112 protein-coding genes and 1 pseudogene (2 of these 113 only partly in view) are annotated in these 115,343 nt (G+C 49.6%); 9 read left to right on the top strand and 104 right to left on the bottom strand.

Annotated elements, in window-relative coordinates:
• The 32 genes from purM to dapF form a co-directional block, all read right to left on the bottom strand.
• Nucleotides 1–458, bottom strand: partial view of a phosphoribosylformylglycinamidine cyclo-ligase gene (gene purM, locus E1963_RS05395; RefSeq protein WP_132276056.1) — the 5' end (the start) only. Its footprint begins 568 nt before the window's first position; only the first 458 of its 1,026 coding nucleotides appear in the window; it begins with the start codon at nt 456–458; the stop codon falls past the left edge of the window.
• An 11-nt stretch (nt 459–469) separates the two neighbouring features.
• The gene (purE, locus tag E1963_RS05390; RefSeq protein WP_132276054.1) at nt 470–982 is read right to left on the bottom strand and encodes a 5-(carboxyamino)imidazole ribonucleotide mutase; all 513 of its coding nucleotides are present in this window, start codon (nt 980–982) and stop codon (nt 470–472) included.
• 76 nt (nt 983–1,058) lie between these two features.
• A complete protein-coding gene (locus E1963_RS05385; RefSeq protein ID WP_132276052.1) occupies nt 1,059–3,107 on the bottom strand; it encodes an aminopeptidase in 2,049 nt (682 codons plus the stop codon).
• Nucleotides 3,108–3,506, bottom strand: coding sequence for a hypothetical protein (locus tag E1963_RS05380; protein ID WP_132276050.1), 399 nt, complete (start codon nt 3,504–3,506; stop codon nt 3,108–3,110).
• A complete protein-coding gene (locus tag E1963_RS05375; protein ID WP_201271992.1) occupies nt 3,472–3,954 on the bottom strand; it encodes a VanZ family protein in 483 nt (160 codons plus the stop codon). Before E1963_RS05375 ends, E1963_RS05380 begins: the two co-directional genes overlap by 35 nt.
• A 25-nt stretch (nt 3,955–3,979) precedes the next feature.
• Nucleotides 3,980–4,132, bottom strand: coding sequence for a hypothetical protein (locus E1963_RS19595; RefSeq protein ID WP_167482114.1), 153 nt, complete (start codon nt 4,130–4,132; stop codon nt 3,980–3,982).
• Nucleotides 4,133–4,145: 13 nt separating this feature from the next.
• Nucleotides 4,146–4,820: an orotate phosphoribosyltransferase gene (pyrE, locus tag E1963_RS05370; protein ID WP_132276046.1), complete on the bottom strand. Its 675-nt coding sequence runs from the start codon at nt 4,818–4,820 to the stop codon at nt 4,146–4,148.
• Nucleotides 4,821–4,832: 12 nt separating this feature from the next.
• On the bottom strand, nt 4,833–5,735 hold the full coding sequence (locus E1963_RS05365) for a dihydroorotate dehydrogenase (RefSeq protein ID WP_132276044.1): 903 nt from the start codon (nt 5,733–5,735) through the stop codon (nt 4,833–4,835).
• Entirely contained in the window at nt 5,735–6,508 is a 774-nt protein-coding gene (locus tag E1963_RS05360; protein ID WP_132276042.1) for a dihydroorotate dehydrogenase electron transfer subunit, read from the bottom strand. The genes E1963_RS05365 and E1963_RS05360 overlap by 1 nt, the downstream gene beginning before the upstream one ends.
• The gene (gene pyrF / locus E1963_RS05355) at nt 6,501–7,427 is read right to left on the bottom strand and encodes an orotidine-5'-phosphate decarboxylase (protein ID WP_132276040.1); all 927 of its coding nucleotides are present in this window, start codon (nt 7,425–7,427) and stop codon (nt 6,501–6,503) included. The genes E1963_RS05360 and pyrF overlap by 8 nt, the downstream gene beginning before the upstream one ends.
• A 12-nt stretch (nt 7,428–7,439) precedes the next feature.
• On the bottom strand, nt 7,440–8,726 hold the full coding sequence (locus tag E1963_RS05350; RefSeq protein ID WP_132276038.1) for a dihydroorotase: 1,287 nt from the start codon (nt 8,724–8,726) through the stop codon (nt 7,440–7,442).
• A gap of 95 nt (nt 8,727–8,821) precedes the next feature.
• Nucleotides 8,822–10,006: a S41 family peptidase gene (locus tag E1963_RS05345; RefSeq protein WP_066573845.1), complete on the bottom strand. Its 1,185-nt coding sequence runs from the start codon at nt 10,004–10,006 to the stop codon at nt 8,822–8,824.
• A 16-nt stretch (nt 10,007–10,022) separates the two neighbouring features.
• Nucleotides 10,023–11,114, bottom strand: coding sequence for a murein hydrolase activator EnvC family protein (locus E1963_RS05340; RefSeq protein ID WP_243117583.1), 1,092 nt, complete (start codon nt 11,112–11,114; stop codon nt 10,023–10,025).
• 39 nt (nt 11,115–11,153) lie between these two features.
• Nucleotides 11,154–12,062: a permease-like cell division protein FtsX gene (gene ftsX / locus E1963_RS05335; RefSeq protein WP_066573841.1), complete on the bottom strand. Its 909-nt coding sequence runs from the start codon at nt 12,060–12,062 to the stop codon at nt 11,154–11,156.
• Nucleotides 12,052–12,738, bottom strand: a complete 687-nt coding sequence (gene ftsE, locus E1963_RS05330) for a cell division ATP-binding protein FtsE (protein ID WP_049730313.1) — start codon at nt 12,736–12,738, stop codon at nt 12,052–12,054. The genes ftsX and ftsE overlap by 11 nt, the downstream gene beginning before the upstream one ends.
• A 16-nt stretch (nt 12,739–12,754) precedes the next feature.
• On the bottom strand, nt 12,755–13,843 hold the full coding sequence (locus tag E1963_RS05325) for a PucR family transcriptional regulator (RefSeq protein WP_049730312.1): 1,089 nt from the start codon (nt 13,841–13,843) through the stop codon (nt 12,755–12,757).
• Nucleotides 13,844–14,057: 214 nt separating this feature from the next.
• On the bottom strand, nt 14,058–14,756 hold the full coding sequence (locus E1963_RS05320; RefSeq protein WP_132276034.1) for a WecB/TagA/CpsF family glycosyltransferase: 699 nt from the start codon (nt 14,754–14,756) through the stop codon (nt 14,058–14,060).
• Nucleotides 14,757–14,865: 109 nt separating this feature from the next.
• Nucleotides 14,866–15,060: an alpha/beta-type small acid-soluble spore protein gene (locus tag E1963_RS05315; protein WP_066573838.1), complete on the bottom strand. Its 195-nt coding sequence runs from the start codon at nt 15,058–15,060 to the stop codon at nt 14,866–14,868.
• Nucleotides 15,061–15,345: 285 nt separating this feature from the next.
• Nucleotides 15,346–15,582 carry a helix-turn-helix domain-containing protein gene (locus E1963_RS05310; protein WP_132276032.1) on the bottom strand — a complete coding sequence of 79 codons (237 nt, stop codon included), beginning with the start codon at nt 15,580–15,582 and terminating at the stop codon, nt 15,346–15,348.
• Between the two features lie 5 nt (nt 15,583–15,587).
• Nucleotides 15,588–15,698, bottom strand: coding sequence for a hypothetical protein (locus E1963_RS23485; protein WP_330570703.1), 111 nt, complete (start codon nt 15,696–15,698; stop codon nt 15,588–15,590).
• Between the two features lie 44 nt (nt 15,699–15,742).
• Nucleotides 15,743–16,006, bottom strand: coding sequence for a hypothetical protein (locus E1963_RS23480; RefSeq protein WP_330570702.1), 264 nt, complete (start codon nt 16,004–16,006; stop codon nt 15,743–15,745).
• A gap of 417 nt (nt 16,007–16,423) precedes the next feature.
• Nucleotides 16,424–19,333 carry an immunoglobulin-like domain-containing protein gene (locus E1963_RS20460; RefSeq protein ID WP_243117582.1) on the bottom strand — a complete coding sequence of 970 codons (2,910 nt, stop codon included), beginning with the start codon at nt 19,331–19,333 and terminating at the stop codon, nt 16,424–16,426.
• A 679-nt stretch (nt 19,334–20,012) separates the two neighbouring features.
• Nucleotides 20,013–21,002: a hypothetical protein gene (locus E1963_RS05285; protein ID WP_132276030.1), complete on the bottom strand. Its 990-nt coding sequence runs from the start codon at nt 21,000–21,002 to the stop codon at nt 20,013–20,015.
• 261 nt (nt 21,003–21,263) lie between these two features.
• Nucleotides 21,264–21,572: a hypothetical protein gene (locus E1963_RS05280; protein WP_132276028.1), complete on the bottom strand. Its 309-nt coding sequence runs from the start codon at nt 21,570–21,572 to the stop codon at nt 21,264–21,266.
• Between the two features lie 3 nt (nt 21,573–21,575).
• Entirely contained in the window at nt 21,576–21,704 is a 129-nt protein-coding gene (locus tag E1963_RS21250) for a hypothetical protein (protein ID WP_262200463.1), read from the bottom strand.
• A 33-nt stretch (nt 21,705–21,737) separates the two neighbouring features.
• Entirely contained in the window at nt 21,738–21,929 is a 192-nt protein-coding gene (locus tag E1963_RS05275) for a PspC domain-containing protein (protein ID WP_066573824.1), read from the bottom strand.
• Nucleotides 21,930–21,976: 47 nt separating this feature from the next.
• Nucleotides 21,977–22,810: a DUF4097 family beta strand repeat-containing protein gene (locus E1963_RS05270; protein WP_132276026.1), complete on the bottom strand. Its 834-nt coding sequence runs from the start codon at nt 22,808–22,810 to the stop codon at nt 21,977–21,979.
• 3 nt (nt 22,811–22,813) lie between these two features.
• Nucleotides 22,814–23,500: a DUF1700 domain-containing protein gene (locus E1963_RS05265; protein ID WP_132276024.1), complete on the bottom strand. Its 687-nt coding sequence runs from the start codon at nt 23,498–23,500 to the stop codon at nt 22,814–22,816.
• Nucleotides 23,497–23,820: a PadR family transcriptional regulator gene (locus tag E1963_RS05260; RefSeq protein WP_066573817.1), complete on the bottom strand. Its 324-nt coding sequence runs from the start codon at nt 23,818–23,820 to the stop codon at nt 23,497–23,499. Before E1963_RS05260 ends, E1963_RS05265 begins: the two co-directional genes overlap by 4 nt.
• A gap of 738 nt (nt 23,821–24,558) precedes the next feature.
• Nucleotides 24,559–28,173: a helicase-exonuclease AddAB subunit AddA gene (addA, locus tag E1963_RS05255; protein ID WP_132276022.1), complete on the bottom strand. Its 3,615-nt coding sequence runs from the start codon at nt 28,171–28,173 to the stop codon at nt 24,559–24,561.
• On the bottom strand, nt 28,170–31,520 hold the full coding sequence (locus E1963_RS05250; protein WP_132276020.1) for a PD-(D/E)XK nuclease family protein: 3,351 nt from the start codon (nt 31,518–31,520) through the stop codon (nt 28,170–28,172). Before E1963_RS05250 ends, addA begins: the two co-directional genes overlap by 4 nt.
• 27 nt (nt 31,521–31,547) lie before the next feature.
• Complete coding sequence (gene dapF / locus E1963_RS05245; RefSeq protein ID WP_066573789.1) at nt 31,548–32,405, bottom strand: diaminopimelate epimerase; 858 nt, start codon at nt 32,403–32,405, stop codon at nt 31,548–31,550.
• 167 nt (nt 32,406–32,572) lie between these two features.
• Here dapF and E1963_RS05240 point away from each other — a divergent pair, with 167 nt between their 5' ends.
• Nucleotides 32,573–33,418, top strand: coding sequence for an AraC family transcriptional regulator (locus E1963_RS05240; RefSeq protein ID WP_132276018.1), 846 nt, complete (start codon nt 32,573–32,575; stop codon nt 33,416–33,418).
• Here the strand turns inward: E1963_RS05240 and hflX are convergent.
• The 5 genes from hflX to E1963_RS05215 form a co-directional block, all read right to left on the bottom strand.
• On the bottom strand, nt 33,364–34,638 hold the full coding sequence (gene hflX, locus E1963_RS05235; RefSeq protein ID WP_132276016.1) for a GTPase HflX: 1,275 nt from the start codon (nt 34,636–34,638) through the stop codon (nt 33,364–33,366). The two genes, E1963_RS05240 and hflX, sit on opposite strands and share 55 nt — an antisense overlap.
• A 5-nt stretch (nt 34,639–34,643) precedes the next feature.
• On the bottom strand, nt 34,644–35,171 hold the full coding sequence (locus E1963_RS05230; RefSeq protein ID WP_132276014.1) for a tetratricopeptide repeat protein: 528 nt from the start codon (nt 35,169–35,171) through the stop codon (nt 34,644–34,646).
• Nucleotides 35,172–35,179: 8 nt separating this feature from the next.
• A complete protein-coding gene (locus E1963_RS05225) occupies nt 35,180–36,997 on the bottom strand; it encodes a heavy metal translocating P-type ATPase (protein WP_243117581.1) in 1,818 nt (605 codons plus the stop codon).
• Nucleotides 36,998–37,073: 76 nt separating this feature from the next.
• Complete coding sequence (locus E1963_RS05220; RefSeq protein ID WP_066573773.1) at nt 37,074–37,433, bottom strand: ArsR/SmtB family transcription factor; 360 nt, start codon at nt 37,431–37,433, stop codon at nt 37,074–37,076.
• A 173-nt stretch (nt 37,434–37,606) separates the two neighbouring features.
• Nucleotides 37,607–39,979 (bottom strand): heavy metal translocating P-type ATPase, encoded by a 2,373-nt coding sequence (locus E1963_RS05215; RefSeq protein WP_243117580.1) that lies wholly within the window; start codon nt 39,977–39,979, stop codon nt 37,607–37,609.
• Nucleotides 39,980–40,397: 418 nt separating this feature from the next.
• On the opposite strand from E1963_RS05215, the gene E1963_RS05210 reads away from it, so the two are divergent.
• Nucleotides 40,398–40,841, top strand: a complete 444-nt coding sequence (locus E1963_RS05210; protein WP_243117579.1) for a hypothetical protein — start codon at nt 40,398–40,400, stop codon at nt 40,839–40,841.
• A gap of 131 nt (nt 40,842–40,972) precedes the next feature.
• On the opposite strand, the gene E1963_RS05205 is transcribed toward E1963_RS05210, so the two are convergent.
• From E1963_RS05205 to E1963_RS05135, 15 genes are all read right to left on the bottom strand, one after another.
• Nucleotides 40,973–41,992 (bottom strand): NUDIX domain-containing protein, encoded by a 1,020-nt coding sequence (locus tag E1963_RS05205; protein WP_132276010.1) that lies wholly within the window; start codon nt 41,990–41,992, stop codon nt 40,973–40,975.
• On the bottom strand, nt 41,989–42,864 hold the full coding sequence (lgt, locus tag E1963_RS05200; protein ID WP_132276008.1) for a prolipoprotein diacylglyceryl transferase: 876 nt from the start codon (nt 42,862–42,864) through the stop codon (nt 41,989–41,991). Before lgt ends, E1963_RS05205 begins: the two co-directional genes overlap by 4 nt.
• A 19-nt stretch (nt 42,865–42,883) precedes the next feature.
• Complete coding sequence (gene ychF / locus E1963_RS05195; RefSeq protein ID WP_132276006.1) at nt 42,884–43,984, bottom strand: redox-regulated ATPase YchF; 1,101 nt, start codon at nt 43,982–43,984, stop codon at nt 42,884–42,886.
• Between the two features lie 59 nt (nt 43,985–44,043).
• The gene (locus tag E1963_RS05190; protein WP_132276004.1) at nt 44,044–44,709 is read right to left on the bottom strand and encodes a thiamine diphosphokinase; all 666 of its coding nucleotides are present in this window, start codon (nt 44,707–44,709) and stop codon (nt 44,044–44,046) included.
• Nucleotides 44,702–45,364, bottom strand: a complete 663-nt coding sequence (gene rpe, locus E1963_RS05185; RefSeq protein WP_132276002.1) for a ribulose-phosphate 3-epimerase — start codon at nt 45,362–45,364, stop codon at nt 44,702–44,704. The genes E1963_RS05190 and rpe overlap by 8 nt, the downstream gene beginning before the upstream one ends.
• 3 nt (nt 45,365–45,367) lie before the next feature.
• Complete coding sequence (rsgA, locus tag E1963_RS05180; protein WP_132276000.1) at nt 45,368–46,246, bottom strand: ribosome small subunit-dependent GTPase A; 879 nt, start codon at nt 46,244–46,246, stop codon at nt 45,368–45,370.
• Nucleotides 46,247–46,277: 31 nt separating this feature from the next.
• On the bottom strand, nt 46,278–48,389 hold the full coding sequence (gene pknB / locus E1963_RS05175) for a Stk1 family PASTA domain-containing Ser/Thr kinase (RefSeq protein WP_132275998.1): 2,112 nt from the start codon (nt 48,387–48,389) through the stop codon (nt 46,278–46,280).
• Nucleotides 48,383–49,126 carry a Stp1/IreP family PP2C-type Ser/Thr phosphatase gene (locus tag E1963_RS05170; protein ID WP_132275996.1) on the bottom strand — a complete coding sequence of 248 codons (744 nt, stop codon included), beginning with the start codon at nt 49,124–49,126 and terminating at the stop codon, nt 48,383–48,385. Before E1963_RS05170 ends, pknB begins: the two co-directional genes overlap by 7 nt.
• Nucleotides 49,104–50,174 carry a dual-specificity RNA methyltransferase RlmN gene (gene rlmN, locus E1963_RS05165; RefSeq protein ID WP_132275994.1) on the bottom strand — a complete coding sequence of 357 codons (1,071 nt, stop codon included), beginning with the start codon at nt 50,172–50,174 and terminating at the stop codon, nt 49,104–49,106. Before rlmN ends, E1963_RS05170 begins: the two co-directional genes overlap by 23 nt.
• Entirely contained in the window at nt 50,167–51,471 is a 1,305-nt protein-coding gene (gene rsmB / locus E1963_RS05160; protein WP_132275992.1) for a 16S rRNA (cytosine(967)-C(5))-methyltransferase RsmB, read from the bottom strand. Before rsmB ends, rlmN begins: the two co-directional genes overlap by 8 nt.
• Before the next feature lie 22 nt (nt 51,472–51,493).
• On the bottom strand, nt 51,494–52,201 hold the full coding sequence (locus tag E1963_RS05155) for a zinc metallopeptidase (RefSeq protein ID WP_066573731.1): 708 nt from the start codon (nt 52,199–52,201) through the stop codon (nt 51,494–51,496).
• 85 nt (nt 52,202–52,286) lie between these two features.
• Nucleotides 52,287–53,216: a methionyl-tRNA formyltransferase gene (gene fmt, locus E1963_RS05150; protein WP_132275990.1), complete on the bottom strand. Its 930-nt coding sequence runs from the start codon at nt 53,214–53,216 to the stop codon at nt 52,287–52,289.
• A 1-nt stretch (nt 53,217) separates the two neighbouring features.
• Nucleotides 53,218–53,691, bottom strand: coding sequence for a peptide deformylase (gene def, locus E1963_RS05145; RefSeq protein ID WP_132275988.1), 474 nt, complete (start codon nt 53,689–53,691; stop codon nt 53,218–53,220).
• Nucleotides 53,692–53,705: 14 nt separating this feature from the next.
• Nucleotides 53,706–55,934 carry a replication restart helicase PriA gene (priA, locus tag E1963_RS05140; protein ID WP_132275986.1) on the bottom strand — a complete coding sequence of 743 codons (2,229 nt, stop codon included), beginning with the start codon at nt 55,932–55,934 and terminating at the stop codon, nt 53,706–53,708.
• Nucleotides 55,924–57,396: a UDP-N-acetylmuramoyl-L-alanyl-D-glutamate--2,6-diaminopimelate ligase gene (locus E1963_RS05135; protein ID WP_132275984.1), complete on the bottom strand. Its 1,473-nt coding sequence runs from the start codon at nt 57,394–57,396 to the stop codon at nt 55,924–55,926. Before E1963_RS05135 ends, priA begins: the two co-directional genes overlap by 11 nt.
• A 164-nt stretch (nt 57,397–57,560) precedes the next feature.
• Here E1963_RS05135 and pepT point away from each other — a divergent pair, with 164 nt between their 5' ends.
• Nucleotides 57,561–58,790, top strand: coding sequence for a peptidase T (gene pepT, locus E1963_RS05130; protein ID WP_132275982.1), 1,230 nt, complete (start codon nt 57,561–57,563; stop codon nt 58,788–58,790).
• An 87-nt stretch (nt 58,791–58,877) separates the two neighbouring features.
• On the opposite strand, the gene E1963_RS05125 is transcribed toward pepT, so the two are convergent.
• The 17 genes and pseudogenes from E1963_RS05125 to E1963_RS05050 all read right to left on the bottom strand — a co-directional run bounded on the left by E1963_RS05125 (nt 58,878) and on the right by E1963_RS05050 (nt 73,784).
• A complete protein-coding gene (locus E1963_RS05125) occupies nt 58,878–59,747 on the bottom strand; it encodes a YitT family protein (protein ID WP_066573716.1) in 870 nt (289 codons plus the stop codon).
• A 204-nt stretch (nt 59,748–59,951) separates the two neighbouring features.
• Complete coding sequence (locus E1963_RS21245) at nt 59,952–60,077, bottom strand: hypothetical protein (protein WP_262200487.1); 126 nt, start codon at nt 60,075–60,077, stop codon at nt 59,952–59,954.
• Nucleotides 60,074–61,327, bottom strand: a complete 1,254-nt coding sequence (locus tag E1963_RS05120) for a DNA polymerase Y family protein (protein WP_132275980.1) — start codon at nt 61,325–61,327, stop codon at nt 60,074–60,076. Before E1963_RS05120 ends, E1963_RS21245 begins: the two co-directional genes overlap by 4 nt.
• Nucleotides 61,328–61,393: 66 nt before the next feature.
• Entirely contained in the window at nt 61,394–63,988 is a 2,595-nt protein-coding gene (clpB, locus tag E1963_RS05115; protein ID WP_132275978.1) for an ATP-dependent chaperone ClpB, read from the bottom strand.
• Between the two features lie 332 nt (nt 63,989–64,320).
• A complete protein-coding gene (locus tag E1963_RS05110) occupies nt 64,321–65,163 on the bottom strand; it encodes a rhodanese-like domain-containing protein (RefSeq protein ID WP_132275976.1) in 843 nt (280 codons plus the stop codon).
• Between the two features lie 94 nt (nt 65,164–65,257).
• Nucleotides 65,258–65,440 carry a hypothetical protein gene (locus E1963_RS05105; protein ID WP_145964163.1) on the bottom strand — a complete coding sequence of 61 codons (183 nt, stop codon included), beginning with the start codon at nt 65,438–65,440 and terminating at the stop codon, nt 65,258–65,260.
• A gap of 95 nt (nt 65,441–65,535) precedes the next feature.
• Nucleotides 65,536–66,042: pseudogene (locus E1963_RS05100) on the bottom strand (TIGR04283 family arsenosugar biosynthesis glycosyltransferase); the annotation flags it as partial.
• Nucleotides 66,043–66,207: 165 nt separating this feature from the next.
• Entirely contained in the window at nt 66,208–66,636 is a 429-nt protein-coding gene (locus tag E1963_RS05095; protein WP_132275972.1) for a C-GCAxxG-C-C family protein, read from the bottom strand.
• Nucleotides 66,637–66,656: 20 nt separating this feature from the next.
• Nucleotides 66,657–67,640, bottom strand: coding sequence for an arsenosugar biosynthesis radical SAM (seleno)protein ArsS (gene arsS / locus E1963_RS05090; protein ID WP_132275970.1), 984 nt, complete (start codon nt 67,638–67,640; stop codon nt 66,657–66,659).
• A gap of 15 nt (nt 67,641–67,655) precedes the next feature.
• The gene (locus E1963_RS05085) at nt 67,656–67,988 is read right to left on the bottom strand and encodes an arsenosugar biosynthesis-associated peroxidase-like protein (protein ID WP_132275968.1); all 333 of its coding nucleotides are present in this window, start codon (nt 67,986–67,988) and stop codon (nt 67,656–67,658) included.
• Complete coding sequence (locus E1963_RS05080) at nt 67,988–68,695, bottom strand: TVP38/TMEM64 family protein (RefSeq protein ID WP_132275966.1); 708 nt, start codon at nt 68,693–68,695, stop codon at nt 67,988–67,990. The genes E1963_RS05085 and E1963_RS05080 overlap by 1 nt, the downstream gene beginning before the upstream one ends.
• Nucleotides 68,679–69,701 carry a heterodisulfide reductase-related iron-sulfur binding cluster gene (locus tag E1963_RS05075; protein WP_132276126.1) on the bottom strand — a complete coding sequence of 341 codons (1,023 nt, stop codon included), beginning with the start codon at nt 69,699–69,701 and terminating at the stop codon, nt 68,679–68,681. The genes E1963_RS05080 and E1963_RS05075 overlap by 17 nt, the downstream gene beginning before the upstream one ends.
• On the bottom strand, nt 69,685–70,380 hold the full coding sequence (locus E1963_RS05070) for a TVP38/TMEM64 family protein (RefSeq protein WP_132275964.1): 696 nt from the start codon (nt 70,378–70,380) through the stop codon (nt 69,685–69,687). The genes E1963_RS05075 and E1963_RS05070 overlap by 17 nt, the downstream gene beginning before the upstream one ends.
• On the bottom strand, nt 70,370–70,804 hold the full coding sequence (locus E1963_RS05065) for a hypothetical protein (RefSeq protein ID WP_132275962.1): 435 nt from the start codon (nt 70,802–70,804) through the stop codon (nt 70,370–70,372). Before E1963_RS05065 ends, E1963_RS05070 begins: the two co-directional genes overlap by 11 nt.
• 89 nt (nt 70,805–70,893) lie before the next feature.
• Entirely contained in the window at nt 70,894–71,973 is a 1,080-nt protein-coding gene (locus E1963_RS05060; protein ID WP_132275960.1) for a sulfurtransferase, read from the bottom strand.
• 434 nt (nt 71,974–72,407) lie between these two features.
• Nucleotides 72,408–72,893: a GNAT family N-acetyltransferase gene (locus E1963_RS05055; RefSeq protein WP_132275958.1), complete on the bottom strand. Its 486-nt coding sequence runs from the start codon at nt 72,891–72,893 to the stop codon at nt 72,408–72,410.
• 24 nt (nt 72,894–72,917) lie between these two features.
• A complete protein-coding gene (locus E1963_RS05050; RefSeq protein WP_132275956.1) occupies nt 72,918–73,784 on the bottom strand; it encodes a C39 family peptidase in 867 nt (288 codons plus the stop codon).
• Nucleotides 73,785–74,142: 358 nt separating this feature from the next.
• Here E1963_RS05050 and E1963_RS05045 point away from each other — a divergent pair, with 358 nt between their 5' ends.
• Together E1963_RS05045 and E1963_RS05040 are read left to right on the top strand one after the other, a co-directional pair.
• The gene (locus E1963_RS05045; RefSeq protein ID WP_132275954.1) at nt 74,143–75,081 is read left to right on the top strand and encodes a D-2-hydroxyacid dehydrogenase; all 939 of its coding nucleotides are present in this window, start codon (nt 74,143–74,145) and stop codon (nt 75,079–75,081) included.
• A 47-nt stretch (nt 75,082–75,128) separates the two neighbouring features.
• Nucleotides 75,129–75,359, top strand: a complete 231-nt coding sequence (locus E1963_RS05040; protein ID WP_132275952.1) for a hypothetical protein — start codon at nt 75,129–75,131, stop codon at nt 75,357–75,359.
• A 195-nt stretch (nt 75,360–75,554) separates the two neighbouring features.
• Here the strand turns inward: E1963_RS05040 and E1963_RS05035 are convergent, their stop codons facing one another.
• The 12 genes from E1963_RS05035 to E1963_RS04980 all read right to left on the bottom strand — a co-directional run bounded on the left by E1963_RS05035 (nt 75,555) and on the right by E1963_RS04980 (nt 87,685).
• Nucleotides 75,555–75,758: a hypothetical protein gene (locus E1963_RS05035; RefSeq protein WP_132275950.1), complete on the bottom strand. Its 204-nt coding sequence runs from the start codon at nt 75,756–75,758 to the stop codon at nt 75,555–75,557.
• A 16-nt stretch (nt 75,759–75,774) separates the two neighbouring features.
• Complete coding sequence (locus E1963_RS05030; RefSeq protein ID WP_132275948.1) at nt 75,775–76,251, bottom strand: signal peptidase II; 477 nt, start codon at nt 76,249–76,251, stop codon at nt 75,775–75,777.
• A complete protein-coding gene (locus E1963_RS05025; RefSeq protein WP_132275946.1) occupies nt 76,252–76,542 on the bottom strand; it encodes a hypothetical protein in 291 nt (96 codons plus the stop codon). It abuts the gene before it with no gap.
• 36 nt (nt 76,543–76,578) lie between these two features.
• A complete protein-coding gene (locus E1963_RS05020; protein WP_132275944.1) occupies nt 76,579–78,285 on the bottom strand; it encodes a S8 family peptidase in 1,707 nt (568 codons plus the stop codon).
• A gap of 63 nt (nt 78,286–78,348) precedes the next feature.
• The gene (locus tag E1963_RS05015) at nt 78,349–79,608 is read right to left on the bottom strand and encodes a cation:proton antiporter (protein ID WP_132275942.1); all 1,260 of its coding nucleotides are present in this window, start codon (nt 79,606–79,608) and stop codon (nt 78,349–78,351) included.
• Entirely contained in the window at nt 79,608–81,047 is a 1,440-nt protein-coding gene (gene clpX / locus E1963_RS05010; protein WP_132275940.1) for an ATP-dependent Clp protease ATP-binding subunit ClpX, read from the bottom strand. Before clpX ends, E1963_RS05015 begins: the two co-directional genes overlap by 1 nt.
• A 17-nt stretch (nt 81,048–81,064) precedes the next feature.
• Nucleotides 81,065–83,011: an NAD-dependent DNA ligase LigA gene (ligA, locus tag E1963_RS05005; protein WP_201271998.1), complete on the bottom strand. Its 1,947-nt coding sequence runs from the start codon at nt 83,009–83,011 to the stop codon at nt 81,065–81,067.
• Nucleotides 82,983–83,726 carry a pseudouridine synthase gene (locus E1963_RS05000; protein ID WP_201271991.1) on the bottom strand — a complete coding sequence of 248 codons (744 nt, stop codon included), beginning with the start codon at nt 83,724–83,726 and terminating at the stop codon, nt 82,983–82,985. Before E1963_RS05000 ends, ligA begins: the two co-directional genes overlap by 29 nt.
• Entirely contained in the window at nt 83,713–84,894 is a 1,182-nt protein-coding gene (locus E1963_RS04995) for a DHHW family protein (RefSeq protein ID WP_132275934.1), read from the bottom strand. The genes E1963_RS05000 and E1963_RS04995 overlap by 14 nt, the downstream gene beginning before the upstream one ends.
• A gap of 9 nt (nt 84,895–84,903) precedes the next feature.
• Complete coding sequence (locus E1963_RS04990; RefSeq protein WP_132275933.1) at nt 84,904–86,307, bottom strand: MBOAT family O-acyltransferase; 1,404 nt, start codon at nt 86,305–86,307, stop codon at nt 84,904–84,906.
• A 17-nt stretch (nt 86,308–86,324) separates the two neighbouring features.
• Nucleotides 86,325–86,819, bottom strand: coding sequence for a DUF4358 domain-containing protein (locus E1963_RS04985; protein WP_132275932.1), 495 nt, complete (start codon nt 86,817–86,819; stop codon nt 86,325–86,327).
• Nucleotides 86,819–87,685 (bottom strand): SGNH/GDSL hydrolase family protein, encoded by an 867-nt coding sequence (locus E1963_RS04980; protein WP_243117577.1) that lies wholly within the window; start codon nt 87,683–87,685, stop codon nt 86,819–86,821. Before E1963_RS04980 ends, E1963_RS04985 begins: the two co-directional genes overlap by 1 nt.
• Nucleotides 87,686–87,837: 152 nt before the next feature.
• On the opposite strand from E1963_RS04980, the gene E1963_RS04975 reads away from it, so the two are divergent.
• Nucleotides 87,838–88,320 (top strand): DUF5721 family protein, encoded by a 483-nt coding sequence (locus E1963_RS04975; RefSeq protein WP_132275928.1) that lies wholly within the window; start codon nt 87,838–87,840, stop codon nt 88,318–88,320.
• A 164-nt stretch (nt 88,321–88,484) separates the two neighbouring features.
• On the opposite strand, the gene htpG is transcribed toward E1963_RS04975, so the two are convergent.
• The 3 genes from htpG to E1963_RS04960 all read right to left on the bottom strand — a co-directional run bounded on the left by htpG (nt 88,485) and on the right by E1963_RS04960 (nt 94,830).
• A complete protein-coding gene (gene htpG, locus E1963_RS04970; protein ID WP_132275926.1) occupies nt 88,485–90,551 on the bottom strand; it encodes a molecular chaperone HtpG in 2,067 nt (688 codons plus the stop codon).
• Between the two features lie 149 nt (nt 90,552–90,700).
• Nucleotides 90,701–94,117: an FtsX-like permease family protein gene (locus E1963_RS04965; protein WP_132275924.1), complete on the bottom strand. Its 3,417-nt coding sequence runs from the start codon at nt 94,115–94,117 to the stop codon at nt 90,701–90,703.
• 8 nt (nt 94,118–94,125) lie between these two features.
• Nucleotides 94,126–94,830: an ABC transporter ATP-binding protein gene (locus E1963_RS04960; protein ID WP_132275922.1), complete on the bottom strand. Its 705-nt coding sequence runs from the start codon at nt 94,828–94,830 to the stop codon at nt 94,126–94,128.
• A gap of 168 nt (nt 94,831–94,998) precedes the next feature.
• On the opposite strand from E1963_RS04960, the gene E1963_RS04955 reads away from it, so the two are divergent.
• Nucleotides 94,999–95,502: a GNAT family N-acetyltransferase gene (locus tag E1963_RS04955; protein ID WP_132275920.1), complete on the top strand. Its 504-nt coding sequence runs from the start codon at nt 94,999–95,001 to the stop codon at nt 95,500–95,502.
• 4 nt (nt 95,503–95,506) lie between these two features.
• On the top strand, nt 95,507–95,710 hold the full coding sequence (locus tag E1963_RS04950) for a hypothetical protein (RefSeq protein WP_132275918.1): 204 nt from the start codon (nt 95,507–95,509) through the stop codon (nt 95,708–95,710).
• Between the two features lie 387 nt (nt 95,711–96,097).
• On the opposite strand, the gene E1963_RS04945 is transcribed toward E1963_RS04950, so the two are convergent.
• The 4 genes from E1963_RS04945 to E1963_RS04935 all read right to left on the bottom strand — a co-directional run bounded on the left by E1963_RS04945 (nt 96,098) and on the right by E1963_RS04935 (nt 98,346).
• Entirely contained in the window at nt 96,098–96,520 is a 423-nt protein-coding gene (locus tag E1963_RS04945; RefSeq protein WP_132276124.1) for an RrF2 family transcriptional regulator, read from the bottom strand.
• A 188-nt stretch (nt 96,521–96,708) separates the two neighbouring features.
• On the bottom strand, nt 96,709–97,584 hold the full coding sequence (locus E1963_RS04940) for a 4Fe-4S binding protein (protein ID WP_132276122.1): 876 nt from the start codon (nt 97,582–97,584) through the stop codon (nt 96,709–96,711).
• Nucleotide 97,585: 1 nt separating this feature from the next.
• Nucleotides 97,586–97,732, bottom strand: coding sequence for a CD1871A family CXXC motif-containing protein (locus E1963_RS21240; protein WP_262200510.1), 147 nt, complete (start codon nt 97,730–97,732; stop codon nt 97,586–97,588).
• Nucleotides 97,733–97,734: 2 nt separating this feature from the next.
• The gene (locus tag E1963_RS04935) at nt 97,735–98,346 is read right to left on the bottom strand and encodes a TlpA family protein disulfide reductase (RefSeq protein WP_243117576.1); all 612 of its coding nucleotides are present in this window, start codon (nt 98,344–98,346) and stop codon (nt 97,735–97,737) included.
• A 124-nt stretch (nt 98,347–98,470) separates the two neighbouring features.
• On the opposite strand from E1963_RS04935, the gene E1963_RS04930 reads away from it, so the two are divergent.
• Complete coding sequence (locus tag E1963_RS04930) at nt 98,471–99,373, top strand: helix-turn-helix domain-containing protein (RefSeq protein WP_132275914.1); 903 nt, start codon at nt 98,471–98,473, stop codon at nt 99,371–99,373.
• 68 nt (nt 99,374–99,441) lie between these two features.
• Here the strand turns inward: E1963_RS04930 and E1963_RS04925 are convergent, their stop codons facing one another.
• The 16 genes from E1963_RS04925 to E1963_RS04855 all read right to left on the bottom strand — a co-directional run.
• Nucleotides 99,442–100,755 carry an MFS transporter gene (locus E1963_RS04925; protein ID WP_132275912.1) on the bottom strand — a complete coding sequence of 438 codons (1,314 nt, stop codon included), beginning with the start codon at nt 100,753–100,755 and terminating at the stop codon, nt 99,442–99,444.
• A gap of 19 nt (nt 100,756–100,774) precedes the next feature.
• Nucleotides 100,775–101,149 carry a hypothetical protein gene (locus E1963_RS04920; RefSeq protein WP_132275910.1) on the bottom strand — a complete coding sequence of 125 codons (375 nt, stop codon included), beginning with the start codon at nt 101,147–101,149 and terminating at the stop codon, nt 100,775–100,777.
• Between the two features lie 19 nt (nt 101,150–101,168).
• Nucleotides 101,169–102,764 carry a sulfurtransferase gene (locus tag E1963_RS04915; RefSeq protein ID WP_132275908.1) on the bottom strand — a complete coding sequence of 532 codons (1,596 nt, stop codon included), beginning with the start codon at nt 102,762–102,764 and terminating at the stop codon, nt 101,169–101,171.
• A gap of 91 nt (nt 102,765–102,855) precedes the next feature.
• The gene (locus E1963_RS20455) at nt 102,856–103,440 is read right to left on the bottom strand and encodes a putative ABC transporter permease (protein WP_243117575.1); all 585 of its coding nucleotides are present in this window, start codon (nt 103,438–103,440) and stop codon (nt 102,856–102,858) included.
• Entirely contained in the window at nt 103,394–104,257 is an 864-nt protein-coding gene (locus E1963_RS20450) for a DUF975 family protein (RefSeq protein ID WP_243117574.1), read from the bottom strand. The genes E1963_RS20455 and E1963_RS20450 overlap by 47 nt, the downstream gene beginning before the upstream one ends.
• Nucleotides 104,258–104,289: 32 nt before the next feature.
• The gene (gene gatB, locus E1963_RS04905) at nt 104,290–105,720 is read right to left on the bottom strand and encodes an Asp-tRNA(Asn)/Glu-tRNA(Gln) amidotransferase subunit GatB (RefSeq protein WP_132275906.1); all 1,431 of its coding nucleotides are present in this window, start codon (nt 105,718–105,720) and stop codon (nt 104,290–104,292) included.
• A 2-nt stretch (nt 105,721–105,722) separates the two neighbouring features.
• The gene (gene gatA / locus E1963_RS04900; RefSeq protein WP_243117573.1) at nt 105,723–107,225 is read right to left on the bottom strand and encodes an Asp-tRNA(Asn)/Glu-tRNA(Gln) amidotransferase subunit GatA; all 1,503 of its coding nucleotides are present in this window, start codon (nt 107,223–107,225) and stop codon (nt 105,723–105,725) included.
• 12 nt (nt 107,226–107,237) lie between these two features.
• Nucleotides 107,238–107,531, bottom strand: coding sequence for an Asp-tRNA(Asn)/Glu-tRNA(Gln) amidotransferase subunit GatC (gene gatC / locus E1963_RS04895; RefSeq protein ID WP_132275904.1), 294 nt, complete (start codon nt 107,529–107,531; stop codon nt 107,238–107,240).
• An 11-nt stretch (nt 107,532–107,542) separates the two neighbouring features.
• Nucleotides 107,543–108,652, bottom strand: a complete 1,110-nt coding sequence (locus tag E1963_RS04890; protein WP_132275902.1) for a hypothetical protein — start codon at nt 108,650–108,652, stop codon at nt 107,543–107,545.
• 30 nt (nt 108,653–108,682) lie between these two features.
• Entirely contained in the window at nt 108,683–110,014 is a 1,332-nt protein-coding gene (aspS, locus tag E1963_RS04885) for an aspartate--tRNA(Asn) ligase (protein WP_132275900.1), read from the bottom strand.
• Between the two features lie 366 nt (nt 110,015–110,380).
• Nucleotides 110,381–110,695 (bottom strand): type II toxin-antitoxin system RelE/ParE family toxin, encoded by a 315-nt coding sequence (locus E1963_RS04880; RefSeq protein WP_132275898.1) that lies wholly within the window; start codon nt 110,693–110,695, stop codon nt 110,381–110,383.
• A 1-nt stretch (nt 110,696) separates the two neighbouring features.
• The gene (locus E1963_RS04875; RefSeq protein ID WP_132275896.1) at nt 110,697–110,999 is read right to left on the bottom strand and encodes a type II toxin-antitoxin system RelB/DinJ family antitoxin; all 303 of its coding nucleotides are present in this window, start codon (nt 110,997–110,999) and stop codon (nt 110,697–110,699) included.
• Between the two features lie 137 nt (nt 111,000–111,136).
• The gene (locus tag E1963_RS04870; RefSeq protein WP_132275894.1) at nt 111,137–112,699 is read right to left on the bottom strand and encodes a ClC family H(+)/Cl(-) exchange transporter; all 1,563 of its coding nucleotides are present in this window, start codon (nt 112,697–112,699) and stop codon (nt 111,137–111,139) included.
• Nucleotides 112,700–112,793: 94 nt separating this feature from the next.
• The gene (locus tag E1963_RS04865) at nt 112,794–113,702 is read right to left on the bottom strand and encodes a DUF4340 domain-containing protein (protein ID WP_132275892.1); all 909 of its coding nucleotides are present in this window, start codon (nt 113,700–113,702) and stop codon (nt 112,794–112,796) included.
• A gap of 13 nt (nt 113,703–113,715) precedes the next feature.
• Nucleotides 113,716–115,110 (bottom strand): GldG family protein, encoded by a 1,395-nt coding sequence (locus E1963_RS04860; RefSeq protein WP_132275890.1) that lies wholly within the window; start codon nt 115,108–115,110, stop codon nt 113,716–113,718.
• A 9-nt stretch (nt 115,111–115,119) separates the two neighbouring features.
• On the bottom strand, nt 115,120–115,343 hold the final stretch of the coding sequence (locus E1963_RS04855) for an ABC transporter permease subunit (RefSeq protein WP_132275888.1). It continues 643 nt past the right edge of the window; 224 of the gene's 867 nt are visible here — the last part of the coding sequence; its start codon lies off the right edge, out of view; its stop codon occupies nt 115,120–115,122.

Raw genomic sequence — 115,343 nt, 5'->3', positions numbered from 1 at the left:
GCCAGGTCATACTCATCCTCCGGGTAGAAGCCCGGCATCTCTGCCGTCTCCCCGCCGATGAGCGCTGCCCCGGACTGTACGCAGCCGTCTGCCACGCCGCTCACGATCGTGGCAATCTTCTCGGGCTCGTTCCTGCCACATGCGATATAGTCGAGGAAGAATAACGGCTCTCCCCCCGCACAGGCAATATCGTTGACACACATAGCGACACAGTCGATACCAATCGTATCGTGTTTATCTAAAAGAAATGCCAATTTCAGTTTTGTACCTACACCGTCCGTCCCTGATACGAGCGTCGGCTTCTCCATATTACTGAATGCTTCCATAGAGAAAGCTCCTGAGAATCCTCCGATATTCGTCAGCACCTCCGGCCTCATCGTGTTCTGGATGTGTTCCTTCATCAGTTCCACAGATTTGTAACCTGCTTCGATATCTACACCTGCGTTCTTGTAATCCATTCCTCTTCTCCTTACATCTGGTTCATATATTCTTTATATCCAAGTTTATCGAGCTTTTCCGATTTGGCCTGAACAGTTTCCTTCATTTCCTGTGAATAGGCCTTCAGCCTTTCAAGAAGTTCCGGATCAGAGGTCGCCAGTATCCTTGCAGCCAGTATCGCCGCGTTCGCTCCTCCATCGATTGCAACGGTAGCAACCGGAATTCCCGGCGGCATCTGGACGATAGAATAGAGAGCGTCCTGCCCGTCCAGATTCTTGCTGGACATCGGGATTCCGATGACAGGCATCGGGAAGATGGCCGCGCACATGCCGGGAAGGTGTGCTGCCATCCCAGCTCCGGCTATGATGACTTTATAACCCTTTTCTTCTGCTGACTTTGCATAATCATAGAATATATCCGGCATACGGTGTGCGGAGATGATAGTCATCTCATATTCTACTCCTAACTTCTCAAGCATGTCGGCTGCCTTGCTCATCACTTTCATGTCTGAGTCGCTGCCCATAACGATTCCTACTTTTGGCATAATCTTCATCCTTTCGTATTTAAAATTTGCATATAAATCATATCATACTGAACCTCGGCAGTTCAATACGCATGTCTCAATTATTGTATTTTTCCAGAGGCTCGTTCAGAATCTCCGTACCCGGGAGCACGAACCTTCCATTTTCAAGCAGCGGAATCTCTTCTCCCGCCGGCGTGACAACAGTGATGCTGCCGAGTTCATCATAAGGTATCGTGATATCCGTATGGCAATGGAAATATGCTTTTGACACATCCTCCGCCCGCCTGGCTGACACGGAATTATCTCTTGCCACGATCTCTTTTCCGTCCGGATTATACACTTTGATATCTTCGCTCCAGCTGTAGCACGTGTCTCCGACCGCAAAATGAGGGCCCATCTTTTCTGCTATCAGAATCGGCAGCTTATCTTCCATCCCGTATTTCCTCGCAGCGACATAAGCGGTCGTATTCGTCCCGATGGCAAATTCACCGAGGGGAAGCGTCGCGTGCCTGTGGAGGATGTTGTCATGTACATAGCTTCTGTTCTCCATCTCCCGCTCAAAATTGCCGCACGTATACTCTGCAATCATGCCGTTGGAGAATGTTATTTCAAGATCCTGATACAGTAGTTCGTTCAGATATACGCGGCTTACATGCAGGATACCGCCCGTACCTTCCAGTACCGGAGAGGTGAACACCTCCCCTACCGGTATGTTGACATCTGCCACGCAGTTTTCAAATATGGTCTCTTTCTGTGGATCCGTAAGCCGGTAAAGCTGTACCCTCATATCCGTCTTATTGCCGCCTCTGCCTTTTACGTGTACATATTCGCCTTGGTCGAGGGCATCGATGAGCGTCTGCTGGACTTTGGCGTACAGGGAGGCATCCAGCGTATTGATTCTGATAACTTCATCGAAGATCTCTTCATACTGCCTGCCAATCTCCGGCACAGGATATGCGACGATAGTAAAGCTCCTCTCTTCGCCTTTGATATACGTATTCGTAATCTGTCCGGAACGGCTTTCATAGAGCAGCGACAGCTCTTCCTGCTTTTTCGTAAGCCTGACCGCCGTATCTTTCTGCTCCGGAGAAAATGGATGCTCTCCGAAGACATCCATGCAGGCAGGACCTGCAAACCGGGCGGCCAGTTCCTTATTCTGTTCGTAGGCCGTCTGGATGACTTCCAGCCTGCGCTCTATGAACTTTTTATCCAGATAAAGCCCTTGGTCATTTCTATGGTCATATTCGTACTGCTTATTCGGAATGGCTCCGTAATAGCCGGTCTTCAGATGCTGGCGTTTCGTCAGCACGCTTGCGCCGGAGCGGTAGATGACAGGCTTGAGGCCCATCTGGGCAAAATTCTCTATCGCCTGGCGGATGACCCGTTCAAAACCTATTACATACCGGATATTTACGACAGACTTTTTAGCCAGGTCCTTGCCTGTATTGATGAATCCCATCCGATAGCCTTCCGTGAAGGTATCGGCCATCTTCCGAATGACAGACGCATCGAGGCTGTTCAGGTGTTCTGCCGTCTTCCATTCATTCTCGCTTATATACTCTCCGAACCGGTACAGATATCTCAGATCCGAGAGGTTGCTGTCCATGATAATATCCGTGGCGAATGACTCCTCAGGATCGATCTGTTCTCTGACCCTGTCGGCCGCGAATACGTCACAGTAGTCGCTGGCATACCAATAGACGATCTCCTTCAGCGTCTCTGTCTCAGGTTCGTCCTTGTCCTCAAACGCATTATATATCTCTATGAACAGTTCGTATAAGATGTCCAGATATTCCTTCCTGCCCTCGAATATATATGGGATTGCGCCTCTCAGTTCCGTGTACAGGAAGCTCAGTATCTGTCCGTATTCTCTTCCTGTCTTCTCCACAGCATAATCCGGATTGGCATAGCTTGTCTCATATTGCCCGGGCAGTATATCTGCGTACAGGCTTTCATTCCACTTTTTAAGCTCATAAAGCGGAAGGTCCGCATATGTTCCGCTCTCTATCTTTCCGTTCAGTTCATCAAGCATTCCGATAAACCGTGCCGTACTGCAGAAATAGCCACGGTATGTTCCGGCTACCGTATCTTCTTTACAGATTTCTTTTATGCGTTCTATTGCAAGTTCATATCTTTCCTCAATCATCTAAAACAGCCCCCTGAAAAATATACTCATAAGGCCCAGAAGGAGGAGCACATTACAGACGACTCCTACCTTGCAGGTTATGTAATTCTTTTCTCTCTCACGGAAGCCGCGGATACCTGACATCAGCCCAAGCCAGGCCAGTACCCCTACCGCCAGGCCGGCGAAGCCGGCAATCACGCCCACGCTGCCCTCTGACACGTAGGAAAAGACGAGCATTACCATAAGTATCAGGAACACGCTTCCTGCATAGCAGCAGGAATTAATCCCCTTTTTGGCGTGCTTAAGCGGCGCCTGCCCGTACTTGCCGCTTATCATCTTTCTGCGTCGTTTCTCCCGCTCCTTCTGCATGTCCTTTGACCTATCTTCATCTTTGTCTTTTTGCCTTCTTTTTATGATCATATCTTCTCCTTACTGCTGCACAGATTGCAAATATCATATAGCCTAATACTCCGCCTATCGTATTTAGCAGAAGATCATCCACATCAAAACTGCCCACTTTCGTCACGAGCTGGAACGTCTCCACGCACAGGCTCAGCCCGAAACTGTAGAACAGTGCGGAAAAGAAGCTTCTGTGACGGCTTGCCATGGGCATAAAGAATCCAAAAGGCATAAAAATCAGCACATTGCCGAACAGGTTCGTGAACATGGCAAACATTCCGAGCTGTTCCCGGTACTCCCAGAAACGTTTGATCTCCTGGAACAGCACAAGGTTATACCGGTATTCCTGCATCACTCCCGTACGCCCGTACCAATCAGATAATAAGAGAAAATAAACGAGAAACGCGATATAAAATACAAATAATATTTTCCCGATTATGCGGATTCTTTTTCTGTTTTTCATATTCAAAAATATAGCACCCTTTCAATGCAGGCTAAAATGTAAGCCCCTTTTTATCTTTTAACAAGCGTGCCCCACTCACAATCATAATCACGCCTGCCGCGATTGCGGCAGTCATCATGACGATACCGGTGGCTATACCGGCCGCCCCTGCAAAACTCATGGTTTTATATGCTTTTTCATTCATAAGAAACCTCCTGCTACTTCACGCCATATTGTTTATAATATGCATCAATTGCCGATTTTAATGTATCGTCGATGATAACTTTTCCTTTATATGGCCTGTTATAGAGATGTTCTGTCACCTCTTCCATCGTGACGATAGCTGTCGTCTTCAGACCGTATTTCTCTTCTATTTCCGCAAGAGCGCTCTTCGTACCCTGGCCGCGTTCCATACGGTCCACCGACACGACAAGGCCCAACGGCGTCACATTGCCCTGTGCCTTGATAATGGGAAGCGTCTCCTGTATAGAGGTTCCTGCGGTCGTCACATCTTCGATGATAACGACCCTGTCCCCGTCCATTATCGGGCTGCCCAGAAGAATCCCCTTGTCTCCATGGTCCTTCACTTCCTTACGGTTCGAGCAGTACCGGATGTCTCTGCCATAAGATTCGCTGATGGCTATCGTTGTGGCTACCGTTAGCGGAATCCCTTTATAAGCCGGCCCGAACAGGACGTCAAACGCAAGGCCGAAGCTGCTTTCTATCGCCTTCGCGTAGTATTCGCCAAGCTTACGAAGCTGTGCTCCTGTCCGGTAGAAGCCAGTATTTACGAAAAACGGCGTATTTCTGCCGCTCTTTGTCACAAAATCTCCAAATCTAAGCACTTCGCAATCGATCATAAACTCGATAAACTCTTCCTTATACTGTTCCATATTGAACCTCCTCTACTTTACAAGTCCTGTCAGATCGGATACGTGTTCAAAGCCGTACCGCTCCAAATAATCCTCAATCCCCTCTGCCACCTGAACGGTTGCAGAAGGATTATAAAAATTGGCGGTACCCACAGACACGGCCGAAGCTCCGGCGAGAAGAAACTCTATGGCATCCTCCGCCGTCTCGATTCCGCCCATGCCGATGACAGGGAGCTTTACCGCGTTAGCCACCTGATAGACCATCCGCACCGCAACCGGCTTGACAGCCGGCCCGGACAGGCCTCCGGTCTTATTGGCCAGCGCGAACGCGCGCCTGTGAATGTCTATCTTCATCCCGGTCAGCGTATTGATCAGCGACAGTACATCTGCCCCACCGGCTTCCGCCGCTTTCGCCGTCTCGGTGATATCTGTCACGTTAGGGCTCAGCTTCATGATGACCGGCTGCTTTGCACGCTTCTTGACCTCGGCCGTAATCTCTTCCACCGCTTTCGGATTCTGTCCGAAGGCGATGCCTCCCTCTTTGACATTCGGGCACGATATGTTTATCTCGAGCATATCCACCTCTTCTTCCCCCAGACGTTCCACTACTTCACAGTAATCTTCCATCGTCTTTCCGCACACATTGACAATAATCTTTGTATCAAACTGTTTCAGGAAAGGTATGTCACGCCGGCAGAATACATCGATTCCGGGATTCTGGAGTCCGATGGCATTCATCATGCCAGACTTCGTCTCCGCAATCCGTGGTACCGGGTTGCCAGGCCACGGTACATTTGCCACGCCTTTCGTAACGACTGCACCGAGACGGCTCAGATCCACGAATTCGCTGTATTCTTCCCCGGAGCCAAACGTTCCTGATGCTGTCATTACCGGATTCTTAAGCTCCACGCCTGCTAGGTTCACTTTTGTATCCATCAGATCTCCACCTCCGTAGACAAAAATACCGGCCCGTCCTTACAGACCCGCTTATTATGCACGTTGCTGTGGCTGTCGGTCTCTTTCGACCGGCACACGCAGGCAAGACATGCCCCGATCCCGCATGCCATCTTTTCTTCCAGCGATATGTAGCAGACAATTCCGTATTCTTCTGCATATGCCTTAAGAGCCCGGAGCATCGGCGCCGGACCGCAGGCATAGATGACATCCGCAGCAAGCCCGTGCTCACGCACCGCGTCCAGCACATTTCCTCTCGTGCCTGCGCTGCCATCCTCCGTAGCCACATAGAGCTCCCCATATCTTTCCAGATCTTCCGTCAGAAACAGCTCGTCCCTATATCCCGCGATAATCTGCTTGGCACCCGGCAGCTGCTTGGCAAGCTCCAGCATAGGAGGTACTCCGATGCCGCCGCCAATCAGGAACGCCCTTCCCGGATTCTCAAGCGGAAAGCCGTTGCCGAGAGGGCCCATCACTTCCAGCGTATCTCCTGATTCCAGGCGGGAAAACAACTCTGTACCTGTCTCTTTCCCAGTCACACGATATACGAGCCGTAGTCTCCCCTGCAGCTTGTCTATCTCGCAGATACTTATCGGACGCGGCAGCAGCTTGCTCCCGTCCTGTGTATACAGAGACAGGAACTGTCCGGGCTTTGCTTCCGACGCCATGCACGGAACCTCAATCCACAGGCTGTAGATGTCTGTGGCAATCTGCTCCTGAAAGATGACCGCCGCCTGTCCTTTATATTTACTCATGTTCCAGCGCTCCTTTTATATCATCTATCATATCCTTAACCGCGGCTCTTGAGGCATCTGCAAAGTTCGCCTCTCCAAACCGTGCATACTGCTCCTGTTTGTACGCCGCTATGATGCCTCTGGAAGAATTCACGATAGCACCAAGTCCGTCTTTGTTAAAGAAATGCACAAGGTCTTTTCCTCTGCCGCCCTGTGCCCCGTAACCCGGCACGAGGATATAAGCTTTCGGCATAATACGGCGTAAGACTCTGCCCATCTCCGGGTAAGTCGCACCGACGACCGCGCCGACATAGCTGTAATCGTCTCCCATAAGTTCCTCTCCCCACGCAGCCACCTTCTCTCCTACGAGTTCGTATATCGGACGACCGCCGACCAGCTGGTCCTGGAACTCGCCGCTGGATGGGTTCGATGTCTTAACGAGCACGAATACGCCTTTCTTTTCCTCTCTGCACACATCGAGGAACGGATTGACGCCGTCGGAACCAAGATATGGATTGACTGTTACAAAATCCTCGTCAAACGCAGCGAACGTCTTGTTCCCGACCTGAACTCTGCCGAGGTGTCCCACTGCATATGCTTTCGACGTGGAACCGATATCTCCGCGCTTGATGTCCCCGATGACAGCCAACCCCTTTTCCTTACAGTAATCTGTCGTCTTCTTGAATGCGGCAAGCCCGGGGATTCCGAACTGCTCATACATGGCAATCTGTGGTTTGACCGCGGGAATCAGATCGTACGTATTATCTACAATGGCTTTGTTGAACTGCCAGATTGCTTCCGCTGCCCCTTCGAGCGTCTCGCCATATTCTGCGTAAGCCTTTTTCTGTACATGCTCAGGTATATAGCCGAGCATCGGATCCAGGCCGACTACGATCGGTGCTCCTGTCTTCTTGATATTAGACACTAACTGATTAATCACTTCGTCTTCCTCCTATCGTATCTCACTTTCATATACGACCGTCCCGCCGGCCAGCGTATACATGACCTGGCCTTTTACTTTACGCCCATGGAACGGCGTGTTCCTGCCTTTTGAGGCAAATTCATTTTTATCAATCGTATATTCCCGTCTCGTGTCAAATATAACGATGTCTGCGGCCTTTCCTTCTGATACAGACCCTTTGTCTTCCAGTCCGAGTATAACGGCCGGGTTCGTACTCATCTTTTCTGCCATATCCGTCATGGTCAGTATCCCCGGCTCTACAAGCTCTGTATACGTTAATGCCGCTGATGTCTCTATACCTACGATGCCAAATGCCGCCTCCGCCATGGATCTGTCTTTCTCTTCCTCTGAATGAGGAGCATGGTCCGTAGCTATGACATCCATAATCCCGTTCTTCAGCCCTTCCCGCAGGGCATCCACATCTTCTCTGCCCCGAAGCGGTGGATTCATCTTATAGTTCCCGTCATCTTCCGGTATGTCGTCCGCCGTCAGTATAAAGTGATGCGGGCACACTTCACCGGTGACAGGGAGCCCGTCCTCCTTGGCAAGCCGTACCATCTCCACGCTGTCTGCGGTGGAGCAGTGGCACAGGTGGAGCCGCACGCCTGTCTCTTTGGCGAGCAGGATATCTCTTGCCACGATGACGTCTTCAACAGAATTGGTGATCCCTTTCAGGCCAAGACGCTCTGCGTTCTCATCCGCATTCATGACACCGCCTTCTACCATCGTGATATCCTCACAGTGTGCGAACACGGAGATGCCGCACTCTTTCGCTTTCTTCATCCCCTTGCGGTAGAGTGACGCATTCATCACCGACTTGCCATCTTCACTTATGGCATGGCAGCCGGCCGCCGCCATTCCTTCAATATCAGCCAGCTCACGGCCAATCTGGCCTTTCGTCACTGCACCGAGCTGAATCACATGGGCAGGAGAATCCTTGGCCGCCCTTGCGTGCACATCCTCTACTTTCTCCCTGTCGTCGATGACCGGCTTCGTGTTCGGCATGGCGCACATCGTAGTGATGCCTCCTTTTACCGCAGCCTGTCCCCCGGTTGCCAGCGACTCCTTATACGTGAATCCCGGATCTCTCAGATGTACATGCATGTCGATAAATCCCGGCATGACATAGCAGCCTGTCGCATCAATGATCCGGTCTGCCTCTTCCTTTATCTGCCGTTCTACCCTGATTATTTTATCTTCTTCTACCATCACGTCATATATGCCGTCTTTGCCTGTCGGCGGGTCGATGACATGCCCGTTCTGAATCAATATTTTCATATATGCTTCCTTTCTGCTTCTAAAAGTACATACTATGTTTTATTTTAGCACAAGGCAAATTAAAAGGGAATGCCAAACAGACATTCCCCTTCTACTTACATATTGCCTTTTATTACTTCCAGTGCTTTGTCAAGCTGGTTATCCGCTTCTGGATCGGCTTCGTCTGCCTCGTACTCTACCTCAACATCCGGAGTAATGCCCTTTCCATTAATGTTTCTCCCTTTTGGCGTAAAATATTCAGCGATTGTCAGCTTCACGCAAGTACCGTCCTTCAGGTCGAATATCTGCTGCACGACACCTTTTCCGTAAGTCTGGGTTCCGATGATCTCGCCGAGGCCATAGTCCTGAATCGCACCTGCATATATCTCGGATGCGCTGGCGCTGTTGCCGTTGACAAGCACGGTCATCGGAAGCTTGAACTGGTGCTCCTCATCTGATGTCTCTTCCGAACGGTTCCCATCCTTGTCTTCGGTATATACGATCAACCCCTCCGGCAGCATCAGGTCAAGCATATCGCACACGGTAGCCAGATTGCCGCCCGGATTGTTCCGCAGATCCACGATGAGGCCTTTCATCCCCTGGCTTTCCAGATCTTCGATGGCCGCTTTATACTGGTCATATGTGACGGAATCGAATTCTGACACGCGGATATAGCCCACATCGCCGTCCTTCATCTCATACTTGACGGTCTGCGCCTCAACCTTGCCCCTGACCGCAGTCACCTCTACTTCGTCATTGGCATCGCCTCTCAATACGGTCATCTTGACTTCCGTACCTTCTTCACCTTTGATGTTGGAAACGACTTCCGTCAGATCCACACCTGTCACCTCTTCGCCTTCCACCTTATAAAGGATATCGTCATCTTTGATGCCGGCTTTCTGCGCAGGGGAGTCGTCATATACCTGCAGTATGGTGATGATGCCGGTCTCTCTGTTCTGGCTCAATACGGCGCCGATGCCGCTGTATTCTCCTGACGTCGTCTCAAGGAGCTGCTCCGTCTCCTCTTTGTCATAGTAGACGGAATACGGATCCGCAAGGCCGTTGATATACCCTTTGTATATTCCGCTCTGGAGCGCGTCTTCATCCACATCTCCGAGATAGCTGCCGTCGATGAGCTGCTGGAGCATCTCCAGCTTCTGCTCTGTCTCGCTGTCCACGACTTCTTCTTTTCCGGCTGACGCCTTGTGTAATCTGCTTCCGCAGGATACAAGCCCTGCAACTAATAATACAGCAAGGGCGCCACAGAGCGCCCCCTTGATAAATCCCTTGTTTTTCTTCATGATACGAGTCCTGTTCTTATAAATAATTACGCGGGTTGACCGGCGTTCCGCCTGACATCACCTGGAAATGAAGATGCGGGCCGGAAGAGTTGCCTGTACTTCCTACCGCACCGATGTTCTGTCCCTTGCTAACGCTCTGCCCTGCTCTTACATAGATATTATTGCAGTGCATGTAATATGTCTGCAGGCCGCCGCCATGGTTGATTATTATGAGGTTGCCCGCATTGCCGCTGTAGCCTGCGGATACCACGGTTCCGCCTGCCGCCGCATATATCGGCGTTCCCGTAGCCGCGGCAAAGTCCATCCCTTTGTGGTTGGAGCTTGCGCCCGGAATCGGCTGAGGCCTCCAGCCAAATTCGCTGGATATGTAACTATATCCCGGACAAGGATGTGTAAATGTACCGTTGCCTGACACGACGGACGCTCCTGCACTGCCGCCATTGTATGTCTGCGTGGCCTCTACCTGCTTACGTGCCGCTGCAGCCGCGGCAGCCTCCAGCTTCGCAAGCGTATCGGCGGTAGCGCCTATCTCACTCTCCAGCTGGCTGATCTCCGCATTCTTGCTCTCCAGCATGGTGTTCACGCTGTCCTGCTTGGCAATCAGGTCGTTCTGCATCGTCTCAAGCTCATCGTATTCTTCCTGCAGTGCCTTTTCCTGCTCTTCGACCGCTTTGACAATCTCCTGGAACTGTACGAGCATGCTTCTGTCATACTCGGATATGGTCGTGATATACTCCGCATTGTTCAGAAAATCACCGATGCTCTTCGACTGCACGAGAATCTCTATGAATTGGGAGTTTCCATTTTCATACATATACTGGATCCTCTTCTTCATGCTCTCGTACTGGTCATTTTCATCGACCTTTGCCTGAATCAGCTCTTCTTCTTTCTTTTCAATCTCAGCTTCTTTTTGATCAATCTTGGCTTTTGTGTCTTCCATCTCGGCCACGATCGAATCGAGCTGGGCCGCCAGAGAATCCTTCTCGCTCTCTGCCGCTTTCTTCTTAGATTCCAGTTCTTCTGCCTTTTTCTTCGTGTCGCTGATGCTTGAAGCGTTCACCTGTATCGCCATCCCCATACAGAGAACCGTTACCAGCAGCACACTCATTATTCTCTTCCCTCGCATCTTAAGTATCCCCCCTTGATATTATACTTTAAGGTGTTTTCTGATTGTCACGAAGCTTCCCAGGAAACCAATGCCTACTCCCAAAGCAAGGCCTACAGGAAGCAACGTCTTATATACCTGCATTACCGGCAGGAAGTCTACTATATTGTTGAGCAGGCTGAACTTGACCATGATGTATTCTATCACTTTGCTGTAGAGGAAATACAGCAGAATCAGAGGCAGTACCGCACCAATCACCCCTATGAGCAGGCCTTCGATTACGAACGGCGACCTGACGAATCCGTCCTTGGCCCCTATATACTTCATAATCGCTATCTCTTCCCGCCGCACCGTGACACCCATCGTAACCGTGTTGCTGATAAGGAATACCGACACGATAAGCAGGATGACGATAATAGCCGCGGACACGTAACCGACAAGCTTGTTCACGCTCGTGAGCGTCTTCGCCACAACATCGGACTTGTTGACCTTACGGACGCCGTCCAGGCTTTCCGCGTAGGATACCACGTCCTTCTGCTTTGACACGTCTGACATGTATACTTCATAGTTATCTGAATTGGCCAGCGGGTTGTCGCTTTTGAATCCTTCCGCAAGGTCGCCGGATTCCCCGAAATAATCATCTTTGAACTTATCCCACGCCTCGTCCGCGCTGATGTAGTTAACCTTTAGAACGCCGTCAGCATTCTTCAGGTCTTCTCCGACCTTATCCTTCTGGCTCTGTGTGGCATCTTCCTTGAAGAACACGGTGATCGCCACTCCTTCTTCCGCTTTGTCTACTATGTAGTTAAAGTTTATTACAATGGAATAGAACAGTCCGAACAGAAAGATACATGCCGCCATAGTGGCGATAGATGCAATGGAAAACATCTTATTTCTGCGGATGTTCTTGACCCCTTGTCTCATCGAATATCCAACTGTGCTAATTCTCATTACTATACCCACCTTTTTTCTCATCGCTGACGATGACACCCTTCTTCATCGTAACAACGCGCTTCTTCATCTCGTTTACAATCTCCTGGTTATGAGTAACAACCAGTACGGTCGTCCCTCTCTCATTCGCTTCTTCTAGAAGTTTCATAATTTCCCATGAATTGGTGGGATCCAGATTACCGGTCGGCTCGTCTGCCAGCAGTATGGCAGGCTCATTTACAATCGCCCTGGCAATGGCTACGCGCTGCTGCTCTCCGCCGGACAGTTCCTTCGGGAAAGACTTATACTTCTGCGCCAGCCCGACGAGCGACAATGCCGCCGGAACTTTCTTTTTGATCACACGGGTAGGCTTTTCCGTCACCCGCAGTGCAAATGCTATATTTTCGTAGATATTCCTGTCTTTTAAAAGACGGAAATCCTGGAACACGACACCTAGCCCTCTGCGGTACATCGGAATCTTCCTGTGCTTCATCCTGTTCAGGTTCTGTCCGTTTACGACAATGGTGCCTGAAGTAGGATCAAGTTCCTTCATAATCAGACGTATCAGCGTCGATTTGCCCGAACCGCTGTCGCCGACTATGAATACAAATTCGCCCTGGTCAATCTTCAGATTGATGCCATTGAGGGCTGCAACCCCTTTTGAGTACTCTTTCGTCACTTCTTTTAATTCAATCATATTCTCCTCCTGATTACTAATACTCCAAGGACTCCATGTACTTCATGTATTTCACTACCATGAGTGCAATCTTGAATGTTATGGCATCCTCGAATACGCGCAGATCAAGTCCTGTGCTTTTCTGTAATTTATCCAGCCGGTACACTAATGTATTACGGTGTATATACAACTGTCTCGATGTCTCGGACACGTTCAGATTATTTTCAAAGAATTTGTTGATAGTCGTCAGTGTCTCCTCATCAAAATCATCTGGTGATTTCCCCTCAAAAATCTCGCGGATGAACATCTTGCACAGAGGAATGGGAAGCTGATAGATCAGCCGGCCGATTCCAAGCGCGCTGTAAGCCATGATATTCTTCTCACCGAAGAATATCTTGCCTACATCCAAAGCAAGCTTTGCTTCTTTGTAGGATTTTGATACTTCTTTGATGTCATTGACGATGGTGCCATAGGCGATAAGAATCTCTTCCTCACCGTCTTCTTTCAGAAGCTCATATAGCTCCTTTGCCACTTTTTCCAGTTCTTCATGTCCGTCATTGGCTTCCAGTTCTTTTACGACGATGATGTTCTTTTCATCTACAGCCGTCACAAAATCTTTAGACTTGTTGCCAAGAAGAGTCCGCACGTTGTCAAGCGCATTGCTGTCTTTTTCGTGCTTTGTCTCTATGATAAAGATAACACGCCTCACCTCCGTGTCGATATGTAGCTTTTTGGCACGGTTATAGATGTCCACCAGCAGAAGGTTGTCAAGCAGCAGGTTCTTGATGAAGTTATCCTTATCGAAGCGCTCCTTGTAAGCCACAAGAAGATTCTGAATCTGGAACGTAGCAATCTTCCCTACCATATATACATCATCTCCACCCCCGTTGGCAAGTAAAATATATTCCAACTGGTGTTCGTCAAAGATTTTAAAAAACTGATATCCCTGGACAACCTGGCTGTCAGCCGGGGATTCTACGAAGGATACTACTTCTTCCTCATAGTTCTCCTGTTCTGAAAAAGTGCTTGCAAGAGATTTACCGTCGGTGTCCATCACGCAGAAGTCAATCCTCGTAATCCCTTTCAATCCTTCAATTGTATTTTGAAGTATTTGATTAGATATCATATTCCATCTCCTCCACTCATTTCAATATGCATTTTTCACAACAAAAAAAGCTTTCAAAGCCCTAAAACGCATACTACTAAAATCTATATTAATATATATCAACAAAAAAAGAAAGAGGAAATAACAGTTTTTTGTTAATTTCCTCAACTTTTCATATAATTTTCACATTCTATACCATGTACATTGTTACCAAAAATAAATTCTTATATTCTTCTTATTTCGCGGACACCAGCGCTTCGCTCATATCCCTCTTCCTTTTTTCTATCTCTTTCTTAAAGATTCTCTTCATAAGGAACTGCGTTATCCTGCCCTGACCGAAGCCGGGCCTGCCAACCGGAAGTATCCCTTTGCCAAGGCCCATCCAGATTCTCGTGTTGAGTATCCCCCGGTTCTTGGCGATAAATTCTTCCTGCAGCGGCGATGACAATATGGAGATCACACAGTCAACCTCTCCCCCGTTGATGGCGTTGACAAGCATATCGTCCGCCCGGTTCTGGGCCGATACTTTGGCCAGTCCGATGATCTGGGAACCGCTGTAGGAATGCTCCAGATAATTGTACAGGTGCTCTCCTTCCTCTTCAGACTCTACAAGCAGATATACTCTTTTGTGGTTCTTATGGATATAACGGAAGAACATCTTCATAAACACATGTCCTTCTGTCTCCTGTATGGTTCTTCTGTCCGTAATGTCTGCTGCCTCCAGTATCGTCTTGTCACCTGCAAGCACGAGGTCGAACTTCCGTATGTCATCCTTAAGCTCCGGCACCTCATCCATCTGCATCAGTCCGTCAACCGTCACCAGTTCCACGACATTGACAGGATCTGATTCCAAATAGCGGACCGTCTCCTTCATCGCTTCTTTTGCAGTATAGTTGTCAATATCAATATCTAAAACGCTAATCTTATCGTTCATATGCTCACCTTATCATGTTATTCCAGTTTTTCGATTATAGCAAAAGGATATTGGATTTTCAACCTTTGTCGGCAATTGTTCACACTTATTAATATTCGTAATATTTCTGTTACTTTTTCTCCTTCTCCCGCTTCTTCTTCGTGATCAGGCCTCCGATCCGCCCCGTCTCCTTGGACGACAGCGATTTCCAGCCGTCTGCCATCACCTTATCCAGAAGGCCAAGCTCCTCCGCTATCTCATACTTTATCTTCTCTTCATCGGTAAGTTCCTGAAGGTTAATTGGTTTGCTCTTCTTCCCAGACATAGTCAAAACTCTCCTTTTCATTTTTAGAGAGTATTGACAAGTTTTCTGAAAATATACAGAATTTGCATAGGGGTCAGACCCCTATGTATATTATGTCCTATAAATTTTATATAAGATTTTGAATTATCCCTATAAACACTACGTTTATAAGCAATTTCAAAATTGAAAAACATTCATTTTACCACGAATTTACCACGATTGAAGAGCCCTGATATGACAATATAAACCACAAGGGAGATAGCACATGAAATGAAACTGTGTATCTCCCTTTTTCAAACCACTTGACTACTTCTCTCTGACTTCAAACCTTAAAATGGCTTTCATCATTTCTGTATGAATTTGACCTTTTAATTCTTCATCAACCTGCATATTTACAGTACCATTTGCATGATAGCATGGACGCAAGCATACTTTAGAGATATAAGTGTTGTAAAAGTCTAAAATTCCTCTGACTGCCTTTTCATCTCCATTAGACGCTCTGCAAATAAGGTCGTAAGAGGGATAACCATAATCTTTTTTCATTTTTCCTATTCCCTTTCATTCAATAACTTCTGTAATTTTCTTAGTCCTCTATCCCGTCTGCTATTGATAGCTGAACGTGATACATGATACAATTTTGAGATTTCTCTGTCGTTCATGCCTTGAAAGAAATGCAACAAGATAGCATTACGCTGTTTCTCTGTTAATTTTTCAATGCTGTACTTAATTCTTCATCAGCTACATAAATTACAAAATGCATAACTTGAAACGATACAAAATCGCAAGAATATTCATCATTCATACCATGTTCAATTTGTTTCATTTCAGGCAATTCACAAATTAGTATTTCATGTTTTGAACGCCTAGCAATCTGTCTTCTATGACTTGATAATGCACCTTTAATTACAATCATCATCAAAGCATTAATTTGTAATCTGACGATATGCTCGAAAGAAGAGGTTCCCATAATCTCATCTCCTTTCTGCAAGAGCCAAACTATACAAACGGAATATTTCATAGCGAAAATATTTGTTTATAACTTCTGAAAATGCAGAAAAGAGGTATATAAAAAGCCCGTACAAAACATATAGTCTGTACGAGCCTATTAAAGTGATATTTGATTGTATATCTTTTCCTGCAAACTTAATTGTATTTGCTGTTTTTGTGGTATTTCATCATAAGAGATTGATAAACTGCTCCATTGTCACGAAACACATAGTCACATAATTCTTGAAGCTGTTCTTTAGAGTAAAGGTCAAACGGAAATTCAAACAATTTCTTCTTTACTGTTTATTTGATATAAGGTAAATCTGAAATATAAGTACACCCCGTTTCTATCTTCATATCCTCAAAATATCTCTATCCATAAAATTCCTTACAGTCTTTATATGCTTTTGCGTGATTTTCTTACTATGAATACGCCAGTTAGCAGACCAAGAGATAAGAACATCAATACAGCCCATGTTGTCATATTGGTACTATCACTAGTTTTAGGGCTATTAGACGTTGTCTGTTTATCTGTGCTTGCTGGTTTCTTATCTGTATCTGTTGCAGACGGTTTCTTGTTGTCGTCTATTGTTGGCTTTTGTGTGTCTTTTTCCTTGACAGTAACAGTAATTACTTTTGTAGAAGAAGCTCTTTTACTATCTGTAACTTTGTATATTACTGTGTATGTTCCTGCTTTTGAGGTATCTACATCATTGCTTAATACTTCCACTTTTTCTGTAATATCGCCGTCCTCTTTATCCGAAGCGGTAACACCATCTAATGCTTCAAATGTATCACCGACTGTCAATGTCTTATCACTGGCATTGATGGTTGGAATTGCGTTTAATTCTTCCATTTTTGGATTGACGGTCAAAATAACTTCAATATCTGTTATAGTATTGTAATTAGCCGTATCTTTTGGCGTATATGTCACTTTAAATGTATTTATTCCAGCACTTCCAACAGAAGTTGTTGTATCGTCTTGCCATACAAATCCCTCTGGCAATGTTATCTCCGCAAGTGTCTGTCCAACAACAGCTGTCAAGTTAGTTGGTACTTCATAAGTCGGCATTGCCTTGCTGATTATAAACTCTTTCCAGTCTGTTTCTGCTCGCTTATGAGTATCATTTTCCGCAACAATTGCTTTCACTCGATATGTGCCAGCATTTATCGGAGTAGAAGAAATATCTTTCCATTTGTCGCCATCTTTTACTTGATAAGCAAAGGTTACATTTCCTGCACTCTCTGTCACGATATAATCATTTTTTGATAACGATACAGTACTTCCATCATAGATTTTATTCAAATCTAATTCATCTCTGAAAGAAATGGATATAGACGTTTTTTCAGACCATTTTGCGTAGTAGATATTACCTGCGACTGGTGTTCCAGTAACTACATTACCCCAATCATTGCCTGTACCGTCCTTAGTGTACCAACCATCGAATTTGTAGCCTTCTTTGAAGGGGATAGCTAACTGATTCACTGAGAATTCACAATCTTCTGTGTACCTACCACCGTTAAAATGAACTGGTATGAACCGAATTGTATTGTCGTCGGTCACATAAGGGACTAAATCTGCTCCCTGATATTTCATATCGTATCGGATAAGAGGCGCTATTTTTGTCAAATCTACAGATTCGTATGGTGTGAATGAAAAATATGTAACTACATCTTCGCTGAACAGATTGTCTGTAGAACTGTTATCCGTAGATTGTACTCTTGTAAGAACTGTAAAATCAATCGCTTTGGCATTAGCTCCAATTTTGGGAATGTCGTAGTACGATATTGCACTACTATTAGGCTTTGTGGTAGCAAAGCAAATATTGTTACTACCTAAGCCAGATTTATTATTTTCTATCGAGGTTCCATCGAATACTGTCCCTTGAAATAGTGAGCATGCATAATAACCGCCACCATATTTAGTAGCAGTATTTTCAATTATAGAACCACCAAAAAAATAACAGAAACCATAATTATGTATCCCGCCACCTGATGATTTAGCTGTATTTCTTAAAATGGTGCCGTCATTCATCGTAAAGGTGCTTCCAGATGCAACACGGATACCTCCGCCATCTGCACCATCAGCCGTGTTATTTGATATTTCACCGCCGTTCATAATCACATTCGAACCTCTTTCGGCATATATGCCACCACCGCCGTCATATCCAATTTTCGAACCCAATGCGGTATTATTGGTAATTTTACTATCTTTTTGTAATGTCAGGGTCTGTCCGCCCCATGTCCAAACACCACCACCTTTAATTTCAGCGGTATTATTATGGATATGACCGCTCTTAAATTCGATATTTGCACCAGTTCCCCCTCGAAGTCCAGCGCCATAATTGGCATAATTATTGTAAATATCAATATCACTTAACAAAACAGTTCCATGAAAAAATACACCGCCACCACTATTTCCATAGTTTCCATACACAGATACAGAAACTAGGTCAACTGATGTTTCTTTTGCTGCATAAATTCCAGCACCATAACCTCCGCCAAAGTTGTCTCGGATTATGCAATCCGTCATGGATAGTTTTCCTTTTTCTTGTGTGTTTTCTCTTATTGAAATTGATATAGCGCCAGTTCCTCCTTCCTTTTTTTCATTAGCGTTATTCTGAAAAATGGAGTTTTCCGCAATCAAACTACCCGTACAATCAAGCAATGGGTCTTGAGCTACTATGCCCTCGTTTTCTATTCCTCTTTGAACAATCAAGTCTGTTTCACCTGTCCAGACTGCACCACCATCCACAGTAATATTGTTAAGTGTAAGACTAGAGCCTGCGGGTACAGAAATCAATATCCCAGTATAATTTGTATCACGTTTGATAGTACCTCCACCAGAGATAGTGATATTTCCAGAGATAGTCACATTTGCTCCAAGAGTTAAAGTAACATCAGGATTTACTTTTAAATTTTCTGTCAGTATTGTTTCTTTGCTCCACGTAGTATCACTAGTGATAGTCGTTTCACTGTCTACCACCGCACCAACAGACTGTGGGATTTTTTCACTTGCAGGAGCAATACTATTGTTCATCTTCACAGGTTCACTCTCTGATTTTGTGTTCACACCATCTTTGCTTGTAATGTCTGTATCTTTGGTGTCGTCCTTTATTGCACCAGTTGTATCATCTGTTGTATCAGTGCCATCTATCATGTCTGTCGTATAGTCAGTTATATTTTCTTGCCCTATGCTATCATCATTTTCTTGTGCGAAAACGAAAGCAAGATTAGATTGAATACCAAAGACCATACATAAGATAAGCATGCAGGCGAGAATGCTTTTTGTTTTTTTTGGTTTCATCTTTTTTCTCCTTTTTAATTATTCATTTTTTGGAGGTCTTGAACCAGATAGGGCAAACCCTGCATTTTCATGAGCCACTGTTTTTCTGGTTCGCTCTCCCAATTTCCCATTACAAAAAATTTTCGTTTTGCCTTTATCTCGCTCTCAACCTCCCCTCATTGTTGATTATGATATTCACATTAGGATAAAAGGATAGAATGGTAGAAGTATAAACGGCACAAAAAGCAGACTTTTTGTGCCGTATGTGTTATCATTTACTATAGGATAAATTTGGATAAAAACAGCGGTTTTAAACTTAAATCAGTACAAAAAACTTAAGTTTAGAAGTGGCGTAGAAAGTCTACTTTTTATGCCTTTTGTTGTTGATAACGGGCTATCCACCTCGCAAATGTTGTGTGATGGGTATTTAGTCGTCGTCCACCCTCACGCATACTGATTTCACCAGTTTCCCACAGTTGATAAATTTCTTCAAATTGTTCTGGGAAATCATGCTTTGGTCGGCCAAATTGCACGCCTTTTTCCTTTGCGATACGTATTCCTTCCGCTTGTTAGACCTTGATATGTGAGGTTTACCACAAAAGCAAAATGCCCGAATAGCTGATAAAACGGGGCTATTCGGACATTTGAGAAGATATAAAAAGATAGTCAAAAAGACATATATAATTTAGTTCCAACTGAATTATTTATTCTTTAGGTACGATATCCTCAATATGAGGATGAGCATCAATCCTGTACATATGATAAACAATGCTATATTGGCACCGTCGCCGGTGGGCGGCGCATCTGTTTTCTTCACAACCGGCCTGGCCTGCTCTTTCACCTCTGTATAGCACAGGGCATATATAGAGAAGCCGTCTGTCTCAAATGTAAGGCTTTCCCTGTCATCCTCAAGGTTTACAGGCAGTTCTCCAAACTGGCCGTCATGCTCCCTGTATAGATGGTATTCATAGTTTCCTCTGATTTCCTGTGGTATTGCAAGTTTAATCCGTATAGGATTGTCCAGCTTTGAAATGGCTTCTTCCGTCTGGCCGTCATGGTTCTGCATGCTTCTTGTCATACTGGCGTCGAAGTAATATATATCTGCCTCACTGCCCGCCAGGCTCTGAAACTCCTGATTCTGTCGTGCGTCCAGCTGCGCTGCCTGTAAAGGGCTCAGGTTCAGCAGCAGGTTTACTGTTTCGCCACTGTTATATCCGGACAGATCTACTGCCTCTAACAATTTGTCCCTGTCCGAATCGGCCTGTATGCCTCCGGTACAATTTACGGAAGCATTCAGCGCGGTAACAGTTATCTCAAATTGTAATGTATTTCCCGCCTTATCTTTACAGGACAGCTGATAGATTCCACCGGACGATACCTGGAAGCTGCACGTATATGTGCCGTCCTTCTCCCGGATCTGCGCAGCCACCGCCGCCATGCCCGGGTCCTGTATCCGGATGGTCGCCGGATCTATCCCGCTTGTCGCGTCGTCCAGGCTTATCCCGCCTCCGGATACCCCGCCGTTCCTGAGAACCAGATGATCTTCCCTGCTGTCCGCATTCGGGGCCGTACTGTCTACCATGATTGTCTTGGTGACGGACGGTGAGATATTCCCTGCCTCATCCTCCAGCCAGATCTCCACATGCCATATCCCGTCTTCTTTTATGGAAGGCTGGTTCCCGTTTCCCACGGTCTCTTCTCTGGCGGAATCAGGGTCATCTCCTTCCTTCCATATCTTATAGTGATATTCCTTCTTTATATCTCCAGGCGCGGGTACCGGGTTTTCCAGGTTGATGACGATATCGTTATCCGTATACCACCCATCCGGGTCTGCCGGCTTTCCATCCTCGTTATCCGGATCGCCCCCCTATGGTTATCTTGTCATTGATTTCTTCTTCGCTTGGAGGAGCCGGCCCGTCTGTCTGTATCTTGTTTACAAGAATCTCCTCATTTAATTCATTGCCTGCCTTATCTTCTGCATATACGATATATTGGCGCTGCCTGATGTTCGGAACGTGTATACGCCGCCTTTTTCCGTAAATGTAATCTCTTCGGACCCCTTTGGTATCTTGACGCTCGATGCCGCCAGACCGCTCAGATCGTCCTTCAAAGAAAAGGATATCTCCGCTTCCTCTGTCTGCCACTCTGTCGGATTACCCTGCAGATCTACGACTTCCGGGGCTTTGGGATCGCTCTTGAAGGAATCCTTCTTTACAGATGTAATCCGTCCGGTCGATGACTTAACAAGCTGGATGTCCACCTCCTACTCTTCCCCATTGATAGTGATACTGTCCGCCGTACCGCTTCCGGTCTTCAGCTTGTCATAGTCTCCCGCCGGCGCGATGGCCATTAGGCTTCTGTACCATCCATCCTTGCCCTGCGTTCCGGCCACCTTATATGATATGGCGCCTTTCCTCCTCTTGTTTTAGGCCTGAGGCTGGTCCGGTATGATAATCGCGGCGATAAAATATGCAAGAATGCCGGTACCTGTGCAGGCAAGCAGGACGAGCCCCAGCCTGATAAGCGTCGGGTCAACGTTGAAGTATTCTGCAATGCCTCCGCATACGCCGCAGATCATACGGCTCTGCCTTGAACGATATAGTCTCTTTGTCTCCATAGTCAATTCCTCCTTCTTCAATATCTATTCATTATTGTCGTATCTGTCTAATAAAAGTCCACGCTTACCTTGCCTATTCCACAGCCGATATTCATCTCTTTACCCGAAGCGTGTTCGATGGCCTTTTTGGAGCCCAGTCCGGTAAACTGCTCTTCTCCTACGTCCACCTGGCCGATACCGCATTTGATATAATAGCTGTAATCTTCCATCTTCGCGTTGACATCCAGGTCAACCTCGCCTATGCCGCAGTCGATATCCAATTCCCAGTCTGCCAGCCCCGTTGCCGTAATCTTTCCTGCCCCGCAGTCCAGGCTTGCCTCGCCTGCATGGAAGCTGCTGACTTCGGCCGCGCCGGCCCCTACTTCTATATCAAGGCTGTTGGCCAAGATGTCTTCCACATACAGATATCCCGCTCCCACTTCAAAGCTCACATCATCAAATCCGTATCCTTTTGGCACGAACAGATATATGGTACCTATATGTTTCCCTCCATTTATTCCCCATATGTGCTTTTTTGTCTCAATCTTCAGCTCTCCGTCTTCTACGTAGTACTTAAGCTTCAGACGGGAATCGACGCCCGATGTCTCAATCTTGATATCATCCGAATCCGACTGCAGCACCTGCAGTTCTCCGCCGGATATGTGGGCATCTATTTCATGAATCTGCATATTGGCAAATGTCTGGCTCTCGTCTGATTCACCGGTATATGTGTCTTTGCCGTGATGCCATTCGCTGTCTTTCACGATACTGAATCCATTAGGGAACCGATCCTCTATCGCCTCAGCCGTGACGCCAAGTGCCATTGCCGTTATGCAGCACGCAAAACCAGCCACCGCAATAACTGCACATGTTATCCAGAATATCTTCCACCCTCTTCTCATAACTTACGCCACCGCCTTTCCCTGAAATGGTCTTCTAAATATCCATACGATTCCTCTTATGATGCCCGGGAAAACGATAATGCAAAGCCTTATCGCGCCTACTGTCGCAATCGTTCCTATAACAGCCAGCAAAAGCCCTGTGCCGACAAGTGCCAGGCCTACTGCAAGTGCCGGCACGAGATTGCCGAGTCCGATACAGAATAATGATATTCCTGCTATTACGACTGCGATAGATGCAATCACAAGTGCGATAAAAATGAGAAACAAGGCAAACACACATGACACTACTGCTAATGTAATTCCGATTGCAACCGGTATGACAACCGGGGCTCCAACGATGATAATCGCGATAATGAGGATTATCTTCAATGTCCGGTTCGTCCTTGGCGGCTCCTGTCCTCCGTACGTATATCCTTCCCTTCCGGCGGGCACATCTTTCTGTTCAAATCTTGTATCCGAATATCCGTTCTCGCTGAACTCTCCCTCGGCATCTCCGCCTCCGCTGAGGCCGGCTTTTATTGTTGCCGCAACCTTTTCCGGGCTCCCGAGCTCTTCTATGACTCTCTGCTCGTTCTCCTCGCCCGCATCATCAAAGTAATCATTGTAATACTTCATCGCCTCCCTGCGCTCCTCCACCGGAACATCCTGTAATAATGCGGCCAATTCTGTCATATATTCAATGCGATTCATGCCGTAGCACCTCCCTCAAACAATTCATTAATCTTATTGGAATAATTCTTCCATTCACCTCTATACAGATTCAGCTGGGCCATCCCTTTCTCCGTAACTTTATAGTAACGTCTGTTCCTGCCGTCAAACTGCTGATCGTACACTTCCAGGCATTCGTCCTTCTGCAGTCTCCTGAGCACCGGATATAGTGTGGATTCAGACACATCAATCGCCTGCCGCACATCCTGGGTAATCTTATATCCGTAAGTCCCCTCTTTTTCTCTGGACACGACTGCAAGGACAATTGCGTCTAAAAGAGCTGCTCCGGTGTTAAATACCATATTATCACCTCTCTGTGTGTAAATTTATAATATTATGTAAGTTTCAATATTATTTTTATATCCATATTATATGCCGCATAATATAATTTGTCAACACATATTATATTTTTTAGTAAATTAGACGCGGGCGGGGAGCCGGGTGGCATCTGCTCCGATGCGTCCGAGGCTCCCCGCCCGCTATCTACTTTACTAACAAGGGCGAGGACGGCTATGTTACGTTACTGGCCAGCATAAAGCAACTGGCTGCGTCAGTTGAATAATAAAATGTAACAAGCATCATATATGCAGCACAGAGAGCAAATTGGTCGTTGTTAAGCGTTTGCAGCCAGGCGTACACGCCGTTGCTGCAAGAAGAGCCGGAACCAGGTAGGGGATGTCATCTCAGCATCCTCGTACCTGATTCCGGCTCTTCTTCATTATGTTATTACCAACCAAGGTTATCAACTTGCTTTGCCTTATATCAATATATTAACACAACCAAAGCACTTCCATCAACCAGCAGTGCCACACAGCCACCTCCGCCCGTGCCAGTAAAGTAGATAGCCGCTGGGGAGGTATGGGGCAGATGCGCAGGTCTAAGCGGAAGGGACGGAGAATCCTCACCAGATTCCTTTGCCCGTGGGGTGAGAGCCGCTATCGGCGACCCCCCCCCACAGGCTTAGGAATCTGTGTGATAGTCGCAGTTCCCGGACGCATCGCAGCATCTGCCCCATACCTCCCCAGCGGCGCCTCCTTTACCTAAACCTCTATCTCCTCCTGCAGCGTAAAGGAATAGATGATCTTCTCTTTTACGTGCTTACCGGTCACCTGTTCCAGCGCCCTGGCATAATAGTCAAGCTGTGCATGGTACTTTTCCTTCAGCTCTTGGGCGCTTTTTACCTTGTCCGTCTTATAGTCCAGCACGACGAGGCCATCCTCTTCTTCAAAGTACACGTCTATGATCCCCTGTACCAGTATCAGCTCTCCCTCCGCCTCGTCCGGATACATCTCCCTTGCATCCACGCCGAGCACGAATGGCTGCTCCTTGTAGAGCTTCTGATTCTCCGATGCGCTGCGCATGCGTATCCCCGCGCTGCTGCCCAGGAATCGGAGGATATCGTCCGTACGGATACAATCGGCCATATCCTGCGTCAGCTTTCCTTCACTTCTGAATCTTGCAATCTCTTCTCCAAGCAAAGTGCCGTCATAGTCTTCTGCAAAGTCGAGCAGTTCCAGAAGCCTGTGGTAAGCCGTACCTCTTGATGCCCCGCTCAGCTCTTCCTCCTCCTTCAGAAATTGCGGGATGAGGGGGACCACCTCTTCCTCTTCATATAATATTCCGCCGGCCTCTTCTTCCATATAAGCCCTCTTCTTAAGCTCGGAGACTGTAAACTTCAATTTCTGGTTCTGGCTCAGGCTGTACGGATATTCATAGGAAAATTGTTCCTCAATGAGCTCCTTCATCTGCAAGTCATAGACTTGCCCGGTATCCCATCGCCTCAGCATTTCTGCCGTGAACCGGCTCTTTACATACTCTCCTGCCGACTCTCTTACGAGATCCTCTGCTGATATCCGTTCTATGTTGACAGGAATATCCTCTGTCTTTCTTATCATCGCAGGAAGAATCCAGTCAAGGCAGCTGCCAGCCCGCACAAGACGGGTGAACGATAGCGGCCGCTCTTTCCGTCGGGCCGTAAGTCCATATGAATCCAGCTTTCTCCCGGCATCTTTCACCGTTCCTGTCATGATCAGCTTCTCCTTTGCCCTCGTCAGCGCGACGTAAAGCACTCTGAGCTCTTCACCGAGGCTGTCCAGCATCTCCTCTTTCTGGATGACCCGTTTGAGCAGGCTCGGACTCTTTGTCCGCAACTCCGTATCTACGGCATCCAGCCCTGCTCCGAGCCTTGCATGGAGCACGACACTGCTTCTGGCATCCATCATATTAAACTGCTTTCCCATGCCCGAAACGAAGACAATCGGAAATTCCAGCCCTTTGCTCTTGTGTATCGTCATGATCCGGACCGTATCGGACTGTTCATCTTCCAGGCTGGCTTCTCCATAATCCACATCATACTTCTGCAGCTGTTCGATGTATCTGATAAAATGGAACAGGCCTTTATAGCTGGTCGATTCAAATGCCCTCGCTTTTTCGACCAGCATCTGCAGATTCGCTTTCCTCTGCTCCCCGCCGGGCATGGCAGTTACATATTCTTCATATCCCGTCTCCTTCAGCACCATGAGAAGCAGCTCGTGTATCGGCGTGTAGGGTACCTTTCTGCGGAACTGCTCCATCCTGTCCAGACACTCTTTCAGCCTGCTCCCCGCCGCCGCATCTTCCTGCGCTGCATAAGCGGATACGGCCTCATGGAAAGGCAGGTCCGAGGCCCGATTCTTAATATCGGCCATCTCCTCATCCGACAGCCCTAAGAACGGTGATTTCAATACCGCTGCAAGAGGAATATCCTGCTTCCTGTTGTTCAGCACGCGCAGATAATCAAGCAGGACACCTATTTCCTGCGTCTCAAAATACCCCTCTTTTGTTCCGGCATATGTCGGGATCCCTTCTTTGTTCAGCACTTCGGAGAACACGTCGCTGAACCCCTTCACACTTCTGGTAAGGATCACGATATCGGAATATCTCGCTTTACGGCTCTTTCCAGAGGCCTTATCCCGTACAGTCTGGGTCTCCAGCAGCCTCCGTATCCTTGCTGCGATAGCCCTGGCTTCCAGCTCCCTGTCCGATGGCGGAACCATCTTCTTTTCCGTAGCCTTGTCACCCATGTATAAGGCAGGATCCGTATCAATCAGAAGAACCTCCGTATCATTCCCGCCTTTTTCTCTGCTCTCCTCAAAACTGGCACCGGCATAAAGCGCCGCCTCGTCGTCGTACATGATTCCGCCAAGCGCGGGAGTCATGATCTGTTCAAATATATAGTTGACACTTTCAAGGACTTCCTTGCGGCTCCGGAAGTTCTTGTGCAGATCGATCCTCTGCCTTTCGCTGTCCCCTGTATCGTACGTATGGAACTTCTCCATGAAAAGCTCCGGCCTGGAGAGCCGGAAACGATAGATGCTCTGCTTGACATCTCCCACCATAAAGACATTATTTCTTCCCTGCGATACGGTAGATACGCTAGTGAGTATGGTCTCCTGTATCAGGTTGCTGTCCTGATATTCATCAATCATGATCTCCCGGAACCGCTGCTGATACTCCCTTGCCACTGCGGTCGGCTCAAAGCCGCCTTCCACTTTGTCTGCCAGTATTCTGAGCGCGTACTGCTCCATATCGCTGAAATCGATCATATTCTGGGCCCGCTTCTGTTCTTCAAACCTGCACGCAAACTTGTTCACAAGCGAAGCCAGTATGGACATGGCCTGCCTGCACAGTGCCATGTCATCCAGGGCCCCATCCGCATCCTGGTAAAAATACTGGCCGCACAAATCATTTACCGTCTTCTTCACCTCGTCCCGGGCTGCCTTGACAAGAGCTGCCTTCTCTTCTGACACTGTCTTGTCCCTGTTTGCCCTAAGCTTCGTCCATCTTACATTTCCCGCAGCCTCATACAGCTCCCTATAAGATCCGGCTGCAAGAAATACGTTGACCATCTCCCGGTCTGCAAGAAGCGCCTCCTCATAGGCCGACGGCCCGTCCGGCTCCCGGCACACGTCAAGCGCTTCGTCTATAAGGGCTGCGGCATCTGACATGCAGAGCATGGCCTGCTTCCTGATAAGCTCCATGCATCTGCTGCTTTCCAGCTCTTCTTCATCCTTCATATCATAAGCATCTACGCAGGAGGCAAGCCAGCCTTCCGCATCCGGATAGCTCCTGGAATATTCATACAGTTTGAGGACGAGCTCCTCTATCTTCCTGTCATCTCTCCCTCCTCCGTATGCCTCCACCAACTCCAGGAACGCTCTGCTTCCTTCCTGGTAGCTTTCTTCCAGAACCTGGCCCAGGACATCGTGCTTCATCAGTTTCAGTTCTCCCTCTTCCCCCACGCGGAACCCAGGGTCTATATCAATTGCATGGAAATGGTCCCGTATGACCGACAGGCAGAAGCTGTGGATTGTCGTGATCTGGGCACTGTGGATCAATGTCGCCTGCGTCTTGAGATGCTCGTTCGTATCATCGTCCTCCAGCTTCTGCTCAATTGCGTCCCGGATACGTTCCTTCATCTCCGCGGCTGCCGCTTCTGTGAAGGTAACGATGAGGAGGCTGTCTACAGATACCGGGTGCTTCACATCCGTGAGCATGGCGATGATCCGTTCCACAAGAACCGCGGTCTTGCCCGATCCAGCCGCGGCTGATACAAGGATATTCCTGTCCCGCAAGTCTCTGACTTTCCGTTGTTCTTCTGTCCACGCTACACTCATGGCCTGGTGTCTCCTTTCTCCGTCCTCATGGCCTCAATGGCCTCCTCTTTGCTCATCTTATCCAGCTCCCTGTATGCATAGCCGGGCACTTTGACATCGAACCCGCACACATGGCGGTAGGCACAGTAATCGCACCCGGATTCCTGCCCTTTCCTGTAAGGCCGTACCGCAGTGCCGCCATCCGTAATCTCCCGGTGCACATCAGCCACTTTACGGACCGCATATTCCATCAGTGTACGGAAATCTTCTTCCGGAACCGTCTTAGACCCCCTCGCAAGGCTGCCGTTTTTATTATATTTTACCGGTATGGCAAGTGATTCTCCTGACCGGTCCCTGTCCAGATGGGAGAGCACTTCCTCTTCCTCGTTGATGACCCCGTCCGGTTTCAGTTCCTTAAGGACCGCCTCCATCCGCTCTTCTTTCCCCGCTGCCTTTTCCACAATAGGATCCTGGATACGGTAATAGAATACTCCGGCCGGCACGACTTCTTTATCCGGATTTTTCCTCTGTTCCAGCTTTACCGCGGCATCCATATATACCATAAGCTGGAGCTGCAGGCCTTCGTAGAGGGCCACTACGTCAAATGCCTTCATGCCTGTCTTATAATCCAGGACCTTCACATATATCTTGTCGTCATCTTCACACGTATCCACCCGGTCAATCTTGCCGTTGGCAAATCTAAGTTCATAGCCGGCCGGTTTAAAATCGCCGGCGGACAACTGTCTGGTCAATGCCCATATGGTCCGAAACAGCATCTGTTTCATCCGTCCTACCATATATTCGTTGCGGGCGGAACTGTACAGCACAGAATTGCCGTAATCTGCAACCGCCTCTTCGACACTTCGCTCTATCCATTCCCGCTGCTCTTCCTCCCGGATATCCGTCCAGCTTCTCCCCGTTCCCTCAACGAGCTTTGAATACTTCTCAAGCGCGCTGTGGCATACATTGCCCAGATCCACCGCCTGGAACTCGTACTCCTGCCTCTCGGCAAGCCCAAGGCCGTATGCAAGAAAATGGGCGAACGCACAGGTGGAATACCGCTCCATCCTTGTGATACTGTCCTCAAACGTATCCCCATATAGCCGTCTGGCCGCCTCTTTGGTGAGCCCGTCCATAGAATAGGCGTAAAATGCGGCATCAATCAGCCGGTCCAGACGTCTCTGCCATTTCGGGCTCCTCCGGTACCATGAGAAGAGTTCTTTCCAGCCTGGATCCGCCTGGATCCGTGCATTGCCGATACCCTCGATGAGCCTCGCCACAGCAGTCTCTTCCGTCATCTCCTGCTCAGGAAGCTGTCTCCCTTCTTCATCCTCTACGGACAGCTGCGGAAAAAGGCGCCTCAGCTCCTGAATCAGATACGATGGCCTGCTGCTCTTGCCATCAGACGACACCTTGCTGTAATATACTTCCAGAGAATCCGACGGTTTTGTCAGATTCATATACAGATAGAACTTCTGGATGTATGCTTTCTCCTTGCTGCCTGGAGATAATGGGAGCTTCTCTCTGGAAAACTGCTGCCGGTCATGCTCCGACAGAAGGCCTCCCTGACCGAGCGCGCCCGGAAGATAAGAATCGTTTGCGCCGACAAAGAACAGAACCTTTATATCTTTGAGTCTTGTACGCTCCACGTCACCTGCCACCACCTGGTCCGGGCTCGGCGGTATGACGCCGACTCTTGCCTCCTCAAGCCCGGCATCCAGAAGCTTAATATATTCTTCCAGGCTGACGGTCTCATCTCCGAGCAATGTTACGAACTTGTCAAACAAATCCAGCACGATACGGTATACCTGCGCGTATTCTCTTGCCAGTGCAAGCTCACCGCTGTTCTGGAATTCCTCTTCCTGCCGCTTCAGCTTGACCTGCAGATCCTCCTGTACCATGAACTCATAGACTGCCATCGTGATGTCCCGGACCGTTTTCCTTCTCTGACGCAGTACATAGCAGAAGCCGTCCACTTTCTCTACAAATGCTGTCCGGGAATGGTTCAGCCGTTCCAGCTCCTCTTCCTTCATACCTTTCGTCCTTCGGATCCATTTTTCCTGCCATTTTTTATAGCCTTTGATGCCGAGGCCTATCACATAGTTCTCAAGGTCATCAATATCCTCGCCGGTAAATCCCGCAAGATCCGTGCGCAGAAAGCGGAACACGCTCTCATAGCTGAATCTCTGCTGGACCATATTGAGCAGGCTCCTGACATATTCGACAAAGGAGTTCAGCAGGATGCTGCGCTTGTGGTCCATGAAGACCGGAATATCGTACAGGTCAAAAGCCTGTTCCAGATAGTCGCCGTAGATGTTCATATCGCTTGCGATAACACCCACTTCACGGTATCTGTATCCCTTCGTCCGCACAAGATTCCGCACGCGTCCGGCCACAGCCAGCGCCTCCTCCCTCGGATTTCTTGCCACATGCACAGACACTGCACTCTGTGCACTGGTGTAGGAATGCCGTCCATAGCGGAACAGACTGCGTTCCAGATATGCCATGGCGTCATTACCGCGGAAACGGGGCAGAGGCCTGCCATACAGGCAGACCGGTTCATTCATCTCTATCGAGGATTCGCGGGCGATCCGCACAAGGGAAGCGACCATCTGCTTGCTGATTGCAAACAGCTGGTACGGATGGCTATATACATAAGGATCCTCCCTGTCATCCATCGTGACCGTGACGACAACTTCCCTGCAGCAGCGCAGGAGTTCAAGCAGCAGCCGGTTCTGCACTGGTGTAAAGCCAGTAAATCCGTCCAGCACCACCGTACTGCCCTTCAAAAGCTCCGACTGTCCGGCCACCCGGCTCAAGACATCCAGCAACTCCTCTTTCGTTATATATCTCTCCTCCAGATATTCGGAGAAGCCTTTATAAAGCAGGCTGATATCCTTAAGCTTATAATAGAGCCTGGAATCCTTTCCTGCAGTCTCCATCACCTTTTCAAGCTCTTCCTCCCCGATGTCGTACTGGGTGAATTCCGAGATGACAGATTTGACTTCGCTGATATACCCAAGCTTCTTCATGTTCCCTTTCAGCACTTTGAGCCTGTCCTCATACTTGCCTGCGATACGGCGCAGGATAAGGTTCTTCCCCTCGTCATCGAGCACAGGCAGCTCCCCTCCCCCTGTCTCCTCGAACACACGGTAGGCCAGGCGGCCGAAGCTTAAGACATCTATATTCATAATTCCTTTGCTGGGATGCATACTGACAAGATCCTTCTGTGTCTGCATGGTAAACTGCTCCGGCACAAGGACCAGGAATTTCTGTTCCGGATAATGCTGAGACTCCTCTATGACACGTTCATAGAGATAGGTTGATTTCCCCGAACCTGACGGCCCGAATATAAATTGTAAAGGCATAGGTCTTTCCTCCTATGCCTTAGTATACTATACGCTTCTTAATTTTTCTACAAATTCGTTGCTGAGGGTAATCTTTGCCACATAGAACACGTCGCCGGTCATATACACGTTCCAGTCCGCCTCTACTTCTACCTGAAGCTCTCCTCCCGGCATGTGGACGATCACTTTATTATTCGTCATCCCGAGCTTATACGCGACACCCGCGGCGGCACAGGCGCCGGTACCGGATGCGAGCGTGTACCCTGCTCCTCTTTCATATATCTCTATCGCTATATTTTCCTTATCGATGACCTGCATGATCTGCGTATTGATACGGTTCGGGAAGTATCTGGCAATCTCCGCGTAGTCGCCAATCTTGCATACGAGCGGCTTCGATATCTCCCTCATCGGGATAACGCAGTGCGGGTTGCCGATAGAAACGCATGTTACCGGATAGAGCGTCCTGCCAAAGACCATATCCTCATTGATGACTTCCCGCCGCTCTCCGGTTACCGGAATATCATCGCTGTAGAAGGACAGCTTTCCCATAGACACGCGGAGACGGCTGCCGTCCTCATTTAAAAAGGCTACCTCGACCGGGCCATGCTCTGTAAACAGCTTGAAATGCTTCTTCTGCACATACCCCGCGTCCTTCAGGTATTTGGCAAAGATACGCACGCCGTTGCCGCTCGTCTCAGATTCGCTCCCGTCCGGGTTCCAGACCTTTACGAACATGCCTTCGTCCTTCATAACCGGCCCTTCCAGGACGCCGTCTGAACCAAGCCCCGCATTCCTGTCGCAGATCATACGGACATTTTCCGGCGTAAGTTCCAGTTCATTCTTATTCGGGTCGAACACCACATAATCATTCCCGAGTCCATGGTATCTTTCCAGCACAACTTTCATTCTCGTTACCTCCATAACATACCGTCTTCATGTATCTCCGATTGCTCAGAGTCTGCATCATATGTATATCATAACAGGCATTATTTTCAAATTCAATACAAATAATGCTTACTGTATTGCAAATAATGCCCTGTTCCGCTAAAATTATTCCAGAAGGAGGGCGAACGATGGGCGAATATGAAAAACGTGGATACCTGAACAGCGAATTTAGGCTGTTCCACCTGACCGACACGGAGACGAAAGAGGTAGAGTACCATTACCATGAGTTCGACAAGATCACCATCTTCATACACGGCCGCGTCAATTATATGGTCGAGGGCAGAACTTACGAGCTGAAGCCATATGATATCGTACTCGTTAAGCACAACGATATCCACCGTCTTGTCGTGGACAACCGATATCCGTATGAGCGTATCATCGTCTATATCTCTCCAAACTTTATGGATGCATATAAGACTGAAGAATACGATTTGAGCTGCTGCTTCCAGAAAGCAGAAAAAGCAGGCTCTAACGTCCTGCGTATCCCTTCTCTTAAGAAGAGCTCCCTGTTCAGATCCATCACCCGCCTGGAACGTTCCTTTTCGGACGGCGCGTATGCCGCGGCACTTTACCGCCAGGTGCTCTTCCTTGAATTCATGATCCACCTCAACCGGGCTGCACTGTCCAACCGGCTGGAATTCATCGACACGGATGCCTGCAATCCGAAGGTCATCGATATCCTCGAATATATCAACGGACACCTTACGGATGAACTTAACATCAATGCCATTGCGGAGACGTTCTACATAAGCAGATATTATATGATGCGCCTGTTCAAGCAGGAAACCGGCTTCACGATAGGAAGCTACATCTCACAGAAACGGCTTCTGCTTGGCAGAGAGCTTATAGCGTCCGGCACCTCTGCCGCACAGGCTGCCTATGAGTGCGGCTTTAAAGATTACTCCACTTTCCAGCGCGCCTATAAGGCCTTGTTCAAAGAATCCCCAAGAGATACGCTTCTAACCCTGCCATAGACTGATACCGGGACATATGCGCTCACAAAGATACCGTCTTCCCTGTATTCCTCTGCCATCAGCTCTCCGTACTTCCGTATGAGCTGGAGCTTAGCCGCTTCATTATAAGGGTATAGCTGTTCGATCAGCACCTTCTGGCCTCGAAGCACAGCTTCTATCATCTCTTTCAGCTCCGCCAGGCCTTCTTTCGTCCTGGCGGAAATCCGTACCGTATAATCAGCCTGGAAATCGCGCACCGTCTGCTGCGCTTCATCTTTGTCCTGCTTGTTGAATATGGTAATGACCGGCTTATCTTTGATGCCCAGGCTGCGCAGCGTCTCATAGACGATATGCATCTGTTCATCCATCTGAGGGTTGGCCGCGTCCACCACATGCAGTATCATATCCGCGTATTTTGCCTCCTCCAGTGTGCTGCGGAAAGCTTCTATGAGATGGTGGGGAAGCTTCCTGATGAATCCTACCGTATCTGTAAGAAGGATAGACTGCTTGCTCGGGAGCTTCAGTTCACGGGTCGTCGGATCCAGTGTGGCAAACAGCTTGTCTTCCTCCAGTATATCTGCACCTGTAAGTGCATTCAACAGAGACGATTTGCCCGCATTCGTATACCCGACGATAGCGGCCACCGGCACCTGGTTTCTGCTGCGCTGCTCTCTCGTAACTTCACGATGGCGCTTGACATCTTTTAGTTCCCTCTTCAGCTGGGCTATCCTTCCCTTGATAAGGCGTCGGTCCATCTCCAGCTTCTTTTCTCCCGGCCCTCTCGTTCCGATTCCGCCTCCGAGCCTTGACAGAGACTTCCCGAACCCCGTCAGCCTGGACTGGCGGTACCCAAGCTGTGCAAGCTCAACCTGTATCTTACCCTCGCTGGTAGATGCCCTGGACGCAAAAATGTCCAGAATCACCAATGTCCGGTCCATGACCTTAACATCCAGTTCATCCTGGAGATTTCCCAACTGAGCCGGTGACAGTTCGTCATCGCAGATGATACCTGTCGCCTCTGTCTCCCATATCAGATCCTTCAGTTCGGTAAGCTTCCCTTTTCCAATATAAGTGGCAGGGTGCATCTGCTCCCTGCTCTGGATGACACGCCCGGCCGTCTCCGCCCCTGCCGTGGCTGCCAGTTCTGCCAGCTCATCCAGTGATTTTCTTGTATCGTCCTGGTCCGACGTGCTGACACCGACCAGGATCACTCGTTCTTTTTCTTCTTTTAAATCTATCATATGCCTCACTGTCTCGTCTCTAAAAACTCGGCCTCTTTCTGTGCCTTCTCATCGTCAGGATACTCTGCAATATACTCTTTCAGCTTCGCCCTTGCGCTTTCCCAATCCCCGGACTGCTCAAAAGCGGCAATCATGTTGAACTTGACTTCTCTTATGAGCCCCTTGTCTGCATCTTCAGCCGAGAGCGCCAGCCTGTAATAGCTGAGAGCTCCCTGCGGATTATCAAGCTCCATCTCGCAGCTGCCGAGCAGGTTGTATATGGCTGCCGTCTTTTCTGCTTTGCTTTCGATAGCATGTTTGAATGCATCGCGGGCGCCTTCATAGTCCTTCTGCTCCCACTTGGCCATGCCGATGCCCCTGTAGGCTTCTCCCACGTTCTGACCGGCCTCTACCGCCTGTTCAAACTGTTCCACCGCCTCTTTATATTTTCCCTTTTCGAGGTATTCTACTCCTTCTTTTGTATCGTTATTCACGCACCCTGTCAGTGCGGCGCTCAATGCCACCACAGACAGGAGGGCCGCATATCTCTTCATATTTCCTCCTATACCGTGTATCTGACTACCCATACCGCATTCAGGATAGCCGCGAACATCACTCCGAGTTCTGCAAGAATCGCTTCCCACATCCCGAAATAGCCCACAGCCGCCAGCAGAAGAATCACTATCTTCACGCCTACTGAAAATGCTATATTCTGGCTTACTACCCTGAGCGTCTCCTTGGAGATACGGATAGCATCCTTTATTCTTATAAGTTCGTCTTCCATGAGAACAACATCCGCCGCCTCAATAGCTGCTGCCGAGCCCAGGGCGCCCATGGCAATCCCCACGTCCGCACGGGCCAGAATCGGAGCATCATTGATGCCGTCCCCGACGCATACGAGCTTTTCCATCTTATCCTGCAGACCGAGGAAGTCCTCTATCTGTTCCAGCTTCTCTTCCGGCATCAGATCCGTATAAGCATAATCCATATCCAGCGCTTCGGCAACTTCCATTCCTGAAGCTTCATTGTCCCCTGTCAGCATCACAAGTACCGCCCGGCACTTTTCCTTCAGGTACTGCATGAGCGGGCCCGCGTCTTCCTTCACTGAATCTGCGATGACTATGTAACCCGCATATTTCTTATCCGCCACGAGATAGATTACGGTTCCCGGACGTCTTATCCTGCTGCGTTCTATATTCTGCTTCTCCAGCATCCGGTAATTGCCGATGTGCACACGCTTCCCGTCATACGTGGCACTGATACCGAAGCCGGGGGCTTCTTTGACTCTCCGCACCCGTGATTTGTCCAGCCTGCCGTCATATGCAGCGAGCAGGGACTGTGCAATCGGATGGTTGGAATAGCTCTCTACATGGGCCGCCATCTCCAGAAGCTCCTCTTCTGTCATGCCCTCTGCTTTTATCTCTTTGACGTTAAAGACGCCTTCTGTCAGTGTCCCCGTCTTATCAAATATAAATGTATCCGCCTTCGCCAGAAACTCCAGGTAATTTCCTCCTTTTACGACGATACCCTGACGGGCCGCAGATGCGATACCGGCAAGAAAAGCGAGCGGTATGGACAGGACCAGTCCGCATGGGCACGCCACGACAAGGAAGATCAGGCCTCTGTATATCCACGTGTCCCAGTTGCCGTAAGAGAATGTCAGTGATGGATATATCATGATGAAAAGGGCACATACGATCATCACCGGCGTGTACACCCTTGAAAACTTCGTGACGAACGTCTCGCTCTCGGCCTTGTTATTCTGCGCCTCTTCCACCATCTCCATCACTTTGGACACCGTAGAGTTCTGGTAGATGCGGCTCACTCTTGCTTCGATGACGCCACTCAGGTTGATGCAGCCTCCGTATATCTCATCCCCTGGCTCTACCGTCTGAGGCATGTACTCTCCTGTCAGCGCCTTCGTATCCACCGTAGATGTCCCTGCGGTGACGACAGCATCGACCGGGATCCTCTCCCCCGGCTTGACGATGATGATATGTCTCAGCTTGAGTTCCGACGGATCCACCCTCGTCTCTTTGCCGCGCACTTTCCTCGTCGCATACCCGGGCCGTATGTCGATCATCTGCTCGATGGATCGCTTGGCACTGTCCGTCGACACTGCCTCGAACATCATCCCGAGCTCGAACAATAGCATGACAAGCACACCCTCCGTATATCTCTGTACCCCGAACGCCCCTACCGTCGCCAGGATAATCAGCAGATACTCGGAGAATATCTCTCTTTTCATCAGATTGTCAGCAAGCTGGCGGAAAGCATCAAAGCCTATCACAAGATATGCCGTCAAAAACAATATGAACTTCACCCAGTCAGACAATGTATACTGTATCGTCGCCGCAACAGCGCAAATGTATATAAACACGCCTGAACCATATATTAAAAGTCTCTGTTTCAATTGCCTGGTCATTCCACTTTCCTTTTTTGTATATATATGTTGTCTACTCCGTAATATGCTCCATTCCCTGACTAATAATTGTCTGTATATGCCCATCCGCCAGCGAGTAATACACCGTCTTGCCGTCCCTGCGGTTCTTCACAAGCTTCGCCTGCTTCAGTACACGAAGCTGATGCGAGATGGCAGACTGCGTCATCTCCAGCACCTCTGCCAGATCGCAGACACACATCTCCGATTCCAGAAGCACGCATAAGATGCGGATCCTCGTGGCATCTGCAAACACTTTATAGAAATCAGCCAGTTCTTTCATTCTCTCCTGCGGAGGCATCTGCCTGCTTACTCTGTCAATCACATCATCGTGGATGCAGACTGCCTCGCAGCATTCAGCTTCTGGTTTCCTCATTTATTCCGTCCTTTCATATCATATGAATATCCGTTCACTTGTTAATTATGCAACATGGGACATCCCTTTTCAACCATTTTACTAAAATGACACCAAAATTAACATTTTTGTAATCTCGGTGTCATCTTTCTCTATTAATATCCTTCACTTATCGAACTGCTGTTATTCCATCATCACACCCGTTTATACAAGATACGGATAGAATTCAGTACGCAGAGCATGGCTACCCCCGTATCTGCGAATACCGCCATCCACATATTCGCCATACCGGCAAACCCGAGTACCATGATCAGCAGTTTCAGCGCCAAGGCAAACGTAACATTTTGCATCGCGATTCTTCCTGTCGCGTTGGCTATGCCGATGGATTCTGGTATCGCCGTCACGGAGGATGTCATAAACACGACATCGGCCGCCTCTATCGCCGCGTCCGCACCGCTTCCCATCGCGGCGCCTACATCGGCGCCGGCCAGTACCGGAGCATCATTGATGCCGTCTCCGACAAACATGACAGGCCCATGTTCTTGGCGTATCCTCTTTAGTTCGTGAAGCTTATCCTCCGGCAGAAGCTGTGCATGCACCTCGTCGATTCCAGTCATATCAGCCACGGCCGCCGCACTGTCTCTGGCATCTCCGGTAAGCATAGCTGTCACCAGATTCCTGCCTTTGAGCATGCCGATAGCTTCTCTGGCCTCCTCCTTGACTACGTCTGCAATGACGAGCCATCCTGCCAGCTCCCCGCTTACGGCTACGAGGACTTCCGTCCCGTACCCCTTCTTCCTGTACGCCACAGTATCTACTCCATGCATCTCCATCAGCGCCTTATTTCCACAGAGCACTTCACCGTCACGGAATACGGCACGCACACCTTTACCGGATATTTCTTCTGACTTCTCCGGTCTTATGAGCTCCAGCTTCATCTCCCGCGCCGCTTTCACGATGCTGCTTCCAATCGGATGGGAGGAGTCGAGTTCGCAGTCAGCCGCCATCGTAAGCACCTGCTTCTCGGTAAACCGGCCTACAGCAGTCGCCTGCTGTACTTCAAAACTGCCTTTGGTAATCGTACCTGTCTTATCCATGACGATAGCTTTCACGCTTTTCAGCGCCTCGATTGCCACTCCGCCCTTGAACAGTATCCCGCGCCGGGAGCCAGCTCCAATGCCCGAGAAGAATGCAAGTGGAACGCTGAGTACGAGTGCACACGGACAGCTGATTACAAGGAAGGTGATGGCCGTATATACCCAGTGGTTCCAGTCTCCGGTTATAAGCGACGGTATGATAGCCGTCGCCACAGCTGCTGCCACTACTATCGGAGTATACACTCTCGCAAATTTGGTGATGAATTTATCAATCTTCGGCTTGCTGGCCGCCGCGTTCTCAACGGAATCCAGAATTCTTGACACCATAGATTCACTCAATGGCTTTTCGACCCTTACCTTTAGTACGCCCTGCTCATTGACACATCCCGATATAACTTCCATCCCCGGCTTTACGCTTACCGGTACAGGTTCTCCAGTTACCGGAGATGTATCGATGCGGCTCTCTCCTTCCTCCACGCGCCCGTCCAGCGGTATACGGTCACCCGGCCGTACAAGAATCAAGTCACCGGCTTCTGCTTCCCCGGCCGGTATCACGTCAACCGCTTCACCATGTACCAGATTGACGACCTCAGGCCTTAAGTCCACCGCATCCATAATCTGGGAGCGGCTTCGCTCTACCGCAATATGCTCGAACAATTCACCGACCCGGTAGAACAGCATGACTCCGACCGCTTCTGCGAAATCCCCGATGGCAAATGCGGCCAGGGTAGCCACGCTCATAAGAAAGTTCTCATCAAACACATGCCCTTTAGAAAGGTTCTTCACCGCTGTAAATACAATCCCACATCCGAGCAGTATATAAGCGATGATAAATGCCGCCGAGGCAATCATCGGATTGGAGGCGGTCCGTTCCAGCATCTCTCCTGCGACGAACAGGATGGCTCCCCCTGCGATAGCAAGGACGTCCGCCCTGTTATCCACGAAAAATCCGGCATGTTCCTGTCGCGGCTGTCTCTGCACCTCGTCTCTCGGGGTGACGGTCACTTCACTTTCTATAGAACGGCATATTTCCCGGAATCTCGGAAGCAGCTTCTCCTGTTCTCTGGCTGCCACCTTCAGCTGCTTTGTCGCATAAGTGATGGTCGCCATCTCTACTTCCGGCATCTTTCGTATCTCTTGTTCCATCTTGGCCGCACAGTTTGCACAGCTCAGGTTCTTCAGTATATATACTTTCTGTGGCACATCTTGGCCCACATGGGCGAATTCACGGCCTGTATGCACCACTTCCTCGTGATGATGGCCATGGCACTCATCATGGCCGCTGCACGCATGGTCGTGGATGTAGGGTTCTTCGTCTATATGTTCGTGATGGTCATTATATGCATGCGTATGTTCTTGGCTGTGGTCATGACGGTGTCCATCATGGCATTCCTGCCCGTCATCGCCGTGATGAGCATGGCCGCATCCACATCCGCAAACATCCAATGCTTTTCTCTCAACTGCTGACATAACTAATCCTCCTGAACATTTTAAAATGGCATTAATTGTTTTTATGAACATATGAACAATCATTCATATGTTATGCTTTAATATAACCACACATCTGTATGAATGTCAATAGATTTTTAAAACTTTCCTAGTCGTACATGCATTTCTGATATTCCCCGTATTCTGCTTGAACAGAGTAGCAAGCTATGTTAATATACGTGTACAACTCAAACATTCTGATTTATCTAATTCATCTACGGCAGATCGCCGTACCTATCCGATGTTTGTAGCAATTTTTTCATGTGAAGGAGGGATGCCTATGTGGCTGTTCTTTTGTTTTCCGTCTGTTTACCGTGGATAAAGTATGATAAAATGAAGGAGAACCATATGAACAAAAGACAAAAGCTGATACCATTAAACAAACTGAACCTTACGGACCGTGTGCGAGGAAGAGCCGGGATGCGTCCTCGAAGACGGAGCGCCCCGGATCTTCCTGAACACCCGTGGAACGAATGATGATGAGGTCTCACAGGAGCTGGCGGAATTCCTGCACTATGTGGAGCATACGACGGACGAGGCGGCGGAACATGCCGGGAGCGAACGCATCCGCCGCATCCACGGCCGGGTCCGGAAGGTACGCAATAGTGAAGAAGTCGGGGTGAAGTATATGCAGGCATGGGAAGAGAAATACTATGAGAAAGAAGAGGCAAGGAAAAAGGGGCTGCAGGAAGGTTTACAAGAAGGTTTACAGAATGGTGCCCGGAATAAATTAAAAGACCTGGTCAGAAAGAAGCTTGAAAGAGGGAAGACTGTCGAAGAAATCGCCGATGCTCTGGAAGAGACTGAAGAGGTGATCCAGGAGCTCATTCAGGAACTTAAATGAAGTGGCTGCGGGGTGAGAGCCGCTATCGGCGAACACTCCACAGGCTTAGGAATCTGTGTGATAGTAGCAGTTCCCGGACGCATCGCAGCATCTGTCCCATACCTCTCCATCGGCGTCTACATTACTTAAATTCAGAGGACACCGAGATATTTTCCAACCATCTCGAACTCATCTGCATAGATACAGTTCTTAAGCGTACCATCAGCAATCCTTTTCATGCATTCTTCGTAGTCTATCCATATTACCTCCTCAACCTCGGATTCCTGCAGCTGCAGTTTATCGGCCTGTACCGGCCTGCTGTACACATAGACGGCGCTCAGCTCATCATCCTTGAACGGCTTGCCGTAGAACACATCTTCAAAGCCTCCGTGGTGGATGCCGACGTATTGAAGCTCCTCTTCCTCTGCTATGATTCCAAGCTCTTCTGCAAGCTCCCGGACCGCAGAGGGGAGGTAATCGTCCCCCGCTGGAAGATGGCCGGCGGCAGAGATATCATAATAGCCGGGATTTGAGTCTTTGCATGCGCTTCTCTTCTGAAGCAGCACATCATATCCGCTTTTGTCATTCTCCCGTACGACCCATATGTGGGCTGTTGCGTGAAGGCTTCCCTCCCGATGGACGATGCCCCGCTCTCTTACGATTCCGGACGGACTTCCGTCCGGGTTACGGACGTCGAACAGTTCCATCGGCCTGCCGTCAAGAGAAGCCGATACGAGCTTGTCATGTCCGTCGTACACGAGCTTTAGCGAAAAGAACTGTTCCCGTTCATCCATGAGCCGGAAAAAAATCTTATCGCCTTCCCATATGTTCAGGCTCCATACGTCATCAATATCAACCCATGCAAGCTCGCCTTCATCACAAGGTACCGGCTCGCCTTCAAAACCGTCTGCGGTAAACAGGGACATGTACTCTGTCACACCGTTTCCTGACACGAAAGTGACGATACCACGGAATCTGTAAGATGTCAGCGTATAGCCCGTCTCCTCCCGCACTTCCCTGAGCAGGCATTCCTCAGGGCTTTCATCTGTCTCGAAATGCCCGCCAACGCCAATCCACTTGTCTTTGTTGACATCATTTTTCTTCACCGTCCTGTGAAGCATCAGATATTTGCCATCACGTTCCATGTAGCAAAGCGTACTCAGACTTGTCATCTCTGTTCCCTTTCTGTCTCCTGCCTGATTTTGAAGCGTTTGTAGATAATCAGCCCTAACGATACGACAGCGATTATCCCTGCCAGCACCTGGGACACCGGCCGTCCCACGCCCGGAAGCAGCAGCTGGTCGGTGCGCAGACCCTCGATCCAGGCCCGTCCGACACCATATCCGAGCAGGTAGATGAGGAACACTTCACCGTCGAACTTTTTATACTTGCGGTATATGAGCATGATGACAAGCACCATCAGGCACCAGAGCGACTCATATAAAAAAGTAGGATGTACCTGTATATATGAGACGCCGTCAACCTGTTCCATATGCTTGCGCATAAGTTCCGTAATATCCGAGCCCCGCACAGCATCAACCGGCAGCTTCATGGCTAACAGGTTGTTCGTATATTCCCCGAATGCCTCCCTGTTGAAAAAGTTGCCCCATCGGCCAATCATCTGCCCTGCCACAAGGCCAAGCCCCGCGGTATCAAATATAAGAGGAGCCGACATCTTTTTAATACGGGCGTATATGATTACCGTGATGACGGCTGCAATCACGCCTCCGTATATGGCAAGCCCGCCTTGCCTCGTGTTGAAGATGCTGAGCAGGTCGTCCTTATACATATCCCATGAAAATATGACATAATAGATCCTGGCCCCGATAATGGAAAATATGACGGCATAGATGGCCAGATCGAAATAGTCTTCCGAATTCTGCCCGCTCCGCTTCGCTTCGGCGGCAGCAATAAATATGCCTGCCAGTATCCCCAGACCGATAAGCATACCGTAATAAGTTATATCAAATCCAAATACCGTTATGTGGTCTCCGACAGACTTCAGATGAATTCCAATATTAGGAAAGTCAATCGTCCTGTGCATTTATAATCCCCTCTTCCTTTTATACATTAAACCGGAACAACATGATATCTCCGTCCTTGACAACGTAATCTTTTCCTTCCAGCCTGACCAGCCCTTTTTCTTTGGCTGCCGCATGGCTCTTGCATGCCATCAGGTCATCGTAGGAGACTACCTCGGCGCGGATGAACCCTCGTTCAAAATCCGTGTGGATCTTGCCTGCCGCCTGAGGCGCTTTTGTCCCTTCCGTTATCGTCCAGGCCCGCACTTCCGGCTCTCCTGCCGTCAGATAGCTGATCAGGCCAAGGAGCCTGTAGCTTGCTTTTATCAATTTTTCGAGGCCGGATTCTTCCAGTCCAAGCTCCTCGAGAAACATCTTCTTTTCCTCGTCATCCAGCTCTGCTATCTCCTGCTCTATCTGGGCACAGACGACGAATACCTCGCTCTCTTCTTTTGAGGCGTACTCGCGGACCGCCTGGACTCCCGCATTGGCGGCCCCGTCGTCCGCAAGGTCGTCTTCTGCCACATTCCCAGCATATATGACAGGCTTGTAAGTGAGCAGATTATAGCTCTTCAGCCACTCCTCCTCTTCGTCATCCTCTGCGCCGTCAAATGTCTTAGCCAGCCTGTTATCTTCCAGATGCGCCTTTATCTTCTCCAGAAGCACAAGCTCTTTTGCTGCCGATTTGTCATTTCTGGCGACCTTCGCCGTCTTGGATATCCTTCTCTCCAGAATCTCCAGGTCAGAAAAGATAAGCTCCAGATTGATCGTCTCAATATCCCGCAGAGGATCTATATTTCCGTCAACATGTACGATATTGCCGTCCTCAAAGCAGCGGACAACGTGCACGATAGCATCCACTTCGCGTATATTCGCGAGGAACTGGTTGCCAAGCCCCTCTCCTTTGGAAGCTCCTTTGACAAGTCCTGCGATGTCTACAAACTCTATGGCAGCCGGAATGATCTTCTTCGTGTGGTACATCTCCCCAAGCACGCTCAGCCTCTCGTCCGGCACTGTCACGACCCCTACATTCGGGTCGATCGTGCAGAATGGGTAGTTGGCCGATTCTGCTCCTGCCTTTGTCAATGAATTAAATAATGTACTCTTTCCGACATTAGGTAATCCTACAATTCCTAACTTCATCTGTCATGTCCTCTCTTTGCATATATTTTTAAGAGGGGCCTGACCCCTCCTTTAAAGGGTCAGGCCCCTTTGCTGTCTCTTGTCTCCATAAGTATGACCGTGCCGCCGCCAAACTCGATTACCACTTCCTCCGCGTCTATCTGATTGCTGACGCAAAGGCTGTCATACGGAGTCAGCGTATGGTCCTTCAACGGATATTTTGCTCCGGTAATGTTAAAACCATACACGGTTTCGCCAAGCGGAAACACGGAAAAGTAAGGCCCGTACGCCTCTTCCTTTTTCAGATGCGTCTCACCGCCGATAAGGCTGATCCGGTTCTGCGTATCAATAATATATGCTTTGACGCCGGCTTTGAAAGGTACGGCAAGCGTCTGCACATTAGCCCACAGATGGTCGATCCGTCCGCCGGTAGCCCCAAGGATAATCAGCTCTTTCCCTCCGAGCGTCATGGCAAGCCTCACGGCAATCTCTGTATCAGACGCATCCTTCACCGGGTTGAATTCTCTTACCGGCACATTCGTCTGCGTGCGGTAATACTCTGCTATCCCAGGGTTTACACTGTCGAAGTCCCCAACGATATAATCCGGCGCGATCTGGTGGCTATACAGGAATTCCATCCCCTTATCCACACCTATCACATAGCTGCCGCTCTCTTCGTCCAGATAGGATAATGCCAGCTGTTCATTAAGTTCACCGCCGCTCACAATCACAATCTTCTTACTCATAGCTTTTTAATATCTCCATAAATTCCCTTGTATTCTTTTCCGGGTCTCCTTTGAATATGGCGGAACCGGCAACGATTATGTTCGCGCCGGCATCCAGCACTTCACGCACATTGCTCAGATAGATGCCGCCGTCCACCTGGATGTCCAGCTCCCTGCCCTGTGCCACTGCCATGTTCCGGATGTCTCTGATCTTAGTGAGAGACTCGGGAATAAACTTCTGTCCTCCGAATCCAGGATGCACGCTCATCACGAGCAGCATGTCGATGTCCGGGATATACTCTTCGACCGCACAGACCCCGGTCTCCGGGCAGATGGACAGACCTGCCTTCATCCCGCACTCTTTGATCTTCTTAAGTGTCGCACCTACGTCTTCACATGCCTCCAGATGGACCGTCACGATATCAGCTCCCGCATCCCTGAAATCCTCGACATACCTCACGGGCTCCTGTACCATAAGATGCGCGTCCATCACCTGCTCTGTCACCTCATGGATAGACTTAAGGACCGGCATGCCAAATGAGATGCTCGGCACAAACATTCCGTCCATCACATCAAAGTGCAGATATCTTGCCCCATTGTCCGCCGTTCGCCTCATCTCTTCGCCCAGCACGGCAAAGTCGGCCGCCAGAATTGACGGCGCCAGAATATAATCCATAAATCAGTACCTCCTCTTATTCTTCAGTTCCTCATACATTTCCATATAACTTTTATAGCGGACCTTGTGGATAAGCCCCCTTTCCAGAGCCTCCTTTACACCACAGCCCGGCTCATGGATATGGTCGCATCCGTGAAACCGGCATGTCCCTTCAAAAGGAGCAAACTCTGGAAAATACTGTTTCAGCTTCTCTTTATCAAAATCATTCACATACAGGGAACTAAAGCCAGGGGTGTCCATGATATAAGCATCATCCCCCACCGGAAACAGCTCTGTATGCCTGGTCGTATGTTTCCCCCTTTCTATCTTGCTGCTGATTGCCCCGGTCTCCATATTCGCCTCCGGCTGCAGTATATTGATAATAGAGGACTTTCCTACTCCTGACGGTCCTGCAATCGCCGTCGTCCTGCCCTTCAGCACTTCCCGCAGCTGGTCCAGGTTCTGCCCGGACCGTGCGCTTGTGAACAGAAGCGGGCAGCCGCACCTTGCATATATCTCTTTCAGCTCTTTGACCTGAGGATCCGTCGCGATATCTTCCTTGTTGAAGCAGAGGATGACCGGTATGTCCTTGCTCTGCATCATCACCAGGAACCTGTCCAGCAGGTTAAAATGCGGACTCGGCCGGGTAATGGCGAAGACGACCAGCGCCTGATCGATATTGGCCACGGCCGGCCTTACCAGTTCATTGCATCGGGGATATACCGTCTCAATGTTACCCGTCTTTTCCTGCCCGTTCAGGATTTCTATCTCTACGTCATCTCCTACAAGAGGCTTAATCTTCTCTTTCCGGAAGATGCCTTTCGCCTTACACTCATAAACACCGGATTCTACTACGTGAACGTAGTAGAATCCGGCAATTCCTTTTAATATCTTTCCTCTCATGCTCTTCCTTGTCTGGCTTCACATTTCACTGTTACTCCATATATTCACCGTCAGGATTTTCCGCCGGAGGCTGCTGCTGAGGTCCCGTACTGATGACGAGGTTAATCTTCGTCCCTTTGGAGACGCTGCTGCCGACACCTGGATCACAGCTCACGACAAGCCCCGCGCCCACATTGTTATTTGCCTGGTACGTGACCGTGCCCACAGACAGTCCCGCATTGCTTATGAGCTGTCTGGCATCGCTCTCGGATACACCGGTGACAGGCGGGACACTTATCTTCTCTTCCGGCTTCTTGCCGCTGCTGACCGCAAAGTCTACCGTCGTGCCTTTGGATACCTTCTTGCCGCCGTTCAGGCTCTGTGATACGACATTTCCTTTTTCCACGCTGTCATTATAATCGTATGTCACGGTGCCGGCCGACAGGCCTGCATTCGCAAGGGCATCTCTGGCCGCGCTTTCGCTCATGCCGCGGATATCAGGCACAGTCTTCTTCTCGGCTCCTTTGCTTACCTTCATGATTATCTCGGTATCTTTTGTCACCTTAGCATAGGCGGAAGGAGTCGTTCCGATGACATCGCCTTCCGCCACGTTGTCATCATAGACGAATTCTGAACTGCCGACCTTCAGCCCTTCATCCTCGAGCGCCCTCTGGGCATCAGCTTCACTCATGCCGCTGACGTCAGGCACGGTAATCTCGTCCCCCACAAGGTCAGAGCTTACCACTACTTCTACGGTTGAATTCTTCTTGACTTTCTTGCCGGCCTCCGTCTTCTGTTCGCTGACCGTACCCTTTTCATACTTCTTCGACTCTTTGCGGGCCACGACTTTCATGCCAAGGCCTTTTTTCTTAAGCGCCGCCTTCGCGTCATCCTCCGTCATGCCGACGATATCAGGAACTTTGACTTTGCCGGTATCCGTCTCTTCGGTATTGATCTTCGGCCCGAACTTGAAGATGCCCGCGGCCTTTCCAATCGTGAAAATCAGGATGAATACTATGATTACCACGACCACGATCGTCAGGATCTTCATAATCTTGTTCATCCTCGGATTTACTTCATCGGAATTCTTCCCTTTTCTTCCCCGCTTCGCGCCGGCCCCGTCCTCATCGTATTCATCGTCGTACTCGTCCTCATCATACTCGCCGTCGCCATATTCATCGTCGTCGTATTCGTCATCTTCGTATTCGTCGTCATCATAGTCATAGTCATCTTCGTCATACTCATCTTCATCGTCGTAAGAACTGCGTATGTCATCCAGCTCTTCATCAGTGATTATGACCGTGTCCGCATTGCGGAGCGGCGGAATAACGACAAAATCCCCATCCGGATCTACCAGCGAGCGCTTCAGGTCCTGGATGAGCTCAGTCGTACTGCCGTATCTTCTTTCCGCGTTTTTCTGCGTACACTTCAGGATGATCTGTTCCAGGCTGTACGGAATGTCCGGAACAATCTCGGATGGCGGCGTAATCTCTTCCTGCAGATGCTTGATGGCGACAGCTACTGTGGATTCACCGTCAAAAGGCACTTCTCCCGTAGCCATCTCAAATAACGTGATACCTATCGAATAGACATCGCTCTTGGCATCGCTGAAACCGCCCCTGGCCTGCTCGGGAGATGTATAATGCACAGAACCCATAGCATTGGAGCTGATCGTATTGGATGTGGTCGCCTTGGCGATGCCGAAGTCGGTTACCTTGACCTTGCCATCCCTGGATATGATAATATTCTGGGGCTTTATGTCCCTGTGTATAATGTGGGCATTATGGGCCGCCCCGATTCCGGTACACATCTGTATCGCAATGCTTATCACTTCCTTGTGGGACAGTCTCCCCTTCTTCTCTATATAATCTTTTAACGTAATCCCTTCTACCAGTTCCATGACCATATAGTACAGGCCCCGGTCCTCGCCCACATCGTATACGTTGACGATATTAGGATTCATAAGTCCGGCTGCCGCCTGGGCTTCCGAGCGGAACTTGCGGACAAAGTTGTCGTCTTCTTTATATTCTTTCTTTAATACCTTGATTGCCACGTAGCGATTGAGCATATGGTCCTTGCCTTTATAGACATCGGCCATCCCCCCGGCACCAATCTTGCTAAGCACCTCATATCGTTTCCCTAAATAAATTCCATCCTTTACCATGTACTCACCTCATCTGAAAGTGGCTCCGCCATAACAACCCCTATGTTATCTCTCCCGCCATTACTGTTTGCCTTTTCAATCAACATCTGCACCGCTTCCACAATATCTCTTGAACCTTTCACGATGTCAAACATATCTTCGTCTTCCACCATATTGCTAAGCCCGTCTGTACACATCAGTATTGTGTCCCCCTTTTTCAGACGGTACTCATATACATCTGCTTCTACATCCGGCTTCACGCCTATGGCCCTTGTAATTATGTTCTTGTCCGGATGATTCTTGGCCTCTTCTTCCTTTATCCCGCCAAGCCTTACCATCTCCTCCACGAGAGAATGGTCCTTGGACAGCTGCCGTATTTTCTCATTGATCAGATACAGGCGGCTGTCCCCTACATTGGCAAAATATAATGTATTGCCTACCACAGTGGCCGTCACCAGCGTCGTACCCATCCCTTCCAGCTTTACATCGGTGGCAGCGGCTTCTATCAGCTTGTTGTTCGCTGTCGCCACTATCCCCCGCAGTATCTCCTCGGGACGGTCGATAGACGTCTGCTCCAGCTCCTTCCTCAGCACCGTGACCGTATATTTGGACGCAAAGTCGCCGGCTTTGTGCCCGCCCATTCCATCGGCCACCGCCAGCAGATTCGGAAACGGCCCAATGGGCTTATCCGTCACATATACATAGTCCTGATTGACTTCGCGTTTTCTTCCCACATCAGTCATCGCATATATCTTCATCTGATTCTCCCTTATCGCCCGCAGCATGACGTCTGCGAAGCTGTCCGCAGGCCCCGTCTATATCCGAGCCTCTTTCCCTTCTTATAGTAACATTAATTCCGTTTTTTTCAAGTTTATTTTTAAATTCAAGGGCATTTTTACTGTCCGGGCGTACAAAATCACGCTCCTTTATCGGGTTCACGGGAATCAGGTTCAGATGGCAGTTCCGGTGCTTCAATATCCCCGTCAGTTCTCTTATATCCTCAGGTCCGTCGTTTACCCCATGTACGAGGCTGTATTCAAACGTAATTCTGCGGCCTGTCTTTTCAAAATAGTAGTCACATGCATTAAGCACTTCCGTAAGGCTGTACTTATTCGCCACAGGCATGAGGGCCTTCCGCTTCTCCTGGGTGGATCCATGCAGCGACAGCGCCAGCGTAATCTGGAGATTTTCGTCTGCCAGCCTCCTCATGTTCGGCACGATGCCGCATGTGGAAGCGGTGATATTTCTCTGGCTGATATGAAGGCCATGTTCATCGCTGGCCATGCGTATGAACCGGAGAAAATTCTCATAATTGTCCAGGGGCTCACCTGTCCCCATCACGACCACGTTGGAAATGCGCCCCCCAATCCTCTTCTGAATCTGATATATCTGCCGGAGCATCTCGGATGGAGTCAGGTTCCTCATGAGGCCGTCAAGCGTGGACGCGCAGAAACGGCAGCCCATACGGCAGCCTGCCTGCGATGAGATGCAGACGGAATTCCCGTAATTATAACGCATAAGAACGCTCTCCACCATATTGCCGTCCTGAAGTTCAAACAGGAACTTCTCCGTCGGATCCACTCTGGAGACCTGATGTTCCACCGGCACTACTTTCCGTATCTCATACTTCTCATCCAGCTGTTCCCTCAGCTTTTTTGATAGATTGGTCATCTCTTCAAAGCTGTCCGCCAGCCTGACGTGGAGCCATTCATATATCTGCCTGCTCCGAAAGCTCTTTTCTCCTATCGCCTCTATCTCTTTCTTCAATTGTACGTAATCATACGAACAGATATCCTTTTTATCCATGGTTCTCCTTCTGGAAAAGCGCTATGTAAAATCCGTCCCCTTCATCCAGACCGGGAATCATCTGTTTTTCCCGCACAAGGCTGAACGCAGGGTACGCTTCTTTAAACCACCTTGCATTCCCCTCATTCTCTGTCCAGCTGACCGTGCATGTGCTGTACACGAGCTTTCCGCCCGGTTTTACATAATTCTGTACAACCGACAGCATCTTCCTCTGAAGCTCTGCCAGCTCCATCTGCATCTCCTCTGTCATCTTATACTTAAGGTCAGGCTTCTTTCCAATCACGCCGAGCCCCGAGCAAGGCAGATCCGCAATCACGATATCGGCGGAACCCACCGCAGATCTGTCAAGAACCGCGGCGTCCCATTTCACCGCCTCGATATTCTTAAGACCGCTGCGCTCTATATTGTCTTCCAGGAGGCTGACCTTATAGCCGGTCAGATCTCTGGCCTCCACATGGCCGGTTCCGTGCAGCCTCTCTGCCATATGCAGGGCTTTGCCGCCCGGTGCGGCGCACACGTCAATCACCGTATCGCCCTTTTGGGGAGCCGCCCAATGCACCGTACGCATAGAATTGATATCCTGTACATGGTAATAACCCTTGCGGAAGCTCTCAAGCCCTCCGAGATAGTTATATCCGTATAGGTGAAGCGCCGCAGGAAACTCCGGTATCTCCTCCGTGCGGACCCCTTCTTCCCTCAGCATCTGTTCCAGCTCTTCCCTGCTGATACGGTCGGGGTTGAACCGGATCGTCACCGGCTTCTCTTTCAGGAAGTCTTCTGCCATGACGAGTACATTATCTTCCCCATACCGCTCAAGCCATTGTTCAAGGATCCACTTTGGCATGGAATACCTGACCGACATGTGTTCTATGTAATCTTTCGGATAGCCAATCTTATTGATATTGCGGCTGACATTGCGCAATACGCCGTTCACGAACGCCTTAAGGCTTGAAAACCCTCTCTTTTCTGCAAGCTTCACCGCTTCATTGCACACCGCGCTGTCCGGTACGCTGTCCATATATTTCAGCTGATAGACGCCACTTCTTATGATTGCGCATATGGCCGGCTTCATCTTGTTCACTTTTACTTTGGAAAACTGGTTGATCATATAGTCTATCTCTATGAGATGTTCCAGCGTGCCGTTTATCACCCTTGTGATAAACGCACGCTGCTTCTTATCCAGATACTGGTACTTCTCCAGTACATTGCGCAGTGCGATATGGCAGTATTCGCCTTCCCTCGTGATCTGCAGCAATGTGTCCAGTATCAGTTCTCTTTCATTTACCGATGATGCCATACTGTATTCCCCCTCATACGGATTAATCGCTTCTTCTTCCTCCTGTGAGAACGAGTATTCTCAACAGCTGCAATATTGCAGAGGCCGCTCCGGCTACATAGGTCAGGGCCGCGGCGGTCAGCACCTTCTTCGTATCGGCAACTTCACTCTCATACAGCAGGCCTGTACTTCCGAGCAGCCTGACTGCCCTTCTGGATGCGTTAAACTCTACCGGCAGCGTTATAAGCTGGAACAGTACCGCCAGAGAAAATGCGATAATGCCCAGGTTGAGCAGCAGCGCGGAAGAACTGCTGTTTATGAGCAGGCCGATCAATATAAGAGGCCAGGCGATGGCACTTCCGAAATTCGCCACGGGAACAAGAGCACCGCGCAGCGTAAGAGGCGCATAGCCTTCCGCATGCTGAATCGCATGGCCGCACTCGTGTGCCGCTACGCCGATGGCTGCGACAGAAGGTGAATTGTAAGTCGCGTCAGAAAGTCTTAATACTTTGCTTCTCGGGTCGTAGTGATCCGTCAGGTTGCCTGAGACATGCTCCACCTTCACATCATAGATTCCCGCTCCCCTGAGAACGTGTTCTGCCGCCTCCCTGCCAGTCATCCCTGTATGGCTGCGGACACGGGAATATTTATTAAATGTGGCGTTCATCTTTGCCGACGCTATCAGACAGATGATGACGCCGATGATGACTAAAAAGTACGTTGGATCGAAATACATCATTGGGTATATCATTTATTAGCCTCCTTTTACATGTATACTAGCTATTATATATGAAAAAGAGGAAAAATAGCGGTTCTTCATAAAATTTTAACACTTTTTAACCAAGTCCACAGCCTTCTTCAATCTTATAACCTCTTAAAAAGGCGTCTGCTTCCATCCGTTTCTTCCCTGGAATCTGAAGAGAACGCACTTTGAGAAGGCCGTCACCTGTCTGCACGCAGAAGCCGTCTTTCTCTACAGACACGACGGTTCCCGGAGCAGCCTTGCTGTTCTGCGGCACGACATCCGCCTCCCACAGCTTCATCACCTTGCCGTCCCACTTGGTATATGCACTGGGCCACGGGTTCAGGCCACGGATCAGCCGTTCGATCGTCTGCGCGTCGTTCTTCCAGTCGATGCTACCCATATCCTTATGAAGCATACGGGCGTATTCCGTCGTCGCCTCCCCCTGCTTTTCAAAGGCAGCGGTCCCCTCTTCGATGGCTCTCAGCGTCTCCACGCACAGGCTTGCACCTGCCTCCGACAGTTTGTCGAACAGGCTGCCGCCAGTCTCTTTTTCATCCAGCTCTACTTCGGCCTTCATAATCATATCACCGGTATCAAGCCCTTCATCCATCTGCATCGTCGTAACACCGGACACTCTTTCTCCGTTGATGACTGCCCACTGTATCGGCGCTGCTCCCCTGTACTTCGGGAGCAGTGACGCATGTACATTGACGCAGCCAAACCGGGTCATCTCCAGTATCTCTTTCGGCAGTATCTGCCCAAACGCGATGACTACCATGATGTCCGCCTCATATGCGCGAAGCTTGTCTATGCACTCTGCCTCCCTCACTTTCTTTGGCTGGAATACAGGTATCCCATATTCCAGCGCCTTCTCTTTAACAGGAGAATACTGCATCTTCCCTCCCCTGCCCTTCGGCTTGTCGGGCTGCGTAACCGCAAGTACGATATCATGTCCGGCAGCAATCAGCGCTTCGAACGTACCGACAGAAAAGTCCGGCGTTCCCATGAATATAATCCTCATCTTATTCTTCCTCCCCGGACCCCACGTCATGCAGCCCGTCTTTCGTGAGCCCTACATACATATTCCCATCCAGATGGTCTATCTCATGGCAGAATGCACGGGCCAGCAGCCCTGTCCCTTCCAGCTCGCGCTCCTGCATATCTTCATCCAGCGCCCTTACTTTGACGTAATCCGGCCTCGTGACGATACCGTATTTTCCAGGGACGCTTAAGCAGCCTTCCTCTCCGGTCTGTTCGCCGGATGTCTCGATGATCTCAGGGTTGATGAGCACGATCGGCCCTTCTCCCACATCTATCGTCACTATCCGCTTGAGCACCCCTACCTGGGGCGCTGCCAGCCCTACGCCGTACGCTTCGTACATCGTGTCAAACATGTCGTTGATAAGCACTTTCGTACGAAGCGTCAGCTTATCTACCGGTTTACATGTCTTCGTCAATACTTCTTCACCAAGTTCCCGAATCTTTCTTGTCGCCATATGTTTTCCTCTCCTTAAAATACATTCATGGGGTTGAAGTCAAACTGAATCCTCATCGTCTGAAATCCCCTGTTGATTTCTATATATTGTTCCAGCCTGTTCTTAGCTTCCGTGAGCAGGCGGTACTCTTCACTTTTGATGTACAGTACCCTGCGGTACACGTCATTGACCTTACCCACGTATGGGCTCGCCGGTCCGATTACCTGGAGCCTTCCGTTCCGGTCTATCCGCACGACATACTCTTTCAGATAGCCGGCCGCCTTCTCAAGCAGCTGTTCATCCTGTCCTGTCATGAGCACGGCAAGCAGCTGTTCCACCGGAGGATAGCCCATCAGTTCCCGGTAATCCATCTCAGCCTCATAGAACCCTTCATAGTTCTGTTCTGCCGCCATTCGGATACTGTAGTGGTCGGGGCTGTACGTCTGGATGACGACTTCTCCCCCTCCGCTTCCTCTCCCTGCCCGGCCTGCCGCCTGTGTCAGCAGCTGGAACGTCCGTTCGCCCGCCCGGTAATCATTGGAATATAATGACATATCCGCCGCGAGAATGCCGACAAGCGTAACGTTCGGGAAATCGTGCCCCTTGACTATCATCTGCGTGCCAATCAGTATATCTGCTTCCCCGTCTGCAAACGACTCGAGTATCTTCTCATGTCCGTCTTTCTCCCTCGTCGTATCCATGTCCATCCTGAGGACCCTCGCCTGGGGAAATGCTTTCTGAACGATATCTTCTATCTGCTGCGTCCCTGCCCGGAACCCGCCTATGAATGTGGATCCGCACGACGGGCATGCGCTGGCCGAAGGCTCCTCGTGGCCACAGTAGTGGCATACAAGCCTTCCGCCTCTGTGCGATGACAGCGACACGTCGCAATGAGGACATTTTACTACATATCCGCACGCTCTGCAAGAAATGAACCCCGCATATCCCCGGCGGTTAAGGAACAGCATCGTCTGTTCCCCCCGTCCAAGCCTTGCAGCTGTCATCTCTTTGAGCCGGTCGCTTAAGATGGAGCGGTTGCCGGCCTTAAGCTCCTCTCTCATATCTATCGTATACACCTCCGGCAGTTCAAGGCTTTTCGTCCTGTTCTTGAGCTCCAGCAATGTATATGCTTTGTTACGGCAGCGGTAGAAGGACTCAAGTGACGGAGTAGCTGAACCCAGCATGACGCTGGCCCCCTCCATCTCAGCCCGCTTTATGGCCGTTTCTCTCGCATGGTACCTGGGAACCTGCTCGCTCTTATATGTCGGCTCATGTTCCTCATCGATCACAATCAGGCCTAGATTGGCAAATGGTGTAAACAGCGCAGAGCGGGGACCGATCATCACATCTACCTCTCCGGCTTTGACCCGCTCCATCTGATCGTAACGTTCTCCCTGGGAGAGCCTGGAGTTCAAGATAGATACCCGGTCGCCGAACCTCCCGTAAAAACGCATCACAGTCTGATACGTGAGCGCGATCTCGGGAATCAGCACGATTGCCTGTCTCCCTTCCTGTAGGACCCTGTGTATCATCTCCATGTATACTTCAGTCTTGCCACTTCCAGTCACGCCATATAACAGATATGTCCGCCTTATTCCTGCTTTATAGTCTCCCCAGAAAGTCTCGATGACATTCCGCTGTTCCTCCGTATATTGTACTTCCTGCCTCTTCCCTGTCCTGCGCCGTACCGGATTGCGGAACTCCCGCTCAGACTCGAGGGCAAGTATCCCCTGTTCTTCCAGTGCCCGTATCACCGTCAGCGTGATGTTCAGCTTCTTAGTGACCAGATCGTACTCCTGCTCCGGCTGATGCAGAAGGGCTGCCAGCAGGCGTGCCCGTGCCTTCTGGTTCTTGTGTAGATACACGTCCAGCTGTCTCTTCCCTTCCTCCTCGCCAAGAAGGAGCCTTACACGTCTCTTTTCTCTCGGCTGCTCTTTTCTCTTGATCGGAAGCACGGTCTTGAGCGCCTGTATCATCGTACCGCCATAGTAGTCGTGCATCCATGCCGCCAGAGCGACAAGTCTGGATTCGATAGCTAAGCTCTCGTCTGCAATCCGGATAATATCCTTCACTCTGGACAGCTCGTAATCCGTCTTCTCGGACAGTCCGGTGACATATCCTCTCGTCTCCTTGTTGCCACGGCCGAAAGGAACGACCACTTCCGTCCCGACTTTCATCTGCCCTTCCAGCTGCTCCGGAATCCGGTAGCAGAATACTCTGTCCAGTTTTTCATGTGTAATGTCGACAATGATATCAGCGAACATGTGCGCCTTGCTCCTCCAGTATTTCTGCAATGAGCATCCGGTCGTCCATATCGTACTTCACGCCTTTTATCTCCTGATACGTCTCATGGCCTTTGCCCGCAAGTATGATGACGTCTCCCGCGCGCCCATGTTCTATGGCGTACCGGATGGCTTCTTTCCTGTCGCAGATGGCGATATACGCTCCATCGGTCTTTTCTATGCCGGTTATGATATCGTCGATGATGGCCTGCGGCTCCTCGAACCTCGGGTTATCGGACGTGATGACGGTAAAGTCCGCAAGCCTCCCTGATACTTCACCCATCTCGAAACGGCGCGTCCTGGAACGGTTGCCTCCGCAGCCGAACACTGTCACCAGACGTCCCGGCTCATAGTCCCTCAGCGTGTCAAGCAGGCTCTCAAGGCTCATGGCATTGTGTGCATAATCTATCATAAATGTAAAGTCATCAGACACCTTGACCATTTCAATCCGGCCTTTTACCTTCGCCACTTTCAGCGCCTTCCTGATCTCTTTTGCCGGAACATCAAAATGTCTGCATACCGCAATCGCCGTCAGTGAATTATAGACACTGAATTTGCCTGGTATATCTATCTCAACATCAAAATCCATCAGCCCGCCGACATGATATCTGACTCCCAGGTATCCGGGCCTTGAGATGTGTTCGACATTCGTGGCTCTTAGATCTGCTTTTTCAGAGAATCCAAATGTCTCTGTCCTGCACGTCGCATGTCGGAATACATCCTCGAACCATCGGTCATCCACATTGGCAATCCCGAGCCTGCACTGGGTAAACAGAATTCCTTTACAGCGCTTGTAGTCCTCAAAATCCTTGTGCTCGTTCGGTCCGATATGGTCCTCGCCCAGATTCGTGAAGATACCGATTTCAAACGGAATCCCCGCCGTCCTGTGCAGCATCAGCCCCTGGGAAGATACTTCCATGACGACGCTGTCACACCCGGCATCGACCATCTCTTTGAAATACTTGTGTATCGTGTACGATTCCGGAGTCGTATTGCTTGCAGGTATCGTCTTATCCCCGATAACCGCCTCAATCGTCCCGATAAGCCCGACCTTATGGCCCACGCCTTCCAGTATGGACTTCACCATATAGGTCGTCGTCGTCTTTCCCTTCGTGCCTGTGATTCCGATTACTTTGAGCTTCTCTGCCGGATACCCGAAGTATGCCGCAGACATGAGCGCCAGCGCATAGCGGGTATCATCCACATGTATGACCGTCACGGAGTCCGGCGCTTCCACCTGCTTCTCCACGACAACTGCCGCCGCCCCTTTCTCCGCAACTTCTTTCACATATGCATGCCCATCTGACACAGCGCCGCTGATGCATACAAACACGCTGCCCGGGACTACCTTGCGGGAGTCGTTCGTAAGCTCGGTTACTTCCGCCGCATCGCTCCCCTGCACAACTTCATATTCTAAACGTTCCAATAAATCGGTTAATATCATGTTTTTCCTGCCTCCTGGTTTAATCTCATCAAGGGTATTATAACATTAAATATTTTCAAATGCCATACCCTCCGCCGACAAAGGCGTGCACGGTCAGCTAAGGGTGGATTTCCGGCTTCATCTGCGATATAATAGAGTCAAACTGTTGAAAGGGGAATGAAACTTTGAAAGCTTATGAAAGACTGCTGAAGTACGTAGCAGTACGTACACCGAGCGATGAGGACAGCAAGACTGTGCCGTCGTCACAGTGCCAGTTCCATCTGGCAGCAATACTGGAAGAAGAGATGAAAGCACTCGGCCTAGCCGACGTCCATACCGACAGCCAGTGCTATCTGTACGGAAAGATACCGGCGACACCGGGATTTGAGGGACGGACCTCCATCGGCTTTATCGCCCATATGGACACAGTGTCTGATTTCTGCGACCATGAAATCAAGCCTGTCATTACAGAAGATTATGACGGAGAAGAGCTCATGCTTGGGGATAGCGGCCGTGTGCTGAGCGCAGATACGTTCGGACATTTAAGAGGATTGAAAGGATGTACGCTTATCACAAGCGACGGGACTACCATTCTAGGGGCAGATGACAAGGCAGGCATTGCAGAGATTCTGACGATGGCTGAACGTCTGCGTGATGAAGACATTCCACATGGTCCAATCAGCATCGCCTTCACACCGGACGAGGAGATTGGGACAGGGGCCGTCCATTTTAACGTGGAAGACTTTGGTGCCGAATATGCATATACGCTGGACGGCGATACGGAAGGCGAGATCCAGTATGAGAACTTCAACGCGTGCAAAGCCCGGTTCGATATCAAAGGATTCAATGTGCACCCGGGCTCCGGCAAGGACACGATGATCAACGCAAGCCTGGTCGCTATGGAAATCAACTCGCTCCTGCCCGGCATGGAGACACCAAGGGGAACAGAAGGCTATGAAGGCTTCTACCACCTGGTCAGCATGTCAGGGGAATGCGGCGAAGCACAGCTCAACTACATCGTCAGAGACCATGACGGGAACTTCTTCGAGGCCCGCAAGAACACGCTGCGGCTCATCGAAAAGAATATGAATGAAAAGTGGGGGGACAAAACGGTCCGCTTGACGATAACAGAACAATATAAGAATATGGCCGGGATAATTGACGGATGCATGCACCTCATCGACAATGCGAAGGCAGCATGCGAAAAAGCGGGCGTGGAACCGATTATCCTGCCGATCCGTGGAGGCACAGACGGCTGCCAGCTCAGCTACAAGGGGCTTCCCTGCCCGAACCTCGGCACCGGCGGACACGCCTATCACGGTCCGTATGAGCACATCACCGTAGAAGGAATGGATAAGAGCGTGGATATCATCCTCGAGCTGGTGAAGCTATATGCTGGCGATACCAGCATGTAGAATAAGGATGATACGCAGTGCAGCGTACAGACTGCTCCTATAAGGTAAAGAATGTTGCTCCACCTAATCATGGAGCAACATTTCTAATTACAATTCTTTAATTTCTTCTTTGAATCCTTCTCCAACGACTTCGTTGGATTCCATTATTATCGTAAATGCCTGCGGATCGATCTTATGCACCATTTTCTTAATCGTGTACATCTGCTTATTGTTACATGCACACATGACGACGTCTTTCTTCTCCTTGGAGTAGCTGCCCATTCCTTTCAGTATCGTAGAGCCTCTTCCAGAGTACTCGTCAATCTGTTCCGCCACGTCGTCGCCGTGTTCTGTGACGATGAATGTCATCTTGCCTTCGTCGATGCCGTACATGATCCGATCCATCACGATGGCCATAAGGTAGGTGACGATCACACCGTAGATAAACCCGTCAACATCTTTGAACACGAGTACGCTTCCGAGGATAATCGTTATGATATCAAGGGCAAACGTGATGATGCCAAGTGTCATATGCGGCCTTACCTTCTTGATTGCAACACTGATGAAATCCTGTCCTCCTGTAGACGAGCCGCGCATGAAGATCATGGCATAGCCTATACCGCACAGTACCCCCATACACAGGGCCGCCAGCAGGCGGCTGCCTTCGTATACAGGCAAAAGCGGGGCCACGTAATCCATAAGGACAGAAGATATGACCATGGACTTCAGCGATTTCAAAAAGAAATTCCGCCCCAGAAACTTATAACAGAATATTGCTACCGGGATATTCAGTATAATCGTGCCCAAACCTACCGGCAGACCGAGAAGATGGTACATGATAATCGCGATTCCAGAGAAGCCGGCTACAGGGAAGTTAGCATTCAGGGCAAAATTATACACTCCTATAGCGATAACCATACCTGCCGCGATATCTACAAGGATATCGGTTCCTGTTTCTCTCCAGTTAATATTTTTCATCTTTGTCTACCTCTCTTTCCTGGTCTTATCTTTGATCTCTGTCCGGCAAATGATTCAGGACAGCCTGATTTTACACACAAAAAAGCAGCCACAAACTATAAAGATATAATTCGCAACTGCTCTTATGTTTATAAGTATATCTATAGATTATTTTTTTGTCAACACATCACATACAATAATTTTAAAAAGAAAATACATAATAATCTACTCCATGCACCATTTCCTGCACTGTCCGCAGTGTCCGTGGCTCTTATCCTCACAGCGCGATTTGACCGGACATGCATCTCCCCAGAATGGCTTCTCTATACTGCTGCGGCCCCCGCAGTTCATCTGTTCCCTATATCCGCAGAGTCCTTTTCCCCGGGCTCAAGAAAACGCCCACGCCTGACCGCATCTTTCCCGTACTTCCTCTTTATCTCATCCAATGCCTTATCGAGCTTTTTCTGTCTCGCACCTCTATCCGTGCCTGCCTTTTCACGGTTCTGTTCCACTGGCAGGTCGAATATAGTCAGCTGCTCCGGCTCATCCTGCTTTACCAGCTTCGAGCTCCGGATGCCGAGCAGACGGATCGGCACTTTCGTCCACAGTTCCCGGAACAGCTCTGCCGCAGCGTGGTAGATGTCCGTATCGCTGTTCGTCGGTTTTGCCAGCTGCCGCTGGTGGGACGCGGTCTCAAAGTTATAGTATTTGATTTCCACACTGAGCATTCCTGCCTTCTGTTCCGCTTCGCGAAGCCTTGCACCTACACTTTCCGCAAGGCCAAGCAGCACCTTCCTGGCTTCCTCTTCCGTCGTCACATCCTTGGAAAGAGTGGTGGAATTGCCGATTCCTTTGGCCTCGACCTTCTCCGTTATCACTTCTGAATTATCGATGCCATTGGCAAATTCCCACAGTTTCCTTCCGTGGCTTTTCAGATGAAGCTCCAGAATCTCCGGATCTGCCTGTGCCAGATCGCCTATCGTACGTATCTCCAGCTTCTGGAGCGTCTCCACGCTCGAATGGCCTGCCATATATAGTTCCCAGACAGGCATCGGCCACATCTTCACTTTTATCTCTTCCGGAAAGAGCGTGTGCACTTTATCCGGCTTTTCAAAATCAGAAGCCATCTTTGCCAGCAGCTTGTTCGTGGAGATCCCTATATTGACCGTGAATCCGAACTTCCTGCATATCTCGTTCTTTATCTCCAGCGCGCCTGCTACAGGCGAGGCAAACCGTCCCGCTATCCCCGTGAAATCCATATAGCACTCATCCACGCTGACCTGTTCTATATCCGGTGTACAAGACCGCAGAAATTCCATCAGCCGGCTGCTGTACTCATGGTACAGTGCATGGTTAGGCGGCTCCATATGCAGGTTTCTGCACTTGCGAAGGGCATTCGCGACAGGTTCCCCTGTGCGGATGCCGAACTTCTTCGCAGGCAGCGACTTCGCCAGAACCACCCCATGGCGCGACTCCTGGTTTCCGCCGATAATGGCAGGTATCGTCCTGATGTCTGTCTCTGCACCATTCTTTAGTTGTTCTACTGCCGTCCAGCTTAAATAGGCCGAGTTGACATCTATATGGAATACGATACGGCGCATGACCTGCCCTCCCCTGAAAATCCGCTTCTCCTGTGCTGTCCTCATTCTATCATGCAGAACATACGTTTACAAGAGATTCTTCCGGGTGCTTGCGGAGAGCTTTCCATCTTCCACGTCAATGACAATTGTCTCTCCCGCTCCGATATCCCCCTGTAGCATCAGCTTTGCGGCCAGCGTCTCAACATTCTTCTGCAGATAGCGCTTCAGAGGCCTTGCGCCGTAGGTAGGATCATAACCGCCCTCTACCACAAGATTCTTCGCCGCTTCCGTTAGAGCTATGGATATCTCTTTGTCTGCAAGCCGTTTATTCACATCGTCTGTAAGCAGATCGATGATACTGTAGATATCAGCTTTCGTCAGTGGCTTGAACATGATCATCTCGTCAAGCCGGTTCAGGAACTCAGGACGGAAATGTGCCCTCAAGTCGTCCATCACCGCGTCCTGGCTCTCCTGGCTGATATTGCCGTCCGTATCGATTCCGTCCAGCAGATAGGCCGAGCCGATATTGGATGTCATGATTAGAATCGTATTCTTAAAGTCTACCGTGCGCCCCTGGGAATCGGTGATACGCCCGTCATCCAGCACCTGCAGCAGCACGTTGAACACATCCGGATGAGCCTTTTCTACTTCGTCAAACAGGACGACCGAATAAGGTTTCCTTCTGACGGCCTCCGTGAGCTGTCCCCCTTCGTCATAGCCTACATATCCCGGAGGAGCTCCTATCAGCCTGGACACGGAATATTTCTCCATATATTCGCTCATGTCGATACGGATCATATTGTTCTCGTCATCGAAGAGGCTTTCCGCCAGCGCCTTTGCAAGTTCTGTCTTACCGACTCCTGTTGGGCCGAGGAACAGGAAGGAGCCGATCGGTTTGCCCGGATCTTTGATTCCTGCTTTGGAGCGGATGATCGCCTCCGTGACCAGCTCCACCCCTTCATCCTGTCCTATAACACGTTTATGAAGCTCATCCGCCAGATGGAGCGTCTTGCTCCTCTCGCTTTCGTTTAGCCTTGAGACAGGTATGCCGGTCCATCTTGATACGATTCTGGCAATCTCTTCGTCGGTCACGCTTTCGTGGACAAGAGAACGTTCTTCATCTTTTATCTTAGCCTCTTCCTCTTCCAGCTGCTTTTTGAGCTGTGGGAGCCTGCCGTACTGAAGCTCGGCCGCCTTTTCCAGGTCGTATGACTGCTGCGCTTTCTGGATGTCCTTGTTCACCTGTTCTATCTCTTCGCGCACCTTCTGTACCCGCTCTACTCCGACTTTCTCATTATCCCACTGCGCTTTCTTCCCGGCGAACTCTTCCCGAAGTTCAGCCAGCTCCTGCTGAAGATGTCCGAGGCGGTCCTTGCTCAGGCGGTCTTCCTCCTTCTTTAGCGCTGCCTCCTCAATTTCCAGCTGCATGATCTTGCGCTGCAGTTCGTCCAGTTCTGCGGGCATGGAGTCCAGCTCTGTCTTGATAAGCGCACACGCTTCGTCTACCAGGTCGATGGCTTTGTCAGGAAGGAAACGGTCGGAAATGTACCGGTCGGAAAGCGTAGCGGCAGCTACAAGTGCTCCGTCCGTTATCTTGACTCCATGGAATACTTCATATCTCTCTTTTAAGCCACGCAGGATCGATATCGCGTCCTCCACCGTAGGCTCATCCACAAGCACCGGCTGAAAACGCCGCTCCAGTGCCGCATCCTTCTCGATATACTGGCGGTATTCATCCAGTGTGGTAGCCCCGATACAGTGGAGCTCGCCTCTGGCAAGCATCGGCTTGAGCATATTCCCTGCATCCATGGCCCCGTCTGTCTTACCCGCACCTACAATCGTGTGCAGCTCATCTATGAACAGGATAATCTTCCCGTCACTGTTCTTTACTTCCTCCAGAACTGCTTTCAGACGCTCTTCAAACTCGCCGCGGTATTTGGCTCCGGCCACGAGCGACCCCATGTCCAGTGAGAATATCGTCTTGTCCTTCAGAGCTTCCGGGACATCTCCCCGCACGATACGCTGTGCCAGCCCTTCCACGACCGCTGTCTTCCCGACACCGGGTTCACCGATGAGAACCGGATTGTTCTTCGTCTTTCTGGACAGGATACGCACAAGATTCCTTATCTCCGCGTCTCTGCCAATGACCGGATCCAGCTTCTGGTCTCTGGCGCGTTCCACCAGATCTGAGCCATATTTGTTCAATGTGTCATATGTCGCCTCCGGATTATCGCTCGTAACCTTCTGGCTGCCTCTTACAGTCGCAAGTGCCTGAAGAAAAGCTTCCCGCTTGATTCCAAGCTCGCGGAAGATAAGCTTCAGTTCTTTATTCGGATATTTCAATAGGGAAAGGAACAGATGCTCTACAGATACGTATTCATCCCCCATCTGCTTTGCCTCGTCTTCCGCGTGGATGAGGGCCTTGTTCAGGTCCTGGCCTACAAAAGGCTGCCCGCCTTGTACTTTTGTGCGCTTGCGGAGTCCCTCTTCGACACGGTTGATGAATATCGTTTTTTCTAACCCCATCTTTTCCATTAATTTAAGGATCAGACTGTCATCCTGTACGAGAAGAGCATATAGCAGATGTTCCTGTTCTATTTCCTGGTTGCCGTATTCCATTGCGATACGTTCACAGTCCTGCACTGCCTGCAGTGATTTCTGCGTAAATTTATTTATATTCATAGTGGCTGCCTCCTAACCTGCATGATTTCAAATTGTTCTATACGTACTATAACAAATATCATCAGCACTGTCAACCCTCGAGTGCTAATTCTTTGGAATTGCAGTTGCCTTGGGTCAAATCTGTATCCGTCAAGTATAACAACGTCGCTGTTATCAATATGGTTTATTTAATGTAATCTGATACTGGACGCAAGTTGTACCTTTTGGAGCGAGTCAGCAAGTATATTCACTATCTCTTCCGAATAGTGAATTTACAGTGCACACCGAAGTTTTCAGGTCAAAAGAGGCTGCCCCATGTTGATGGGCCAGCCTCTTTTTAAAACTGCTTTTTTCTATTTTACAAATGCAGCCGCCACGTCTGCGTCCTTCGCACCGTTTTCGATGATGAGAAGTTTGTCGGTGTCAAATCCTGCGTCCTTCATCACGGAGATTGCAGTCTTTGCACATTTGTTTCCGCTGTAGCAAAGAAGGTATACCGGTTTTTCCTTGTCCAGCTCTTCGGTTGCCATCTCGTACATCGCCGTCTGCGCGTCTGCGTCCTCAATCTCCTTTAAGCTGCACTGCAGAGAACCTTTCAGATGTCCCTCGGCATAAGTGTCGTCATCCCTTACGTCCAGAATCTGGATATCTGCATCGCCGACTGCCTTCACAGCCTCTTTGCCGCTCACATACTTCCAGTCAATGTCTTCCTCTGCCCGGTTGGTGGTAAGGGCATCTTTTTCCTCCGCAAGAGCCTTTGCCCCGCCCTCTACCGTGAAAATGAGAGACTCGTCGATTCCTGCTTCCTTCAGTACCTCAGTTGCTTTTTCAGCCCCCTTCTGACCGCTGTTGCAGATGATATAGATTTCCTTTCCGTCGCTCAACTTTTCCTTTGCATATTCAGTCATCGCGTCTGCAAGGGAATCATCCTCTAATGGAAATATCGGGCACCACTCGGAATTTGCCACTCTTCCTTCCACGTAGCTGTTCCATTCCCTTACGTCCAGCACATGAGTCTGGCCGTCCTTTGCCGCTGCCACAACGTCGGCCGGGGACACATAACCGTCTTCCGCCTCGTCACCCGCTGTGTCTGTGCCTTCTGCTTTACCCGAAGCATCCCCGTCAGAACCGCATCCGGTAATCGCGGTAGCCGCCATTGCGGATGCCAGTAAAATTGCTGCCAATTTTCTTTTCATAATAGATATTTCCTCCTTTGTCTTATCTATGTTGATTATAAAAATAATCCTTCTGTCAATCAATAGATTTATCTGACCGGACGCTCTCTCCCGTCTATCCCATTATAAACTGCCGGATTTTTTCCAGAAATTCCTCCTTCAGATATTCCTCCAGCTTCTTTTGGGTGGATGGGTTGACAATCGCTTTCCCCGGCTTCTGATATTCCACCCGCCATAGCGCAACAGGTAATGCCCCGCAGGCACGTGATGGGCAGATAGAGGTTCGTCCTCTCCTCAAGTCCAGCCGTATCAAACCTTCCGTCCACCTGCCGGATGTATTCCCGCAGTCCTTTTGTATGCTCCATATGTCCTTCCTTTCCCCAGTTTCCCCTCTCACCGCACGTCCCGGTACAACTTCGCAAGCGTCTCCGACGGTACGCCGGCACGGTACATTTTCCTGAGCCGGTTCATCTTCCACATCATCTGAAGCTTTGGAACAGTTCCCTTCGGGAAACGCCTGTCCGACGTATATATCCGCCTGCCCGCAACCCCAAGCCGGACCCCCCTCTCCTTCAGCGTCAGGGAAAACTGATAGTCCTCCATAATCGGAATATCCGGAAACATGCCCGCCTCAAAGAATAGGTCCCGGTCAAGAAATATTCCCTGGTCGCCGAACGTCACCTTTCGGTCTTTAATCCGGTGATTGGAAATCACCCGGCAGGCGAACATAAAGAAATTCCATGAGTGAAAGGCAATCCCAAAGCAGCCCGCCCGGTATCCCTGCATCACCTTGCGTATCCACGCAAGCGGCTTTTCGGGAAGTTCACTGTCGCAGTGAAGGAAAAAGAGAATGTCCCCGGTGCTCTTCTTTGCTCCCAGATTCATCTGGTTGGCCCTTCCACCGCATCTTTGGCACTCCGACAGAATATCCTGTAAAAAGCACTTGTGCAGCCTTGCACACTGCACCGGTGTCAGATGTGGCATCATGCGGGTCTTCGTCTTTCCCGGCACGGGAACCCGCGTAAATATAATGACTGCCTTTTTTAGTTCCATATTTCCTGCTTCCTACAAAATCTCTTCCAGTATCCCAATCGTGTCTGCCACAATTTCCGGGCACAGGCTGAATAAAAGTCCCTTTTCAAGCACTTTATCCATCTCTCCCTGTTTAGATATGTCGTGTCCCAGGAGCTCCCTGCACATGCAGGACGGATGCTTTTTCCCAAAAAGCGTTTTAAATTCTGCCACCTTCTGCATCATCACGTTCTTTTGCTCCTGGTCCCCCTCTTTACTGTGGCCGTATACCGTTCCAATCACCATCAACGCACCTGTGACGGCTCCGCATGTCTCGCCACACATCATGCCCCCGCCGAAGCACGCGGCTGCCTTTCTCGCGTCTTTTTCCGTCATGTGCATGTATTCCGCAAAGCATCCGGTCACCACCTGGGAACAGTCGATTCCCTGCATAAACAGCCTGCTGATTTCCTCTTTTTTCATCTTTTCCTCTCCTGTGTCTCTTATTCGGTTGCCCCGCCGCAGCTGGAGCCCTGTCCTGCCGTACAGCCGTAGCAGTGGTTTGCAAAGCAGATTCTCCTCTTTTCAAAAGATTTGCCCTGCATGTCGAAAATGGCAGCCCCGCCCATTACCGGAAGGTCTGCCGCCTGGTTGAAATCACAGTCATACAGTTTTCCATCATAGCCTACAGATACCTGGAACCGGCACATCAATCCCGGAAGGGTCGCCCCGTTAAAAGCGTCGGAAAGCTTTTTCATATAGCTCTCCAGATTTCCACTCCGCTTCAAAAATGCCTCAAATCTTCCCATCGGATTGTTGGTGATGGTAAACAGATTATTAAACACAATGCCGAAATCTTCCCAAAGCCTGGATTTATACTCCTTTTCCATCGCATTCTGTGCCGGTGGGAAAAAGGCGCCCGCCGGATTGTACACCATATTCAGCACCATGTCCTCTTCCTTTCCATATCCCAGTGCGTTCAGTTTTCGTAGCACTTCAATGGCCTGCTCAAATGTGCCGTTCCCGCGAACACGATCCATCTCCTTTGCCTGGTAATAGGGAAGGGAACAGACCACTTCTATCTTGTGCTTTGCATAAAACTTTGGCAGATGCCGATATTTCTCTTCCCCCAGGATAACCAGATTCGTACGCACGATTACATGGCTGCAGATTTTCACTGCCTCTTCCACAAGCCACTCAAAATCCGGGTTCATCTCCGGCGCTCCTCCTGTGATATCAATGGTTCTGATTCCCTGTTCCTTACAGACCGCAAGGCAGGCTTCCATCACCCTGCGGTCCATAATCTCCGTCCGGGACGGTCCCGCTTCCACATGGCAGTGCTTACACGTCAGATTACAGAGCCTTCCGACGTTCATCTGCATGACGTCCAGGGCCGGTGCCGTATATTTGATTTCCTCTTCTGTAATGCGTTCCTCAAATTCCGGTATGTTATTTAATTGTTTTAAATCCTGCAATGCCTGACTCATCTTCTCTTCTCCATTTTACAATTCCAGTTTTTTGACAATGTTCTTCATCTGCACACCGTGTACCAGCGTCGCACCGCCGCGGATTGCCGCAGCCACGTGGACAGCCTCCATCATCTGTTCTGCACTCACTCCTTTATTTAAACAGTCATTTGTGTAGGAGTCAATACAGTACGGGCACTGTACCGTATGTGCAACCGCCAGCGCAATCAGGGATTTCTCCCTTGCTGTCAGGGCGCCTTCCGCGAACACAGTGCCGTAATAATCAAAAAATTTCTCCGCCGGCGCCGGGGACTCCTCTCCTATTGTGCCAAATTTCGCTAAATCTTCCGGGTTGTAATAAGTTTCCATTAATTTGTTCCTCCTTTTTTCTTTTGTCTTTCCATATATATTTTTCTCACCATGAAAATGAGCGCAGACAACGCAAATAATATCATCAGTGCTGTCACAAACAGCTTAGCGCCTCCGGTCAGCATACCTCCCACATAGGAATACACAATGGTTGCCGGGAGCTGTCCGATTCCGGTCGCGATAAAAAACGCCCCGAAGGACATACTGGTCAGCCCTGCCGCATAGCTCACCAAATCAAAAGACACAAAGGGCAGAAGCCGGCAGATTAAAATTGTATTCTTTCCGTATTTCTCAAAAAAGACGTCTATCTGTTCCAGTCCGGCCCTGCTGGTCAGCTTTTCAGCCACATCCCGTCCCAGGATTCTGGCGATAAAGAAGCAGACTGCCGCGCCTGCCATGGCGCTTGTCCAGGACAGAATGGCTCCTTGCCACCATCCGAAGAGGTTGGCATTTGCAAAGGTCAGTAGAAATGCCGGAAGCGGCGCCGCGATTGACTGAAATATCATCAGCAGGAAGGAAATCAGTGCCGCATAAGCCCCGTAGGACGCCACAAAATCCTTCACCACCGTAAATTCCCCGCTGGCAAACATCCGAAGTATCTGATTCACATTGCCTTTTACTGCCGGTATCAGATAATAGGCGAGGACTGCTGCTGCAATCACCACGAGGATTACTGCCTTTTTGGTCCAGTTACGTTTCTTTTTCATCTAATTTCTCCTTCCAGTATCTTGTCTTGATACGGTTCCACAGCGACCTTTTGATATGGGGTGTCTCCCCGGTTCCCAGTATTTCCACCAGAATATGTCCCGCATCCTTATATCCCTTTCTGGTAAGATTCCCGCTGCAGGAGGCACAGTATGTACATAGGGGAGTGTCTTTTTCCGGGGCTTCCGGCATTTTTGCCGCAAGCCCCGGCTCCTTTTTTCCACCGCAGCCGCCAAGACCGCAGCACTGGCTGTCTTCACAGAGAACCGGCTTCCTCTTCAGAAAGACTTCTATCTGTCCTGCCAGTTCCCTGTCCTTTCGCTCCGGGCAGGGCAGGAACATAAGCTTTTGCCCCTCCACCTGCTTCCCGAGCCCAAGAGCCGCAAGTTTTTCGTAGATGCCCGTCACCTGTACCCGCAGCCGCCCCTTCAGAAAATGGTAACAGTTGGGACAGGCCATAATCAGCTCCCCGATTCCGGCTTCAAGAAGCCGGGCGTTCAGCTCCTCTATCATCTCCTCTTCCCGTTTCTTCATCCCAAGCTCCGCCACCGGCTTTCCGCAGCAGTCAAACACCGTGCCGATGCCTGCCTCCTCCCGCAGGAGCCTTGCCAGATAAAGGGTTGTTTTCGGATAAAAGGATGGGAAGTTGCACCCCGGGAAGAAGGCGCTTGTCCCTGCAGCATTCCGGTAATTCCGGAAACGGTAGTCTCGCTTTTCCCACAGAAGCATACCGTAGCCTTTTATTTCTCCTCCGTTTTCTTCCACCTGCTGCCTTCTGATATTCAAAATCACTTCCCTGCCGTCGATGGCCTTCGGGCAGACTGCCGTGCATTTCCCGCACAGGAAGCAGTGGTATGCCAGCTCCTCCAGCTTTTTTCTGTCGCCGATGTCTATCCCGTATTTTCCCAGGAACGAACAGCTCCGGGTGCATTTTCCGCAATGGATACAGGCCTTTTGCGCCTCCCCTGCCGTCACAGCCGCGCCGTTCGTCTTAGCTTGCCCCTTCATCACGTTCCTCTTTGTCCTCCTGTATATACCGTTTTTTCAAAAACAATCCGACACAGATTACCACCGCCCCAATGACAATCGCAATCCCGATATAGAGCACCCGGTTTTTCGCGTCCGCAAGCCCTGCCGTCCCGACGGTGTACATCGCAGTCCCCGGAATCATAAATAAAAAGGAACCTGCCGCGTAAGTCCCGAACCGGATATCCGTAACTCCGTACGCAAAGTTTTGCAGGTTATAGGGAAACAGAGGCACCAGCCGCGTAATCATGAGCACGAACAGCTGATTTTTTCCCGATTCGTCAAATAGCCATTTTTTCAGATACTTATTCTTCATCGCCGCCGGCTTGATGCTGTCCTTCAAAAAGAACCTGCCGGCCAAAAATGCTGCAGCCGCTCCCAGCGTTGCTGCCAGCGTGCACAGGATAGTTCCCAGCACCGGACCGAACAGCAGTCCGGCAAGAATGGCAAAGGTAATTCCCGGCAGCGCCAGGACCACGCTTCCCACGACAGTGAGCGCCACGTAAATGGCAGATGCCAGCACCAGGTTTTCTTCTACCAACTGCTCCAGAAACCGAAAATTATCGGTCTCTTTCAGGTAATCCGACCAGCCGAATACATGATTGCAAATCAAAACCAGCACCAGTATGGCTGCAAATATCCATATTTTCTTATTTTTCATTCATCTTTTCCCCACAGAGCAAATTTGCCGCCCCGGTCTTTATGACCTGTATTGCCGCGGCAATGCCAAGGAACAGGCTGACAAACCAGTAAGCCCGCATGGTTTCCGTGGAGCTTACGAGCGAATATCCCGCATACACGGACGTCAGTGTTATCATCCCTGCGTTCATTGCCAGCGTCCATTTCCCCGAATATCTTCTCTTCCTGAAAAAAGCAAGGAACAAAAGTACCGTACTGACAACCAATACCGCTATCACCGTATTTTGGAGTACCTCCATCGGATATTCCCTCTCCCAAGTCTGGTTTTTGTATATCACATATCTTGCCATTCCCATTTTTTTCGTAGCAAAATAGTTGACAATCCATGCCCCGGCAAGCGCCGCTGCCTCTATTATTACTGCCAGTATGTATCCTGCCTTTCTCATGCCCCAGTTGACCTCTTTTTTTCTGAATGTCAGAATAAGCGCTGCGGTTTTCCCTACAACGCTTATTCTGCTGCCGTCTTTATTTTCTGCTATTTATTAGCCTTATCGTTGGACAGCTCTCCCACTGTCGTGTACACGCAGTCCTCCCCTGCCGGGTCTCCTATTTGTACCGGATTGCTGTCATCCATCTGCCACTGGTACCAGCCTCCGTCATACATGGAAATGTTGCTGTATCCGTTTTCGTAAAGAATCAGGAACGGAATGGCAGCTCTCCAGCCTGTACCGCAGTAGAATGAAAGTTCATTTTCCAAGGAAGCGCCGGATTCTGCAAGATATTTTTCCACTACATCCGCTCCGACGGCCGTACCGTCCTCGTTGTTGTAGGAACCATCGTCAGTATCATGTCCCCAGATAGCCCCCTCCGGTTCTCCTGCTTTTTCAATATAGCTGTAACCGCTTGTCTCACCTAAGAATTCCGCTTCGCTCCGAATGCTGACCAGTTTGAAGTTCCCGTCGTTTGCCAGCTTATCCTTCACTTCATCAATGCTTAAAATATATTCCGGGTGTGCCGGAACAGTCGTTCCGAATTCTTCTGCTGCCTTCGGTTTGCTGCTCTCCTCCTCGGTCGGATATCCGGCATCGTTCCAGGCCTCCATACCGCCGTCCAGGCATTTTACATTTTCCACGCCAGCCCAAAGAAGCGCAAATGCAACACGGTCATCCGCAGACACCACACCGTTCTCCCCGTAGCAGATGACGGCAGTATCCTTTGTTATGCCGTAATCCAGCATCAGCTTTTCGATTTCCTCCGGTGTGCGGATGTTCCAGTATTCGTCAGACTCCACACCGTCTGTATTCATGTGGTAAGCGCCCTTAATATGTCCGGTTGTATAGGACGGCGAATCCGCTTCTTCTCCCCAGGAACACTCCAGAATCACATAGTCCGAGGACTCCACCTGATTGCCGTCAATCACACTCTGTACCCAGTCCGGTGATACGTATACCTTTGTTTTCTCCACCGCATCCGCTTTTACGTCCGAGACTTCTGTGTCTTTCTTTTTCGTTTCCTTATTATCCTCTGCATCTCCGTTCGGTTTCGTACCGCACCCAGCTATCAGAGAGGCAGTCACTGCCGCGCAGAGCAGCATACTTACAATTCTTTTTTTCATAGCATCCTCCTGTATTTTACCTTCTTCGATATTATTTTACTATGTAGATGAAATGCCTTTCAAATTGGTTATTGCAATGTCCCAAGACTTTTATAGATGTTGTCTATAGACAGCAACCGGCAGATTCTTGAAATAAGAGCATTAGAAACTCTTTAAGGAGTAGCCGATAGCAAAAGTGCCCTTTTAAGGGCAGCGACAAATCAAGAGGGCTAAGGCTTGAACAAAGTAAAAGCCAGCGTCTTTAGGCGCTGACTGGTAACGGCCCCTTATAAAGGCAAGCAAATCACCCGTTTGTAACGGATGGTCATGATTTTTGTTTATGAAATCGTTCCGCTAAATAAACACGCAGCAATCAGAAGGTCCTAATGTTGTATTTTTTTCATACTGATATATGGCATTACTGATAACACCCGCCGGACAGCTTACCAGGCACATTACGCATCTGATTGCAATCGGCAGACCATTATATATTCTTCATCAACTTCATCCACAATTTCAAACCCCAGCTTCTTATACATGTTCACGGCATAATTCGCTTTCTGCACTGAAAGCGAAGCCTGATTATATCCTTTCTGCTTCAATATGCAGAGCATCCCTTCCATCAGGGCAGTTCCTATACCTGCTCCCCGGTATTCTTTGTACAGAGAAACAGCAAAGGACGGAGTCTCGTCATCAATGTGTCCATAGTCATCCATAATACGGACCCAGGCAGCGCCCACCACTTTTCCGCCGACTATAGCCACGAGGCCTGTATCATCCTTTCTCTTTCCAAAATCGGCGATATATATCTGTAATTCGGGCTGCCTCGTTATTGTTTTAGGCGGAGCGTCCGCACCCTCTGGTATAAAGACTGCCTCATATAAGAAATCTTCCAGCAGGTTATACTCTTCTTCTGATATCTCTCTGATTATATAATCCATAACACCTCTGATCTCCAGACCCGGCTATAGTGAATACACCCACATGGCTGCTATCTGATCCTGGATCTCACTGAACGTCCATGTCCGGCTGCTGTTCTTCTGGCTGAACGGGTCGTTAATGGTCAATGCTCCGTTATTGTAGCCCGTGAGCACGATGAAATGACCGTTATCCGTGAAATCCCCCGGACCTACGCTGCAGATGACCGGATGTCCTGCCTGAAGCTCTGCTGCCACCTGCTGTTCCACAAGCGGAATCTCCCTTGCCGATACATTCCAGTTGGCCGGCGCTTCTTCCATAAAACGCCAGTACGTATTGTTATCTTCATCCACGAAACCATGCTCCGATCCGTAGGCTGCCACTTTCGCCGGCGTGACCGACCAGTCCCCTGTAAGACCGCTGACTACCATGGACAGGCACGTCGGGCCACAGCCGCTCACGGCTACGATACTCGTGCCATAAGGCGCGTATCCCCACCGCTCGTCCCACTGGAGCAGCAGTGGAATCTGTCCTTTCGTAAATCCACTGCCGATGGTATCCGCATTCGGATTGTCTTTTTTCTTCCCGTAATCCTCCACGAACTGTACCGTCTCTTCATTCTTATCGAGTAGATCTATTACGCCTTTCGGATATCCTGACGCCGTCGCCTGCTTCTTTACACGTGCAAGCCGCTGGGCGGCTGTCTCCTCTTTTGGTTCTGTAATCGTCTTCTTTGCCTTCCAACTGTCGTCCTTTGCATCATCTGCTTCTATCTTTGCCGCCGCCAGCGTCTCGTCTTTTTTAGAACGCTGCATGCCAAAGCCATAAACGGTGGCCGCGATAAGTACGATAAAGCCTCCAAGAATAACGAGCTGCCTGTGTACCTGCTGTCTTCTCCTTCTGTTGTTACCCATGTCTTCCCCTTCTTCTATATGTATGTCTATATTAAGCAATGTCGTGTCGATGCTGTTATCTATATCATGCTGTTAATTATACAATAATGATAACGGTGCCGCAACTTAATACACCTTAAGATTTTATTATAATTATAGCAAAAAACAACCGTACAAACGCAGGGCGATCCTCCTGCGGATCCCCTGCGCATGCGGCTTTGGCGTGTGTTTCGACTGGTTGTCCGGCTCCCGCTTACAAGATGTTCCGAGTGCTTATTTCCATATATTCCCTTGAAAAGCTGACCGTTGATAATGTATGTATTCCATGATACTATTGTGACACTGGCAGTTATGTAATTCAATTATGCGGGAGGTATGTATGAATATAGTATTTCTGGATGCCAAGACAATTGGCGAAGACATCGACCTATCAGGATTCGAAGAACTCGGAACCGTTATCAAGTATTCGTTTTCTACTTCAGAACAGGTCCCCGAACGAGTAAAAGATGCAGACGTTATCGTCATCAACAAAGTACAGGTCAATGAATCCACAATCGGGGAGGCCGGGCGGCTTAAGCTAGTCTGTGTCACCGCGACAGGAACGAACAATCTGGATAAGGATTATCTGGACAGCCGCCGTATCGCCTGGCGCAACGTAGCCGGATATTCTACCGAGTCTGTCGCGCAGCACACGTTTGCCATGCTGTTCTATCTGCTTGAGAAGCTGCGCTACTATGACGATTATGTCAAGGAGGACCGCTATACGAACGACACTATCTTCACCCATTTTGAAGAAGTGTTCTATGAATTGTCCGGCAAGATATGGGGGATTATCGGACTCGGCAACATCGGCAGACGTGTCGCCTCTATCGCAGAGGCTTTTGGAACACATGTCATCTACGCCTCACCTTCGAACAGTGAACCACAGGAAGGCTATCATCAGGTGGATATGGACACACTGCTTCGGGAATCCGATATCATATCCGTCCACGCTCCGCTGAACGAATATACGCAAAATCTCATCAATGCCGAAAAGCTGGAGAAGATGAAAAAGAGCTGCATCTTCCTGAACCTTGGCCGCGGCCCTATCGTTGTGGAAGAGGATCTATGCAATGCGCTGGAACGAAGTGACATCGCTGCAGCAGGGCTGGATGTGCTGTGCGAGGAACCCATGAGCCCGGACAATCCGCTGCGGCGTATCAAAGACAGCCGGCGCCTGTTCATCACGCCCCATGTAGCATGGGCCAGCGTGGAGGCAAGGACGCGGCTGATGGGTATCATATTGGGGCAGATAAAAGAATATTTTGAGCAAATGTGAGTTTAGTGAAGCGGACGCCGATGGGGAGGTAGGGGGCAGATGCTCCGATGCGTCCGGGAACTGCGACTATCACACAGATTCCTAAGCTTGTAGAATGTTCGCCGATTGCGGCTCTCATCCCACAAGCCAACGACTCTGGTGAGGATTCTCCGTCCCTTCCGCTTACACCTGCGCACCTGCCCCCTACCTCCCCATCGGCTATCTACTTTACTGGCACGGGCGGAGCTGGCTGTGTGACGCTGCCGGCCGATGGAAGTGCTTTAGCTGTGTCAGCATAGTGATAAGGGCTAAACAAGTTGGAAACCTTGGTTGGTAATAACATAATGAAGAAGAGCCGGAATCAGGCAGGGGATGTTATATAAGATAACATCCCCTGCCTGATTCGTCTGGACTAACAAAACTCTTATCATTCATCTCACGCAGCCAGCGGTCATCCGCTGGCCAGTAACGTTACACAGCCATCCTTGCCCTTGTTAAGTGAAGTAGATAGCGGGCGGGGAGCCGGGTGGGAGATGCGCAGGTACAAGCGGAAGAGGCGGAGAATCCTTTCCGTAGCCTTTATCCTGCGGGATGTAAGCCGCTATCGGCGCGCATTCCGGAGGGTTAGGGATACGTGAAATAGTCGGAGCCTCGGACGCATCGGAGCAGATGCCACCCGGCTCCCTGTCCGCAGCCACTTTACTTAAACGCCACTCATGAACGGGATCCGGCCCCTGGTAATAATCTGCCCAAACCGGATAAGATTAGGCCCGTAACGATAAATATATCCGCCAGATTTACTGTCAGACGGGACAGGAAATCATTCTTGCTTCTGAATCCTATGTAGTCGATCACTTTCCCTCTTACCAGGCGGTCAAATATATTGCCGTACGCACCTGCGCTGAATATGGCCGTGCCGAGCTTCTCCACACGCCGCCCCTTTCCCGTAAACAGCAGTACATTACAGACAGCGAGGGCTGCTCCCATTACCGCCGTCACTGACTTTACAAGACAGGGGCGCTTATCCAGCGCATGCAGCATGAATCCTCTGTTATACACTTTTCGGATTACTATCTTCCCTTTGACAAGCTCTTTTTCTTCCCCGCTGTCCAGATTCTCCTCTACATGCTGCTTCAGCAGCATATCCAAGCTGAACAGAAGCGCCATAATACCAACTGCCAGTACAGCCATCTATCGTTCTCCTCTGATTCTTGCTATTTCCTCTTCCTGTTTTTCTATCTGTAAGCCGCGCTTCTCAATCTCTTCGCAAAGCGCAATACAATCTGTGTCATTTATCTCACCTTGCCGGAACTTGTCATATATCATCTTGCCGATGTCCATAAGGTCCCTCTCGCTTGCACGTTTCAGAGTACGGATATCACTCCTCCGCTTCTGGATTTCCAGCGTATCTTCCGTCTTTTTCCCGATATCATTCGCCACGTCGGATATTCTCTTTCCTAAGTCCTCAAAAAAATCTGCCATATCTGACACTCCTTTGTTTTTCATTCTACCTTTTCACTATAACCGTCTCAGCCTGTCTAGCGCTTGGTACACGTCCAGTGTCCCATAGCCCCACTGCCGGTTCGGATAATCTAACAGAGGCTTCTGCTGCGCTCCAAGCACGAACAGATTCCTGACCTCGCTGGCTCCCGCCCCAAGGTTCAGCTCCTGCTCCCTCACGAGCCACTCCGCCATAAGGGCGGATGCGCCACCGGTCAATCCAACCGCAACGCTTGAGCCCGTTCTGGTTACAAATCTTCCGCCGGGCATGGCACCGGTCACGCCCACACCGGGTGCTGCAAAGTCCGGTTTGATGTATCCATCTCTAGTATACCCCCTCCCGGAATTAATATCAATACTATTGTCTATTCCGTTATAGTAAGCTACCGTCATACTGTAGGTCGTGCTGCCCGGCTCCGTGATGGTCGTCTCCGGGTCTGCTTCCAAAAAGAAGACTTCCCCGCTCAGGAACTCCTTCACAGGAAGCCACATATGAAACATGCCGTCAGAGAGCTGGAGCGGCTGCACCGCGACCCTCCATATTCCCTCGGAAGGGCCGTCGAAACGCAGGAAGATAAGCTGAGAGTCATTGTTCTCTGTAAGAAGCCTGTATTCTACAATAACCCTTGTCCGGTCAAATGTAAACGTAAACACATATCTGCTCCCCTGCCGGATGGAGATGACCGGCGTACGCTCTCCTGAAGGAGATATGATGGAAACGGTCATCACGTTTGGAATCGAAGTCCACAGTTCCGTAACAAATCCACTTACTCCTGCCCCCACCCGGATTTCAACCTCTCTCTGCTCCCTCATATTTTCTAATGTGCCAGAAAAATGATGCCGTTCATTCGCTTCATTTCCTCCGCCGATTACCACAATCCGGTTGATTGTTGTGGAATACCTGTTAAGTACGTTTGAAAGCAGCGTGGCGTTGTTATGGCCTCCAAAATTCGTTCCAAGCGCAATACACATGACGAGGGGCATATTCCGTTCTGCTGCCAGCAGGCTCAGATAGCGGAGGCCGAGCATGATGTCATTTTCCTGATAGCAGATCGCATCCGGCCTAATCTTATAAAATTCCTTCAGATAGTCCTTTGCCTCTTTAAGTTTTACAACTGCAAGGGTGGATTCCGGAGCCGCCCCAAGAAACTGGTTTTCCACATCTGCCCCTCCGGCAGCGACACTGGCCAGAAACGTCCCGTGCCCATTTGTATCCGCTGTGGGTACGAGCTCCTCGGGTGCACCTGAACGAAGCGCCTCATTGATCAGATCTTCACGGTATTCGCTACCGAATGCGAACCCCTCCGGCGGTGCGCCATCCTGAATCGTCTGATCCCAGATTCCTGCAATTCTTGTGCTTCCGTCCAGATTGCGGAATACAGAATTCTTATAATCAATTCCCGTATCCACAAATCCAATCATTACGTCAGTTCCCATAAGCTGAAGCGCCGGATAATTCTGCGCGGCAGTTATCCCCGATTCGTTCAGTGCAGCCATATCCAGCAGGCAATAGCAGTTTGGGATAGCGTTATACCAGTACCTTTCTATGCTTAAAGGTTCCATTTTTTTGCTGTCTACGTATATCGCTTTATATCCATAGTCCATATTCTGCATACAATACTGGTCGCCTTCGAGTCCCATATCGCTAATGCTGCGGAAACCCGGAAAAATAAAATCCCAGTAATCCTGGGATAATATCTGCTCCTTGCATATTGCATCATCCATAAAAAAACCTCATATACTTTTTTATAAAGTATATGAGGAAAGTATGCTTCTATGTGCATAAAGCTATTTTTCTTCTCCCCGCAGAATAGAAGCCCCTTCATAGTAGCTGGATACTTCCTTCTCCTTCGCCACCGGAAGGTCCGGGCCCTTCTTGAAGATGATTTTCAGAAGAACAGGGGTGATTATCGTCGTAAACACGACCATGATCACTACCGGTCCAAGGAATGCCGAACTCATAAGCCCGACGGCCGTGCCTTTGCTCGCCACAATCAGGGCCACCTCGCCACGCGATATCATGCCGACGCCAATCCGCTTGCACTGGTACGGCTTGTAACCGCATACCTTAGCTCCGAGCCCACATCCTATAATCTTCGTCAGGACCGCAACAAGCATCAGCAGCAGGGCAAACGCGACGATGAGGCCGTTCATCTTAGGAAGCACGACCTTCAGCCCGATACTTGCAAAGAATACAGGTGACAGCAGCATATACGACAGCGTGTCAAACTTCGTCTGGATAAATACAGATCTCTCTGTATTGGATATGATCAATCCCGCAATAAACGCACCGGTGATATCCGCAACTCCAAAATACTGTTCCGCGGTATATGCCATGAGAAGGCAGAACACGAACGCGATGATCACGTGCCTGTGCAGCCCTCTGGATGCACCTTCTGTCCATGCTTTGTATACTTTATAGAAGATGAATCCAGCCACCGCCGAGAATATGAAGAAACCTACGATCTTCAGCATGACCACACCGATATGGACGGACGGATCTGCCATGCTCGTCACTACGGTCAGAGCAATGATACCTAGTATATCGTCGATGATGGCAGCTCCCAGTATGGCGTTCCCGGACCGGGTCTTCAGCTTGCCCATCTCCTTGAGCGTCTCGACCGTGATACTGACCGAGGTTGCAGTCAGGATAATCCCTATAAATATGTTTTGGAGAAATACGCTTGCCGCCGCGTCAGATGCAATCATATCCGGCCTGTTGAAAAAATATGCCAGTCCGAACCCGCCTGCAAGCGGTACGAGCACACCACAGAGCGCGATGATGAACGACGCCTTCCCGCTCGCCTTCAGTTCCTGTATATCGGTCTCAAGCCCCGCGCAGAACATGAGGACGATGACTCCGATCTCGGCGACCTCATGGATGAAGCTCGTCTCTGTCAGTACACCGGCCACCGCAGGACCAAGCAGAAGCCCTGCAAGCAGCGCTCCCACCACCTGCGGCATCTGTACCTTCCTCGTAGCCAGACCTAAAAGTTTCGTACATAATAAAATAATCGCCAGATCCAGCAAATAACTATAACTATTCATTATCTCAACCTCGCAGCTTCCTGTCCTCTAAGCATGATGACAGGTCCTCCCGTTCCTTCTATGTATTCTTCTGTAATCGTCACTTCTCCGATATTGTCATCTTTCGGAATCTCATACATGATATCCAGCATGAATTCTTCGATGATGGCACGCAGCGCTCTTGCACCGGTGTCTTTCTCCATCGCTTTCCTGGCGATGGCGCCCAGAGCCCCTTCATCAAAATCCAGCTTTACCTCATCCAGTGCCAGCAGTTTCTGATACTGCTTCAGAATCGCGTTCTTCGGCTCCTTTAATATCTTGACGAGCATATCTTCGTCAAGGCCGCGCAACGTGAATATGATCGGAAGACGACCGATAAACTCCGGTATCATACCAAAATTACGCAGATCCTCTATCGTCACCTTCTCCAGAACCGTCTTGTCATGATCATACTTATCTTTCAAGTCCGCCCCGAAGCCGATGGACGACTGCTTCGACAGGCGCTCTTTGATAATGCCGTCCAGATCTGGGAACGCCCCGCCGCATATGAACAGTATATTTCTCGTATTTACCGTAGTAAGTGGCACCATGGCATTCTTGCTGTTCGCTCCGACAGGCACTTCCACATCGCTCCCCTCAAGGAGCTTCAGCATTCCCTGCTGGACCGATTCCCCGCTTACGTCCCTCTGGCTCGTGTTCTTCTTCTTGGCGATCTTGTCTATCTCATCTATGAAGATGATTCCCTGCTCCGCCTTCTCTACATCATTGTCGGCAGCTGCCAGCAGTTTGGATACGACACTCTCTATATCGTCTCCTATGTAGCCGGCCTCCGTAAGAGAGGTGGCGTCTGTTATGGCAAGCGGTACGTCGAGAAGACGCGCCAGCGTCTTTACAAGGTATGTCTTGCCGGAGCCGGTAGGTCCGATCATCAGCATATTCGACTTTTCAATCTCTATGTCGTCCATCGTGTCTGTTGCAACCCTTTTATAGTGGTTATACACCGCGACGGACATCACTTTCTTGGCGTACTCCTGCCCTACTACATATTCATCCAGGCTCGCCTTGATCTTATGAGGCGCCGGAATCTCTCTGATATCAATCAGAGGTCTTTTCTCCTCGCATTCCTTTTTCTTTTTGATCTTCTGCTGTTTCGGGACATTCTGCTGCTCCATGTCAGACATGTTGAATACCTGTACGCCCGGCATGTTCATGAGCTGGCTGTAATCTATCTGGCCGCTGCTCATGGCATCAAAGCTCTTCTGCATGCAGTCGCTGCACACGGATATATTGTTAGGCAGCTCTATCATCTTGCCAGCGGTGCTCTCCGGGCGGTGACAGATAAAGCAGACCTTTTCATATTCATCGTCTTCTTTTTTCGTGTCTTCCACTTCTACGTGAGCGCCGTCTACCTTCTCTATCTCTGTCTCGTTCGTTTCCTTATTCTTATCCTTATCAGTCATTTCTTCCCTTCTTTCTGTCAGCCCTGACTTTCACCGAGCATTTCCAGGAGATCTATTTCAGATATGATGGGAATTCCCAGTTCATTGGCTTTCTTATTCTTGGATGATGTAGATGACACATCATTATTTATGAGGTAATTTGTCTTGGAAGTCACGGAACCTGTCACTTTACCGCCGAGGCTTTCTATCCGTTCCTTTACCTCGCCCCGGTTGGCGAAGTGTTCCACACTTCCGGTTATTACAAAGTTAACGCCTGTAAATCTCTGGTCCTGCTGCTTCATCTCCTCTTCAGGTATCGACAGCTCTTCCAGAAGTTCGCGGAATATACGCACATGCCTCTCGTCCGAGAAGTAATCCACGAAGGCCCCGGCTATCACGCCTCCCACGCCTTGTATGGCACTGAGTTCCTCCACCCCGGCAAGAAGCATCTTATCAATATCATAGCCGAATTCCCTGCATATCATCTTGGCATTGGCGAGGCCGATATTGGCTATCCCAAGTCCATAGATGACCCTGGGCAGCGTCGTAGTCCTTGCTTTTTCTATGCTCTCTATAAGATTGCGATAGGATTTCTCCCCGAACCCTTCCATCGTCTGGATCTCTTCCTGGTAACGGTCGAGATGAAATATATCTGCATACTCTTTAATATACCCCTTCGCTATGAATTTTTCCAGTGTCGCTTCAGACAGTCCTTCGATATTCAACGCGTCTCTGCTCACAAAAAGGGCAAAGGACTTCAGATGCTTTGCCTGGCATTCCGGATTCACACAGTACAATGCCCTGGCATTGCTGACCTGCTTCACTTCCGTATCGCCACCGCACACCGGACAGTGCGCGGGAATATCCTTTACGCCGCTTCTCGTCAGGTTCTTGGCAATCTGCGGGATGATCATGTTGGCCTTGTAGACTTCTATCTCATCGCCGACGCCAAGCTCCAGCTCCTCCATTATGCTTAAGTTATGGACGCTGGCCCTGCTGACCGTAGTGCCCTCAAGCTCTACAGGCTCAAATATGGCAACCGGATTGATCAGTCCTGTCCTGGACGGGCTCCACTCTATCTCAAGCAGCTTCGTCTCCCTCGTCTCGTCCACCCATTTGAAAGCAAACGAGTCTCTTGGGAATTTGGAAGTTCTGCCCAGCGACCGGCCGTATTCCACATCATCATATACTAACACAAGTCCGTCCGATGGGAAATCATTTTCGGCTATTTTTTCGGAAAATTTAATAACTTCTTCCTCCAGCGTATCCTTCGTAACTTCGTGATATTCTACTACTTCAAATCCTTGTCCCTTCAGCCATTCCATCTGACAGACTCTCGAATTGTGAAAATCGACCCCCTCTGCCTGTACGAGCGTAAACGCATAGAACCTGACATTGCGCCTGGCCGTAATCTCATTGTTCAGCTGGCGTACCGAGCCGCTGCAAAGGTTGCGGGGATTCTTATATCTTGCGTCGGCATCTTCTATCTCTTTGTTGATTCTCGCAAAGTCTTTATAGCCTATCACCGCCTCGCCCCTCAGTATCAGTTCTCCTTTATAAGCTATCTGGATCGGGATGTTCTTGAATACTCTGGCGTTGTTCGTAATGACCTCACCGACTTCGCCGTTGCCTCTCGTAACTGCTTTATACAGCTCCCCGTCCCGGTACGTAAGCACGATCGTCAGGCCGTCCAGCTTCCATGACATCATCACCTTCTGGTCCCCGGCAAACTTCTTGAGCTCCTCCACATCTTTCGTCTTGTCCAGTGACAGCATCGGACTATCATGCCGCTCCTTCGGCAGCTCGTTCAGCACCTCATAACCGACATTAGCCGTAGGACTGCCTGAAAGAGTAATGCCTAGCTCTTTCTCCAAAGACAGCAGCTCATCGTACAGCCTGTCATATTCATAATTGCTCATGATCTCCTCTGCGTCCTGATAATATGCTTTTCCCGCCTTATTCAGCTGTTCTACCAGTTCCTGCATTCTTTCCTTTTTCTGTCTGCTCATATAATTCCTTTAACTCCTGCTCTGTCAGTTTTCGATACGCACCGGGTTTTAGATTCCCCAGTTCAATATTCATAATCCGTATTCTAACCAGCCGCTTCACCTTATATCCGAGCGCGTCACACATTCTTCTGATCTGCCGGTTCAGCCCCTGGGTCAATATGACAGTGAATACATAAGTACCGCACTTTTGCGCCCTGCACGGCCTGGTGGTCTCATCTATGCCCTTCTCTCTGTCCGTGATCCTTACGCCCGAAGACATCTGGCCTATAAATTCTTCTGTCACGGGTCTGTCCACCCATACTTTGTATTCCTTCTCATGCCCGAATCTGGAACGCATCATACCGTTGATAAGCCCACCGTCGTTCGTCATGATGAGAAGCCCCTCGGAGTCTTTGTCCAGCCTTCCCGCATACGTAACACGCTCCGGATATTTTAAAAAGCGGATAATATTGTTCTTTACCCGCTTGTCTTCCGTACATACGATACCGGCGGGCTTATGCACCGCCAGCACTATCTTTTCGTCTTTCCTTCTTATGGGCTTCTTGCCAACCCGTACTTCATGGGAGGAATCCACCTGCATTCCGGCCACCGCTTTCTTACCGTCTACCGTCACACGGCCGGCCTCGATCAGCCTGTCGGCCTCACGCCTGGAACAGACGCCCGCCTCACTTATAAACTTATTCAGTCTCATTATTTTTCAGCACTCCACTTATACTGTTATCTTCTACAAATGTGTTCCCATTATACAAAAATAAAACGCTCGTGATATTATTTTCATCCATAACCTGATGGATATCTCCATAATAATATCTTGGGTCAATGATTATAATCTCCCGGAAGAACGGAGTCAGGAAGGGGACTAGACAATTCGCGTAAGAGTCCTTAACGAGCAGCAGCCGGTTTGACGTATCTGCAGTCGTCTTGATATCAATCATGGAATAATTGCCTCCCAGGAACAGGGCATACTGATCCTTCTCTTTAAGCTTTGAGGAGTCATAGAGGCTTGCCGACTTTCTCTGCTCATCCACATAGCTGACCGTAACATCGGGCGATTTCTCCCCCTTTTCAGGCGCATAGATGTAGATAGGCTCCCGGTATCCCTGCTCATATCCGCTCGTTGCAGACAAGGTGCCGTTAAAATCATTGCTCACCGCATACCGTTCCCATTTCGGACCGTCCGCCGTGTCAAGCCCCATCGCTTTTGCAAGTTCTTCGTATGCATAGCTGGCTCCAAGCGTCGTCCAGTGGTGGTCCGTGCGGTAATATATATTCTCATCCTTGTGCTTCTTCAGCGTCGTCTGGACATCGACCCAACTGACTTCGTCTCCCAGTTCTTTTCTTATGCTTTCAAACTGCCTGCCCTGATCTTCCGTCTCCGCCAGGCCCGGCAGCTTGCCGGACATGACATTGGCTGCATTGGGAACGAGCGCAAAGTAGACAGGGATGTCTACATAAGATTCCTCAAACGCTTTGATTGCCTCGATGTTCTCTTTCATCTGGTCTTCATCCGGCTTTGCGATGTCTTCCAGCAGATAGCTGTCCTTCCCCTTAAACACGCCGTTGGAATCCCGCTTTCCCATCAGAAGGTCCGTATTGGTCTTCAATGTCACCCAGAGGTTTCTTGCAGCAAACTGGTCCGACTTATATGATTCGTACTGCTTCATATAACGGCCGCTTGTGACGCCGGTGACAGTCAGTGAAGGCTTCTGCTCCAGCATACGGTTTTCCCTATCTGAAAACTCTTTATCACTGTGTATGAGATTGACGAGGCAGACGGCTGCAAGCATGCCGAGGAACAGCAGAGCAGCTGTTTTCTTTATCTGCACTTTTCTTTTTCTTCTGTCCGATTTCCGCTTCATAGCCTGCTCCTAGAATCTAAAATATAAAAATGGGTTATATGTCTCCGTCACGAGATATGCGATGCACAACAGGAACAGGACTCCGTACACGGCACAGTTGATTGCCGCCCTGTTCTTACCATCTCTGTATATAATACGTTCATACAGAGTATGGACGGCCGGTGTGGAACCAACGAGCGCGGCTGCCCAAAGTACAAGGTTCGTCACCAGCAGATAAAGCCCTTCCTTATCCACTATCCCGCTTCCTCCCCCGAACATGAGCTTGAGATACTGTACCGCGTTTCCAAGCGTCGGACTGAAGAAGAACACCCAGCCAATCATGACAAGCACGATACAGTATGCATGTCTCAGAATACCTGGTATCCTGTCCAGCACCCGGCCCAGGACATATTTCTCAATAATCAGCAGGATACCGTAATACAGCCCCCACATGACAAAATTCCAGCTCGCCCCGTGCCAGAGCCCGGTAAGCAGCCATACGACCAGTATGTTTCGCACATGCTTCATCACACTGACGCGGTTTCCGCCCAAAGGTATATATACGTACTCTCTGAACCACGAGCTCAGAGATATATGCCATCTCCGCCAGAATTCTGTAATGCTCTTTGATATATAGGGATAGTCAAAATTCTTCAGAAACTGGAATCCGAACATCTCGCCAAGGCCGACAGCCATATCGGAGTAGCCGCTGAAGTCAAAATAGATCTGGAACGTGTAGGCCGCGCACCCAATCCAGGCGGTAAGCGTCGAAGTCTGAGCCGCCCCCAGCTCCGTCACTTTCATAAATACCATACCGGACGTATTGGCAATCAGCACCTTCTTGGAAAGTCCCCGTATGAAAAAGAGCGCTCCATCCCCGAATCTGGCCCAGGATTCCTGACGGATGCGGAGCTGCCTCTGGATATCCGCGTACTTGACGATCGGTCCTGCTATCAGCTGTGGAAACATGCTCACGTAGAGGGCAAAATCCGACAGGTTCCTCTGCGCCCTTACGTTCCCTCTGTATACATCGATGATATAAGACAAGGTCTGGAACGTATAGAAGGATATCCCGATGGGAAGCGCCAGCTCCCGGTACGGGATATCAACCGGAAGCACCGCATTGATGCTGTCCAGGACAAACCCTTCGTACTTGAAGAAGCCGAGGATACATAAGTTCACGACGATGTTAAAAATCAGGCTCCGGCGTGCCTTATGCCCGTGTCCCAAGTGCCTCGCTATATCCAGTCCGCTTATATAGTTGAACAGGATAGAAAGTATCATGAGGAAGATATAGAACGGCTCTCCCCACGCGTAAAAGATCAGGCTGCCTGCTAGAAGCACTGGATTCTTAAACGGCCGAGGCACGATATAATATAGGATTAATATAATTGGTAAAAACGTAAATAAAAATACAATACTGCTAAATAGCATTATCCCTATATCCTTTTCTATAAACTCTTTCTGTAAGCCGCCTGTACTGCATCTGCCTTCTTCGTCACCGCCAGCAGTACATAGTCCCCTCTGCTTTCCAGAACTGCCGATCTGATCAGCTTCGTCTGGGCTGCTCCATACCCCTCAAAGCTTTCCTTCTGCGTATCGAGCCTTGCCTGGGCTGCCTTTTCCACACTTTCGGCCTGGCTTGCATCCGCAAGCCGCACGATGAGCAGTTCATTGACTCCCATGACATCGTCGGGAATATACAGCGTCACGCCTTTATAATCATCCGCATTCAGGCCGTAATATTTCTTCAGGTCCTGGGTCGTCCCTTTTTTCATCCCTTCCGTCCCCATGACCGATAGGATGTTCTTGTTCACCGTCTTTATCGGCGTGTCCGTCCCGCCCTCATTGGCGATCAGAAGGATGACATAGGCAGCCATTACAAGCACGAGAAGGTATTTCAATATGTTGATGACGTCTAACGTACTATTTTTCATGCTTTTCATTATAAATCCGCCGCCTCCGCCATGTTCTCTACCCAGCCCGGATAATAGTCCGGCGCCTGATGGATACCATCGTCTGCATAATACTCATCTTTTACGAGCCCTGTGTTATCGATAAAGATGACATCTTTCTCTTCACACAGCGCTTTCAGTCTCTCATTATACTGAGGTATGCTGCCGTACCATTCGTTCTTCTCTATCGCCTGCTTGTCCGCAGGCAGGACGCAGTTGACATACACCTTCGTATCCGGCATGGAGGACTTGATCTCATCCAGCACCTTCCCATAGCCTTCTGCAAATGCCGAAGCATCCCCTCTGGCAGCCTCCACATCATTCATGCCGAATGTCAGGAACAGGCATTTCGGCTTCGCTTCTTCCGCTCTCCTGATCATATCCATCGTGCCCGTCTCCTCCGGTCTCGTCACTTCCGCTCCCTTTTCTGCGATTACGAGCGACTGGTCCATAATGCCAAATTCATAGAGCCCCTGCGTAATGGAATCACCCAGTACAAGGCAATTGGCAAACCGTTCATTGACGGGACGGCTCTTCCGCTCCTCGTCTGCCGCGCGTTCCGCCTCTTCCAATTCTTCTACCTTGCTTTCCGCCGCCTTTAAATCAGCCTGCTCCAGCTCCTTCAGCTTCTCAGTGCCCTTTGTAATGTCTACACGGGGATTCAGAAGCTTTACAGCGACGATAATACTACCTATAATTAAAAGAACAACGACAACGATAACAGCCATGCGCAATATCTTGTCCTGTTCTTCCCCCTTGCTCCATTTTTTTCTGTTTTCATCTTTCACGATAACTGATTTCTCCTTCGTGCAGAATCTTCTGATAGCCTGCATTGCTGCACACGTCTGAATATACATGGTTATTGTAATGTTTTCATCTGTAAAAGTCAAACTTATAATGCATTCTCAGACAGGAATTGATATAATATTACTGTCCGCATATTTCCGGACCACCTAAAATCACCAGATTCCAGCAACGGGCCGAAATCAAAGACGAAGGAGCGTTATACATGATCACATTGACACCGGACACAAAGACCTGCATGTCCCATCTGCTATTGAAAGATACTTTTGATTCCCTTTCCTTTATAGAGGGTGAAATTACGACATATAATAAATTTATGATTGACGGACATATCCACAAGGATTTCTATGAGGAGGCTCCTGACAGGGAATACTCCCTGTGGGGCGGGCTGCGAAGCTACTGCCTGTCTATCATCAAGGGGAAACGTACCCCGCTGGGTTTTAAACTGATCCTGTCGCTTGGCAAAGAAGATTTCACCGGCTTTCTGGAACAGGACGGCCTGAATTACCGTCCGGAAGATATCCAGGGCCTGTATATGAATCTAAAATATGACGGCTGCCATCTGTCCTGCGTGACCGGTACTTCCATGAATACCTTCACGATGGACAGGTCGCTGGAGGAAGCCTGGGACCGATGGGTTCGGGCATTCTACGCAAAGGCCGGAATTGCATTTGAAAGCAGCCGATAGACTTCAGCCATATGAGCGGAAGGCTGAGCCGGAATCAGTCGCGGGGATATCATCTCATAGATAAGCGAAAAACCTCCGGGAAGAGAACTGTCGAAAAATTTCTCTCCCCAGAGGCTCGTTGCCTGAATCCTCCTCTTCATCCGGTTAAGATGCGCAGCTTTCTTTTATTTTGTCAGGAGCATCATAATCTCATTGCTTCTCTGCATGAATGCCGTCATCTCTTCCGGGCTCAGCGGCTTATGCGCCAGCATAGCCAGATCATACAGCTGCTTGCAGATGACCGGTACGCTCTTGGCACGCTTGTGCTCTACGACGAATTTCACGAGCGGATGGTTTGCATTGAGTATGAGCGTGCTCTCGCCCCCGAACATTCCGGCGTCCATGCCTGCCATACCGTACATCTTCATCATTTCCTGCATACGGCGGTTCTGCTCGGACAACGTAATCATGGCTGCCGTATTGTCGTCCTTTAACTTCTCTACTTTCACATCCAGCTTATCATTGCCAAGCTCCTTGCGGAATATCTCTACAAGGCTGTCCGTCGTCTTCTGGAATTCTTCTTTCTCTTCCTCTGCAACTTCTTCTTTGGCTGAGTCAGTCAGGTCTGCGTCGATACGCTGGAAGCTCAGGTTCGGATTGCGCTGCTCCATCTGGGTGATGAATGCGGAATCGATGTTGTGGTTCAGGATGACCGCGTCCTGGCCCTGTGACTTGAACAGGTTGATGTACTGGCTCTGCTGCTGCTCGTCTGTCACATAGTAGATGGTCGTCTTCTCTTTTTCTTCCCCTGTACCTTCTGCTCCTTCTGTGCCATCGCCTTCCTTCTCCTTCGGCTCTTCCAGCGTACCGCCGTTAGCCTCGGCACACTCTTTCAGCGTCAGGTATCTGTGGTCAATGTTCTTGAATAAGATAGAATCTTTCATCTTATCGCAGAACTTCTCATCCTTCAGGCAGCCAAACTTCACGAACGGGCTGATATTATCCCAGCACTTCTCGTATTCTTCCTTCTGTGTCTTGCACATCCCATTCAGCTTGTCGGCCACTTTTTTGGAAATATAGTCTGCAATCTTATTGACAAAGCCGTCATTCTGCAGCGCACTTCTGGATACGTTGAGCGGAAGGTCCGGACAGTCGATGACTCCCTTCAGCACCATAAGGAATTCCGGAATCACTTCTTTGATATTATCGGCGATAAACACCTGGTTGTTGTACAGCTTGATCGTGCCTTCGATGGAGTCATACTCCGTATTGATCCTTGGGAAATAGAGGATTCCTTTCAGGTTGAACGGGTAGTCCATATTCAGGTGGATCCAGAACAAAGGCTCCTTATAATCCATAAACACCTTACGGTAGAATCCCAGGTAATCCTCTTTCTCGCATTCATTCGGATGTTTTGTCCAGAGTGGATGGATATCGCTCAGAGAAACCGGACGCTTGTTGATCTTCACCTTCTCTTTTGCAGGAGATACCTCGACCATCTCTTTCTCGCCGTTTTCATTCTCCTTCTCTTCCATCTTGGCTTCTTCATGGATGTGCTCTACTACGACATCATCCTCTGTAAGATCCGCCTCATCTATCGTCTCGTATTCCTGTTCTGCGTCTTCATTAGAAAGGAATATCTCTACCGGCATGAAAGAGCAGTACTTCTCGATGACTTCTCTTACCCGGTACTCATTGGCAAATTCCACGCTGTCTTCATTCAGGCACAGCGTAATCTCCGTGCCGACACCTTCTTTTGTGCCGTCTTCCATCTCGTACTCAGTCCCGCCTTCGCTGACCCAGTGTACCGGAGCCGCGCCGTCCTTGTATGAAAGCGTATCTATATGCACCTCATCCGCCACCATGAACGCGGAATAAAATCCAAGGCCGAAGTGCCCGATCATATCATCCTCTGTCGTCTTATCCTTATACTTTTCAAGGAATTCGGTCGCTCCGGAAAAGGCGATCTGTGTAATATATTCTTCTACTTCATCCGCAGTCATGCCGACACCGTTATCGATAAACTTCAGTGTCTTTTCCTTTGGATTTACGATGACCTGGATGGATGGCTTATAATCGTCAGGTATCTGATACTCTCCCATCATATCAAGCTTTTTAAGCTTTGTTATGGCATCACATCCATTGGATACCATTTCACGTACAAAAATATCATGGTCTGAATATACCCATTTCTTAATGATTGGGAATATATTCTCACTGCTGATAGATAAGTTTCCTTTTTTTCCTGCCATATATATCACTCCTATGTTCTAATATTAAATGTTCCGGCTGAAATCGCCATTTTTTTCTGTCTAACAGTAATAATAATACGGTGTTTTTTAAAAGTCAATAGAAAATTAGCACTCTTTTTGAAAGAGTGCTAACAATCGTGCCATTTTCATTATTCTATGCTCTTTAACGACTCCACCATATCAATCCTCTTGAGTTTAAAATACATGACCCAGTTGACAAACGCGGAAAAGGCTACCGTAAACAGAAGGCTATAGATGTAGCTTGGAAAATTGATGTTTCTACCGAACATCGCCGCGTCTACTTCTACCGTCCTGATAATAAAAAGATGGAGCAGCCTTCCCATGATCATGCCGGCACCGGCGCCGATAAATGTCAGTATGACATTCTCCCGGTATACATAAGCCGCCACCTCAGGATCATAGAAGCCAAGTACCTTGATTGTGGCAAGCTCTCTCTGCCTCTCCGTTATATTGATGTTATTCAGGTTATAAAGAACGACAAAGGCGAGCATCCCTGCCGAGACGATCAATACGATGATAACAAGGTTCAGGCTCCTGAGCATATCGTCCAGCTGCTTCTGTATGTCACGCAGATAGCTGATGCTCAGCACGCCGTCCTGCTTGAGTATCTTCTGCCCTGTCTTCTCAAGGGCGCTCCGGGAAGAGTCCTCTGCCTTGAAGAAATAACAGTTATACTCCGCCTTTTCACCATATACCTCCTCGTACAGCCCGGGCGTGAGATAAATATAGTGTCCCATGTAGTTCTCACAGATAGATGCGACCTTCACCGGACGGTTGCCTTCCTCTTCATCCTTGATATAAATCGTATCACCCGCTTTGACGTCCAGAAGCTTGGCAGTCTTCTCGCTGATGATTGCACCCTTGTCAGTAAGCTTATATTTGTCATGACTTCTGCGGTCTCTGAAATTGATGAAGCTGGATATGTCTTTTACTGACTTCGGTACACATTCATATGTGTCCCGTTCCCTGCCGCCATTTAAGAGCGTTACATTCCGCATATTTACTTCCGTGTACTGTTCCACATCAGAGGCATGCTTCATAAAGTCCGCCGTATCCTGCTGCCTTTCCTCTGATATATCCTCTTCGAGATAGGCCATCCCGTCATACACCTGTATCTGGCTGTACTGCAGCTCTGATATGGCAAATACGGAATCTTTGATACCGAAGCCGACGAGCATAAGGGCCATGCACCCTCCGATACCGAATACTGTCATGAAAAACCGCTTCTTATACCGCATCAGGTTCCGCACCGTAGACTTCCATGTGAAGCTCAGCCGTTTCCATATGAAGGTCACCCGTTCCAGAAATACCCGTTTCCCATTCTTCGGCGCGGGGGGCCTCATAAGTACCGCCGGCTGTGCCGCCAATTCCTTATAGCAGGCGGCAAGCGTGGCGCCCATCGTGCAGGCGAGCGCCGCCAGCGTAGCCGCCGCGGCATAGGTCAGGTTGTACGGCGTAAGGATGTCAGGTATATGATGGTACATGATTCCGTAGGCATAGATTATGATGTAAGGCAGCACCTTCTCACCGAACAGCACACCGAAGATGCTCCCTCCGAGTGTGGCGAGCAGCGCATAGCCAAGATATTTGGACGCGATGGTCAGCTTATGATAGCCGAGCGCTTTCATCGTTCCAATCTCCGTGCGCTGCTCCTCTACCATACGTGTCATGCTCGTAAGGCTGATAAGCGCCGCAACAAGGAAAAACAATACCGGAAATACTTTTCCGATAGCCCGCATACGGTCCGCGTTGTCACCGTATCCCGTATATTCCGCCAGCGTACTCCGGTCGTACACATACCACTTCGGGTTCTTGATCTTCCCTATCTTCTCTTCGGCATCCGCAATCTTCTGTTCCCCGTCTGCAATCTTCTGCTGGGCCTCGGCCTTCGCCTCCTCATATTCCTTCCTGCCGTCTGCAAGCTCCGTCTCACTGTCCGCGATCTCCGCCTCGGCCTTGTGGAGCGTGTCTTCCTGCTTCTCAAACTCGGCCCATCCGCTGTCTATCTGTGTCTGGCCGTCCTGTATCTGATTCCAGGCGGCAGCGAGCTTTGCCTCGCTAGCATCCATCTCCGCCTTATTGGCAGCCAGCTGTGCCGCCCCGTCATCGAGTTCCTGCTGGCCGGCGGCAAGTCTGCTGTCTGCTTCAGCTTTGGCAGCGTCGTAAGCCTTTTTAGACTGATCATAGCGGGCCTGGTTACTTTGTAGTTGTGCACGCGCAACCGGAAGTATTTTATCTCTCAAATCGTCCCGGTCAGCCTCCGCCTTCTGAAGCTGGTCCTGTACATCCGGCAACTGCGGATCCGCGGGATCCATCCCGCTGATCTGTTGATTCAACACGTTTATAGTATCTTCCAGTGCGGAAAGCTCCGCCTCTTTCTGAGCAACATCCGCCGCCATAAGATTACATAAGTAGTTTAACTGGTCAAGCTGTTCCTTCTGCTGTGCGAACTTCTCCACAGCGTCTGCCTTCTGCTTATCAAACGCCGCCTTCTGCGCACCAAAGTCCGCCATCCCCTGTTCATAGGCTGCTTTCCCGTCATCCAGCTGCTTTCTGCCGGATTCATATTCTGCCTTGGCATTGTCCAGTTCTTTCTGCTTTGAGCTTAAAGTTGATCTGGCTTTCTCCAGCTGTGTGCGCCCGCCGGTAATCTGTTCTCTTGCATCTGCCAGCTTCACTTCCCCATCTTTGAGCGTCTGCTCTGCCTCTGCAAGCTCTTCCTCAGCCTCTTTTTTTCCGTCATCCAGCTCTATCTTTGCCTTGTCCAGCTCCTCATTTGCATCTGTAATCAATTCCTGCTTACGGATTTGTCCTCTTTCCCCGGTGATACCCTCTATATTGTCCTGTATCTCTTTTATCCTGTCCTCATACGCATCCGTATAAGCAGTCAGCTCCATCGCTCCCTCTGCCTGGACATAAGCCTCCGTATACACATCCATGTCAAATGTGGAATCCGTCACGACAAAAAAGCCGCTTAAGGATCCTGTCCCGATTGTCGTATTCCCCCTGCTGAATGAAATATAACACGGCGTGTTACCCGTGCCGACCACGGTCAGCGTATCCGTCGTAAGCGTATCCGTGACTTTCTTGTCGTCACCGGACTTTAGCTCGATCTTATCCCCTACTTTATAATGCATCTCATCATCGGTCAGGCATTCTCCGGGCTTCGTTGGCAGACGCCCTTCTGTCACTGTCACTTTGTTCATAGACGGCAGCATGGACATGACATGTACCGCTATCTCCCTATCCTCGCCCTGACAGAGAAAGTCGGCACTGTAGCCGCCTTCCGCCTTCTCCACTCCGTCCACCTTTCTGATAGCACGGATATCATCTGCAGTGATTCCAAGCGTACTGGCCGTCTTGATATCCATCAGATCCGCCCCATCAAAATAAGCGTCCCCCGTAGCCCGCATGTCAGGCTCTGAAGAACGTATCCCTGAGAAGAATGCAACTCCAAGCGCTACGATAAAGAAGATAGAAAGAAAGCGCCCGAGGCTTCTGCGTATTTCCATGTAAAAATCTTTCCGTGTTGCCTTTGTCCCCATTTAAGCTCCTACCACTCTATAGAATCTACCGAAACAGGATTATCGTTTTCAATCATCCTGGACACTCTTCCGTTTTTTATCTTGATGACACGGTCAGCCATCGGCGTGATAGCCTGGTTATGCGTGATAAGTATGACCGTCATCCCTTTCTCCCTGCACGTATCCTGCAATAGCTTAAGTATCGACTTGCCCGTATTGTAATCCAGCGCGCCGGTCGGCTCATCACATAACAGCAGCTTCGGATTCTTGGCAAGCGCCCTCGCTATGGAGACCCTCTGCTGTTCTCCGCCCGAGAGCTGTGCCGGAAAGTTGGACAGCCGTTCACCGAGCCCGACGTCAACGAGCACTTCCTCCGCATCCATCGGATCCCTGCATATCTGAAGGGCCAGCTCCACATTTTCAAGAGCTGTGAGGTTCGGTATAAGGTTATAGAACTGGAACACGAATCCGATATCATCCCGTCTGTACGCCGTAAGCTGCTTCTGGCTATATTGGGAAATACATGTTCCATCCACTTCTACGATGCCTTCTGTCGCGGTATCCATCCCTCCAAGGATATTCAGCACCGTAGTCTTTCCCGCGCCGCTCGGTCCCACCACAACCGCAAACTCTCCCTTTTCTATCTGAAAGTCGATCCCGTCTGCCGCTACGATCTCTACCTCTCCCATATGATAAACTTTCCGTACGCCATCCAACGTCACAAAACCGCTCATACAAGTCCTCCCAAACATGCCGCATACTAATAGCAGAGCCATTCAGGTATTGCTTCTGCCATATAAAAATGAAATTCATTATTGTCCGTTTTTATTATATCACTTATAATAACACATGGATACTATTGATTTAAAGTTGACAAAGAGAAATATACAGGAGTGAGAAAGATGAAGCAGACAAGATTTGTCCCGGCCAGGTCGGACAGTGAGATACTGGATATCGCCGTGCTTGCAGAAGAGATCTGGCACGAACATTTTACGGATATCATCGGGAAAGAGCAGGTGGACTATATGATTGAAAAGTTCCAGTCCTTTCCGGCGCTGAAAGAGCAGATCCAGAACGGTTATGAATACTTCCAGATATATAGCTCCCACACGATGGCGGGCTATACAGGCATCCATGAAGAAGATGGCGCGCTGTTTCTGAGCAAGCTCTACATAAAAAAAGAATTCCGTGGACAGCACTTGGCTTCGGAAGCGTTCCGATACCTTGTGCAGCTCTGTAGAGACAGAGGCATCTCCAAAATCTGGCTCACGTGTAATAAACACAATGCCAACACGCTTGCCGTCTATGACCATCTCGGATTTAAGATAACGGATGAACAGGTGGCGGATATCGGGAATGGGTTTGTGATGGATGACTACATACTTGCCTGTCAATTGGGGGTTTAGTAAAGTGGCTGCGGGCGGGGAGCCGGGTGGCATCTGCTCCGATGCGTCCGAGGCTTCGACTAGCCCACGGCCTCCTAACTTTGCGGCAGAGTCGCTGATAGCAGCTCCTCTCCCGCAAATCAAGGATTCCGGGACGGATTCTCCGCCTCTTACGCTTACACCTGCGCATCTCCCACCCGGCTCCCCGCCCGCTATCTACTTCACTTAACAAGGGCGAAGACGGCTGTGTGGCGTTACTGGCCAGCGGATGGCCGCTGGCAGCGTGAGATGAATGATAAAATATCAGGTTTCCAACTTGCTTCGCCCTTTATCACTATGCTGACACCACCAAAGCACTTCCATCAGACGGCAGCGCCACACAGCCACCCCCGCCCGTGCCAGTAAAGTAGATAGCCGCTGGGGAGGTATGGGGCAGATGCGAAGGTCTAAGCGGAAGGGACGTAAGAATCCTCACCAGATTCCTTGGTTTGTGGGGTGAGAGCCGCTATCGGCGAACATTCCACAAACTTAGGAATCTGTGTGATAGTCGCAGTTCCCGGACGCATCGCAGCATCTGCCCCATACCTCCCCAGCGGCGTCTACATTACCTAAACTCCTATTTTTTCGGACACCCGGTTACTTTTTTCTCTACATCGGCTATCGTAATCGTCTCAAGATATTTTTTACATCGTTCATTCATCTCTCCGTATATACTGTCCATCATCCCTGCCATACCGGACGCTATCATGCAGCCAATATCAAAGTTTCCTGATTTCCAGGATGCCTTCACGATATCGTCCTCCAGCGCGTCGCATATATGCCGTAAGGTTACATCTCGTGCATCAGCCGCCATATGATAGCCGCCTTTGATCCCCTCTTTCGTCTCCACGAGATTCTTTTTCTTCAGCTTAGCCATGACCTTCCTCACCCGCGCCGGATTCGTGCAGATATTTGCAGCCAGCTCTTCGCTGGAAAGCACCGTATCCTTATGATGCAGATATACGAGGCCATGCACAGCAATTGCAAATTCGCCTGTCATCTTATTTCCCACTCCTTTTATTCTCATCCTCATCCTTTGTGTCGCCAAAACCATACGCGAGCACTATCCCAATCATCGTTCCCATAACGACAGCCCCGACGGGGCTTGCAGTGATGGCTCATCCCCCGCTGCTGCATCCGATGAATACATAGTAAGCAAATCCGAGCGCAGCACCAAGCAGTATGAAGCTAATTCTTTTCATGTGTCTTTTCATTGCTGCTTCCTTTCCCTTTCTTGATGGCGTTCGTCGGACACGCCTTAACGCAGTCCCCGCAGCGGATACATTCCAGGCTGTTGGGCTGCTCCCACACCTTGATATCCATCCTGCACGTCTTGTGGCACTTGCCGCACTTGATACAGTCGTTTTCTTCTATCCGGTATCGGTACAGCGCGACCGGGTTAAAGAAACTGTAGACCGCTCCGAGGGGGCAGAGATACTTGCAGAAAGGACGGTACACCCATAATGACAGTATGATTATGGCTGCCAGTAATGTTACCTTCCATATAAACAGGCCGCCCACTGCATTCTGAAGTGATTCATTGAGCAGCACAAGCGGAATGCCGGCGGTCAAAGTACCGCTTGGACATATGTACTGGCAGAACCACGGGCTTCCCTGTCCGATGATATCAACCACAAGCAACGGAAGCAATAGGACGAACAGGACGAGTATGACATATTTCAGCCATTTGAGCACCTTATGGCCAGGAAGATTCTTTCTTTTCCTGAAAAACGGTATCTTGTACAGCAGATCCTGGATCAGCCCGAACGGACAGAGCCAGCCGCATATGAACCTGCCAAAAAATGAGCCAAAAAATATAAGGAACCCGACAACATAGAAGGAAAACTTATAATCTCTGCTCCCAAGCACTGCCTGAAGAGAACCTATCGGGCACGACCCGAGCGCCCCCGGACAGGAATAGCAGTTAAGCCCCGGCACACATGCTGCTTTGGTGGGGCCTGTATATATCTTCCCGGTGAGGAATCCGAACAGGTAACCGTTGGTTACCGCTGTAAAGGCAATCTGTACCCACAGCCTCATCCGGTTTGTTATCGCTTTTATCATCTTAGCCAATTCCTATACACTCCAAACAAATATTTACAGCTTTTGTCAGCACGGTCACTGCCTCGCCGCGTGCAAACCCGATATAGATGGACACTGCGGCCGACAGAAAAAGTGCACACCGGATCCATCTTACTTTCCTGCTGCCCATGACTATATCTCACCAAGCAGCTTGTCAATGATGCCTGCCCATTCTGCTTTGTCGCGGGCGCCGGAGTACACATCTCCGACCTGTTTTCCCTCTTTATCGACAAAGATGGTAGTCGGTACGACATTTACTGAGCCAAGTATCCCGGACATCAGATCCTGCGATGCGACAATATGCGTATAATCTGCCTTCGTAGTGGACACAATCTCTTCTGCCTTCTCATTTTTCGCCTCCCCCACATCGCTGACAATGCCCACAACCTGCACCCCTTTATCCGCATACTCGCGGCTCAGCTCTCCAAGGTCCGGCATCTCACGGATACAAGGTCCGCAGAAAGTACCCCATATGTTTACCATCGTAAGGTCGGCTTTGGAAAATATATCATCGGAAACCGCTTCCCCTTCCAGCGTCTCAGACTCAAACGTTCCGAATTCTTTGTCCGAGGCATCCGATGAGGCATTGGAACCTTCCAAGCTCTCGGAGCTTCCGGTATCAGCCTTCTTTTCTTCCTTCCCGGTGCTGCACGCGGTGAGCAGCAATGCCAGGCTCAATGTTATAATAGTAATTGCTTTCGCTCTTCTTCTCTTCATCATCGTCTCCTTTTTAATCTGTAACATTTTAATTTTCAGTTTATATTGTAATTATACTTGTTACAGTTGTATCTGTCAATGGTGAAAGCAGCAAAAAAAGTCGAGAGATTTCTTCATTATTTCTTTATACTGGAAGCAAGGAGGTAACAGAATGAAGGAACAGATAGAAGCGGTCCAGCGGATGCAGAATTATATAGCCGGCCATCTGTATGAACAGATAACCCTGGCAGAGCTCGCCAGGGAATCTCTGTTTTCCCCGTGGCACTCGTACCGGCTGTTCAAAAAATGGACGAACCTGACCCCGGCGGAATATATCCGCAGGATGCGGCTGTCCGCATCTGCGCTGCGCCTGCGAAACGAGGGATGCCGGATAGCAGACATTGCATTTGATATGGGCTTTGGAAGCGTAGACGGCTATCAGAGAGCATTTTACAGAGAATTCGGATGCAATCCAAAGGAATATATGGAAAATCCGGTTCCTTTGTACCTGTTTACTCCGTATGGCGTCATATACAGACAATTCAAATTCAGAAAGGATGAACGGAAAATGGAGAAAGTGAAGAATGTATTTGTACAGGCGGTCGCAAAGCCCGCACGAAAGGTAATCATAAAAAGAGGAGTCAAGGCCGACGATTATTTCCCATACTGTGAGGAAGTAGGCTGTGACGTGTGGGGGCTTCTGATGAGCATCAAATCTCTGGGAGGAGAGCCCGTATGCCTGTGGCTTCCTGATACTTACAGGACTCCCGGCACGTCTGAGTATGTACAGGGCGTGGAGGTCGATGTGGACTACGACGGCCCTGTTCCGGAAGGCTTTGATGTCATAACACTACCGGAGGCCGACTATCTTATGTTCAAGGGTGAGCCATTCGAGGAAGAAGATTACTGCCAGGCCATCGAAGAGATACGGGGCGCTGCCGATAGATATGACCCGTCAACGGCCGGTTATGAATGGGATACGGATAATCCGCGTATCCAGCTGGAGCCAATCGGGACAAGAGGATATATTGAACTGCTGCCGGTCAGACAGAAAAAAGAAGACGGAGTAAAATAACGGCTGTGATGCTGAAACGCCCCATCCTTTCATCATGAAGGATGGGGCGTTCGTTCCGTCTGCCCGTATCATACATATTGCTTCAAGTCTTCCATCGCTTTCTCATCAAATTTTGACTTGTCTATTCTGGCACGTTTCAGATAATTCCGCCAGATCAGGATGAGCACGAAACCGGCCGCGATAACTGCTGTCAGGAAATAAAAGAAATAGCGGAACCCCGATTCACCCGGATGAGTATCGATAATATTTCCTGCAAGGATGGATACAAATGTCTCCGGAACCGCGCCTGCCATGCAGATCAGCCCCGCCGCCGTACCAGAATACTCGACAGGCACCGCCCCCTCGCTCATCATCGTCCATGCCATCGCATAATTCATATGGAAAAATACTAGAATCGTAACAAACAGAACCGCTACTATAATGATGCCGGCCTTCCCCACAGGGGTCAGAAGCAGCAGAACCTGGCCGCCTAGCATTACGATAAACGCCAGCAGCATCAAGCGGGCGGTGCCGAACCGGTCTGCCAGATAGCCCCCTGCAATATTTCCGCCGATGGACCCGAACTTCCGGAAGACACCGAGCATTGCTCCGAACGCGACGCTGGCGCCAAGTATATCGGTGACGTACGGTATATAATAATAGATGGACAGGCAGAATACATGGTTGCAGAACGAGACGAGACAGATAATCCATACGGCAGGGTTCTTTATCACTTTTACAAGTCCCTTGAAGGAAACACGGGCTCCACTGAGCATCATGCTGTCATCTTTCACTACAAAGAGGGCCACGATGCTCATCGCTATATTTACAAATGCATAGAACAAGATGACATACTTCATGGCAAGGACCTCATTTGCCATCCTGGAAGCCCCCCAGTTAAATAAAGCGACCGCTGCAAGGGCAGCTACAGCGCCGCCGATATTCTGCGCGCCCTCAAAGAAGCCATAGGCTTTGCCCTGGCTGTCTTTGTCAGACATCACACGCACGGCTTTCACACAGGCCGGCCAGAAGGCAAACGTCGTGGAGACGCCCCAGAGGGCATAGACGCACAACAGCCCTTTGAATCCCAGAGGAAGGAGGTGGAGGAGCCCCCCGATTCCTGTCCCCGCCAGTGATACGACGATTACTTTTCTGACTGACATTCCATCTGCGACCACTCCGCCGAAAAGATAGGACACGATTCCAAAGACACCAATTACTGTACCAAATACCCCCATCTGCGTATTGGTCAGATGGTATGTCGAGATATATGCGTCATAATAGTCAAATCGGAAGAAAGGAAGCCCGAAGATGACCGACCCGCTCAGCGCCAGTATGATAATAGCTCCAAAGTTGTCACCGAGCTTACCCTTGATTCCAATCTTTCTTAAAAAGCTGCTCATAGTAACCTTTCTCCCTTTGTCATTCATTTACAGATACGATATGGAACGTTTTCCCCTTGTCGTATGTCCGGGAAAAAATGGCAAACCCGTCGTAGTAGAATCTGCCCGCGAACACGCCCCGCTCACAACCATTGCTGTCCATCTCGAACTTCTCCCATTCGCCTACGCTATCCTTGATTTCGTCCTTTGAAAGAGTCTTTTCTATGAGCGCTTCTGCAGATGCCTTCTCAGATGAGGTGGACGAACGGCTGCTTTTCCCGTTGTCTTCAGCCGGATCGGCCTCTGCCTGCGTATCCGCTTCCGTCGTTGACGTCACAATGACTGTAATTATACCAAACGCCCCGATAAGAAGCACGATGGAAATCAAAAGTATCCCTAGTTTTTTCCTGTTCATCAGTCCCCTCCTGTGCTGCCTATTCCTCTTCTGCCCCATTGTCAAGAAGATTCGTCCCGTCACTTACATCGTTTCCCTCTCCATCAAGCACCGCATCCTGGTATCTGTCATAGTGGACCTTGTTGCCTTTATGGTCGATAAATTCATTTCCCTCATTGGACCATGGAATCCAGCCATTGCCCCACTCCTTCACATTATCAAGGTCAACGGACTGGCACCAGTAGGCAATCTTTGCAGCGCCCCAGCTGTCACCGCAGAAAAACGCCATCGTCTTATTAACGTCCAGGCCATTGCTTTCCAGGTATGTCTTCATCTCTGCCCGGGTCCTGGGCGTCTTGTCTACATTCTCGAAAAACTCGCCCTCTTCCTCCGTGCCCTGCGGACACCAGATAGAGCCATCGATACGTCCGGCGAGGTCATGATAGCTATATCCGGAATATCCGCCTTCCCATTCATCCTCTCCGCGATTGTCTACAACCTGTCCTTCTATATCCCCGCTCAAGATAGCTTTGATATCTTCCGTCCAGAGTATCTCATCCGGATGTTCAATCGTATCTGCCCCGAAGCTGTCCACCGCTACCGGAGTTACGAGCGTATCGGCAGCCGTATCCAGTTCGTATCCGTTATAGGTCCATGCCGTCAGGCTGCCGCTCATAGCATACACTCTGACGCCGAGCGATCTCAGCATAAATCCAAGACGTCCCTGGGGAGCGGTGGCTGTACCAGTCAAGATTACGGTAGAATCCTTTGTGATGCCGTATTGCGTACATACATTGTCACGGAACTCTTCAAGCGAGATCAAACGCCACTCTTTTGCATAGTCAGACCGCTTCTCCGGTACATATACGCGTGGTCTTTCATACGAATCCGTATTGATATGGACCGCACCCGGCACATGGCCTGTCGAGAAGTAGGTAGACTCCTTTGCATTCCCCCAGCTTACATCCACCAGTACGACTTTGCCCAGGTCTTCGCCGACTGCCGCTTTTGCTTCTTCGCTCAAGCTTGATTCTTTGCCTGTTTTTACATCAGAAATGCTTTTTACGATTTCTGTCGGTATGAATCTGTCATAGTTCGTATAGGATTCCAGCTCTGTTCCCGCGTCAATCAGTTCATCGGCCTTACATACCGTGACATTTTCAATCCCCTGCTCTATAAGATATCCTGCCACGTCCGGTGCCTGTTCACCCGTGTAATCGTATACGATAATATCCTTATCTTCTGTGATGTCCTGATCTTCCAGGGCCCTCTTAAGATAAGCTTCACGGGATGCAGATTCAGAATATTCACAGTCTAGCCAACGTGCCGAAAAGAGGAGTGCATTCTTCAGATGCCCACCGTTAGCGGCTCCCTCCAAAGCCCAGCCCGAGTATGCCTCTTCCGGGCGGGCGTCTATCAGAATCGTATTATCATCCGAATCATTCATATATTCTAGTACCTGTTCCACATCTGCCGAGCCGGCATCTATCTTTTTTTCAGGCTTTGCAGAGTCTTCAGATGTCGTCTTTCCGGCGGGTTCCATCTTGCCGGCCGGTTCTGCTTTTCCGCCACATCCCGCTGTTAATGCCGCCGCCATCATGATGCATAATAATGAAGCTGACAATCTCTTTTTCATCGTATTCTCCTCTTTTCTACCAAAATTCCTTATCTATCGTATCACCTCCCCCTTCCCTCGACAAATCAATAAAAATTATAAAAAGGCCCACTTATAGACGTTCCGCATAATATCCGTCGAACGGCCCTATCTGTCTGCTCTCATAATCCGTTATTCCCTTCCCGGTGTTCGGATGTCCGGAAGAATATACGGTATCTGCCGCATACGCGCATAGAAACAGCAGGCATACCGGTATGAGCAGCTTCATCTGCAGCCTTCTTATCAGATTATCAAGCAGCGGAGCCAGCACATACGCAAATGCCATGCCGCACAGGATGACGATTCCTGCAAATTCTGCCACCGGCCTGGCTCTTAGCTTCTGGAGCAGTATGAGAATGAGCACCCCGCCGCTTCCGTAGATAGGAAGCCAAGGCCCATGCAGCACGCCCCGGTTGACGAACGCCCCGTCCTCGACAAGATGAAGGCTCACTTCCCAGAGCCATCCGATGAAGGAAAACACAAAGAACATCATGATGAGGGACCAGACAGAATAATGGCGCATATAGTGTATCGTGTCTACTGCTCCCGGAATCCCTTTCTCTTTGGCAAGGCTGCGGAGCTGGATATAATATTCCGTAAACGAAGCGGTCTCATACGGGTTGGAATAGAACACGGCAGTGAGCCCAAATGTCAACATGCCGAGGATATACCAGCCGGCAAAGGACAGATGGAACAAAAAACATTCCCATGCCTTTCATCATCCTCCTTGACAGCGTGATAGCTTCCCGGGCGGTCATATCAGGGTTCTCTGCCACGATATAAGGGACGAGAAAATAAGAAAATGTCTTTACGATGCCTCCTACGATCGTAAACATCCAGAAAAACTTATACATGAATTCCACAAACATAATCCACGCCGCCCTCATCCACTTCTTCAACCGCAGCAGGAACAGGAAACGCTGGATCGGGACCGCGTCGTAACAGCGCCCTTCCATGAAGATACGTCTTGACACGACAATATACATATTTTTCACAAAATACCAGAACGCTATGAGGAGAAACATCCCTAATATTATAAATATAAGCAGCGTAATCTCTTGGGACTTGACCAGGGAGTTGACTGCAGCTATGACCGTCACGAACACCGAGCCGGAAGTGACAGCATTCACAGCCTGGGCCAGCACTCCCCGGCTCCTTCCAAGTACAGGGCTCTCCCTTTTCGACTGCTCGATCTGCCGCTTTTCAATCTTCCGGGATAGTTCCTTCCCCTCTTTTTCCCGTCCTTCCAGCAGATTCCGGGCCACATCCATCGCCCCTGCCTGCTGCCCGGCAACTTTGCCCATATCCGCAGAGCTGCCGCCGGAGGATTCCTGCACATTTAACTCCAGCGAATTAAGGGACCCGGAAAACTCCGAATTAAGAAAAGCGGCAATGAGACATACTGCAACCAGCAGGATATAATGCCTCTTCAGGTTTCTTTTTGCCGCTTTTTTCATCTCTTTTCTTGTCATCATTCGTACATACCTTCCTTGGTTGATGCTACGCCTTACAGCATCTCTTTCAGTATCTTACCAACGAGGGCGGGATCCGCTTTTCCTTCCATCGCCTTCATCGTCCGCCCTACAAGAGCGCCAAGCGCCTTTTCCTTGCCGCCTCTGTAGTCAGACACTGCCTGTGGCGTATCCTCTATGACCCTGGATATGACCCGGCGCAGCGCACCCTCATCGCTGACTGTCCTCAGTCCCATCTCTTCGACATACTGTTCCGGGTCGATATCTTCTGCAAATACCTTCTCAAACACATTCTTCGCAACCGAACTGTTGATGGTTCCCGCATCGGCCAGCCTGATAAGCTTCGCCAGATTGGCAGGGGAAAATGCAATATCTCCGGGTTCCATGCCATGCTCTTTCAAAAGCCGCATCGTCTCAACCATGAGCCAGTTGGCGGCCTTCTTCGGATTACCGCACAGGACCGCCGTCTCCTCAAATATATCTGCCATTCGTTTGGACGATGTAATCATCTCTGCATCAGAAAGCGGAATATCGAACTCCTCTTTATAGCGCACGAGCTTCTCGCTTCTGAGTTCCGGCTGGTCTGCCTTGACCCTTTCCAGCCATTCCTCATCTATCATGACCGGTACAAGGTCAGGATCTGGAAAATATCGGTAATCTCTGGCGTCTTCTTTCGAGCGCATGGCGTAGGACGTTTCTTTGTTATCGTCCCAGCGCCTCGTCTCCTGCATGACTTGCCTTCCTTCCTCCAGCAATTCTATCTGCCGCCGCCGTTCTGCTTCAATTGCCCTTGCGATCGCTTTGAACGAATTCAGGTTCTTCATCTCTGTCCTCGTGCCAGGCTTATCCGTTCCTGCCTCACGCACCGACAGGTTCACATCCACACGCATGGACCCTTCCTGAAGCTTGCAGTCCGAAGCGCCAAGATACTGTATGATTGTCCGCAGCGTCTCCAGATAGGCGATGACTTCTTCCGCAGAGCGCATATCCGGCTCAGATACGATCTCAACGAGAGGGACGCCGCTTCTGTTGTAATCTACGAGGGAGACGTCGTCCCATTCGTCGTGGATCAGCTTCCCGGCGTCCTCCTCCATGTGCATCTCGTGGATCCGTATCCTCTTTCTCCCTCCACCCGTCTCTATCTCCACATAGCCGTCCCTGGCGATGGGGAGATAGAGCTGGGATATCTGGTAGTTCTGCGGATTATCCGGGTAGAAGTAATTCTTTCTGTCGAATTTGCTCTCCCTGGTAATCGTACAGTTTACTGCCAGGCCGATAGCCATGGCATACTCCACCACCTGCCTGTTCAAAACCGGAAGCGCCCCAGGCATCCCCGTACACACCGGACACGTATGGGCATTCGGCGCACCGCCGAATTCTGTGCTGCAGGAACAGAAGATTTTCGTCCTGGTCGCAAGTTCTACATGCACTTCCAGTCCGATAACCGTCTCATATTGTTTTGCCATCCCTATCTCCCTTCCTCTCCCTCATCTGCTATCCGCATATCAGGCGGCGCAGCCTTCACATATATTTTATCTGTCGCACATTCAAATGCATATGCCGCACGGATAATGTCTTTCTCTTTGTAGCATCCGCCGATAAGCTGCATACCTATCGGCAGCCCCTTGCTGTCATAGCCAGCCGGCACGCTCATGCCGGGAAGCCCTGCAAGGTTCACGGATATCGTATAGATATCGCCGAGGTACATGTGCAAGGGGTCGTCCAGGCTGCTTGAAAGCTTCGGGGCGGTAGTGGGCGCCACCGGGCCCAGGATGATATCATACCGCTCAAATGCCCGGTCGAAAGCCTGCTTGATCAACGCCTTCACCTTCAAAGCCTTGAGATAATATGCATCATAATATCCGGAACTGAGCACGAAGGAACCGAGCATAATCCTGCGCTTTACCTCCGCCCCGAATCCTTCCGTACGTGTCTTCTTGTACATGCCGTGAAGGCCGTCATAGCCTTCTGCCCGGTATCCGTACTTCACGCCGTCGAAACGGGAGAGGTTTGAACTCGCTTCCGCGGATGCGATGACATAATAAGCAGGAATCGCGTAGTCCACGAGCCCCAGGTCAAATTCCTCTACATCCGCCCCCTTCTCTTCCAGTACCTTTGCCGCCCTCACTATCGCATCCTTCACCTCTGGGTCCAGGCCGCTGCCAAAGTAATCTCTCGGTATGCCTATCTTCATATCCTTGACATCATCAATCAAGGCTCCGGAAAAATCATAACTGCCTCTTGCCACGGAAGTGCTGTCCTTATTGTCATGGCCGGCAATCACATCCAGGACAGCCGCACAGTCTGTCACATCTCTGGCCACCGGGCCAATCTGGTCCAGCGATGAACCATAAGCAATCAGCCCATACCGTGATACAGTCCCATAAGTCGGCTTGATGCCTGTCACGCCGCAGAAAGAGCTTGGCTGGCGGATGGAGCCTCCGGTGTCGGAGCCCAGGGCAAAGCTGCACTCTCCTGCCGCCACAGCAGCACAGGAACCGCCGGAGGAGCCGCCGGGTACATGACACGGGTTCCACGGATTGCGTGTCACTCCAAAGTACGAAGTCTCTGTCGTACTCCCCATAGCAAACTCATCCATATTTGTCTTCCCTATCACGACAGCCCCGCTTTGTTCCAGCTTCTGCACCGCTTCCGCCGTATAGGTCGGATTGTAGTTTTCCAGTATCTTTGATGCACATGTCGTCTTCATCCCGCGTGTGCATATATTATCTTTGATACCTGCCGGAACCCCTGCCAGAGGCCCTGTTAGCGTGCCGTCCTCTATCTGCTTCTGTACTTCTCCTGCACGCTTCAGGGCACTTTCACCGTCTATGGACAGAAAGCTGTGTATCTCCTGCTCCCTTTCTTCGGCCCTTGCAAGCGCTGCTTTGGCCACCTCGACTGCCGACAGTTCCCGTGTCTTTATCTTCATTCCCAGTTCAACTGCTGTCATTTCCATGATGTCCGTCATGATCCATGCCCCCTATCCTATCGTTTTCGGTACTACAAAGCCGCCTTCCTTCTGAACAGGCGCATTGGCAAGTGTACGCGCACTTTCGTCACCGTTCTCCACTACGTCGTTCCGGAACACATTATAGATTGGAAATGCATGTGTCATAGGCTCTATCCCTTCCGTGTCCAGCCCATTCAACGTATCGATGTACTCCAGCATCTGTTCCATATCTGCCTTCGCAGCTTCCTTCTCCGTGCCGCCAAGTTCCAGCTTGGAGAGAATGCCTATATATTCGATTGTCTCATCTGATATCCTGTCCGCCATATGCTCCTCCTTTAATATAAGTCCTCGTAAAATCCAAGATAATCTTCGGATGCTATCGTCTCAGCCGGCAGAAGTGACAGTGCCACTCCATCATTGCAGGCAATTGTCGTCTTCTCCGGAAGCACCATATACTTGTATCCCTTGCCATTACCACTATCCTCACCAAGATACACGCTGAAAGACTTTATCTTTTCCCCTTCTTCATCATAGACAACAATATCTACTATGCCAATCTCACCTGAGGCTATAATGTCGTAGATTCCTGGTTCAAAATCCATCCCTGCCGTCTTTTCTTCCCCGGATCCAATCGCAACGGTCTCAGATAGAGGATTCGTCATCCCCTGCAGCATAAGGCCGGTCTGACCGTTGTCTGTCTTTAGCGTCACCGTATCCTCGCATCCCACTGTTACAATTGCGCCCTGATACATGCGAAGGTCATCCAGACAATTATCCTCTTTGTCCTCATACTCAAACAGATATATCCCATTTACATTGTCATGCACCTGCACGGTGTCAAAAGTATCCTGCGTCTCAGCGGCATAATTACCTTCCGGTATATGGGTACCCACGATATAATGTCCGGTTGAAAGTACATACTCCGCGGATTCCCCCGTCTCGGGAATCATTTTTTCCACATACTCATAGGGATCATATTGATACTCTTCTGACACGGCGGCGCTCTCGCTTTCTCCGAATTCCGTATCCGCCCAGCTGCTGATTTCCGGGCCATGTTCTTCTATCACAGACAATACGATGCCGGCTACGGTCAGCACGATGGTGATGACTGCTACAATTCTTCCCGCCACAGACTTATTCTGGTCTTTGTCCCTCTCTCTTTTGCTCATTCTCCTCTGCGCCGCATCATCGTGATACCTGTACTCCGGCTGTCGATTTTCCATCCTCTGGCCGCCGCTCATACTCTGCTCTTTTTTCCGCTTCTGTTCATCCCCCCTCGGGATATGATAGTCTTCCCTGTGGACATGAGTCAACGGTTCCCCGTCACAGCTGCTCTGGTTGATTTTATATCTCTTTTCCGACTTGCTGCTGTCCAGGCCACATTCTTCACATCTTCCCCTGCCGTCCAGCTTTCCCCCACATAATGTACATTTTCTTCCAAACATATGGTCCTCCTTCACCTCTCAGACTTGTTCCTATGGTTCCAGCCTGCTCAAATCTCTCGGAAACAGCGTCGTTTCCCTCACATTGTCTTCTCCTGCGAGCATCATCGTAAAACGTTCAAGGCCAATCCCAATGCCCCCATGAGGCGGCATGCCATGCCTGAACGCATCAAGGTACTGTCCCAGCCCGTCTTCCGTCATCCCCCTTGATGCAAGCTTATCCTTCAGCATCTTGTAGTCATGAATACGCTGCCCGCCGGTTGTTATCTCCATGCCGTCAAACAGCAGGTCGAAGCTCAGCGTATAGGCTGTATCCTCCGGGTCGTCCATGGCATAAAACGGCCTTTTCCGGGATGGATAATGGGTGACGAATACAAATCTGCTGCCCCATTCTTCCCGCGCATAACGGCCGATAAGCTGTTCTTCTTCCGGCTCCAGGTCATGTGGGTTCCTTATCTTGTGCCCGTACCTTTCCGCCGCCCTTTCCTTAATTACATCGAAACGGATTGCCGGAATCTCCGTTGCATCCGGAAGACCAATGTCCAACAGCTTAAGCTCTTCTGCATATTCTTCTGCGAGCAGGGCCATCGCATACTGGAGATATCCTGTCTCCATCGCCATGATATCTTCAAAGCCGTCGATATATCCCATCTCGAAGTCAAGACTCGTATATTCGTTGAGATGGCGCTTCGTATTATGCTTTTCAGCACGGAACACGGGAGCCGTCTCGAATACCCGGTCGAACACGCCCACCATCATCTGCTTATAGAGCTGCGGGCTCTGCTGGAGAACCGCCGGCCTGTGGAAATACTCCAGGCGGAAAAGGTTGGCTCCTCCTTCCGCGCTTTTGGCACCAATCTTTGGCGTATGGATTTCCGTAAACCCCTGGCTGTACAGGAAATCCCGGAATGCTCTCGTAAGCCCTTCCTGCAGCCGGAACTTGGCCCGTTCCCGGATGTTCCTCAAAGATATGGAACGATAGTTGAGCTTTGCTTCCAGGGAAGTGCCGAGCTTCCATTTTGATATGGCAAGAGGCATCATCTCCTCCACAGACCGGCTCAGCACCCTGAGCCTTTTCATACGGATCTCTATCCCTCCGGGCGCTTTGTCATTTCTCTCCAGCGTCCCTTCTATCTCAATTGTATCTGCTTCCTTCAAGTCCTTCAAGTCAAATTGTGCTGTCCCCTCCTCATATACGCCCTGCAGAAGCCCTTCTCTCTTCCTGAGAATGACAAAAGCAACCGTGCCCATCTTCCTGATTGTGTGTACCGCGCCATTAACCTTTACATTCTCCCCCGCACAGGTCCTGAGAAGACTGTTCAGTTCCATCGTATCTTTTTCCTTTACACCTGTTAAAAATTCCATATGCACTACCTCCTTTTTGTCTGTCTGCGGGACGAAAAAAACGCCCCGGAATATACAATATATTCCGGGGCGGATCTGATAAATCCGCGGTACCACCCGCATTGAGCCCTTCTCCGTCCGACACCTTTGTCACACGGCAGGATTCCACTCAACTGCACATAACGCGTGCCCACGTACCGTCCTACTTACGTTCAGGCGGTCTGCTCCAGAGTGTTCCCTATTGTCCTCATTCCCCAAGCAGCGCTCTCAGCCGGTGACGCCGCATTTCTGTCGAGTTCCAAAGGACAGAGTCTCTTTCATCGCTTTTCAGTACTAAATTGTTAATTATATTACCATAAGTATAACCGTTATGCAAGAAATAATGAATTATTTTCTTAATTGGCTCTCAATATATGATGCATTATACAATACATCTGTTACAATCACTTTATCTCCCTTTATGACGTAAAAGACAGAATAATTATCCACCAGCAACCTTCTCATCTCTCTACGTCGTTCCGGTTCTGATTCCATAATATGGTTTCGCTCGGCCAGCGTATCCAATGTCAAAATGACATCCGCAATCCGGTTATATTGATTTATTGCGTTTTCCGGTGCCTGAAGTACATAAGCAATATGATTGTATAACTGCTCCATATCAGCCAACGCTTCATTTGTAATCTCAACCGTATATCGTTTCATATCAATGGTTCTCCCTGAATTTTGCAAATGCCTCCGCTGCGTTTTGTACTCTTCCTGCCGCTATATCATTATATCCTTTTTCCAGTTTCTGGTGGATTTCTTCCGTTGTCATAACATCCGCATGAATTGATACTGGTGCTTTTGGTAAAGAAACAGAAAATGGAATCCCTCCTGTTAATGAAATCTGATTCAAGTACATATCAATCGCTGTCGACATAGGAACACCTAACTGAGACAATACTTTCTCTGCACGTTCCTTGACAATTGGATTTACTCTTAAGTTCAATGTTGCTGTTTTTTCCATGATAACACCTCCTTGCCTCTTATATTGTAACGCTTTTGTCGTTACAAATCAAGCGCTAATATTTTCCATTATGCATTCTTGAGATGAATTGCTCTTCTCACTTCTCCTTTCCCAGCAGAAGCTTTCTATCCTTTTATTCAAAACATATCGCTGCACAGCCGTTCCATCTTGTCATGGACGACGGCCCTGTCCCTTTCATCGGTCATCGTCACAATGGTATCACCTGTAAGAAGCATCGTCCTGCCCTTTGGGATTATCTCCTGCGTCCCTCTCTGTATGGAGACAAGCAGGCAGTTCTCGGGCCACCTGATCTCGCTGATCAGGGCGTCTTCCAGCCTGGACCCCTGTCTGACCACATAGTTTACAAGTATCTTCTGCCCGTGGTCTTTGGTCACCTTCCGGCCCAGTTTCCTGAGCAGGTTCTCAAGGAGGCTTTCATAGATTGGTTTGGAACGCATCAGGGTGGCCGTAATATATGCCACGATAGAAACCATGGAAAGCGACATCATCTGGCTCAGCGATCCTGTCATCTCAAAAATTAATATGATCCCTGTCAGAGGAGCACGCACGATGGCGGAAAAGTAGCCGGCCATCGCAAGCAGCACGAAATTATTGATATACAGCGGTTCGAGGCCAAAGAACTGTACGCCTGCCGTCGCAAATGCACCCCCGATATAGCCGCCCAGCACAAGCAGCGGAAAAAAGATCCCTCCCGGAGCCCCTGAACCAAAGCTGACTGCAGAGAAGATGAACCTCCCGGCCAGAATGAGAAGGACCGTTCCGAGCATGACATCTTCATGCGTCAGGTATTCGATGAGAGAATGGCCGCTCCCCAGCAGTTCCGGTGCGGTAAAGCCCAGTATCCCCGCACAGAGGAACGGAACCATCAACTTTCCTGTCGTACTAAGGTGCTTCGCCTTGCCATAGAGCGCCTGCACCTTCAGCGTAAACCAGTTGTAGAATGCTCCCATGGCGCCGAGGACGACACCAAGCAGCAATATGAGGCCGTAATATTCCTGTGGCAGGGCGCGCACGATGTCAAACTGGAATACCGAGTCGACACCCAGTACACCGGAACCCAGAAAATCCGCAGTAAGAGATGCCGTCATGACCGACAGGAGGACAGATACGGAGAAATTCTTGTGCACCTCCTCCAGCGAAAACATGACACCCGCGAGCGGTGCATGGAACGCTGCTGCCAGCCCCGCACTGGCACCGCATGTCAGCAGGAACTTTTCTTCCGTCTTGCCACGGTCCAGCCCCTTCGATATGCCTTTCCCTGCCATGGCACCAATCTGGATGGACGGGCCTTCCCGCCCAAGCGCCAGTCCTCCGAGCATACATAAGAAACCGCCTGCAAATTTTGCAGGCAGTACCTTCCACCATGTCTGTTCCAGCTTGCCCACCATCTCCCCTTCCAGCTGCGGGATGCCGCTCCCCGATATCATCGGTTCATATGTCAGCAGCTTTGCAACAAGGACCGCCATCAGCATGAGCAAGAGAAACCAGCCGGCCATACGTAGCGGAGACTGGCGGGCGTACGCAAGTATGACATTCAGCACCTTGCCCGCGCCTTCCAGGCACATCCGGTACAGAAGGACGACGAGACCTGCGATTCCACCGACAAGTATACCCTCTCCAATAAGGATGATCTGAAAACGCTCCGCACGTTTTATCATGGATGTCGTATCTTTTTTCATAATGTTTCCTCCGAAAATGGTGTTTTACATCTTCCCCTATTATACACCAAGTTATCCCGAGGCTCATTACTTTTTTCAGGGCAGCAGCACTATTTTACTGTCCGGCCGGCGTATACGTATTATTCACCGTATCAGCGGATACGAGATATACGATTCTTGATCCGTCTGTCCCTACGTACCTGCTGGCCCCTGTATCATCTGTATCGCCGATATAGATCGTATACTTCTCCTCTTTCCCTGTAGCAGAATCCTCATAGACTGCTGTCACAGTGATACGGGTCTCTTCATCGAGGCCATAATTCTTAAGCTCCCCGTCTTCTGCGTGGTAATCTTCGCATGTCTTAAGAGACAGGGCTCCAAATCCTCCTGCCATCTCCGCCATATCCTCTTCCGAATCATAAGTGGTGGTATGTCCTCCCTCTGTCACTTCCACCTTTTTCAGATTACCGCTGCTGATTGACGGCACCGTATCTGTCTGCACATACTGTGAGAGATCAAAGGAAAGTGAGGAAATGACCGAGCTGTCGACCGTATATACTTTATCGCTCCCTTTGACGGCGGCATAATAATCTTCTCCTGCTGTCTGTCCGATATAGATGGTCGTTTCCACTCCTTCTTTATTCCTGAGTATAATCGTGTACTGCGGATTCACCAGGCCATAATCAGACCAGTCATCCGGCTCTTCAAGCTCCCGTACGGCCTGGCACACCGCAAGCGTATCCCCCATATTCTGTACTGTGCTCTGGTTCAATGGTATCTCTCTGTCCGGAGCATAGTACCATTCTCCGTCCTCCCTGACAAATGACATCGTCCCATTCTCTTCTGTCCCCGTATAGGAAATCTCTGCTATATCCTCTTCGTTGGTGACATATACCTTTGCTTTCTCGGCCTCTTTTGCTTCTTTCTTTTCCAGGCTCTTATTGTATAGGTGAAGTCCTGCATACAGGATAGATAGCACTGCAAGAATACCGACCAGTACAAGTATAGTCTTTTTCTGCTTCATCTCTTTTGCCTCCCTAAGCTTTCCGTCTTTTCAGCCAGCGCAGGAAGCCGTATATGAGTATCACGAGCGGGATGCCGAATATGACTGCAATGCTTATCATGCCCGCGTGCTGCATCGTATTGTACGTCACTTCCAGGCTCTTTGGCTCTATCGCCACATTTTCCATATCATCGTAATTGGCGGCCACTGCATTGGAGAACAGCGTCAGATTTTCCAGGGTTGAAAAGGCGTCTGTCACCTGGGAATCTATAAGCGTGCCTGCCGATATCACGGTGAACCGGGCCTCTTCATCACCAACCGTCTCTGTGGCTACCGCACCGAGCGTATACGTGCCCTGCTTCTGATTATCCTCCGTCACTGCATATCCATCTGAGGACGTAGTCATGAACGGGGTCGTGGTTATCGTATCACGGACAGGGTCTGACATATTCATGCCGTGTGCATTGACAAGCATTACCATGTCTGATGACATCCCCTCTGTCAAGCCAGAGGAAGCATCCAGCACCGGGAATATATAATAATAGTTCCCCTGATAGCTGCGCTGCATATCAGCAATGTAACCCTTTTCCTGTTCCATGCCATATTCCTTCATAAGTCCGTCCAGATTCGGGGTATCTTCCCGGGCTTCTCCGAGCAGCAGGAACACTTTGCCGCCAGAGGCAAGGTAGGACGTTATCGTCTCTTTTTCTTCTTCTGTTATGTCGGAAGAAGGGCCATTCAGTATGAGCAGGCTGCAGTCTTCGGGTATCTTACCTGTCATGATAAGATTCAGCTCTTCTTCCTCCATATTGTTCTTGCCAAGCAGGTCTGAGACAGAAGAAGAAAAGGTATCTTCCCCGTGTCCTGTCGTATAATAGACTTTCCTGGCAACATCGTCCGTCACATATTTGACTGCAGACGTGAACTGCCCTTCTCCATCGAACTGGGTTTCGGAAACGCTTCCGGTCATATAGTAGGAAGAATCATCTGACACGATGATATCACCGAATGCCACCGTCGTACTCTTCTGTGTATCTTTGCACGATATGAGGACCGTGTCTGATTCCACATTGTTGGCGGAGAGTTCGGACGGGTGGAGTACGGGGTCTATCCACTCTACAGCAATCTTATCCGAAAGGGATGCATATTTATTGATGAATGTCTTGATCCTGTCATCTGTTTTCTCTTTCTCCGCAAATATCTTGAACGTGATTTCCGTATCGAGCTTCTTCAGTATTTTCTTGCTTTTGTCTGATATTTCATAAATCCTGTTGTCGCTGATATCAATACGTTTCACTTTCTCCGGCAGCTGTCCGGCAATAAGGTTCACTACGATTACTATGGCGATTACAAGCACGATGGCTCCGACGCTGTAGCTTCCGTTACGGGATGCTGCGCTGTGAAATAATCTCTTTATTCTGTCCTGCATATGTTCCTCCTAACTCCAGCGTCTTTTCTGTATCATCTGCATAGTCAAAAATATAAATAGGCCTGCCAGGGACACATCAAATATCAGGCCGCCCACATCCAGCAGGCTGTTCGATGCGATACCCGTCAGCACATCTGCCAGTGAAAACCTGCCGAGCAGATTGGAGAGGGCTCCTTCAAGGAGAGAGGCCTTCACAATCCCTATGACTACGCAAGTGATGACCACGGCTGCCT

The sequence above is a fragment of the Extibacter muris genome (genome assembly GCF_004345005.1).
In the GTDB taxonomy this organism is placed as follows: Bacteria; Bacillota; Clostridia; order Lachnospirales; family Lachnospiraceae; genus Extibacter; species Extibacter muris.
This window is presented reverse-complemented; position numbering and strand designations above follow the sequence as displayed.

Coding starts and splice junctions, on each gene's coding strand:
- purE (WP_132276054.1), bottom strand. CDS start 982: ATGCCAAAAGTAGGAATCGTTATGGGCAGCGACTCAGACATGAAAGTG.
- E1963_RS05385 (WP_132276052.1), bottom strand. CDS start 3,107: ATGATTGAGGAAAGATATGAACTTGCAATAGAACGCATAAAAGAAATC.
- E1963_RS05380 (WP_132276050.1), bottom strand. CDS start 3,506: ATGATCATAAAAAGAAGGCAAAAAGACAAAGATGAAGATAGGTCAAAG.
- E1963_RS19595 (WP_167482114.1), bottom strand. CDS start 4,132: ATGAATGAAAAAGCATATAAAACCATGAGTTTTGCAGGGGCGGCCGGT.
- pyrE (WP_132276046.1), bottom strand. CDS start 4,820: ATGGAACAGTATAAGGAAGAGTTTATCGAGTTTATGATCGATTGCGAA.
- E1963_RS05365 (WP_132276044.1), bottom strand. CDS start 5,735: ATGGATACAAAAGTGAACCTAGCAGGCGTGGAGCTTAAGAATCCGGTA.
- E1963_RS05360 (WP_132276042.1), bottom strand. CDS start 6,508: ATGAGTAAATATAAAGGACAGGCGGCGGTCATCTTTCAGGAGCAGATT.
- E1963_RS05350 (WP_132276038.1), bottom strand. CDS start 8,726: ATGAAAATATTGATTCAGAACGGGCATGTCATCGACCCGCCGACAGGC.
- E1963_RS05345 (WP_066573845.1), bottom strand. CDS start 10,006: ATGAAGAAAAACAAGGGATTTATCAAGGGGGCGCTCTGTGGCGCCCTT.
- E1963_RS05340 (WP_243117583.1), bottom strand. CDS start 11,114: ATGAGTGTGCTGCTGGTAACGGTTCTCTGTATGGGGATGGCGATACAG.
- ftsX (WP_066573841.1), bottom strand. CDS start 12,062: ATGAGAATTAGCACAGTTGGATATTCGATGAGACAAGGGGTCAAGAAC.
- ftsE (WP_049730313.1), bottom strand. CDS start 12,738: ATGATTGAATTAAAAGAAGTGACGAAAGAGTACTCAAAAGGGGTTGCA.
- E1963_RS05325 (WP_049730312.1), bottom strand. CDS start 13,843: ATGATATCTAATCAAATACTTCAAAATACAATTGAAGGATTGAAAGGG.
- E1963_RS05320 (WP_132276034.1), bottom strand. CDS start 14,756: ATGAACGATAAGATTAGCGTTTTAGATATTGATATTGACAACTATACT.
- E1963_RS05315 (WP_066573838.1), bottom strand. CDS start 15,060: ATGTCTGGGAAGAAGAGCAAACCAATTAACCTTCAGGAACTTACCGAT.
- E1963_RS05310 (WP_132276032.1), bottom strand. CDS start 15,582: ATGAAAAAAGATTATGGTTATCCCTCTTACGACCTTATTTGCAGAGCG.
- E1963_RS23485 (WP_330570703.1), bottom strand. CDS start 15,698: ATGAACGACAGAGAAATCTCAAAATTGTATCATGTATCACGTTCAGCT.
- E1963_RS23480 (WP_330570702.1), bottom strand. CDS start 16,006: ATGGGAACCTCTTCTTTCGAGCATATCGTCAGATTACAAATTAATGCT.
- E1963_RS20460 (WP_243117582.1), bottom strand. CDS start 19,333: ATGAAACCAAAAAAAACAAAAAGCATTCTCGCCTGCATGCTTATCTTA.
- E1963_RS05275 (WP_066573824.1), bottom strand. CDS start 21,929: ATGGAGACAAAGAGACTATATCGTTCAAGGCAGAGCCGTATGATCTGC.
- E1963_RS05270 (WP_132276026.1), bottom strand. CDS start 22,810: ATGAGAAGAGGGTGGAAGATATTCTGGATAACATGTGCAGTTATTGCG.
- E1963_RS05265 (WP_132276024.1), bottom strand. CDS start 23,500: ATGAATCGCATTGAATATATGACAGAATTGGCCGCATTATTACAGGAT.
- E1963_RS05260 (WP_066573817.1), bottom strand. CDS start 23,820: ATGGTATTTAACACCGGAGCAGCTCTTTTAGACGCAATTGTCCTTGCA.
- addA (WP_132276022.1), bottom strand. CDS start 28,173: ATGAGTGTAGCGTGGACAGAAGAACAACGGAAAGTCAGAGACTTGCGG.
- E1963_RS05250 (WP_132276020.1), bottom strand. CDS start 31,520: ATGCCTTTACAATTTATATTCGGGCCGTCAGGTTCGGGGAAATCAACC.
- dapF (WP_066573789.1), bottom strand. CDS start 32,405: ATGAAAGTTGTGCTGGAAAGATACCATGGACTCGGGAATGATTATGTG.
- E1963_RS05240 (WP_132276018.1), top strand. CDS start 32,573: ATGGGCGAATATGAAAAACGTGGATACCTGAACAGCGAATTTAGGCTG.
- hflX (WP_132276016.1), bottom strand. CDS start 34,638: ATGATAGATTTAAAAGAAGAAAAAGAACGAGTGATCCTGGTCGGTGTC.
- E1963_RS05230 (WP_132276014.1), bottom strand. CDS start 35,171: ATGAAGAGATATGCGGCCCTCCTGTCTGTGGTGGCATTGAGCGCCGCA.
- E1963_RS05220 (WP_066573773.1), bottom strand. CDS start 37,433: ATGAGGAAACCAGAAGCTGAATGCTGCGAGGCAGTCTGCATCCACGAT.
- E1963_RS05215 (WP_243117580.1), bottom strand. CDS start 39,979: ATGTCAGCAGTTGAGAGAAAAGCATTGGATGTTTGCGGATGTGGATGC.
- E1963_RS05205 (WP_132276010.1), bottom strand. CDS start 41,992: ATGACAAGTCTGAGTACGCTTTGCTACATGGAACGTGATGGCAAATAT.
- lgt (WP_132276008.1), bottom strand. CDS start 42,864: ATGCACAGGACGATTGACTTTCCTAATATTGGAATTCATCTGAAGTCT.
- ychF (WP_132276006.1), bottom strand. CDS start 43,984: ATGAAGTTAGGAATTGTAGGATTACCTAATGTCGGAAAGAGTACATTA.
- E1963_RS05190 (WP_132276004.1), bottom strand. CDS start 44,709: ATGAGTAAGAAGATTGTGATTGTGAGCGGCGGTGAACTTAATGAACAG.
- rpe (WP_132276002.1), bottom strand. CDS start 45,364: ATGGATTATATTCTGGCGCCGTCAATTCTGGCGGCCGACTTTGCCGTG.
- rsgA (WP_132276000.1), bottom strand. CDS start 46,246: ATGAGAGGAAAGATATTAAAAGGAATTGCCGGATTCTACTACGTTCAC.
- pknB (WP_132275998.1), bottom strand. CDS start 48,389: ATGGTAAAGGATGGAATTTATTTAGGGAAACGATATGAGGTGCTTAGC.
- E1963_RS05170 (WP_132275996.1), bottom strand. CDS start 49,126: ATGAAGATATATGCGATGACTGATGTGGGAAGAAAACGCGAAGTCAAT.
- rlmN (WP_132275994.1), bottom strand. CDS start 50,174: ATGGATAAAAAGGATATCTGTTCGTATGATTACGTACAATTGAAGAAA.
- rsmB (WP_132275992.1), bottom strand. CDS start 51,471: ATGGCATCATCGGTAAATGAAAGAGAACTGATACTGGACACATTGCTG.
- E1963_RS05155 (WP_066573731.1), bottom strand. CDS start 52,201: ATGATATACCCAATGATGTATTTCGATCCAACGTACTTTTTAGTCATC.
- fmt (WP_132275990.1), bottom strand. CDS start 53,216: ATGAGGATTATATTCATGGGAACGCCGGACTTTTCTGTCGGTACGTTC.
- def (WP_132275988.1), bottom strand. CDS start 53,691: ATGGCGACAAGAAAGATTCGGGAACTTGGTGAAGAAGTATTGACGAAG.
- priA (WP_132275986.1), bottom strand. CDS start 55,934: ATGTTCGCTGATATCATTGTCGACATTACACATGAAAAACTGGACAGA.
- E1963_RS05135 (WP_132275984.1), bottom strand. CDS start 57,396: ATGATATTAACCGATTTATTGGAACGTTTAGAATATGAAGTTGTGCAG.
- E1963_RS05125 (WP_066573716.1), bottom strand. CDS start 59,747: ATGAAAAATATTAACTGGAGAGAAACAGGAACCGATATCCTTGTAGAT.
- E1963_RS21245 (WP_262200487.1), bottom strand. CDS start 60,077: ATGAACTGCGGGGGCCGCAGCAGTATAGAGAAGCCATTCTGGGGAGAT.
- E1963_RS05120 (WP_132275980.1), bottom strand. CDS start 61,327: ATGCGCCGTATCGTATTCCATATAGATGTCAACTCGGCCTATTTAAGC.
- clpB (WP_132275978.1), bottom strand. CDS start 63,988: ATGAATATAAATAAATTTACGCAGAAATCACTGCAGGCAGTGCAGGAC.
- E1963_RS05110 (WP_132275976.1), bottom strand. CDS start 65,163: ATGAAAAGAAAATTGGCAGCAATTTTACTGGCATCCGCAATGGCGGCT.
- E1963_RS05095 (WP_132275972.1), bottom strand. CDS start 66,636: ATGAAAAAAGAGGAAATCAGCAGGCTGTTTATGCAGGGAATCGACTGT.
- arsS (WP_132275970.1), bottom strand. CDS start 67,640: ATGAGTCAGGCATTGCAGGATTTAAAACAATTAAATAACATACCGGAA.
- E1963_RS05085 (WP_132275968.1), bottom strand. CDS start 67,988: ATGGAAACTTATTACAACCCGGAAGATTTAGCGAAATTTGGCACAATA.
- E1963_RS05080 (WP_132275966.1), bottom strand. CDS start 68,695: ATGAAAAAGAAACGTAACTGGACCAAAAAGGCAGTAATCCTCGTGGTG.
- E1963_RS05075 (WP_132276126.1), bottom strand. CDS start 69,701: ATGAAGGGGCAAGCTAAGACGAACGGCGCGGCTGTGACGGCAGGGGAG.
- E1963_RS05070 (WP_132275964.1), bottom strand. CDS start 70,380: ATGAAAAATAAGAAAATATGGATATTTGCAGCCATACTGGTGCTGGTT.
- E1963_RS05065 (WP_132275962.1), bottom strand. CDS start 70,804: ATGAGAAAGGCAGGATACATACTGGCAGTAATAATAGAGGCAGCGGCG.
- E1963_RS05060 (WP_132275960.1), bottom strand. CDS start 71,973: ATGAAAAAAAGAATTGTAAGTATGCTGCTCTGCGCGGCAGTGACTGCC.
- E1963_RS05055 (WP_132275958.1), bottom strand. CDS start 72,893: ATGGATTATATAATCAGAGAGATATCAGAAGAAGAGTATAACCTGCTG.
- E1963_RS05050 (WP_132275956.1), bottom strand. CDS start 73,784: ATGGGTAACAACAGAAGGAGAAGACAGCAGGTACACAGGCAGCTCGTT.
- E1963_RS05045 (WP_132275954.1), top strand. CDS start 74,143: ATGAATATAGTATTTCTGGATGCCAAGACAATTGGCGAAGACATCGAC.
- E1963_RS05040 (WP_132275952.1), top strand. CDS start 75,129: ATGCGTCCGGGAACTGCGACTATCACACAGATTCCTAAGCTTGTAGAA.
- E1963_RS05030 (WP_132275948.1), bottom strand. CDS start 76,251: ATGGCTGTACTGGCAGTTGGTATTATGGCGCTTCTGTTCAGCTTGGAT.
- E1963_RS05025 (WP_132275946.1), bottom strand. CDS start 76,542: ATGGCAGATTTTTTTGAGGACTTAGGAAAGAGAATATCCGACGTGGCG.
- E1963_RS05020 (WP_132275944.1), bottom strand. CDS start 78,285: ATGGATGATGCAATATGCAAGGAGCAGATATTATCCCAGGATTACTGG.
- E1963_RS05015 (WP_132275942.1), bottom strand. CDS start 79,608: ATGAATAGTTATAGTTATTTGCTGGATCTGGCGATTATTTTATTATGT.
- clpX (WP_132275940.1), bottom strand. CDS start 81,047: ATGACTGATAAGGATAAGAATAAGGAAACGAACGAGACAGAGATAGAG.
- ligA (WP_201271998.1), bottom strand. CDS start 83,011: ATGCAGGAACTGGTAGAACAGCTGAATAAGGCGGGAAAAGCATATTAT.
- E1963_RS05000 (WP_201271991.1), bottom strand. CDS start 83,726: ATGAGACTGAATAAGTTTATAAGTGAGGCGGGCGTCTGTTCCAGGCGT.
- E1963_RS04995 (WP_132275934.1), bottom strand. CDS start 84,894: ATGAAGCGGAAATCGGACAGAAGAAAAAGAAAAGTGCAGATAAAGAAA.
- E1963_RS04990 (WP_132275933.1), bottom strand. CDS start 86,307: ATGCTATTTAGCAGTATTGTATTTTTATTTACGTTTTTACCAATTATA.
- E1963_RS04985 (WP_132275932.1), bottom strand. CDS start 86,819: ATGAAAAGCATGAAAAATAGTACGTTAGACGTCATCAACATATTGAAA.
- E1963_RS04980 (WP_243117577.1), bottom strand. CDS start 87,685: ATGTATATTCAGACGTGTGCAGCAATGCAGGCTATCAGAAGATTCTGC.
- E1963_RS04975 (WP_132275928.1), top strand. CDS start 87,838: ATGATCACATTGACACCGGACACAAAGACCTGCATGTCCCATCTGCTA.
- htpG (WP_132275926.1), bottom strand. CDS start 90,551: ATGGCAGGAAAAAAAGGAAACTTATCTATCAGCAGTGAGAATATATTC.
- E1963_RS04965 (WP_132275924.1), bottom strand. CDS start 94,117: ATGGGGACAAAGGCAACACGGAAAGATTTTTACATGGAAATACGCAGA.
- E1963_RS04960 (WP_132275922.1), bottom strand. CDS start 94,830: ATGAGCGGTTTTGTGACGTTGGATGGCGTACGGAAAGTTTATCATATG.
- E1963_RS04955 (WP_132275920.1), top strand. CDS start 94,999: ATGAAGCAGACAAGATTTGTCCCGGCCAGGTCGGACAGTGAGATACTG.
- E1963_RS04945 (WP_132276124.1), bottom strand. CDS start 96,520: ATGACAGGCGAATTTGCAATTGCTGTGCATGGCCTCGTATATCTGCAT.
- E1963_RS04940 (WP_132276122.1), bottom strand. CDS start 97,584: ATGATAAAAGCGATAACAAACCGGATGAGGCTGTGGGTACAGATTGCC.
- E1963_RS21240 (WP_262200510.1), bottom strand. CDS start 97,732: ATGGGCAGCAGGAAAGTAAGATGGATCCGGTGTGCACTTTTTCTGTCG.
- E1963_RS04935 (WP_243117576.1), bottom strand. CDS start 98,346: ATGTTACAGATTAAAAAGGAGACGATGATGAAGAGAAGAAGAGCGAAA.
- E1963_RS04930 (WP_132275914.1), top strand. CDS start 98,471: ATGAAGGAACAGATAGAAGCGGTCCAGCGGATGCAGAATTATATAGCC.
- E1963_RS04925 (WP_132275912.1), bottom strand. CDS start 100,755: ATGAGCAGCTTTTTAAGAAAGATTGGAATCAAGGGTAAGCTCGGTGAC.
- E1963_RS04920 (WP_132275910.1), bottom strand. CDS start 101,149: ATGAACAGGAAAAAACTAGGGATACTTTTGATTTCCATCGTGCTTCTT.
- E1963_RS04915 (WP_132275908.1), bottom strand. CDS start 102,764: ATGAAAAAGAGATTGTCAGCTTCATTATTATGCATCATGATGGCGGCG.
- E1963_RS20455 (WP_243117575.1), bottom strand. CDS start 103,440: ATGTTGACATTTGGGCTCACTGCCGTGTTCTATTCCAACCCGTATGAG.
- E1963_RS20450 (WP_243117574.1), bottom strand. CDS start 104,257: ATGATGACAAGAAAAGAGATGAAAAAAGCGGCAAAAAGAAACCTGAAG.
- gatB (WP_132275906.1), bottom strand. CDS start 105,720: ATGGCAAAACAATATGAGACGGTTATCGGACTGGAAGTGCATGTAGAA.
- gatA (WP_243117573.1), bottom strand. CDS start 107,225: ATGACGGACATCATGGAAATGACAGCAGTTGAACTGGGAATGAAGATA.
- gatC (WP_132275904.1), bottom strand. CDS start 107,531: ATGGCGGACAGGATATCAGATGAGACAATCGAATATATAGGCATTCTC.
- E1963_RS04890 (WP_132275902.1), bottom strand. CDS start 108,652: ATGTTTGGAAGAAAATGTACATTATGTGGGGGAAAGCTGGACGGCAGG.
- aspS (WP_132275900.1), bottom strand. CDS start 110,014: ATGGAATTTTTAACAGGTGTAAAGGAAAAAGATACGATGGAACTGAAC.
- E1963_RS04880 (WP_132275898.1), bottom strand. CDS start 110,695: ATGAAACGATATACGGTTGAGATTACAAATGAAGCGTTGGCTGATATG.
- E1963_RS04875 (WP_132275896.1), bottom strand. CDS start 110,999: ATGGAAAAAACAGCAACATTGAACTTAAGAGTAAATCCAATTGTCAAG.
- E1963_RS04870 (WP_132275894.1), bottom strand. CDS start 112,699: ATGAAAAAAGATACGACATCCATGATAAAACGTGCGGAGCGTTTTCAG.
- E1963_RS04865 (WP_132275892.1), bottom strand. CDS start 113,702: ATGAAGCAGAAAAAGACTATACTTGTACTGGTCGGTATTCTTGCAGTG.
- E1963_RS04860 (WP_132275890.1), bottom strand. CDS start 115,110: ATGCAGGACAGAATAAAGAGATTATTTCACAGCGCAGCATCCCGTAAC.